The sequence below is a fragment of the Streptomyces sp. NPDC002845 genome (assembly GCF_053591955.1).
Window position 1 is genome coordinate 1 of the sequence record NZ_JBSFUU010000035.1, and the last position, 103,207, is coordinate 103,207.

General features: G+C 71.0%; 76 protein-coding genes and 6 pseudogenes. 37 read left to right on the forward strand and 45 right to left on the reverse strand.

Annotated features, from left to right (window positions below; translation table 11 throughout):
• Positions 1 to 89: 89 nt before the first annotated feature.
• Both ACWD3C_RS24975 and ACWD3C_RS24980 read right to left on the reverse strand, forming a co-directional pair.
• Positions 90 to 227, reverse strand: a complete 138-nt coding sequence (locus tag ACWD3C_RS24975) for a hypothetical protein (protein WP_451147489.1) — start codon at positions 225 to 227, stop codon at positions 90 to 92.
• A gap of 705 nt (positions 228 to 932) precedes the next feature.
• Positions 933 to 1,100, reverse strand: a complete 168-nt coding sequence (locus ACWD3C_RS24980) for a hypothetical protein (protein WP_451147491.1) — start codon at positions 1,098 to 1,100, stop codon at positions 933 to 935.
• Positions 1,101 to 1,454: 354 nt separating this feature from the next.
• Here ACWD3C_RS24980 and ACWD3C_RS24985 point away from each other — a divergent pair, with 354 nt between their 5' ends.
• The 5 genes from ACWD3C_RS24985 to ACWD3C_RS25005 all read left to right on the forward strand — a co-directional run bounded on the left by ACWD3C_RS24985 (position 1,455) and on the right by ACWD3C_RS25005 (position 6,294).
• The gene (locus ACWD3C_RS24985) at positions 1,455 to 2,540 is read left to right on the forward strand and encodes an S-(hydroxymethyl)mycothiol dehydrogenase (RefSeq protein ID WP_451147493.1); all 1,086 of its coding nucleotides are present in this window, start codon (positions 1,455 to 1,457) and stop codon (positions 2,538 to 2,540) included.
• Positions 2,537 to 3,172 carry an MBL fold metallo-hydrolase gene (locus tag ACWD3C_RS24990; RefSeq protein WP_451147495.1) on the forward strand — a complete coding sequence of 212 codons (636 nt, stop codon included), beginning with the start codon at positions 2,537 to 2,539 and terminating at the stop codon, positions 3,170 to 3,172. The genes ACWD3C_RS24985 and ACWD3C_RS24990 overlap by 4 nt, the downstream gene beginning before the upstream one ends.
• Before the next feature lie 308 nt (positions 3,173 to 3,480).
• Positions 3,481 to 3,843 (forward strand): bifunctional 3-phenylpropionate/cinnamic acid dioxygenase ferredoxin subunit, encoded by a 363-nt coding sequence (locus tag ACWD3C_RS24995; RefSeq protein ID WP_451147497.1) that lies wholly within the window; start codon positions 3,481 to 3,483, stop codon positions 3,841 to 3,843.
• Entirely contained in the window at positions 3,840 to 5,003 is a 1,164-nt protein-coding gene (locus ACWD3C_RS25000) for an NAD(P)/FAD-dependent oxidoreductase (RefSeq protein WP_451147499.1), read from the forward strand. Before ACWD3C_RS24995 ends, ACWD3C_RS25000 begins: the two co-directional genes overlap by 4 nt.
• A gap of 130 nt (positions 5,004 to 5,133) precedes the next feature.
• A complete protein-coding gene (locus ACWD3C_RS25005) occupies positions 5,134 to 6,294 on the forward strand; it encodes an aromatic ring-hydroxylating oxygenase subunit alpha (RefSeq protein ID WP_451147501.1) in 1,161 nt (386 codons plus the stop codon).
• Here the strand turns inward: ACWD3C_RS25005 and ACWD3C_RS25010 are convergent.
• A complete protein-coding gene (locus ACWD3C_RS25010) occupies positions 6,266 to 7,063 on the reverse strand; it encodes an IclR family transcriptional regulator (RefSeq protein WP_451147503.1) in 798 nt (265 codons plus the stop codon). The genes ACWD3C_RS25005 and ACWD3C_RS25010 overlap by 29 nt on opposite strands.
• Positions 7,064 to 7,200: 137 nt before the next feature.
• Between ACWD3C_RS25010 and ACWD3C_RS25015 the strand changes: the two genes are divergently transcribed.
• The 6 genes from ACWD3C_RS25015 (at position 7,201) to ACWD3C_RS25040 (ending at position 16,839) form a co-directional block, all read left to right on the forward strand.
• A complete protein-coding gene (locus ACWD3C_RS25015) occupies positions 7,201 to 8,040 on the forward strand; it encodes a 5,10-methylenetetrahydrofolate reductase (protein ID WP_451147505.1) in 840 nt (279 codons plus the stop codon).
• A 322-nt stretch (positions 8,041 to 8,362) separates the two neighbouring features.
• The gene (locus ACWD3C_RS25020; protein WP_451147507.1) at positions 8,363 to 10,801 is read left to right on the forward strand and encodes a GcvT family protein; all 2,439 of its coding nucleotides are present in this window, start codon (positions 8,363 to 8,365) and stop codon (positions 10,799 to 10,801) included.
• A 22-nt stretch (positions 10,802 to 10,823) separates the two neighbouring features.
• The gene (locus ACWD3C_RS25025) at positions 10,824 to 11,684 is read left to right on the forward strand and encodes a bifunctional methylenetetrahydrofolate dehydrogenase/methenyltetrahydrofolate cyclohydrolase (RefSeq protein ID WP_451147509.1); all 861 of its coding nucleotides are present in this window, start codon (positions 10,824 to 10,826) and stop codon (positions 11,682 to 11,684) included.
• Between the two features lie 22 nt (positions 11,685 to 11,706).
• Positions 11,707 to 12,939: a sarcosine oxidase subunit beta family protein gene (locus tag ACWD3C_RS25030; RefSeq protein ID WP_451147511.1), complete on the forward strand. Its 1,233-nt coding sequence runs from the start codon at positions 11,707 to 11,709 to the stop codon at positions 12,937 to 12,939.
• An 11-nt stretch (positions 12,940 to 12,950) separates the two neighbouring features.
• Entirely contained in the window at positions 12,951 to 16,229 is a 3,279-nt protein-coding gene (locus ACWD3C_RS25035) for a sarcosine oxidase subunit alpha family protein (protein ID WP_451147512.1), read from the forward strand.
• Positions 16,222 to 16,839, forward strand: a complete 618-nt coding sequence (locus ACWD3C_RS25040) for a sarcosine oxidase subunit gamma (RefSeq protein WP_451147513.1) — start codon at positions 16,222 to 16,224, stop codon at positions 16,837 to 16,839. Before ACWD3C_RS25035 ends, ACWD3C_RS25040 begins: the two co-directional genes overlap by 8 nt.
• 2 nt (positions 16,840 to 16,841) lie before the next feature.
• Here the strand turns inward: ACWD3C_RS25040 and ACWD3C_RS25045 are convergent.
• From ACWD3C_RS25045 to purU, 4 genes and pseudogenes are all read right to left on the reverse strand, one after another.
• Positions 16,842 to 17,238, reverse strand: a pseudogene (locus ACWD3C_RS25045) (formate dehydrogenase accessory sulfurtransferase FdhD); the annotation flags it as partial.
• Between the two features lie 13 nt (positions 17,239 to 17,251).
• Entirely contained in the window at positions 17,252 to 18,664 is a 1,413-nt protein-coding gene (locus ACWD3C_RS25050) for an L-serine ammonia-lyase (RefSeq protein ID WP_451147515.1), read from the reverse strand.
• A gap of 57 nt (positions 18,665 to 18,721) precedes the next feature.
• On the reverse strand, positions 18,722 to 19,987 hold the full coding sequence (locus ACWD3C_RS25055) for a serine hydroxymethyltransferase (RefSeq protein ID WP_451147517.1): 1,266 nt from the start codon (positions 19,985 to 19,987) through the stop codon (positions 18,722 to 18,724).
• Between the two features lie 383 nt (positions 19,988 to 20,370).
• Positions 20,371 to 21,243: a formyltetrahydrofolate deformylase gene (purU, locus tag ACWD3C_RS25060; RefSeq protein ID WP_451147519.1), complete on the reverse strand. Its 873-nt coding sequence runs from the start codon at positions 21,241 to 21,243 to the stop codon at positions 20,371 to 20,373.
• A gap of 275 nt (positions 21,244 to 21,518) precedes the next feature.
• On the opposite strand from purU, the gene ACWD3C_RS25065 reads away from it, so the two are divergent.
• Positions 21,519 to 23,831: an FdhF/YdeP family oxidoreductase gene (locus ACWD3C_RS25065; protein ID WP_451147521.1), complete on the forward strand. Its 2,313-nt coding sequence runs from the start codon at positions 21,519 to 21,521 to the stop codon at positions 23,829 to 23,831.
• A 425-nt stretch (positions 23,832 to 24,256) separates the two neighbouring features.
• Here ACWD3C_RS25065 and ACWD3C_RS25070 read toward each other — a convergent pair.
• Positions 24,257 to 24,804: pseudogene (locus ACWD3C_RS25070) on the reverse strand (chorismate-binding protein); the annotation flags it as partial.
• A gap of 20 nt (positions 24,805 to 24,824) precedes the next feature.
• Between ACWD3C_RS25070 and ACWD3C_RS25075 the strand changes: the two are divergent.
• Positions 24,825 to 25,037 (forward strand): annotated as a pseudogene (locus tag ACWD3C_RS25075) (RNA-guided endonuclease TnpB family protein); the annotation flags it as partial.
• A 48-nt stretch (positions 25,038 to 25,085) separates the two neighbouring features.
• Here ACWD3C_RS25075 and ACWD3C_RS25080 read toward each other — a convergent pair.
• The 9 genes from ACWD3C_RS25080 to ACWD3C_RS25120 all read right to left on the reverse strand — a co-directional run bounded on the left by ACWD3C_RS25080 (position 25,086) and on the right by ACWD3C_RS25120 (position 37,573).
• Positions 25,086 to 26,822, reverse strand: coding sequence for a BCCT family transporter (locus ACWD3C_RS25080; protein WP_451147523.1), 1,737 nt, complete (start codon positions 26,820 to 26,822; stop codon positions 25,086 to 25,088).
• A gap of 1,594 nt (positions 26,823 to 28,416) precedes the next feature.
• The gene (locus ACWD3C_RS25085) at positions 28,417 to 28,824 is read right to left on the reverse strand and encodes a DUF1257 domain-containing protein (protein ID WP_451147525.1); all 408 of its coding nucleotides are present in this window, start codon (positions 28,822 to 28,824) and stop codon (positions 28,417 to 28,419) included.
• A 65-nt stretch (positions 28,825 to 28,889) separates the two neighbouring features.
• Positions 28,890 to 30,500, reverse strand: coding sequence for an Hsp70 family protein (locus ACWD3C_RS25090; RefSeq protein ID WP_451147527.1), 1,611 nt, complete (start codon positions 30,498 to 30,500; stop codon positions 28,890 to 28,892).
• Positions 30,497 to 32,800: a hypothetical protein gene (locus ACWD3C_RS25095; RefSeq protein ID WP_451147529.1), complete on the reverse strand. Its 2,304-nt coding sequence runs from the start codon at positions 32,798 to 32,800 to the stop codon at positions 30,497 to 30,499. The genes ACWD3C_RS25090 and ACWD3C_RS25095 overlap by 4 nt, the downstream gene beginning before the upstream one ends.
• A gap of 5 nt (positions 32,801 to 32,805) precedes the next feature.
• Positions 32,806 to 34,707: a hypothetical protein gene (locus ACWD3C_RS25100; RefSeq protein ID WP_451147531.1), complete on the reverse strand. Its 1,902-nt coding sequence runs from the start codon at positions 34,705 to 34,707 to the stop codon at positions 32,806 to 32,808.
• Between the two features lie 5 nt (positions 34,708 to 34,712).
• Positions 34,713 to 36,260 (reverse strand): AAA family ATPase, encoded by a 1,548-nt coding sequence (locus ACWD3C_RS25105; protein ID WP_451147532.1) that lies wholly within the window; start codon positions 36,258 to 36,260, stop codon positions 34,713 to 34,715.
• Complete coding sequence (locus ACWD3C_RS25110) at positions 36,261 to 36,851, reverse strand: 4Fe-4S single cluster domain-containing protein (RefSeq protein WP_451147534.1); 591 nt, start codon at positions 36,849 to 36,851, stop codon at positions 36,261 to 36,263.
• On the reverse strand, positions 36,839 to 37,051 hold the full coding sequence (locus ACWD3C_RS25115; protein ID WP_451147536.1) for a DUF2997 domain-containing protein: 213 nt from the start codon (positions 37,049 to 37,051) through the stop codon (positions 36,839 to 36,841). The genes ACWD3C_RS25110 and ACWD3C_RS25115 overlap by 13 nt, the downstream gene beginning before the upstream one ends.
• A 96-nt stretch (positions 37,052 to 37,147) precedes the next feature.
• On the reverse strand, positions 37,148 to 37,573 hold the full coding sequence (locus ACWD3C_RS25120; protein ID WP_451147538.1) for a hypothetical protein: 426 nt from the start codon (positions 37,571 to 37,573) through the stop codon (positions 37,148 to 37,150).
• Between the two features lie 113 nt (positions 37,574 to 37,686).
• Here ACWD3C_RS25120 and ACWD3C_RS25125 point away from each other — a divergent pair, with 113 nt between their 5' ends.
• The 4 genes from ACWD3C_RS25125 to ACWD3C_RS25140 all read left to right on the forward strand — a co-directional run bounded on the left by ACWD3C_RS25125 (position 37,687) and on the right by ACWD3C_RS25140 (position 42,664).
• Positions 37,687 to 37,869, forward strand: a complete 183-nt coding sequence (locus ACWD3C_RS25125; RefSeq protein ID WP_451147540.1) for a hypothetical protein — start codon at positions 37,687 to 37,689, stop codon at positions 37,867 to 37,869.
• A 281-nt stretch (positions 37,870 to 38,150) separates the two neighbouring features.
• On the forward strand, positions 38,151 to 39,590 hold the full coding sequence (locus tag ACWD3C_RS25130; protein WP_451147542.1) for a tetratricopeptide repeat protein: 1,440 nt from the start codon (positions 38,151 to 38,153) through the stop codon (positions 39,588 to 39,590).
• 136 nt (positions 39,591 to 39,726) lie between these two features.
• Positions 39,727 to 41,721: a serine/threonine-protein kinase gene (locus ACWD3C_RS25135; protein WP_451147544.1), complete on the forward strand. Its 1,995-nt coding sequence runs from the start codon at positions 39,727 to 39,729 to the stop codon at positions 41,719 to 41,721.
• Between the two features lie 160 nt (positions 41,722 to 41,881).
• Entirely contained in the window at positions 41,882 to 42,664 is a 783-nt protein-coding gene (locus ACWD3C_RS25140) for a polysaccharide lyase family 7 protein (RefSeq protein WP_451147546.1), read from the forward strand.
• Between the two features lie 187 nt (positions 42,665 to 42,851).
• Here ACWD3C_RS25140 and ACWD3C_RS25145 read toward each other — a convergent pair whose 3' ends face one another.
• On the reverse strand, positions 42,852 to 48,038 hold the full coding sequence (locus tag ACWD3C_RS25145) for a family 43 glycosylhydrolase (RefSeq protein ID WP_451147548.1): 5,187 nt from the start codon (positions 48,036 to 48,038) through the stop codon (positions 42,852 to 42,854).
• A gap of 551 nt (positions 48,039 to 48,589) precedes the next feature.
• Between ACWD3C_RS25145 and ACWD3C_RS25150 the strand changes: the two genes are divergently transcribed.
• Entirely contained in the window at positions 48,590 to 48,766 is a 177-nt protein-coding gene (locus ACWD3C_RS25150; RefSeq protein ID WP_451147550.1) for a hypothetical protein, read from the forward strand.
• 123 nt (positions 48,767 to 48,889) lie between these two features.
• Here the strand turns inward: ACWD3C_RS25150 and ACWD3C_RS25155 are convergent, their stop codons facing one another.
• Together ACWD3C_RS25155 and ACWD3C_RS25160 are read right to left on the reverse strand one after the other, a co-directional pair.
• A complete protein-coding gene (locus ACWD3C_RS25155) occupies positions 48,890 to 50,251 on the reverse strand; it encodes a 6-phospho-beta-glucosidase (protein ID WP_451147552.1) in 1,362 nt (453 codons plus the stop codon).
• Complete coding sequence (locus tag ACWD3C_RS25160) at positions 50,248 to 51,000, reverse strand: DeoR/GlpR family DNA-binding transcription regulator (RefSeq protein WP_451147554.1); 753 nt, start codon at positions 50,998 to 51,000, stop codon at positions 50,248 to 50,250. The genes ACWD3C_RS25155 and ACWD3C_RS25160 overlap by 4 nt, the downstream gene beginning before the upstream one ends.
• A 330-nt stretch (positions 51,001 to 51,330) precedes the next feature.
• Here ACWD3C_RS25160 and ACWD3C_RS25165 point away from each other — a divergent pair, with 330 nt between their 5' ends.
• The 4 genes from ACWD3C_RS25165 to ACWD3C_RS25180 all read left to right on the forward strand — a co-directional run bounded on the left by ACWD3C_RS25165 (position 51,331) and on the right by ACWD3C_RS25180 (position 56,388).
• Positions 51,331 to 52,602 (forward strand): ABC transporter substrate-binding protein, encoded by a 1,272-nt coding sequence (locus ACWD3C_RS25165; RefSeq protein WP_451147556.1) that lies wholly within the window; start codon positions 51,331 to 51,333, stop codon positions 52,600 to 52,602.
• 1 nt (position 52,603) lies between these two features.
• The gene (locus ACWD3C_RS25170) at positions 52,604 to 53,659 is read left to right on the forward strand and encodes a carbohydrate ABC transporter permease (protein WP_451147558.1); all 1,056 of its coding nucleotides are present in this window, start codon (positions 52,604 to 52,606) and stop codon (positions 53,657 to 53,659) included.
• A 50-nt stretch (positions 53,660 to 53,709) separates the two neighbouring features.
• Positions 53,710 to 54,489, forward strand: coding sequence for a carbohydrate ABC transporter permease (locus ACWD3C_RS25175; protein WP_451147633.1), 780 nt, complete (start codon positions 53,710 to 53,712; stop codon positions 54,487 to 54,489).
• 168 nt (positions 54,490 to 54,657) lie between these two features.
• Entirely contained in the window at positions 54,658 to 56,388 is a 1,731-nt protein-coding gene (locus ACWD3C_RS25180; protein WP_451147560.1) for a hypothetical protein, read from the forward strand.
• A 75-nt stretch (positions 56,389 to 56,463) separates the two neighbouring features.
• Here the strand turns inward: ACWD3C_RS25180 and ACWD3C_RS25185 are convergent, their stop codons facing one another.
• The 6 genes from ACWD3C_RS25185 to ACWD3C_RS25210 form a co-directional block, all read right to left on the reverse strand.
• Positions 56,464 to 57,105, reverse strand: a complete 642-nt coding sequence (locus ACWD3C_RS25185; protein ID WP_451147562.1) for a cutinase family protein — start codon at positions 57,103 to 57,105, stop codon at positions 56,464 to 56,466.
• A gap of 171 nt (positions 57,106 to 57,276) precedes the next feature.
• Complete coding sequence (locus ACWD3C_RS25190) at positions 57,277 to 58,491, reverse strand: PucR family transcriptional regulator (RefSeq protein ID WP_451147564.1); 1,215 nt, start codon at positions 58,489 to 58,491, stop codon at positions 57,277 to 57,279.
• A gap of 122 nt (positions 58,492 to 58,613) precedes the next feature.
• Entirely contained in the window at positions 58,614 to 59,579 is a 966-nt protein-coding gene (locus ACWD3C_RS25195; protein WP_451147566.1) for an alpha/beta hydrolase, read from the reverse strand.
• 21 nt (positions 59,580 to 59,600) lie between these two features.
• Complete coding sequence (locus ACWD3C_RS25200; RefSeq protein ID WP_451147568.1) at positions 59,601 to 63,650, reverse strand: beta-ketoacyl synthase N-terminal-like domain-containing protein; 4,050 nt, start codon at positions 63,648 to 63,650, stop codon at positions 59,601 to 59,603.
• A complete protein-coding gene (locus ACWD3C_RS25205) occupies positions 63,647 to 65,404 on the reverse strand; it encodes a fatty acyl-AMP ligase (protein WP_451147570.1) in 1,758 nt (585 codons plus the stop codon). Before ACWD3C_RS25205 ends, ACWD3C_RS25200 begins: the two co-directional genes overlap by 4 nt.
• 73 nt (positions 65,405 to 65,477) lie before the next feature.
• Complete coding sequence (locus ACWD3C_RS25210; protein ID WP_451147572.1) at positions 65,478 to 67,052, reverse strand: acyl-CoA carboxylase subunit beta; 1,575 nt, start codon at positions 67,050 to 67,052, stop codon at positions 65,478 to 65,480.
• A gap of 308 nt (positions 67,053 to 67,360) precedes the next feature.
• Between ACWD3C_RS25210 and ACWD3C_RS25215 the strand changes: the two genes are divergently transcribed.
• The 3 genes from ACWD3C_RS25215 (at position 67,361) to ACWD3C_RS25225 (ending at position 70,058) form a co-directional block, all read left to right on the forward strand.
• Positions 67,361 to 67,546: a hypothetical protein gene (locus ACWD3C_RS25215; RefSeq protein WP_451147574.1), complete on the forward strand. Its 186-nt coding sequence runs from the start codon at positions 67,361 to 67,363 to the stop codon at positions 67,544 to 67,546.
• 89 nt (positions 67,547 to 67,635) lie between these two features.
• Positions 67,636 to 68,421 (forward strand): cyclase family protein, encoded by a 786-nt coding sequence (locus ACWD3C_RS25220; protein WP_451147576.1) that lies wholly within the window; start codon positions 67,636 to 67,638, stop codon positions 68,419 to 68,421.
• Positions 68,418 to 70,058, forward strand: a complete 1,641-nt coding sequence (locus ACWD3C_RS25225) for a thiamine pyrophosphate-binding protein (RefSeq protein WP_451147578.1) — start codon at positions 68,418 to 68,420, stop codon at positions 70,056 to 70,058. Before ACWD3C_RS25220 ends, ACWD3C_RS25225 begins: the two co-directional genes overlap by 4 nt.
• Positions 70,059 to 70,079: 21 nt before the next feature.
• Here ACWD3C_RS25225 and ACWD3C_RS25230 read toward each other — a convergent pair.
• A pseudogene (locus tag ACWD3C_RS25230) lies at positions 70,080 to 70,319 on the reverse strand (alpha/beta fold hydrolase); the annotation flags it as partial.
• A 526-nt stretch (positions 70,320 to 70,845) separates the two neighbouring features.
• On the opposite strand from ACWD3C_RS25230, the gene ACWD3C_RS25235 reads away from it, so the two are divergent.
• Positions 70,846 to 71,424: a DUF3152 domain-containing protein gene (locus ACWD3C_RS25235; RefSeq protein WP_451147580.1), complete on the forward strand. Its 579-nt coding sequence runs from the start codon at positions 70,846 to 70,848 to the stop codon at positions 71,422 to 71,424.
• Here ACWD3C_RS25235 and ACWD3C_RS25240 read toward each other — a convergent pair whose 3' ends face one another.
• Positions 71,425 to 71,955: an enolase C-terminal domain-like protein gene (locus tag ACWD3C_RS25240; RefSeq protein ID WP_451147635.1), complete on the reverse strand. Its 531-nt coding sequence runs from the start codon at positions 71,953 to 71,955 to the stop codon at positions 71,425 to 71,427.
• Entirely contained in the window at positions 71,859 to 72,437 is a 579-nt protein-coding gene (locus ACWD3C_RS25245) for a TetR/AcrR family transcriptional regulator (protein ID WP_451147582.1), read from the reverse strand. The genes ACWD3C_RS25240 and ACWD3C_RS25245 overlap by 97 nt, the downstream gene beginning before the upstream one ends.
• 252 nt (positions 72,438 to 72,689) lie before the next feature.
• On the opposite strand from ACWD3C_RS25245, the gene ACWD3C_RS25250 reads away from it, so the two are divergent.
• The 6 genes from ACWD3C_RS25250 (at position 72,690) to ACWD3C_RS25275 (ending at position 79,912) form a co-directional block, all read left to right on the forward strand.
• Positions 72,690 to 73,244 (forward strand): 2Fe-2S iron-sulfur cluster-binding protein, encoded by a 555-nt coding sequence (locus ACWD3C_RS25250; RefSeq protein WP_451147584.1) that lies wholly within the window; start codon positions 72,690 to 72,692, stop codon positions 73,242 to 73,244.
• Complete coding sequence (locus tag ACWD3C_RS25255) at positions 73,241 to 74,233, forward strand: FAD binding domain-containing protein (RefSeq protein WP_451147586.1); 993 nt, start codon at positions 73,241 to 73,243, stop codon at positions 74,231 to 74,233. Before ACWD3C_RS25250 ends, ACWD3C_RS25255 begins: the two co-directional genes overlap by 4 nt.
• Positions 74,230 to 76,350, forward strand: coding sequence for a xanthine dehydrogenase family protein molybdopterin-binding subunit (locus ACWD3C_RS25260; protein WP_451147588.1), 2,121 nt, complete (start codon positions 74,230 to 74,232; stop codon positions 76,348 to 76,350). Before ACWD3C_RS25255 ends, ACWD3C_RS25260 begins: the two co-directional genes overlap by 4 nt.
• Entirely contained in the window at positions 76,343 to 77,473 is a 1,131-nt protein-coding gene (locus ACWD3C_RS25265; protein WP_451147590.1) for an XdhC family protein, read from the forward strand. The genes ACWD3C_RS25260 and ACWD3C_RS25265 overlap by 8 nt, the downstream gene beginning before the upstream one ends.
• Before the next feature lie 286 nt (positions 77,474 to 77,759).
• Positions 77,760 to 79,115 (forward strand): NfeD family protein, encoded by a 1,356-nt coding sequence (locus ACWD3C_RS25270; RefSeq protein ID WP_451147592.1) that lies wholly within the window; start codon positions 77,760 to 77,762, stop codon positions 79,113 to 79,115.
• Entirely contained in the window at positions 79,112 to 79,912 is an 801-nt protein-coding gene (locus ACWD3C_RS25275) for a slipin family protein (protein WP_451147594.1), read from the forward strand. Before ACWD3C_RS25270 ends, ACWD3C_RS25275 begins: the two co-directional genes overlap by 4 nt.
• Positions 79,913 to 79,958: 46 nt before the next feature.
• Here the strand turns inward: ACWD3C_RS25275 and ACWD3C_RS25280 are convergent, their stop codons facing one another.
• The gene (locus ACWD3C_RS25280) at positions 79,959 to 80,579 is read right to left on the reverse strand and encodes a CGNR zinc finger domain-containing protein (RefSeq protein ID WP_451147596.1); all 621 of its coding nucleotides are present in this window, start codon (positions 80,577 to 80,579) and stop codon (positions 79,959 to 79,961) included.
• 21 nt (positions 80,580 to 80,600) lie between these two features.
• Here ACWD3C_RS25280 and ACWD3C_RS25285 point away from each other — a divergent pair, with 21 nt between their 5' ends.
• Positions 80,601 to 81,587 (forward strand): VOC family protein, encoded by a 987-nt coding sequence (locus tag ACWD3C_RS25285; protein WP_451147598.1) that lies wholly within the window; start codon positions 80,601 to 80,603, stop codon positions 81,585 to 81,587.
• A 72-nt stretch (positions 81,588 to 81,659) separates the two neighbouring features.
• Here the strand turns inward: ACWD3C_RS25285 and ACWD3C_RS25290 are convergent, their stop codons facing one another.
• From ACWD3C_RS25290 to ACWD3C_RS25305, 4 genes are all read right to left on the reverse strand, one after another.
• Positions 81,660 to 82,727 carry a glycerophosphodiester phosphodiesterase family protein gene (locus ACWD3C_RS25290; protein ID WP_451147600.1) on the reverse strand — a complete coding sequence of 356 codons (1,068 nt, stop codon included), beginning with the start codon at positions 82,725 to 82,727 and terminating at the stop codon, positions 81,660 to 81,662.
• Between the two features lie 388 nt (positions 82,728 to 83,115).
• Positions 83,116 to 83,916 carry a DUF6415 family natural product biosynthesis protein gene (locus tag ACWD3C_RS25295; protein ID WP_451147602.1) on the reverse strand — a complete coding sequence of 267 codons (801 nt, stop codon included), beginning with the start codon at positions 83,914 to 83,916 and terminating at the stop codon, positions 83,116 to 83,118.
• A gap of 138 nt (positions 83,917 to 84,054) precedes the next feature.
• Positions 84,055 to 84,279: a P27 family phage terminase small subunit gene (locus ACWD3C_RS25300; RefSeq protein WP_451147604.1), complete on the reverse strand. Its 225-nt coding sequence runs from the start codon at positions 84,277 to 84,279 to the stop codon at positions 84,055 to 84,057.
• Positions 84,280 to 84,915: 636 nt separating this feature from the next.
• Positions 84,916 to 85,638, reverse strand: coding sequence for a TetR/AcrR family transcriptional regulator (locus ACWD3C_RS25305; protein ID WP_451147606.1), 723 nt, complete (start codon positions 85,636 to 85,638; stop codon positions 84,916 to 84,918).
• 149 nt (positions 85,639 to 85,787) lie between these two features.
• On the opposite strand from ACWD3C_RS25305, the gene ACWD3C_RS25310 reads away from it, so the two are divergent.
• The gene (locus tag ACWD3C_RS25310) at positions 85,788 to 86,423 is read left to right on the forward strand and encodes a TetR/AcrR family transcriptional regulator (RefSeq protein WP_451147608.1); all 636 of its coding nucleotides are present in this window, start codon (positions 85,788 to 85,790) and stop codon (positions 86,421 to 86,423) included.
• 298 nt (positions 86,424 to 86,721) lie between these two features.
• Here the strand turns inward: ACWD3C_RS25310 and ACWD3C_RS25315 are convergent.
• Positions 86,722 to 87,491, reverse strand: a pseudogene (locus tag ACWD3C_RS25315) (3-hydroxyacyl-CoA dehydrogenase).
• A gap of 208 nt (positions 87,492 to 87,699) precedes the next feature.
• Here ACWD3C_RS25315 and ACWD3C_RS25320 point away from each other — a divergent pair.
• Positions 87,700 to 90,102, forward strand: a complete 2,403-nt coding sequence (locus ACWD3C_RS25320; protein ID WP_451147610.1) for a SpoIIE family protein phosphatase — start codon at positions 87,700 to 87,702, stop codon at positions 90,100 to 90,102.
• A 44-nt stretch (positions 90,103 to 90,146) separates the two neighbouring features.
• Here ACWD3C_RS25320 and ACWD3C_RS25325 read toward each other — a convergent pair whose 3' ends face one another.
• From ACWD3C_RS25325 to ACWD3C_RS25365, 9 genes are all read right to left on the reverse strand, one after another.
• Positions 90,147 to 90,539: a Zn-ribbon domain-containing OB-fold protein gene (locus ACWD3C_RS25325; protein ID WP_451147612.1), complete on the reverse strand. Its 393-nt coding sequence runs from the start codon at positions 90,537 to 90,539 to the stop codon at positions 90,147 to 90,149.
• A gap of 142 nt (positions 90,540 to 90,681) precedes the next feature.
• Positions 90,682 to 91,626 (reverse strand): arabinan endo-1,5-alpha-L-arabinosidase, encoded by a 945-nt coding sequence (locus ACWD3C_RS25330; RefSeq protein WP_451147614.1) that lies wholly within the window; start codon positions 91,624 to 91,626, stop codon positions 90,682 to 90,684.
• Between the two features lie 1,103 nt (positions 91,627 to 92,729).
• Positions 92,730 to 93,422, reverse strand: coding sequence for a GntR family transcriptional regulator (locus ACWD3C_RS25335; protein ID WP_451147616.1), 693 nt, complete (start codon positions 93,420 to 93,422; stop codon positions 92,730 to 92,732).
• A gap of 97 nt (positions 93,423 to 93,519) precedes the next feature.
• The gene (locus ACWD3C_RS25340) at positions 93,520 to 94,521 is read right to left on the reverse strand and encodes a proline racemase family protein (RefSeq protein ID WP_451147618.1); all 1,002 of its coding nucleotides are present in this window, start codon (positions 94,519 to 94,521) and stop codon (positions 93,520 to 93,522) included.
• Positions 94,522 to 94,607: 86 nt separating this feature from the next.
• Positions 94,608 to 95,504: a dihydrodipicolinate synthase family protein gene (locus ACWD3C_RS25345; RefSeq protein ID WP_451147620.1), complete on the reverse strand. Its 897-nt coding sequence runs from the start codon at positions 95,502 to 95,504 to the stop codon at positions 94,608 to 94,610.
• Positions 95,505 to 95,581: 77 nt separating this feature from the next.
• Positions 95,582 to 97,000, reverse strand: coding sequence for an FAD-dependent oxidoreductase (locus tag ACWD3C_RS25350; RefSeq protein ID WP_451147622.1), 1,419 nt, complete (start codon positions 96,998 to 97,000; stop codon positions 95,582 to 95,584).
• Positions 96,990 to 97,298, reverse strand: a complete 309-nt coding sequence (locus tag ACWD3C_RS25355) for a (2Fe-2S)-binding protein (protein ID WP_451147624.1) — start codon at positions 97,296 to 97,298, stop codon at positions 96,990 to 96,992. Before ACWD3C_RS25355 ends, ACWD3C_RS25350 begins: the two co-directional genes overlap by 11 nt.
• The gene (locus tag ACWD3C_RS25360; protein ID WP_451147625.1) at positions 97,295 to 98,461 is read right to left on the reverse strand and encodes an NAD(P)/FAD-dependent oxidoreductase; all 1,167 of its coding nucleotides are present in this window, start codon (positions 98,459 to 98,461) and stop codon (positions 97,295 to 97,297) included. Before ACWD3C_RS25360 ends, ACWD3C_RS25355 begins: the two co-directional genes overlap by 4 nt.
• Before the next feature lie 61 nt (positions 98,462 to 98,522).
• Positions 98,523 to 98,873: a hypothetical protein gene (locus ACWD3C_RS25365; RefSeq protein ID WP_451147627.1), complete on the reverse strand. Its 351-nt coding sequence runs from the start codon at positions 98,871 to 98,873 to the stop codon at positions 98,523 to 98,525.
• Positions 98,874 to 98,999: 126 nt separating this feature from the next.
• Here ACWD3C_RS25365 and ACWD3C_RS25370 point away from each other — a divergent pair, with 126 nt between their 5' ends.
• Complete coding sequence (locus ACWD3C_RS25370; RefSeq protein ID WP_451147629.1) at positions 99,000 to 100,817, forward strand: glycoside hydrolase family 15 protein; 1,818 nt, start codon at positions 99,000 to 99,002, stop codon at positions 100,815 to 100,817.
• 163 nt (positions 100,818 to 100,980) lie between these two features.
• Here the strand turns inward: ACWD3C_RS25370 and ACWD3C_RS25375 are convergent, their stop codons facing one another.
• Complete coding sequence (locus ACWD3C_RS25375) at positions 100,981 to 101,457, reverse strand: Lrp/AsnC family transcriptional regulator (protein ID WP_451147631.1); 477 nt, start codon at positions 101,455 to 101,457, stop codon at positions 100,981 to 100,983.
• A gap of 237 nt (positions 101,458 to 101,694) precedes the next feature.
• Between ACWD3C_RS25375 and ACWD3C_RS25380 the strand changes: the two are divergent.
• Positions 101,695 to 102,546 (forward strand): annotated as a pseudogene (locus ACWD3C_RS25380) (FUSC family protein); the annotation flags it as partial.
• Positions 102,547 to 103,207: the final 661 nt, after the last annotated feature.

Consider the following 103,207-nt stretch of genomic DNA (forward strand, 5'->3'; position numbering starts at 1 on the left):
CGGGCAGAGCTGATCGACGGCTGCCTCACCGAGACCGGATTACTCATGGGCGCCGGATGATCTACCGGCCCGCCACTGCGAGTTCAACCTCAGTAGTCGATGAACACCACCGCGGAGTTGTCGAACGTGAACAGCTGCTCCTTCGACCGTCCCCGGGATGCTGCGGCAGCGGCCTGGGGTGCAACCGTCGAGGCGGTGGCAGCGGCGGCGGTCGCCTGCGGCAGCAATCACGCCACGACGACTGATCTGCTTGGCCATGAGAGGTTCTCCTTGCTCAGGATCCAGCGCCGCGACCCTCGTGGGCGCAGTGCTCTTGCGGCATCCACTTGAAATGGATCGGTGACGTGTCATGTCTAGCTCGATAGATGATTCGTCAACCGCTTGGCGACCTCCCAGTCGTCGGCGGACTCGGTCGGTGAGCCGTGTGGGGCTGTTCGGCCGGTGTGGATCAACGCTGGCGGTCCGGCCGTAATTACTGGTCTGACATGGCGTTTTGTCGCGCTCACTGGCCGCCATGGGTGGCGCCACCCTGTCGGACTCGTGGACTCTCCGTCGTTATGCGATGCGCCCCAAGGAAGTTGATGCATCACTCAGGTGAGCGGGGCTGTGCGAGGTCAACGGCGGCTCCGTCGGCGGAAACGGTGGGGACGGCTGCTCGGCCGGCGCTTCGGTCTCAGCCGCATGCTGAGGGAAAAACACACAGCGGCAGGGGATCGCACACACGCGCTCCACGTCGCCCCAGTCCACGCCGGGGTAAGTGCGCGACCCTGCCCCCATCCCGACGGATCGGGGGCCTGCCCGGCGAACGCATCGCCGGACGTCCCCTCACCGTCGTCATCCACCCCGCTGGTCTTCCCACGCAACACCTCCACGATCAAGGTATTGCGACGACCAATTGAATCCACCCTCGCTTCCGCGATCGCTATGGAAGATCACACCGCGGACATCCCCGCCGCGGGCCGCGGCGGCCATGTGCAGGGCGGCGACGACCAGGGCGGCGTCGTGGCGAGCCCCATCGCACAGCCGAGCAGGCGGCGGGAGAACAGGTCGATGCCTGTGACCAGATAGAGCTTGCCCTCGCCGGTGTCGGTCTCCGTCATGTCCCCGCACCACACGAGGTCGGGTGCCTCCGCGGTGATGTCACGGCGACGAAGCCCGGGCTCGCCGACCGTTTGCCGGGCCGGGTCAGTCCCCGGCGTCTTGGGACCTTGCTGCCCGCCGGGCCGAGCTCGGTCATGATCTTCGCCATGGTGTTCACCGGGATGCGCGGCAAACCGCTGCTACGCAAGGTCACGATCGACCCGGCACAGACGGCCGAGTGAGGTCGGTGGGGGCTTCATCGAAGTCGCGATCCTTGACCCCCGGTCGGCACTCCACGATGCTTTGTTGCGGCACATGAGGCGTGTGCCGTAATGAGCAACATTCTGGAACTGAGTACCAGCCGAGGAGTGGCCATGACGCACCAGGTCCGTGCTGTCGTTGCGCGGGGGAAGGGCGCCCCTGTCAGCCTGGAAACGATCATCGTGCCCGACCCGGGCCCGGGGGAGGCGCTGGTGAAGATCGAGGCCTGCGGGGTCTGTCACACCGATCTGCACTATCGCGAGGGCGGCATCAACGACGACTTCCCCTTCCTGCTGGGCCACGAGGCCGCGGGTGTCGTGGAGTCGGTGGGGGAAGGGGTTACCGACGTCGCCCCCGGTGACTTCGTCATCCTCAACTGGCGTGCGGTGTGCGGGCAGTGCCGGGCCTGTCTGCGCGGACGGCCGTGGTACTGCTTCAGCACCCACAACGCGAAGCAGAAGATGACCCTGGTCGACGGCACGGAGCTGTCGCCTGCGCTGGGCATCGGTGCGTTCGCGGAGAAGACGCTGGTGGCGGCGGGGCAGTGCACGAAGGTGGACCGGGCCGCGTCGGCGGCCGCCGCCGGTCTGCTGGGGTGTGGGGTGATGGCGGGTATCGGCGCGGCCATCAACACCGGCCAGGTCGGACGCGGTGACAGCGTGGCGGTCATCGGCTGCGGCGGCGTCGGGGCCGCGGCGGTCGTCGGGTCGAACCTGGCGGGCGCGGCGAAGATCATCGCGGTGGACATCGATGACGCCAAGCTGGACACCGCCAAGAAGCTGGGTGCCACCCACACCGTCAACTCCAAGGACGCCGACCCGGTCGAGACGATCCGCGACCTGACCGGCGGCTTCGGCGCCGACGTGGTCATAGAGGCGGTGGGCCGCCCGGAGACGTACCAGCAGGCGTTCTACGCCCGCGACCTGGCCGGCACGGTCGTCCTCGTCGGCGTACCGACCCCGGAGATGAAGCTCGAACTGCCGCTGCTGGACGTCTTCGGCCGGGGCGGCGCGCTGAAGTCCTCCTGGTACGGCGACTGCCTGCCGAGCCGGGACTTCCCGATGCTCATCGACCTCTATCTGCAGGGCCGTCTGGATCTGGACGCCTTCGTCACGGAGACCATCGCGCTGGACGAGGTCGAGAAGGCCTTCGAACGGATGCACCGTGGCGACGTGCTGCGCTCGGTGGTGGTCCTGTGACGGCCGGCGCCCGCATCGAACATCTCGTCACTTCGGGGACGTTCTCGCTGGACGGCGGCACCTGGGACGTCGACAACAACGTGTGGATCGTCGGCGACGGCAATGAGGCGGTCGTCATCGACGCCGCACATGACGCCGAGGCGATCGCCGAAGCCCTCGGTGGGCGCACCCTGCGCGCCATCGTGTGCACCCACGCCCACAACGACCACATCGACGCCGCGCCCGAACTGGCGGCCCGCACCGGTGCCCCGATCCTGCTCCACGGCGACGACCTGCCGCTGTGGAAGCAGACCCACCCCGACCGAATGCCCGACGGCGACCTGGCTGACGGCCAGGTCCTCTCGGTGGCCGGTATCGAGCTGACCGTGCTGCACACCCCAGGCCATGCCCCCGGTGCGGTGTGCCTGTACGCACCGGCCCTCACGGCCCTCTTCAGCGGTGACACGCTCTTCGCGGGTGGCCCTGGGGCGACGGGAAGGTCGTACAGCGACTTCCCGACCATCGTCGATTCCATCCGGGGGCGGCTGCTGACCCTGCCGGGCGACACCGTCGTACACACCGGCCACGGGGAGACGACCACCATCGCCGCCGAGGCACCGCACCTTCAGGAGTGGATCGACCGCGGGTTCTGACCGCCGCCCGTCGAACAGCGCACGCCCGCTCTCGGCCATACCGGCCGACGAGGCGGGCGTGCGTGCGACTGCCCAGCCCGGCAAAGGATCCGACGGCTGGGCAGCCCCCTTTGACCAGGTCGAAGAGGCTGATTCCGGCGTTGCCCTCCCTCCCGCCTTCGTTTCTTATCGCACTTTCAGTTGTGTGATGAGCAACTCAGATCGACGGCTCAACCGGCCCTCTGAACGCCTTGACAAGGGTTCTGGGCCGACCTCAGACTGACGTTGCGCTTACCGCAATCCGTTTCGCTATACGCACCGAGGTGGTCATGATGATTCCCGCGTGCCCTCTGGCGGATCTCCCGCGAGGAGAGGCCTTCCGGCTCGAGACCGACCCGCCGGTCACGGTGTTCCACACCGAGGACGGCGAGCTCTTCGCCATCGACGACACGTGCACCCACCAGGACGCCTCGCTCGCCGACGGCTGGGTGGAGGACTGCTGGGTGGAGTGCCCCCTGCACGCCTCGAAGTTCAACCTGAAGACCGGTGAGGTCGACGCCCCGCCGGCCAAGCTCCCCGTCCGGACCCATGAGGTCGTCGTCCAGGACGGCATGGTCTACGTGCGGCTGTCCATGGCCGCCCCCAACCTGCCGCACTGCGTCGCGCGCAAGCTCGCCGGGGCTCTCACGTGAGGACGGTGGCCGTGGTCGGCGCCTCGCTGGCCGGTCTGTCGGCGGCGCGCTCACTGCGGAAACAGGGCTACGACGGGCGGCTGGTCGTCATCGGAGACGAGCTCCACCGCCCGTACGACAGGCCCCCGCTGTCCAAGGAGTTCCTGGCCGGCACCGTCGGCGAAGCGGAGCTCGCGCTGGAGGCGGACGGCGAGGACCTGCAGGCGGAGTGGCTGCTCGGCGTCCGCGCCACCGGACTCGGTCACGCGGACCGTGCCATCCGGCTCGCCGACGGCCGGGAGGTCCGCGCCGACGGCCTCGTCATCGCGACCGGCGCCGCCGCGCGCACCCTGCCCGGCGCCGAAGGTCTGGCCGGAGTGCACGTCCTGCGCACTCTGGACGACGCCCGCACCCTGCGGGACGAACTGGCCCACGGCGGACGGCTGGTGGTGATCGGCGGTGGATTCATCGGCGCCGAGGTCGCCTCCACCGCATACGCCCTCGGGCTCGACGTGACGGTGGTCGAGGCGGCCCCGACGCCGCTCGCCGGACCGCTCGGCGAGACCATGGGCGGCATCGTCTCCGCTCTCCACGCGGACCACGGCGTACGGCTGTTGTGCGGCGTGGGGGTCAAGGGGCTGAGCGGGGAGAGGCGTGTGGACGCCGTCCTGCTCGAGGACGGTCGCGGCATCCCGGCCGACATCGTCGTCGTCGGTGTGGGGGCCCGCCCGTGCGTCGAGTGGCTGGAGGGATCCGGCGTCGAGCTCGACAACGGCGTCAAGTGCGGCGCCGACGGCCGCACCAGCCTGGCAGGGGTGGTCGCGGTCGGCGACTGCGCCAGCTGGTACGACCCTCGCGCGGGCGCGCACCGCCGCGTCGAACACTGGACCGGCGCGCGCGAGCGCCCCGACGCCGCCGTCGCCACGCTGCTGGCGGGGGGCGCCGTGGAACCGGGCGTGCCCCGTCCGCCGTACTTCTGGTCGGACCAGTACGGCGTGAAGATCCAGTTCGCCGGCCATGCGGCCGGCGCCGACAGCGTGACGGTCGAGGAAGGCGCCGCGGACGACCGTAACGTCCTGGCCGTCTACCGGCGCGCCGGTCAGCCGGTCGCCGTGCTCGGAATGAACCAGCCGCGGCTGTTCATGCGCTGGCGCAAGCAGCTGGCCGCCACGACGTCTTGACACCGCTCATCCGGAATTCCATGCTGCGGTTGCACATGGCACGCACTGTTGCTCCATATACAACGCTGTCCGGAGTCGATCTTCCCGGCGCGTGAATGACCCCTCCATGACGTTTCCCGAGGAGTGCACCGTGACCTCGACCAGCCTGCCGGACAGCCTGATCGCCACCCTCCCCGGCTCCTACTACACCGATCCCGAGATCTTCGCCCAGGAGCAGGAGCACATATTCGAGACCATGTGGTTCTGCGCCGCACGCTCGTCCGACCTGGCGAAGCCCGGCGCATTCCGGACCGTCGACGTGGGCCGCGAGAGCATCCTGATCACCCGCGCCCGCGACAACTCCGTCCGCGCCTACTTCAACGTCTGCCGGCACCGCGGCGCCAGGATCTGCACGGAGGAGAGCGGCGAGGTCAAGCGGGCCTTCCAATGCCCGTACCACGCCTGGACGTACGACCTGAACGGCAAACTCGTCGCGGCGCCCAATCTCACCAAGATGCCCGACGTCGGCCGTACCGAATACGGCCTGGTGCCTGTGGCCACCCGCGAATGGCTCGGCTACGTCTGGGTCTGCCTGGCGGAGAACCCGCGCTCCTTCGAGGAGGACGTCATCGGCGATGTCGTCAGCCGCCTCGGCGACGTCGAGGCGATCGAGCACTACGACATCGCGGCCCTCTCGCTCGGCAAGCGGATCGTCTACGACGTCAAGGCCAACTGGAAGCTCATCATCGAGAACTTCATGGAGTGCTACCACTGCGCCACCATCCACCCCGAACTCACCGAGGTGCTCCCCGAGTTCGCCGACGGTTTCGCCGCCCAGTACTACGTCGGTCACGGCGCCGAGTTCGGTGAGGAGGTCCAGGGTTTCACCGTCGACGGCTCCGAGGGTCTGGACCGCATTCCGGGGGTCGCCGAGGACCAGGACCGCCGTTACTACGCGATCACCGTCAAGCCGCAGGTCTTCATCAACCTCGTCCCCGACCACGTGATCTTCCACCGCATGTACCCGGTGGCCGTCGACCGCACGATCGTCGAGTGCGACTGGCTCTACCTCCCGCACGTCGTCGACAGCGGCAAGGACGTCAGCCGGTCCGTGGAGCTCTTCGACCGGGTCAACCGGCAGGACTTCGAGGCATGCGAGCGCACACAGCCCGGAATGAACTCCCGCATGTATGTCAAGGGGGGCGTACTGGTGCCCAGCGAGCACCACATCGGTGCCTTCCACGACTGGGTGCATGAGTGCCTGGGTACACAGCAGCCGTCGCTCAGCCCGGGTAACCAATCCGGTGGCTGATTTCCTCCGCGCCCTTGAGCAGCACCGGAGAGAGTTCGTGCAGGCGCTCCTCGGTGAGCCTGTACGAGGGCCCGGAGGCGCTCACTGCCGCGACGACGTCTCCGTTCCGATCGCGGACCGGAGCGGCCATGGCGTGCAGGCCGACCTCCAACTCCTCCAGGCTCCAGGCGTAGCCACGCTCCCGGGCCTCGGCGAGGTTCTTCTCGAGTTTCGTCTTCGCGGAGAAGGTGCGCGGGGTGACCTTCGTCAGGCCGGTCTCGGCCAGCAGCGTGGCGCGTTCCTTGGCGGGCAGGTGGGCCAGCAGGATCTTGCCGCTCGAGGTGGCGTGCAACGGGGTCAGCTGGCCGACCCAGTTCTGCGCCGCGACGGCTCCCGGACCGCGCACCTGGTAGAGGTTGATCGCGTAGTGCTCCTGCAACACGGCGACGTTGACCGTCTCGCCGATCTCCTCGGCCAGGCGCTCGCAGACCGGGCGGCTCTGCTGTGTGATGTCGATGCGTCCCGTGACGGCACCGGCCAGGCGTACGATGCCGAAGCCGAGGCGGTACTTGCCGCGCTCGCCCGCCTGCTCCACCAGACCGCGCGCCTCCAGCGCGCCGAGCAGGCGGAACGCGGTGGACTTGTGAACATCGATCTCTGCCGCCACCTCGCTGACGCCCGCCTCCCCGCGGTGGGCCAGGATCTCCAGGACGCTGATGGCGCGGTCGACCGACTGCACTCCGCCGGTGTGTGGATTCGATGTCTCGCTGTCCAGATTGTAGTTGCTCATAGCGAAACTATACCCAAAGTAAACAACACTACTGCAAGTAACGGCGTCCAATGTGACGTGCCGAGTTGCGTAACTCGCAACCTGGTGTGGGTGGAGATGTCGATACTCGCCGTGACGTTCAGTAGGAGGCGGAGCAGATGTCGGGTATCGCAGGGCTCCGGGCGCTGCTGCGCTGCGTCCGCTACGAGGTGCTGCCCGCGAAGGCGACCGAGGACAAGGTGCTCGCCCATGTTCCGCGCGATGTCGCGGTCACCGTTACGGCGTCGCCGGTGAAGGGCCTGGAACCGACCCTCGACCTCGTCACCCGGCTCGCGGCGCACGGCTACCGCGTTGTCCCGCATGTCCCCTCGCGGCTGCTGCGGGACGACGGGCAGTTGAAGGAGGTCGTCGACCGGCTCCGCGAGGCGGGCGTGGACGACATCTTCGTGCCGGCGGGCGACGCGGACCCGCCGGCCGGGGCCTTCGGCGGGGCGCTGCCGGTGCTGCGCAGGCTGAACGAGCTGGACAGGCCCTTCGCCCACGTCGGCGTCACCGGTTACCCCGAGAGTCATCCGCTCATCCACGACGACGTCACCATCCAGGCGATGTGGGACAAGCGCGAGCACGCCACGTACATCGTGAGCAACCTCTGCTTCGATTCACGTGTGCTGGGGCAGTGGATTGCCCGGATACGGCGCAGGGACGTCACCCTGCCCGTCCATGTGGGCGTCGCGGGGCCTGTGCAGCGGGCGAAGCTGCTGTCCATGGCGGCGAAGATCGGCGTGGGGGAGTCGACGCGCTTCCTGACGAAGCACGCCTCGTGGTTCCTGCGTTTCGCGGCACCCGGGGGGTACTCCCCCGAGAGGCTGCTGGCGCGCACCGAGGAGGCGCTCACCGTGCCTTCGGCCGGGGTGGCCGGCCTGCATCTGTTCACGTTCAACCAGATCGCCGAGACCGAACGGTGGCGCCGCGCGCTACTGGACCGGCTCGGTGGCTGAAGGCCGCTCCGCCGGCCCTGTATGAGGCGGGCGGGCCGTTTGGGGTCCAGCCCGCCCGCCGCCTCGATGCGGGGGCGGCGGATGTCCGGCTCGAGCGGCGCCGGAAGTCGGAGGTCGGAAGCCGGTCGAACGTGCCCGGTGGGCGGTGCGCGCCGGTGTGCACCGCCCACCGGGCACTGCCGTGTTCCGGCCTGTTTTCCGACGTCACGAACCCTCTTGACACCCACTTGCACGCCAGGCACATTGTGTTGCGCAACCTGAATCATGTTGCGTAGACAGCAACTGGATCGGCTGGACTGGCTTTCAAACCGGAGGTGCGGCGATGGCGGGACCCCGAGTGGTCATCATCGGAGCGGGCGTCGTTGGCGCGGCACTCGCGGACGAGATTTCCGCGCGAGGCTGGACCGAAGTGACCGTGGTCGACCAGGGCCCGCTGCCCGCCACCGGGGGCTCCAGCTCGCACGCCCCGGGCTTGGTCTTCCAGACGAACTCCTCCAAGACCATGACCGAAATGGCCCGTTACACCGTCGAGAAGTTCTGCTCCCTCGACGTCGACGGCAAGCCCTGCTTCCTGCAGGTCGGCGGCCTGGAAGTGGCGACCACCCCCGAGCGCCTCGCGGAACTGCACCGCCGTCACGGCTGGATCAGCGCCTGGGGCATCGAAGCGCGGCTGCTGACGCCCGAGGAGTGCGTCGAGCAGCACCCGCTGGTGAACCGGGACAGGGTCCTCGGTGGTCTGCTGATCCCGACGGACGGCCTCGCCAAGGCCGTCCTCGCCGTCGAGGCGCAGATCCGCCGGGCCACCGAGCGTGGCGTGCGCTTCCTCGCCCGCCACGAAGTCCTCGACGTGCAGCAGAGCGAGGGGCGCGTCACCGGTGTCCTCACCGACCAGGGCGAGATCCCCGCCGACATCGTCGTGTGCTGCGCCGGCATGTGGGGTCCGAAGATCGCCCGCATGGTCGGCATGAACCTCCCGCTCACCCCGCTCGCCCACCAACTCGCCTGGACCGGCCCGGTACCGGCCCTGGCGGGCCAGACCGAGGAGGCGGTGCGCCCGATCCTGCGCCATCAGGACGCCGACCTCTACTACCGCGACCGCTTCGACGGCATCGGCATCGGCTACTACGGCCACCGCCCGATGCCGATCTCCGCCGACGACATCCTCTCCGTGGACGAGGCCGAGGAGATGCCCTCAATCCTGAAGTTCACCGAGGACGACTTCGCCGACGCCTGGACCGAGACCCAGTCCCTGCTCCCCGTGACGAAGGAGGCCAAGGTCGAGGAGGGCATCAACGGCCTGTTCTCCTTCACCACCGACGGCCTGCCCCTCCTCGGGGAATCCCCGGACGTCAAGGGCTTCTGGGTCGCCGAGGCGGTCTGGGTCACCCACTCCGCGGGTGTGGGGCGGGCCGTGGCCGAATGGCTGGTCGACGGCTACTGCTCCTCCTTCGACCTGCACGAGTGCGACGTCAACCGCTTCGAGCCGCACCAGCTGACGCCGGAGTACGTCCTGGCCCGCGACTGCCAGAACTTCGTCGAGGTCTACGACATCCTGCACCCGCTGCAGCCGTCGGGGGACCCGCGCCCGATCCGCACCAGCCCGTTCTACGCCCGCCAGCAGGAGCGGGGCGCCTTGTTCCTGGAGGCGAACGGCTGGGAGCGCCCGCAGTGGTACGAGGCCAACGCCTCCCTCGTCGAGGGCCGCTCCATCCCGACCCCCAACGACTGGGCGGCGCAGTACTGGTCGCCCATCGTCGGCGCCGAGGCGCAGATCACCCGCGAGACCGTCGCGATGTACGACATGACGGCCCTCAAGCGGCTGGAGGTGAGCGGCCCCGGCGCCGCGGCCTTCCTGGAGCGGCTGGTCACCGGCAAGGTCGCCAAGTCCGTCGGTTCCGTGACGTACACCCTGCTCCTCGACCACGACGGCGGTATCCGAAGCGACATCACCGTCGCCCGGCTCGCCCGCGACCTCTTCCAGGTCGGTGCCAACGGCAACCTGGACCTCGACTGGTTCACCCGCCACCTCCCCGCCGACGGCTCGATCCAGGTACGCGACATCACCCCGGGCACCTGCTGTATCGGTCTGTGGGGACCGCTGGCCCGCGAGGTCCTGCAGCCCCTGACCGACGAGGACTTCTCGAACGACGGCCTGAAGTACTTCCGCGCCAAGCGCGCTCACATCGGCAGCGTCCCGGTGACAGCGATGCGACTGTCGTACGTCGGCGAACTCGGCTGGGAGCTGTACACCACCGCCGACCAGGGCCTGAAGCTGTGGGACACCCTGTGGCGGGCGGCCGAGCCGCTGGGCGGCATCATCGCGGGCCGCGGCGCCTTCAACAGCCTCCGTCTGGAGAAGGGCTACCGCTCCTTCGGCACCGACATGACCTACGAGCACGATCCCTACGAGGCCGGTGTCGGCTTCGCCGTCAAGCTCGACAAGGACGACTTCATCGGCAAGGCCGCGCTGGAACGCCGCAAGACCGACGTACGGCGCAGGCTGACCTGCCTCACCATCGACGACCCGCGGGCGGTCGTCATGGGCAAGGAGCCGGTGTACGACGGCGACTGCGCGGTCGGCTACGTCACCAGCGCCGCCTACGGCTACACGATCGGCAAGGGCATCGCCTACGCCTGGCTCCCCGCCGAGCTCGCCACCCCCGGCACCACCGTGCACATCGGCTACTTCGACCAGCACGTCGAGGCGGTCGTCGCCGAGGAACCCCTGTTCGACCCGACCATGTCCCGCCTCCGTGGCTGACCGTGGGGAAGAGGTACCGCCAGTGACCGCACGACTCCTCGACGGCAAGGCGACCGCCGCCGACATCCGCCGCGAACTCGCCGAGCGCGTGGCCAAGTTGACCGCCACCGTCGGCCGCCCGCCCGGGCTCGGCACCGTCCTGGTCGGTGACGATCCCGGCAGCCACGCCTACGTCGCCGGCAAGCACCGCGACTGCGCGCAGGTGGGCATCGCCTCCCTCCGCCGGCAACTGCCCGCCGACGCCACCCAGCAGCAGGTCGAGGACGTCATCGACGAACTCAACGCCGACCCGGCCTGCACCGGTTACATCGTCCAGCTCCCGCTCCCGCGTCACCTCGACGCCAACGCCGTGCTGGAACGCATGGACCCGGCCAAGGACGCCGACGGACTGCACCCCGTCAACCTCGGCCGGCTCGTCCTCGGCGTCGAGGCCCCGCTGCCGTGCACCCCACGCGGCATCGTCGAACTGCTCCGCCGGTACGAGGTCCCGATCGCCGGGGCGCGAGTGTGCGTGATCGGCCGGGGCATCACCGTCGGCCGCCCCATCGGACTGCTGCTCACCCGGCGCTCCGAGAACGCCACCGTCACCCTGTGCCACACCGGTACCAAGGGCCTGGCCTGGCACGTACGCGAGGCGGACATCGTCATCGCGGCCGCCGGCTCGCCCGGGCTGATCACCAAGGACATGCTCCGCCCCGGCGCGGCGGTCCTGGACGTCGGCATCACCCGTACCGACCACGGGCTGGTGGGCGACATACACCCGGACGCCGCCGAGGTCGCCGGCCGGCTCGCTCCCATGCCCGGAGGCGTGGGCCCCATGACCCGAGCCATGCTGCTCGCCAACGTCGTCGAGGCTGCCGAGAGGAACGCGAACACCGTATGAACGCGCTGTACGGAGAGGTCCGATGAGCCCCCGCACCCCTGGCGCCGAGCTCCCCGAGCACCCCGACTGGCTGTGGCGCACGCCGGAGCCGAAGCGGTCGTACGACGTCGTCATCGTGGGCGGCGGCGGACACGGCCTCGCCACCGCTCACTACCTGGCGAAGAACCACGGCATCACCAACGTCGCCGTACTGGAGAAGGGCTGGCTCGCGGGCGGCAACATGGCTCGCAACACCACCATCATCCGCTCCAACTACCTGTGGGACGAGAGCGCCGGCATCTACGAGCACGCCCTCAAGCTGTGGGAGGGACTGGCGGACGACCTCGACTACCCGATCCTGTTCTCCCAGCGCGGCGTGCTGAACCTCGCCCACAGCCTCCAGGACGTCCGCGACAGCGTGCGCCGCGTCGAGGCGAACCGGCTCAACGGCGTCGACGCCGAATGGCTCGACGCCGAACAGGTCAAAGAGCTCTGCCCGATCGTCAACATCTCACCGGACGTGCGCTACCCGGTCCTGGGCGCCACGTACCAGCCGCGCGCCGGCATCGCCAAGCACGACCACGTCGCCTGGGGCCTGGCTCGCTCCGCCGACGCCGCCGGCATCGACATCGTCCAGAACTGCGAGGTCACCGGCCTGGATGTAGTCGGTGGCCGGGTGGTGGGAGTCCAGACCACGCTGGGCCCGATCGCGGCGGGCAAGGTCGCGCTGTGCTCGGCCGGCCACACCTCGGTACTGGCCGCCATGGCCGGGATCGAACTGCCCCTGCAGAGCCACCCGTTGCAGGCGCTGGTCTCCGAACTGCTGGAGCCGGTGCACCCGACGGTCGTCATGTCCAACGCGGTCCATGTGTACGTCAGCCAGGCACACAAGGGCGAACTGGTCATGGGCGCGGGCATCGACGCGTACAACTCCTACACCCAGCGCGGCGCCTTCCACATCATCGAAGAGCAGATGTCCGCGGCCGTGGAGCTCTTCCCGGTCTTCGCCCGCGCCCACGTGCTGCGCACCTGGGGCGGCATCGTCGACGTCAGCCCCGACGCCTCACCGATCGTAGGACTCACCCCGGTGGACAACCTCTACCTCAACTGCGGCTGGGGCACGGGCGGGTTCAAGGCCACACCGGGCGTCGGCTGGGTCTACGCCCACACCATCGCCCACGACACCCCCCACCCTCTCAACGCCCCCTTCTCGCTCGACCGTTTCACCACCGGCGCGCTCGTCGACGAGCACGGCGCCGCCGCGGTGGCCCACTAGGGAGCCGAACCATGCTGCTGATCCCCTGCCCGTGGTGCGGGCCCCGCGACGAGGCCGAGTTCCACTACGGCGGCCAGGCCCACGTGCCGTATCCGGAGAACCCGGTGGCCCTCACCGACGAGGAGTGGGCCCGGTACCTGTTCTTCCGCGACAACTCCAAGGGCCCCTTCGCCGAGCGCTGGAGTCACGCGGCGGGCTGCCGCCGCTGGTTCAACGCGGTGCGGGACACGTCGACGAACGAGATCCTGGCGGTGTACCGGGCGGGGGAGGAGCGTCCGGCAACCGTTGAGCCGCGTCCGGTCACTCCTCAGCCGCGTCCAGCACAACCAGCCCGTCTGGGGGTACCCCCTCTGGGGGAGTTTGAGGACGAGGCCCCTTCAGGGCCGAACGGGGGTCTGGGGGCGGAGCCGCCAGCGGGGGTCCAGGGGGCAGTCCCCTTGGTTTCGGGAAGGAGCGGGGTAGGGGAGGAAACCCAGCCGTTCCGCCACCCCACCCGCGGCCGAATCCACCGCGACGACCCTCTCACCTTCACTTTCGACGGCACCGAGTACCAAGGCTTCCGCGGCGACACCCTCGCCTCCGCCCTCCTCGCCAACGGCGTCATCCAGGCCGGCACCAGCATCAAGCTCGGCCGCCCACGCGGCATCTTCTCGGCCGGCGTGGAGGAGCCCAACGCCGTCGTCCAGATCGAAGCTCCCTTCCCGGAGCCGATGCTCCCCGCGACAACGGTCGAGCTCTACGACGGCTTGGTCGCGAACAGTCTCCCCGGCCAGGGCCGCCTCGCCACCGAGCCGGACCCGGCCCGCTACGACGCCGTACACGCGCACTGCGACCTGCTGGTCGTCGGCGCCGGACCGGCCGGCCTCGCGGCCGCAGCGGCGGCGGCGAAAAGCGGCGCACGCGTCATCCTCGCCGACGACCAGTCGGAGCCGGGCGGCAGCCTCCTGGGCACGGGCGAACACCTCGACTGGGTGGCGGAGGTCGTCGGCCGACTCGACGCCGAACCCGAGGTGCGCGTGCTGCGCCGTACCACCGTCTTCGGCTACTACGACGACAACCACCTCCTCGCCGTGGAGCGCCGTACCAACCACCTCGGCGCCGAGGCCCCCGAGAACGTCTCCCGCGAACGCGTCTGGCGCATCCGGGCCCGTCGTGTCGTCCTCGCCACCGGCGCCCACGAGCGTTCGCTGGTCTTCGCCGACAACGACCGCCCCGGCGTGATGCTGGCCTCCTCGGCCCGTACCCACGTCAACCGCCACGGTGTCCTGCCCGGCCGCCACGGGGTCGTCTTCACCACCAACGACAGTGCCTACGCGGCAGCGCTGGATCTGGCCGATGCGGGCGTGGACATCACGGCGATCGTCGACACCCGCCCCGAACCGGGGGAGTGGGCGGAGCGCGCCCGGGCGGCCGGCATCGAGGTACTGGCCGGGCATGCCGTCACCGGCACGGAGGGCGAGGCGCGCCTCACCGCCGTGACCGTCGCCCCGTACGGAGAGCCCACAGGACAGCGGGAGTTCGCCGCCGACCTGCTGCTGGTCTCCGGCGGCTGGAACCCGGTGGCGCACCTGTTCAGCCAGGCGGGCGGCAAGCTGCGCCACGACGAGGCGCTGGGCTCCTTCGTTCCCGACACCTGCCGCCAGGCGGTCGAGGCCGTGGGCAGTGCGAGCGGCGTCCTCGACCCGGCCGCGGTCCTGGCACAGGGCGCGGCCGCCGGTGCCCGCGCCATCGAGGCCGAGGGCTACACCTCCGAGGCGCCCCGTCTCCCGGAGGTGGCCGCACAGCCGCAGCCGACGCCGCCCATGCACGTGTACGTCGTCCCCGGTGCCTCGGACGCCCCCCGTTTCGTCGACCTCCAACGGGACGTCACCGTCGACGACCTGACCCGTGCGACCGGTGCCGGTCTGCGCTCGGTCGAGCACACCAAGCGCTACACCACGGCCGGCACCGCCAACGACCAGGGCAAGACCTCCGGTGTTCTGGCCAGTGGCGTCGTCGCCGAACTCCTCGGGGTGGACATCTCGGCGCTCGGCACGACCACGTTCCGGCCGCCGTACACACCGGTCTCCTTCGCCGCGCTCGCGGGCCGCGACCGCGGCGCGCTGCACGACCCGATCCGGACGACCGCCCTGCACGAGTGGCATGTCGCGCACGGCGCCCTGTTCGAGAACGTCGGCCAGTGGAAGCGGCCCTGGTACTACCCGCAGGACGGCGAGGACATGGAAGCCGCCGTGCTGCGCGAGTGCCGGGCGGCCCGCGAGAGCGTGGCCTTCATGGACGCCTCCACCCTCGGCAAGATCGACGTCCAGGGCCCGGACGCCGCCGTCTTCCTCGACCGGCTCTACACCAACATGATGAGCACCCTGAAGGTCGGCATGATCCGCTACGGCGTCATGTGCCGCCCGGACGGCATGGTCTTCGACGACGGGACCGTCATCCGCCTCGCCCAGGACCGCTTCCTGGTCACCACGACCACGGGTAACGCGGCCGCCGTCCTGGACTGGATGGAGGAGTGGCTGCAGACCGAGTGGCCCGAACTGCGCGTCCGCTGCACCTCGGTCACCGAGCAGTGGGCGACCGTCGCCCTGGTCGGCCCCCGCTCCCGCGAGGTCCTCGGCTCGCTCGCGCCCCAACTGGCCGTCGCCAACGAGGACTTCCCGTTCATGGCATGGCGGGAGACGACGGTCGCGGGCATCGAGGCGCGGGTCTGCCGGATCAGCTTCTCCGGCGAACTGGCCTACGAGATCAACGTGTCACCGTGGAACGCCCTCGCCCTGTGGGAGGCGCTGTACGAGGCCGGCGCCCTGTACGGCATCACCCCGTACGGCACGGAGACCATGCACGTCCTGCGCGCGGAGAAGGGCTACCCGATCATCGGGCAGGACACGGACGGCACCGTCACTCCGCAGGACCTCGGAATGAGCTGGGTGGTGTCGAAGAAGAAGCCCGACTTCATCGGCAAGCGCTCCTACGTCCGTGCCGACACCGTCCGCCCGGACCGCAAGCACCTGGTGGGCCTGCTCCCCGAGGACCCGGGGACCTTCCTCCCCGAGGGCACCCACCTGGTCGCCGACGGTGTGCTGTTCGCGCCGCCCGTCCCGATGCTCGGCCACGTCACCTCCAGCTACCGCAGCGCCGCCCTCGGCCGGACCTTCGCGCTCGCCCTGATCAAGGGCGGCCGCGACCGTATCGGCGAGCTGCTGTACGCCCCCGTGGGCGACCGGCTGGTTCCGGTGACCGTCGCAAGCCCCGTCCTCTACGACCCCGAGGGAGCCCGCCGCGATGGCTGACACCGCCCTGACCGCCCCGCTCCGCAGCCCTCTGTCGCACGTCGCCGACCGTCTGGCCGCCGCGACACGTACGTCCGAGGGCGCGATCCGGCTGGCCGAACTCCCCTTCCTGGCCCAGCTCAACGTGCGCCTCGACGCCAAGGGAGCAGTGGCTGACGCCGTCGGGCTCACGCTCGGCCTCCCGCTGCCCCTCGAACCGAACACCGTGGTACGCGCCGGGGAGTTGACCGCGTTGTGGCTGGGCCCGGACGAATGGTTGCTGGTGGGCCCACCCGGCAGCGGGCGGGATCTGGAGAGCCGGATCCGGGAGGCGGCGGGGGACGAGCCCGTCTCCGTCACCGACGTCTCCGCCCAGCGCACCACGCTCCTCGTCGCGGGCCCCCGCGCCCGCGACCTCCTGGCCCACGGCTGCTCGCTGGACCTGCACCCGCGCGCCTTCGGCGCCGGACGCTGCGCCCAGACGACACTGGGCCGCACGCAGATCGTTCTGGTCGCCCGGGACGAACCCAGGGCCGGATTCTGGGTACTGGTCCGTTCGTCCTTCGCCGGCTATCTGGCGGACTGGCTGCTGGACGCGGCGACGGAGTACATGTCAACTGCCCGTCGCTGATGCGACGGGCTTGCACAACGGGCATCACTGGCGGTGATGCTGCGTTTGCGTCCAGCCCCCGTGATGTCGGGCACCACCGCGCCGGGGGCCAGTCGCACGTCGACGACGTTGTAGGTGTTCGATCCTCCCCCGCTCTCGACGCCGCTCGAGTGGGCGGTGCCCCCCACCCACGCAGTACGCGATGCCCGCGAGCTCCTCGGCCCGGCCGAGGACGCCCTCACTCACCAGGAAACCGGCAGCCAACGCGAAGTCGTCTCCGGGCGTCCGCATGGTGATGGCCAGCGGTCTGCCGCCGAGCCGGATCTCCAGCGGTTCCTCGGCGACCAGCGTGTCCGGCCGGGCGCCGACAGCACCGTCCCGGATCCGCGGCACGCGCCGACGCTCGGTGACGCGTCCCATGTCGGGGCCCCGCTCAGCACTCGATGATGTTGACGGCGAGGCCGCCGCGGGCGGTCTCCTTGTATTTCACGGACATGTCGGCGCCGGTTTCCTTCATCGTCTTGATGACCTTGTCCAGGGACACCTTGTGGGAGCCGTCGCCGCGCATCGCCATGCGGGCGGCCGTGATGGCCTTGACGGCGGCCATGCCGTTGCGCTCGATGCACGGGATCTGGACGAGGCCGCCGACCGGGTCGCAGGTGAGGCCGAGGTTGTGTTCCATGCCGATCTCGGCGGCGTTCTCGACCTGTTCGGGGGAGCCGCCCAGGACCTCGGCGAGCGCGCCCGCTGCCATGGAGCAGGCGGAGCCGACCTCGCCCTGGCAGCCGACCTCGGCGCCGGAGATGGACGCGTTCTCCTTGAAGAGCAGGCCGATGGCCCCGGCGGCCAGCAGGAACCGTACGACTCCGTCCTCCTTCTCTCCTTCGGAGGCCGCACCCGGCACGAAGTTGATGTAGTAGTGCAGGACCGCCGGGATGATGCCGGCCGCGCCGTTGGTGGGGGCGGTGACCACTCGCCCGCCGGCGGCGTTTTCTTCGTTCACCGCCATCGCATACAGAGTCGTCCATTCCATGGCGTGTGTGGCCGGGTCGCCTGCGGCGCGCAGCGCCCGGGCGGTGACGGCGGCGCGGCGGCGGACCTTGAGGCCGCCCGGCAGGATGCCCTCGCGGGAAAGGCCGTGGGCCACGCAGCCCTGCATCACCCGCCAGATCTCCAGTAGCCCGGCGCGGATTTCGGCCTCGGTGCGCCAGGCCTGTTCGTTCTCCAGCATCAGCGCGGAGATGGACAGGCCGGTGTCGCGAGTGAAGCGGAGCAGGTCGTCGCCGGTGCGGAAGGGGTACTTCAGGACCGTGTCGTCGAGCTTGATGCGGTCCGAGCCGACCACGTCTTGATCAAGCACAGTCTCGTCGACGACGAAGCCGCCGCCGACGGAGTAGTACGTCTTTGCCAACAGCTCCGTCCCCGTGGCGTCGTGCGCCCGGAGCATCATGCCGTTCGCGTGGTACGGCAGCGCTTTGCGGCGGTGCAGCACCAGGTCGTCGTCGAAGTCGAAGGCGATCTCATGGGCATCGCCGATCTCGACGCCCAGCAGCCGCAGCCTTCGACTCGACTTGATCCGCTCGACATCGTGCTCGGCCTGGACGACGTCGACGGTGTGCGGCTCGTTGCCCTCCAGACCTAGCAGTACGGCCTTCGGGGTGCCGTGGCCGTGGCCGGTGGCGCCGAGGGAGCCGTACAGCTCGGCGCGGACCGTGGCGGTCTTCGCGAGTACGCCGTTCTCCTTCAGGCGGACGGCGAACATGCGTGCCGCGCGCATCGGGCCGACCGTGTGGGAGCTGGACGGGCCGATGCCGATCGAGAACAGGTCGAAGACCGAGATGGCCACGGGGACTCCTCAATGCGGGGGTGGTGGGGCGCCCGAGTGGGGCGCCCCACCAGGGACTTACTTGTTCAGGCCGGGGTACAGCGGGTGCTTGTCGGCCAGGGCCTTGACCCGGGCCTTCAGGGCTTCAGCGTCGTAGGACGGCTTCAGCGTCTCGGCGATCACGTCCGCCACCTCGGCGAAGTCCTCGGCCGTGAAGCCGCGGGTGGCCAGGGCGGGCGTGCCGATCCGCAGGCCCGAGGTCACCATCGGCGGGCGAGGGTCGTTCGGGACGGCGTTGCGGTTGACCGTGATGCCGACCTCGTGGAGGCGGTCCTCGGCCTGCCGGCCGTCCAGCTCGGATTCGCGCAGGTCGACCAGGAGCAGGTGCACGTCCGTGCCGCCGGACAGGACGTTCACGCCGGCCTCGCGGGCGTCGGCGGCCGTCAGGCGTTCGGCGAGGATCCGCGCGCCCTCGACCGTACGGCGCTGGCGCTCCTTGAAGTCCTCCGAGGCGGCGATCTTGAAGGAGACCGCCTTGGCCGCGATCACGTGCTCCAGAGGGCCGCCCTGGAAGCCCGGGAAGACGGACGAGTTCAGTTTCTTCGCGAAGTCCTTCCTGGCCAGGATGATGCCGCCGCGCGGGCCGCCCAGCGTCTTGTGGGTGGTGGAGGTGACGACATCCGCGTACTCGACGGGGTTCGGATGCAGGCCCGCCGCGACCAGGCCCGCGAAGTGCGCCATGTCGACCCACAGGTGGGCCTCGACCTCGTCGGCGATCCGGCGGAACTCGGCGAAGTCCAGCTGCCGCGGGTACGCCGACCAGCCGGCGATGATCACCTTCGGGCGGTGCTCCTTGGCGAGCCGCTCCAGCTCGGCCATGTCGACCAGACCGGTGGCGGCGTCCACGTGGTAGGCGACCACGTTGAACTGCTTGCCGGAGAAGTTCAGCCGCATCCCGTGCGTCAGATGGCCGCCGTGGGCCAGGTCCAGGCCGAGGATGGTGTCGCCGGGCCGGGCCAGCGCGAAGAGCGCGGCCTGGTTGGCGGAGGCGCCGGAGTGCGGCTGGACGTTGGCGTACTCGGCGCCGAACAGCTCCTTGACCCGGTCGATCGCGATCTGCTCGGCGACGTCGACGTGCTCGCAGCCGCCGTAGTAGCGGCGGCCCGGGTAGCCCTCGGCGTACTTGTTGGTGAGGACCGAGCCCTGCGCCTCCATGACCGCGAGCGGCGCGAAGTTCTCGGAGGCGATCATCTCCAGGGTGGACTGCTGACGGTCGAGCTCGGCGTCGACCGCGGCGGCGACCTCCGGGTCGAGCTCGTGCAGGGACGTGTTCAGAACGGTCATCTGCGGCCTCCTGGCGATTGGGGCGCGGAGTGCGGCGTACGCCTCGGCGGGGGAGTTGTCGGGCGGTGATCTACGAGAGCGGGGTGAGTGTGCGGCGGAGTCGGTTGACGAGCCTCGGCTGGTTCATGGCGAGCACGGCGTGCCCCTGCGCCCCCCAGCGCCTCGTACTCGTCCGCGTCGCCGAGTGCCGGCTCCCCGACGCTGTCGTGCAGGACGACGTGATCGCCTGCGACGGAAGCCGGTGGGTGCGCATCGCCTCCTTCGCCGGCGGGCAGGTCGGGCTGCCGGTCCGCAGGTTGAAGAAGACGTGTGGAGGAGGGGGGCATTCGACGAAGCGGCTCTCCAGCCGGCCGTCGGCCGGGGACGCAGGGATGACGGGGTCCTCAGCGGAAGACCACGGTGTGGTGGCCGTTGGGCAGGATGCGGCTCTCGCTGTGCCACTGCACGGCTCGTGCCAGTACCCGGGCCTCGACGTCCCGGCCCATGGTGACCAGTTCGTCGGGGTCGTGGGAGTGGTCCACGCGGACGACGTCCTGCTCGATGATGGGCCCTTCGTCCAGGTCGGGAGTGACGTAGTGGGCCGTGGCCCCGACCAGCTTGACTCCTCGTTGGTGGGCCTGGAGGTAGGGGCGGGCTCCCTTGAAGCTGGGGAGGAAGGAGTGGTGGATGTTGATGGCCCGGCCGTCGAGCCGTTTGCACAGGTCGTCCGAGAGGATCTGCATATAGCGGGCGAGGACCACGAGGTCGATCTCGAACCGCTCCATCAGCTCCAGCAGTTCCGCCTCCGCCTCCGCCTTGGACTGCGGCGTGACGGGGATGTGGTGGAAGGGGATGCCGTGGCTCCGTGCGAGCGGCTCGAAGTCCCGGTGGTTGGAGACGATCACCGGAACCTCGATGTTGAGGGCGCCGGTGCTCTTGCGGAACAGCAGGTCGTTCAGGCAGTGGCCGTACTTGGAGACCATGATCAGAGTGCGTGTGGGGGCGGCCGCGTCGCGCAGCCGCCAGTCGATCCGGTACGCCGCGGCCACCGGGGCGAAATCGGCGCTCAGGCGCTCCAGCGACGTCTCCGGGTCGGATACGTCGAAGTGGACGCGCATGAAGAAACGGCCCTGCAGGCGGTCGTCGAACTGCTGGCTTTCCAGGATGTTCCCGGAGCGGCCGACGAGGAAGCCGCTGACGGCGTGGACCAGGCCGGCCTGGTCGGGACAGGAGAGGGTGAGGACGAACTCGCGGCCGGGGCGGGGGCGAGGTGGCATGGCATCCTCCAGCGTGGTGCGCAATGAGCAACAAGGCGAGCGATACGCAACATGGTCCAAGGGGGAGGGGGTCCGGTCAAGGGTGTTGTCTTGACAGAAAGCCGCCGGGCGGGCTTCCTTGGGTGTTTCGTAATGAGAAATACTCGGCGCAATGAGCAACACCTCGCCTGGCCGTGCCACCGTCGCCCGGGCAGCGACGCTTGATGCGACGTGGTCCGTGAAGCCCGGCGGCGGACCGGCTTCCACTGATTCCCACACACCGCGGAGCACCATCGATGACCCGCAAAGCACCTGCTGAGGATCCCGGCGACGCCCGACTGCGGGTGGGCCCACCGAAGGACTACGCCGCCGGAATTCGGGCGGTCACCTCCTCGTTGCGCCACGCAGGCACCCAGATGGGAGCGCGTCGTGGCCTGCTCACCCTGCTCCGGGTCAACCAGAAGGACGGCTTCGACTGTCCGGGCTGCGCCTGGCCCGAACCGGAACACCGGCACCGTGCCGAATTCTGCGAGAACGGGGCCAAGGCCGTGGCGGAGGAGGCCACGCTGCGCCGGGTCACCCCGGAGTTCTTCGCCGAGCACGGTCTGGACGAGCTCGCCGGCCGCAGCGACTACTGGCTCGGACAGCAGGGGCGCCTCACCCGTCCCATGTACCGTCCGGCGGGAAGCGATCACTACCGCGCGATCTCGTGGGAGGACGCGTTCGCGGTCGTCGCCCGGGAACTCGCCGCCCTCGACCACCCCGACCAGGCCGCCTTCTACACCTCCGGCCGGGCGAGCAACGAGGCCGCCTTCGTCTATCAGCTGTTCGTCCGGCTGCTGGGCACCAACAACCTGCCGGACTGCTCCAACATGTGCCACGAGTCCAGCGGTGCGGCCCTGGTCGAGACGATCGGTATCGGCAAGGGCAGCGTCAGCCTGGAGGACATCCACGAGGCGGACCTGATCCTCGTCGTCGGCCAGAACCCCGGCACCAACCACCCGCGGATGCTCTCCGCCCTGGAGCGCGCCAAGCAGCGCGGCGCCCGCGTCATCGCGGTCAACCCGCTGCCCGAGGCCGGCCTGCTCCGGTTCAAGAACCCCCAGCGGCCGTCCGGCGTCGTCGGCGGCGGCACTCAACTGGCCGACCTCTTCCTGCAGATCAGGCTGGGTGGCGACCAGGCGCTGTTCCAGGCCTTCAACCGGCTGCTGCTGGAATCGGAGGACGAGGCGCCCGGCACTGTCCTCGACGCCTCCTTCATCACCGCGCACACGCACGGCTTCGAGGAGTTCACCGAGCACGCCCGCAAGACCAGTTGGGAGGACGTCCTGGAGGCCACCGGGCTGTCCGAGACGGAGATCAGGGCCGCGTTCCGGGAGGTACTCGCGGCCGAGAAGACCGTCGTCTGCTGGGCGATGGGCCTCACCCAGCACCGCCATTCCGTCCCGACCATCCGGGAGGTCGTCAACTTCCTTCTCCTGCGCGGCAACATCGGCCGTCCCGGTGCCGGGCTGTGCCCGGTGCGCGGCCACTCCAACGTGCAGGGCGACAGGACGATGGGCATCTACGAGAAGCCCAGCGAGGACTTCCTCGACGCACTCGGAGCCGAATTCGGTTTCGAACCACCACGTCACCACGGTCACGACGCCGTCGAGACCATCCGCGCCATGCGCGACGGCCGGGTGAAGGTCTTCGTGGGGCTGGGCGGCAACTTCGTCGCCGCGGCCCCCGACACCGAGGTGACGGAGCAGGCGCTGCGTGGCTGCCGGCTCACCGTGCAGATCTCCACCAAGCTCAACCGGTCACACGCGGTCACCGGAGAACAGGCGCTCATCCTGCCCTGCCTGGGCCGCACCGAGGCCGATCTGAGGCCCTCGGGGCCCCAACTGGTGACGGTGGAGGACTCCATGGGCATGGTGCACCTCTCGAGAGGACGGCTCGCCCCCGCCTCCGATCACCTTCTCAGCGAGGTGGCGATCATCTGCAGGATGGCCCGGGCCGCCCTCGGGGCCCGCGACCCACAGGTGCCCTGGGAGGACTTCGAGGCCGACTACGACCGCATCCGCGACCGCATCGCACGGGCGATCCCCGGCTTCGAGGAATTCAACGACCGAGTGCGCCGACCCGGCGGCTTCGCCCTGCCCCACCCGCCCCGCGACGAGCGCCGCTTCACCACCGCCACCGGCCGGGCCAACTTCACCGTGAACCCGCTGGAGATCCTGCGCGTACCGGAAGGCCGGCTGCTGCTGCAGACGCTGCGTTCGCACGACCAGTACAACACCACCGTTTACGGACTGGACGACCGCTATCGCGGCATCCACCAGGGACGCCGGGTGCTGTTCGTGCACCGGGACGACCTCACCGCCCACGGCCTGGTCGACGGCGACCTCGTCGACATCGTCAGTGAGTACGAGGACGGGGTGGAGCGGCGGGCACCGGGCTTCCGTTCCGTCGCCTTCCCGACGCCCCGCGGCTGCTGCGCGGCGTACTTCCCGGAGACCAACGTCCTGGTGCCCCTGGATTCCACGGCGGCCATCAGCAACACCCCCACCTCCAAGTCCATCGTGGTGCGGCTGGAGCCGGCCGCCGGGGTACCCACGAGCCAGTGAGTCCTTTGCGCTCCCGAGCCGGAGCGCGCGCTTCAACCCGCGCCAAGGTGGCCGAGCCGGGCCGAGATCTCCTCGACTGCGGTCGCACCGGGGCGGAAGCCTCCGATAGCCGCTGCCCGGTCAATCGGAAGGACGGCCCAACGCGCCGGCCAGGCGGACCGGGCCGACGCCGGGACTGTCCCGGCCGTATGAAGGGTGTCGGGCTCAACGGTCCTTGCTGAAGGGCGGTTGGGCGCCGTTGTGCCGACGGTCGCGGACAGTCGGCCGGACGTTTCCGGTCGGCTGTCCGTCGTTTGTGCGGCCCACCCCTTGACGGCACTCCTCCAGGGGCAGGCGTACTCATGGTGAATCCAGTTGCATTATGTGCAACATTGGCTTGGCCCGGCGCCATCACCCGTCGTTCGTGCGGAAGCCCACCGCACTGGCTTCTCCAACAGGTCCGCCGCGGTCCGCCCGGTGCCCTTGATCGGCCCGGACTCCACGACCCGGCCGATGCGGTGCAGGAACAGCTCGGGCGAGGCGGTGGCCACCTCCACGCCGTGGGCGGGCAGCCGGACCGTACCCGCGTACGGGGCCGGGTTGCCCAGGGCCGGCAGTGCGGTCAGCGCGTCCACGTCGGTGGGCGGTCCCCCGGACTCGGGCAGCGGAGCGGACAGCACGCGGCAGAGGTTCGCCTGGTAGACCTCGCCCGCCGCGATGTGCCCGCGGATCCGCCGTACGCCAGCCGTGTACGCTGCGCGGTCGAGCGAGGACGCCCAGTCACCGGCGGTGGGGCCGCACCAGGCGCCGGGCCGGGGGGTGGGACGGGCTCCTGCCGTACGTTCCCGAAGCGGGCGCAGACCAGCCGGCCCTCGTAGTCCGCGACGACCGCCCAGAAGCCGGTCGAGTCCAGGGCCGCGGGGTCGCTGGTGACATCCCGCAGGTCAGTGGCGACGAGTTCGCCGAAGCGGGCGAGAGGAGACAGGTGGTGCACGCCATCGGCGCCACCGAGCAGGGTCACCCGCGCACACCACCATGGACTGTACGTCGTGCGGAGCGGGAACCAAGCACCCACTTCCTCTTTCGGAACGTACCTATACCTGCGTCGCGTGCGGAGTCGTCCCTCCCAGGGACAGGGACTCCGGGCCGCGTGGTGCTCGTCCGGGCTGCTCCGGACCCGGCTGGTGTGGACGTCGTAAGCCTCCTGGAGCACCGCTCCAGGAGGCTTACGACCCTCACGTCCGATGCCGAGGCGCGCGGCGCATGGGTTCCTGGCTATGTGGTGGGCGCGTCCACCGGGGTGGGCGCGCCCGCCGGGTCGTCCTTGGCCCCGTTCGACGAAGTCCCGTTCTCCAGGCCCTCCTCGAACGCCGTGACGGCCTGGTCGATGAGCCGTTCCTCCTGCTTCTTGCGTTGGGCGGCGAGATAGGCGTGGTGTTCCCGGCGGAAGGACTTGGCTGTGGCGAGGCACATCCCGATCATCACCAGGCTGAAGGGCAGTGCCGTGATGATCGCCGCCGTCTGCAGCGTGGACAGCGACGACGTTCCCGTGCCGCTGGCGATCAGCAGAGCGATGGCCACGGCCCCCTCGGCGGCGCACCAGAACACGCGGCTCCAGGCCGGCGGCTCGGGGTCGCCGCCGGAGGCCAGCACGTCGACCACATAGCTGCCGGAGTCGGAGGAGGTGACGAAGAACAGCACGATCAGCAGGAGCGTCACCCCGGCGACGAACGTGCCGCCCGGCAGGGTGTCGAGCAGTTGGAACAGCGCGCTGTCCGTACCGACCGCGCCGTCCTCGCCCACCAGTCCGCCGTCACCGACCGTCTCGTGGTGGAGCGCCGAGCCGCCGAGGATGGCGAACCACAAGAAGGTCAGCAGAGTCGGTACCAGCAGCACACCCGTGACGAACTCACGAACGGTCCGTCCGCGGGAGATACGGGCGATGAAGATGCCGACGAACGGAGCCCAGGAAATCCACCAGCCCCAGTAGAAGACCGTCCAGCCGCTGACCCATGCGGTGCCCTCGGCGCCGTGGGTGGCGCCGGTGTCGAAGCTCAGCGCGAGGAGGTTCTGCAGATACGCGCCGATGTCCTCGACGAAGCCGTTGAGGATGAACAGCGTCGGACCCGCGATGAGCACGAACACCATCAGCGCGCCGGCCAGGCCCATATTGATGTTCGACAGCCACTTGATGCCCTTGCCGACGCCTGTGACCACGGAGATGGTGGCGAGCAGGGTGATGCCGACGATGAGGGCGACCCGAAGGGGCGTGCCGGGGTCGGTCACCCACCCCTGGAAGCCGAGCCCCGCCGAGATCTGCAGGACGCCGAAGCCGAGCGAGGTGGCCACGCCGAAGACGGTGCCGACGATGGCAACGGTGTCGATGGCGTCGCCCCAGGCGCCCTTGATCCTGTCGCCGAAGAGCGGCTCCAGAGCCCAGCGGATCGAGATGGGACGGCCCTTGCGGTGCACGGCGTAAGCGACGGCGAGGCCGACCACGACGTAGATGGCCCAGGGGTGGATTCCCCAGTGCAGGAACGTCTGGACCATGGCGAACTCGCTCCGCGCGGCCTCGCCCTCACCGACACCCGGCCTCGGGGAGACGAAGTGGTTCAACGGCTCGGCGACACCCCAGAAGACCAGCCCGATACCCATACCCGCGGCGAACAGCATCGCCAGCCACGAGCCCATGCCGAACTCGGGTCGCTCGTTGTCCTTGCCGAGCTTGATGTCTCCGAAGCGGCCGATACCGACCCAGAGGGCAAAGATCACAAAGAGTGAGACGAGAGCTGTGTAATACCAACCGAGGCCACTGATGATCTCCTCCTGCACCGTACTGATGACGTCCTGTGCGGAATTCTTGAAGATCGTGGCGTAGAGCACGAAGGCAACAATGATGATCGCGGACGGCCAGAAGACGCGCGGTGCGATCGATGCCGTATGGGACCGGGTCCCCGCTTCCTCTTGATCCGAAGTGTCAGTTGGTGATTTCGCCATCTGGGGAGCAGCCATGCTCTCTTTCCTTCTGTCGTCGGGCTCGGGCATGGTTGGTCGGACGCCGTGGTGCGACCCCGGCGGTCTCAGCGGCTTCCGCTGACTCGGATCGCCTTGTGCTGCGGCGGCACAGCGTTGCAAGGTGTTGCGCAGTGAGAGATTGTCATCTGTAGGCGCAACAGAGAACACTCCTTGTGTCTCGCCGTCAAGACCCCTCGCGCCAGCCGTTGGGCTCTCGACCAGCATCGGAATCGACCCGTGACTCTCACTCTCTGCGTGCGACGGGCTCGAGTACACTGCCGACCCGCCCACCGGGCAGGGCCGTTGCTCATCGCCCGAACGAGCCCACGAGCGGCGAATTTGTCCAGTACCTGTTGATGGTTCACTTCGGCAGTTCACGACCGCCGGCGATCACAGGGCGGCCGTAACCCCTGATCACCAAGACGGGTCCCCGGGTCCGGAGCCGCACGGCGGGAGTGACCCAGGCGTCGCCAACCGGTGATCCCGAGGGCGTGCAGGTGGCTCTGGGCCGTGAGGATCGCCGCCGCGACCGGGCCCACCGGGCGATCGAGTTCATGGTCGAACTCATCAGCCGCCCAGAGTGAGAACCCTACGCTGAACAGCCCCCGCTCCGCAGCTGAGATTGCTCCGGACACCTCCGTGGACAGCAGCAGCTGTCGGCGCCACTGATGCCCTGCAGCAGCGGGGAACCGGCGGCGCGCACAGCCTGAGGGAGCTGCGGGGCATGCCCAGCAGCTGCTCGTCGGCATCCGTTGAATGTCGCGATCGCTGCACCTGGCGGAGGTGTCGGCGGTCTCTAACCACGGTTGAGGAACGGCGACAGGATGGCCGACTGGGGGGTAATGGGCAACAGGAGCCACAGCCAGGGCCGTTCACCGGGCGACGCCTTCATCGGCGGGGCGTGTTCCTCGCGGTGGCCTGGAGAAGGGATCCGCTTCTCCTGCCTGAGTAGGAGAGCAGCAGCTCGAATGCGTTCCTGCGAGCCCCCGGCGCGGGCGCATTCGCTCCTAGTGAACCCGGCGTTCCGTACTTTCCCCTACCGTGTGCACTCCCGCTCACCACACGGTCCCCCAACCCCCTTACCCCACACAAGAACTGAGGACAGACCATGCATGTGGAACTGGACGATCCCCAATGAGCGACTCTGTCGGGGATCTTGGAATTCTCAGGCGGGAGGACATGGTGATCGGGCAGGCTCGGCTTGGTTTCGCAGGTCGTTCGTCTTCTCCGAGGCGAGCCGGTGTCCCTCCGTCCGCGTTCTGGTGAGCAAGTTCCTTCCGCGACGCGTGGGTGGCGCGGGCGAGTAATCCCCGTGGTACGACGGCGATGTGGGTGCGGGACCGGCTGGACGGGCTGTGGCACGATGAGGACTTCGACGCCTGACTCCTTTACTCGGCCGAGTACGCTCGACACTGACCTCGAAGAACGACCCGCCGCACGCCGCTCAGACCCCACATAACTGGGGGTCAAGGGGCCGCAGGTTGAAATCCTGTCGTCCCGACTTGTGAAGCAGCAGGTCAGAGGCCGTATCGGGGTATGCCGACACGGGCAAGGGCGACTCTTCAGTACGTCATTGGGATCGCTGCCTGCTTCAGGTGTAGCGGCGCAGGACAAGGCGGCGTCGGCCGTTCTCTTCGAGTACGTCGGAGTCCACCTCATAGCCGTTGTCCTCGGCGTAGCGCAGCGCGGCGGCGTGGCCGTAGGCGCGGGCGACCTTGGTCAGCCATGGCTGGTCGAAGTGGGACCTGTCGTACTCGCTGATGACGGCTTCGAAGGTGCCGTCGTCGCGGCGGCGGAAGCCGATGTCGTTGCTGAGGCGGCCGATGTGGGCGCGGCGGATGATCACTTCGGCGCGTTCCGGGCGGGCGTCGCCCTGGTAGCCGTAGAGGGTCTGCGGGGTGTCGTGGGCCTCGACGGTGGTGAATCCGAGCGTGGCGAGGGCTTGGACGAGCAGGTCGGGGTCGCGCAGTGCGGTGCGGACGCGGGTGAAGTGTGACATGACGATTCCTCGGTGTCGGTGTCGGTGTCGGTGTCGCTGACGGGAGGGGCGGCGCAGCCAGGTGGTCACGCCAGGCGGACGACCGGCTGTCCGTTCAGTACCAGCGTCTGGCGGCGCAGGTCGTAGGCGGTTACGGTGAGGCGCTTGTGGGCGTCGATGCGGAATTCCAGGCGGAAGCGGTCCTCTCCAGCCGTGGCGGGCGGGTCGGCCTCCAGGAAGGTGGGGCTGTCCTCGTTGAGCCAGAGCATGGACCGCTGCTGGCGTTGTTGCGGGGTGACGGTCACGGTGCGGGCGCCACCGCCGGTGTCGAAGGCGATCTCCAGCTCGGCGCCGGCGTCGCGGTAGGTGGCGTGGGCGAGTTCGTACACGGCCAGGCCGAGCCTGCGCTGCTTTTCGTGCACCGCCCTGACGGTGAGTGTCTTGACCGGCTCCTCGGTGGGGTAGGGGGTGCCGGCTTCGACGAGGGTCTCGAACTCGTAGGCGCCGGTGTCGTGGTCGACATGGCGGATCGCGTAGTCGTGCTGGATGTGATCGAACAGCTCGCTGCCGCCCGCGATTCCGGCCGCCCCGGCCGCCACCGCCTCCAACGGCCGGTCCAGGCGCACCACGTCGGGGTCGAAGTGCAGGTGCACCAGGTCCTGCACCGCGGGGATGAGACAACTGCCGCCGACGAGGAAGACACCCCGGATGTCCTCGGCGGTGAAGCCGCGGGCGGTGGCCAGGTCGAGACAGGAGCGCAGGGCCTGGTTGATCCGGCGCAGTACGCCCTTGTCGCGCAGCAGCGCATCGAAGTCGCCGCGGGTGACGGTGACTTGGTGCACGTGGTCAGTGCGTGCGTCGGCGGCGTGAATGGCGGCCCGTTCCGCGGTGGCCAGCTCCCGTTTGGCCTGTTCGGCGGAGGCCAGGAGGCGGCGGAAGACCTGGTTGCGGCCGATCTGGTCGCCGTGCGGCAGGGAGAGGCGGCCGATGGCGTGTTCGGCGAGGAGCGCGTCGATGGTGTTACCGCCCAGGTCCAGGCCCCGCTTTGCGATGGTGCGCACCCCGGCGCCCGACCCGGCCGCGTCCGGTTCCTGCACGCGGACGACGGCGACGTCGAGGGTGCCGGCCCCGAAGTCGATGACGGCGAAGGCGTCGCCGGGGTTGAGCCGGGCGCTGTAGCCGACAGCGGCCGCGGTGGCCTCGTCCACGACCCGCAGCCGGGCGGTGGGCAGCCCGTCGCGGACCTCCCGCACCAGCCAGTCGCGGTAGCCGTCGAAGGACTCCACGGGCGCGGTGGCGACGATCTCCAGGTCGTCGTCCTCGATGGCGAGCAGGGCCAGCGCCATGATGTCGCTGAGGAACTGGGTGGCCGCCTCGCGACCGGTGACCTTGCGGTCGCCGACCGGGCGGGCGGCGTCGTAGGCGTGTCCGGAGACGTTGCTCTTGGTGGACGCGAACACCGTGAAGCCGGGGTCGTCGTCCATCTCGGGGGTGACCTGGGCGCCGAGGCGGCCGGCGGTGCCGTCGTGGGCGTAGGCGATGAGCGAGGGCACCACCCGCTGGGTGGGCCCGGGGCCGGCCTCGCGCAGCACGTCGACGCCGGGCAGCGGAACGGGGATGCCGCGGCCCGCCTGGTGGTCCCAGCCCGCGACCACGGTGTTGGCGGTGCCGAAGTCGATGCCGATTCGGGTGGTCATGCGTCTCCCTTACGTTCCTGAGGTCGACCACGTTCCGGATGCTCGCCCAGCTCGATCTCGTAGTCGCCCGCGACTGCCGATCCTGCCGACCTCACCGACCCTGCCGCCTCGCCGATTCCGACGTCGTGCCGTAAGCGGTGTTCCAGGCACGTGCGCAGCAGTCCCAACGCCTGCCGGGACATTTCGTTCAGGACCGGGTGCTCCATCACCGCGACCACCTTCGTCAGGTCCTTGTGGCTCATCACGCCCATAGGGTCGGCGATGAATGGACGAAGGGTGAGGGCGGTCAGGACGTAGATGTCGACGGTGCCCTCTTCCAGGTCCCCCACCGCCAGTAGGTCTCCCCTCGGTGACACCCGTGCGCAACGCGCCGTGGCACGAGGGGTGTCAGCGAGTAGGGGGACCTGCTCGGACACGGGGTCGTCGGGCATGGGCGTGTCACGTGTCGGCGGCACGTCGAGGAGTTGGAGATGCGTTCCTGTAACGGCGAGGAACCGGTCCAGTGCGTGTGACCAGGCGAGGTGGATCGGAGATGTCCTGTACGTCCAGGGACGGGTCGTGATCGGCGCCTGTGAGGTCGTGAGAGGTTCGTGCCACACATGCAGGCCGCCGTCTACGGTGCCGCAGACAAACGCGGAAGGCGAGATGGCGACCTGCTGCATGCCGTATCCCGTGGCTTCGGGGCGAATGAGCTTGTTCACAGCAGAGTCGGCGATGTCGGCGACCACGATGTTGGAGTTCTCACCGACCACGGCGATCAGCCGCCCCTGCGCATCCACGGCGGAGCCCCTCGGAACGACAAGCCTCCGCCCGAGCGGTATGCCACTGTCGGTAAAGGGCCCGTCGGAGTCGCCGACGAACATCGCCCACTCGCCCGTCAGTTCGAGGTTCCTTGCGGGCACGATGAAGGCACGGTCTCCGGCGATGCGCTCCACGCCGCGCCCATCGCTGGGCGCGGTGTCGAGCGCCCGCGTGCCGGTCTCGTCGGCGTAGTGGATCTGCCCACGCGCCACGACGATCATGGTGTCTGAGCCCAGATGCGCGATCCACTGTGCCGGGTGCGGGAGGTCGTCTTCCAACCACACCAGCGTCAGGCCGGCGAGATCCACGATTCCGGCGCAATGTCCGGTCCCTCGTCCGGCGAAGGCGAGTTGTGTGCCGTCCGGGGCGAAGTCGAGAGCGTGAACCGCGATCGACTCCTCGTCGGGATCGGTCGGCCAGATCCGGGTGCGGGGGATGGAGTTGAGCGAACCTGTGCCGGCCAGGGCGTCGACGAACCGGGTTACCGCATTCGAGTCCGCGGCACGCAGTGCTTCGAACACACGACGCTCGTCCTCGCCGGACGGCCGCCAGTCACCGAACTCGTCGGCCGCCCGCACCGCTTCGGGCAGCGGCATCAGCAGCGTGAGGGACCACAAGCGGTCCCAGTCACGCCGGTCCGCCAATTGCTCTACCAGATACGCACGTTCATGCTCGGCGAAGGAAGTGAAGTCCGCCTGCTGGGAACCCTGTCCCGCCAGTACACGCAGCACATCCAGGATGCCGAGTCCGCTCATCGCGGTCCGCAGGGCCAAGCGCTCCTCGGCGCAGGCGCCCCGGTAGCCGAGCGCCAGGAGCGAGCCGTCGGGATCCAGCGCCCGATACTGCTCCAGTTGCCCGGTACGTACGAAGAACACGGCGCGTTGGACCTGATCGGCGGGCGCGAGGTGGTGCCCGGCGCAGAAGGCCGCCGCTTCGGGCGACTCCAGTGCCGTACGGCAGAACAGGTCGACGGCCGCGGAATCGCTCAGCGTCAGGAGGAGGGCACGAGCCCGCTCACCGATGGGGTGATCGAAGCGGGCGGCGGCATCGGCGAGCATCCGGGCGTCGACCGTCCCGCCGCAGCCATCGCCGTCGTCGAGCGCGAGACGGCTGAGGAAACGCACCTGTGGCTCGGAGGCCGTCGGGGCGCGGTTCCAATGCCTCAGCAACGACCACAACTCGTCCTCGTGGGCATCGAGCCAGTCGCGCCAGCCGGCGTCCACGAGCACGTCGGAAATCCGCGCCGAATCCCTGTCCAGCAGCTCTGCCACGAGTGGGGAGGTCCACCGCCGCCGGGACGGTCCTGCCGCCGGCGGCTCCGCCCATGTCCGCCACACCGTCTCCGGTCCAAGGGACTCAAGGGCGCCCGCGACGGCGCGCATGGCCGCCGGCACACCGGCGTCGGCCGCGCGCACCACGGTCACCAGCGCCCCAAGACGCCACCGGGAGCGCTGCCCGAGAGGCAGCCGCAGCACCAGCACGGCGATCCGTACCCGCATGAAACTCACTCCGTCCGGTCCGCGCTGAGGGCGATGTCGTACGGGCCGCCCGTGGCCACGGGGCCGCTGCCGAGCGCGATGTCCGCGCCGAAGCGGTCCGCGAGGGCGTCCGCGAGCAGATCGAGTGCCGTCCGTACCGTGAGGTCGGCGACCTTCGTACGCAGTTCCCGCACGTGGTGCCACTGTCGAGGGGTGCCGTGCAGCAACGGCTGTTCCAGGGCTTCGCGTGCGGCGGGCAGACGGGAGTTGTGCACCTCGATGCCGTCGAGGAAGCCGCTCTCGGCGTGCGTCTTCGCAGCGGTGACGAGAGTGTCTCCCCGCGTGGACACCGCGATCAGTGTGGGGAGGTCGTGCGCCAGCCTGTGGAGTTGCGTGGCGAAAAGGGAGTCGAGGGGGTGTTCCCCCAGTCTTGTGAATGCCCTTTGAAATCCCAGCTCTTCGGCAGGGCTGTATGGCCTGCTCCCTGACGCGAGGGTCCGGATGCCGTCGAACGCGCCCCCGTGCGGGGGGTGCCCAGCATCGCGCCGTATATCTCCGGACGTCGAAAGGACCTGGACCTTGCGAGGATGCCCCCGCCCGGAGGCCGAGACGAACGCCAGCGCATCCGGGCCGAGGAAGCTCACCGTGGTCGCGCCGCCGGCTTTGTAGTGGAGAACGGCCCCGGATTCGTCCACCACGAGTACCGAGTGGCTGGTGGCGATCGCGATCAACTGGGATTCCGGCAGGGTCGCGATCGTGCAGAGGACGCCCCCTGCGGGAGCCCCCGGCCCGAGGAGCTTCCTGGCCTCCCTCACCTCCGCGGCGATCCGGGCAACGGGAACGTGCCGGAGGCGGGAGGCCCCGCGGTCGACGAACGCGAGTCCGGACGACGTGACCATGACCATGCCCGTGCCGGCCCGCCCCATCCCCGACACGACATCCGGGGCGTTCAGAAGAATCTCGTGATACCCGGGACGGACACGGGTGATGGCCTCGCCCGGCGGATCTCCCGACAGCGAATCCATTCGGTAGAGCTCGTCACCCAGATGCAGAATCGAGTGGGCCGTGGCCCACGACAGGCGGCCGGTCCTTGTCCGTTCACGCCCGGTCGTCCGTTCGTCGCGGAAGTGCGGGGTGATTTCGCCGGTCGCGATCCGCAGGGTCTCCATCAGGACGTCGGGGCCAGGCACACCGGGTGGCGACTGCGCGACCACGGCGAGTTCGGCTTGGTCGGGGGAGAAGGAAACCAGTCCTCCTTGGCCGACGGCGTACGGGACCACTGTCTCCCGTGGCAGTTTCTCGACGGTGGCGGCCAGCCGCTCGGGAGGGAATTCGGCGAGCGCGGTCAGGAGCGCACCGCGTTCTCCGGTGCGCTGGTGGCCGGGCAGCAGGCGGGCGGCTGCCGCGGCCTTGGCCAAGGGCAGGTCGAGGGCGAGCCGGCGCAGTTCGTCCCAGCGCTGGTGCTCGGCCAGGTGGTGACCGAGGTAGCCGAGTTCGTCGTACGACATCTCGGCGATACGGTCACGCCGTTCGCCGGTGACCACGACCCGGATGACTTCGGCATCGCCCTCGGCGGCCATGACCGCTCGCAGCCGTTCCCGTACTTCCGGAGGCGCCGCGCGGTAGGCCAGGGCCAGCAGCGAGCCGTCGGGATCGAGGGAGTGGCGCTGCTCGGCCTGCCCGATCAGGGTGAGATACGCGGCTCGGTCGGCCGGCTCGGCCGGCGCCACGGCCAGCAGTTCCAGCACGTCGGACTCCGGCAGCTCCGCGGCCCGGACGGCCTCCTGCGCGGCCGGGTCCCCGGCCGCGCACGCTCGGACCAGCCGCCGCCACGCCCGCCGGGCCCGCAAGCCGCGGGAGCCGTCCGCGCGCCGCGGCGACGCCCGCCGCAGCAGCCGGGCCGCGCCCGCCCCCGTCAGCCGGGCCATCCCCGCTACACCTCCAGTACCGGCGCCTGCCGCTCCGGCCCCCGGTCCGTTCCGGTGAAGGAGGCCGACTGGGCGCGGCCCTCGCGCAGCCAGGCGCGCAGGTCCTCGATGACCTCGCGCTGGGACTTGCTCAACGGGACCGTGCGGGCGGCGGCGTGGGCGATGTCGTCGGTGGTGATGTCACGTTCCTCGGCGAACGCCTCGTACATCGCGTCCACGACGACCTGTTCCAGCTCGGCGCCGACGAACCCGTCGCAGATCCGGGCCAGTTGGTACACGTCGAACATCTCCGGCTTACGGCCGCGCTTGCGCAGATGGACGGTGATGATCTCGCGGCGCTCCTCCTCCGCGGGCAGGTCGAGGAAGAACACCTCGTCGAACCGGCCGCGGCGCAGCGTCTCCGGTGGCAGGGCGCTGACGTCGTTGGCGGTGGCCACCACGAACACCGGCGCGGTCTTCTCCTGCATCCAGGTCAGGACCGTGCCGAAGACCCGCTGCGAGGTGCCCCCGTCGTGGCCCCCGGCCGCCAGTGCCTTCTCCACCTCGTCGATCCACAGCACACACGGCGACACGGTCTCCGCCAGCCGCAGCGCCCTGCGCACCCGCTCCTCCGACTCACCCACCAGCGAACCGAACAGCGCGCCGACATCGAGGCGCAGCAGCGGCAGCCGCCACAGCCCGCCGATCATCTTCGCGGTGAGGCTCTTGCCGGTGCCGGGGATACCGATGAGCGCGATGCCCTTGGGCGCCGGCAGGCGGAACTCGCGGGCGGCGTCGCCGAAGGCGCGCTCGCGCAGCCGCAGCCACTCCTTGAGCACGTCCAGTCCGCCCAGGTCGTCGGGGCTCTCCTCCGCGCTGTAGAACTCCAGGGCCTCGTTCTCCCGGATGACGGCCTTCTTCTCGGCCAGCACCGCGTCGATGTCCCGGTCGTCGAGCACCTCGTCGCGCACGATGGCCTTGGCGAAGGCCCGGCGGGCTTGCGCGGCGGTCAAGCCCAGCGCGGCCTGCGCCAGGCGGCTGCGCCCCGCCTGGGTGAGCGTGGACTTCACCCCCTTGGTGCTGTCGATGAGGTGGTCCAGCTCGCGGCGCAGCGCGTCGGCCTCGGGCGGCGGCATCTCCACCACCACGGCGTCGTCGCCCAGTTCGACGGGGACGGTGCGCACGGGCGTGGTCACGATCAGGGAGGAGCCGGTGAAGACGAGCTTGTGGGCGAGGTTGCGCAGGCGCCGGCGTACCACCGGGTCGCGCTCCCAGAAGGCGTGGAAGTCCTTGAGCACGTACAGGTCGCGGCGGCGCGGCTCCTTCTGCGCCAGCTCCTTGATCTTGGTCAACGCGTCCGGCGGGGTGGCCGCCTTGGGCAGCTGCCGGCCCGACGCCGAATCCAGGCCGTCGGCGACGTCCCAGGTGACGAGGTCGGACGACGGATCCCGGTCGCGCCGCACCTGGTCCAGCACCTCCAGCGCCCGCTGCTCCTCGACCGTGACGAGCACGATCAGCGCCACCCGGGCGCGCAGATACAGCCGGATCTCGTCAGCGATGCCCACAGTGCCCACTCAGAACTCTCCTCCCGGCGCGACCATGCCGGTGAACGTCACCGTCGCGTCGTCAGCGATGGTGATCTCCAACTCCGGCACGGCAACCAGATCGTCCGCCGTGTAGCGCCCGGTGCGCATCCAGTACTCCTTGTTCGACGAGCCGCGCAGCCCCCGGGCCAGCCGCAGCCGCGCGTTGTACCGTCCGGCGATCACCACATCGACGTCGGCGACGGCCGCCGCCCGGGCCGGGTCGGCCTCGATCTCGGCACGGGTGAACCCCGTGAGCACGATCACCGACAGGCCGCTGCGGGCCCGCAGTTCGGCGCAGAACGCGGCGACCGCGGCGGGCTGCTCCAACGGCTCACCACCGGTGAGGGTGACGCCTTCGATGCCCGTTGCGTCGGCCAGCGCCTCCTCGACCACCTCGCCGACCCTGCGGACCAGGCCGGCACCCGCCCCGGAGTGGGTCTCGGGGTTGAAGCAGCCGGGACAACCCAGCGCACACCCCTGACTCCACAGGACACGGCGAACACCGGGCCCGTTCGCGGCACTTCGGGGGACAGCAGCATGCAGCCGCCACGGCGTGTCCAGCCCACTCACCCGTGCCACAGGCGGTCCTGCTCCCCGGCCTCGTAGGCCTCGTACTGCTGATACGCCTCCTCGGTGAGCGTCTGGTGCTCCACTCTCCCGCCGAGCAGCCGGACCAGCTCGTCGGTGTCCGCCAGGCACCGCGTCCCGGCGACACCCTGGACGTGCACCTCCACGGTGCCGTCCGCCGAGATCACGACCTCGACGCTCTCCTCGGCCATCAACTCACCCTTCGCCTGGGAGGAAGTGACTCGGCCCACTGTGCCGGGCGGGGATCGGGAGGGGTCCCGAGGGAAGCGGGCGGTGCTCCGGAAGCGTCACCGAACGGGCCGGCGCCGGTGCGCGTGAAAGTACGCGCGGCTGCGCGGTACGTAGAGGAGGCTGACTCCAGTACCGGAGGCGATGAGGGCCAGGATGGCCCGGGCCGCGTACTCCGGCTGGAACACGCCGCCCGCGTCCAGCAACCCCCGGATCACGTGCGGGCCCAGATAGAGAAGGAACAGCGCGGCCGTCACCGTCGCCGTGATGCGGGCTGTGTGCCCGCCTTTGCGGAAGCGGGTGGCCGCACCGATGGTGACGAAGAGCAGCAGGTACACGAACTGCGTCAGCTCCGGGTCGTTCACGGCGATGGTGGCGGCGATCAGTGCGGAAAGGATCAGCAGCGTGGCGGCCGCGTTGATGTGTATGGGGCGCTCGGCCGGCGGCGGATGCGGACGGTGGTCGTCGTCCGGTGAGCCGGTCATCGTGCCCTCCCTGTGCTGTGGTCCGGCGGTCCGAGGCCATCCGCGCCGGGTCATGCACGGGATCATCCGCCCGAAGCTCCGGGACCCCTCCCGGAGGGAGATACCGGCCCGGCATGGACCGGGTGCTGATCCTGCGGATGGGCGGCAACAAGAACGCGGCGGAGGCCATCGGACCGGCAGCGAAGCGACGCTTCGGGAGCTCGAAGTCGAGACTGTCCCCGGGCCTCACCGCGGTCACGGAGAACGTACCGCCGTTGACGGCGATGTCCACCGGCCGGGACACGGCCACCTCGTAGGTGCCGTCGGTGGTCTTGCTTCGAGACCGGGGCGGGGGCGGATTCGCTGCTGTCCGGTGTGGAGCCGCACCCCGCCAGGAGCAGCGCGACGGCGAGCGCGGCCGCGGCCGCCAGTGCCGTCGCGAAGGCGGGGGAGGGGTGGCGGGTTCGTTCACGGGGACTCCGGGGCGTTGGGCTCGGGGCGGGTCGTTGTCCACACCGCCGGGCTCACGGGACCCGTCCCGGGTGCGGAGCCGAACAATGCGGGCACCGGACCCGTTCCGCGACCGGGGGAGGTCAGGATGAACGACCCGACGTACGCCGCACCCGTCATGCCGAATTCCGCGCCCGACGAGGTCAGGGCACACGACCCGATGGCCGTTGCCCTGGGCAATGCCTCCCTGCTCGGCGTCGGCTATCTGATGCTGCGGCGGCGCAGGCTCGCCCTCGCCGCCGTGGCCGGCACCGCCGTGCTCGTGTCCAGGCTCGTCGCGACCGCCTCGTCGTCGTACGAGGTCGCTGTGCTCCTGTGGTGGGCGGCCGTTGTCGCCCACGGGTGGTTCCTCGCACGCGGAGGCGGCGGCCGGGGTACGGTGCGCGGCCGCCGCCTGGTCGCGCTCGGCATCACGCTGCCGGTGCTGCTGGCCGTGGGGCTGACGCGCTTCGACGCCTCCAGGATCGGCCGGAGCGTCACCGAGGCACGCGAAAGCGGCGACTGCGCACGGGTGTCGAGCGCCCAGGACAGGGTGTGGTTCGGGCACCGTATCGCCGACGCCCCGCTGACCGCCCGCGGCGACGAGGCCGTCGAGGCATGCGACCGGCTGCAGACGGCCCGGACCGGGTTGACCACCGCGCTGACCGGGGACACCGATGCCCTGGAGGACGGCTTCGGCACACTCGCCTCGGTCCTCGCGGAACCCGGCAACGAAAAGACGGTCGAAGCGACCCTGAACGGATTCCTCGGCAGCCTGCCCGCCAAGGACCCCTGCGACACCGTCGCCGTCACCGACTGGCTCCGCGACCGGAAGCGGAGCCACGATGTACTGGACCGGTCCGCCGACACGGCCGCGCGGACCGCGCCCGCCGCGCTCGTCGGATGCGGCGAGGAACTCATGGCCGACAGCAGGTGGAAGGACGCCCGGACCCACTACGAGCAGCTGCTCGACCAGTACCCGGGCGACGACCTCGCGGGCAAGGCCCGCAAAGGCGCCAGGAAGGCCACGCTGAGCATCGAGCTGGCAGGCGTCCGCAGCCTGCTCACGGAGCGCACCGACGCGCAGCCCGAGTACTGCTCCAGCCCGGCGAAGTACAGCGGCGCCAAGCCCCTCGGCAAGGGCACGAACCGCGCGCTGTTCTACCCCGACGGCGAGTACGACATCGACCACTCGGAGAAACTCCCCGGCTCCTGGAAGGCCGACGGCCCCACCGACGCGGTCCTGGTGGTCTGCATGGGCGAGACGAGGTTCGGAAGCTCCGTCGAGACATGCCCGTACCGCGACAGGGACTCCGGTTCCCTTGTGTCCGTGACCTTCTACAAGGTCGCGATCCCGGTGAAGGTCTACGAGTTGCGCACGGGGAAGCTCGTCGCCAACCGCACGATCCAGATCAACGGCACGAGCTGCCCGGCGGTCATCACGTACTACACCTACGGCGACGTCGCCCCGAGCGCGACGAGAGGCGAGTACGTCGAAGAGTCCAAGTCCGATGTGAAGTCCGCCTTCCGGCCGCTCGTCGTACGGTGAGCGGCGGCGCGGACCGTGGCTTCATTGGGGTCCGCGGTTCGGGAGGGTTCCCGAGTGGGGCGAGTGAGCATGGGGCGGCGACCGCCGGGAGCTTCCGGCGGCCGGTCGGGAGGCGCGGCCGAAAAAGGGGGCGTTGGTGGCACAGGAGGAACGGGTCATCGCCGGGCGGTACCGGCTGCGGCAGCGGCTGGGTTCCGGCGGTGGGGGAGACGTCTGGCTGGCTGAGGACGACGAGCTCCGGGTCCGGGTCGCGGTCAAGGAGATCGATGTACCGCACGAGCCGAACGGACCTGGCGGCGTCGCCGTCGCCCGCGGGCGCAAGGAGGCACTGAAGGCGGCGCAGCTGCGCGAGCACCCGAACGTGATCACCGTGTACGACGTGGTGGAGGACGGCAACCGCCCGTGGATCGTGATGGAGTATCTGCCGGGCACGCGGGACCTGAGCGCTGTGGTGCAGGAGCGCGGCCCGCTGTCGAGCGACGAGGTGGCCCGGATCGGTGCGGCCGCCCTCGACGGGCTCTCGGCAGGGCACCGGATCGGCATCATCCACCGGGACGTGAAGCCCTCCAACATCCTGCTGGCACCGGACCATTCGGGTGCCGCCGACCGCCGGGTCCTGCTCACGGACTACGGCATCTCGCTGCGGCCCCGCGAGACCCGGGTCACCCAGAGGGGCATGGTGGTCGGCACCCCCGGCTATGTGGCGCCGGAGCGGCTGTCCGGCGGCGAGGCGACTGCCGCGTCCGACCTGTTCTCGCTCGGCGTCACCCTCTACTGCGCCCTTGAGGGCACCGCCCCCTTCGAGCGGGACACGGTCGACGCCACCCTCATGGCGGCGCTGACCACGGAACCCGACGCGCCGCCGCGGGCGAGCGAGCCACTCAGCCGCGTGATCATGGGGCTGCTGGCGAAGGACCCGCTGGACCGCACGCAGGCGGCGGAGGCGGGCGAACTGCTCGCCGAGGCCACGGGAACCGGGACCCGTGGTGCGCCGCTGCCCGTGCTCCCCGGATCTGCTCGGGCGTCGGCCGGATCGGGGGACGGCTCGGCGAGCGACGGATCCGGGTCGGGCCGGTCTCCAGGTTCCGGCGAGCCCCGGGAGGGCTCAGGGCGGGCCGACAGCCCGGCCGATTCCGGAGCCGCGACCGACTCCGGCGACGTCGGCACCGCGACGGAGCCCGGCCATTCCCTGCCCTCCTGGAAGGGGCGCCTCACCTCCGCCCGGCGCACCTCGGGCGCTGCTCGCCGGGCGCCCGGCCGGCGAACGCCCGTGCTGCTGGCGCTCGCCGCCGTGCTGGCCGGGGGCGGCGGGTTCGCGCTGGGCGCCGCCACGTACCACGACGAGCGGGCCGAGGCGAAGGGGCCGGAGGTCAACGCGAGGGTGGCCGCGACTCCCTCCCCGACCGTGACCCGCAGCGCGTACCCGTACGGCCGGCAGGTGGGGCTGCGCGAGGGGCTCACGCCGGGGCAGTGCGTCGACGCCGACTGGAAGGACGGGGAGTTCAGGGGACGGCCCGGGGTGAAGGTCGTCGACTGCTACGACGATGATCCCGAGGGCCAGGTCATCGCGACCGTCGCGGCCGACGACGCCGTACAGGCGTCCGGCGCGGAGGCGGCACGGGCCGGGTGCACCCGGCGCACGGCGGAGCTGCGCAAGACCATGGCCGACCCGGTTCTGTACGTGCTCATGCCGGAGACCGGGCAGAGCGAGCCACCGGAAGCGGCCTGCCTGATCTTCCTGAGGAACGCCACCCTCGGTGGCCCGCTCGGCGACTTCCGCAAGTACGGCGACGAGGTGTACATCACGCAGCAGGGCCCGGGTGACTGCATCAACTCCGAAGAGGAAGAGGACGGCGAGATCACCGACACCCTGGTGAGCTGCGACAAGCCGCACCACGAGCAGATCGTCGGCTGGACCTGGGCCTCGGGCGACGGCTCGGCGGACAGCGTCGACACGGCAGAGCTCTGCGAGGAGAAATACGGCGTCAACTGGGCCCGTGGCCAGGGGCACGAGATGCGGGGCTGGCAGTCCACGGCCGAGTGGGACGGCGGGTTCCGCTACGTGCTGTGCAGCGTGGGCCGGGAGGACGACGGGAAACTTCCCGGAGGAGCGCTGAAGTCGGCGTACTGACTCTTCCGGGGAGTCAGCGAGGGGAAGAACTCCAGCACCGCCGTGCCACTGTCCAGGGCTTCACGCGGAAGCCGAGGGGTTCCGGGACCGGTCCCGACTGCGGCGCCTAGGGTACGCGTCGGCCCGAACCGAACACCCCCTGACAGGGAGGAAACCCTGCATGCCAAGCACTCGGACCTGTGTGCTGGCGGGCATCACCGCGGCTGTTTCGACCGTCGCGCTCACGCTGTCCGCCCAGGCCGACACTGCGGCTCCGCACGAGCGGGCGGCCGCCCGGTGCGCGTACCCGGCCGAGGTCCTCGACCTGACCGACTGGAAGCTGACAGTGCCCACCGGCGAGGACGAGGATCCCACCGAGATCACACAGCCTGAGCTGGCGACCTTCTCCGCCGATCCCTGGTTCCAGGCCAACACCGCCTGCGACGCGGTCCGGTTCCGGGCCGCCGTCAACGGCGTGACGACGGGAGGCTCCAGCTACCCGCGCGCCGAGCTGCGGGAGATGACCGAGGGCGGCGAGGAGAAAGCCGCCTGGTCCACCACGCGCGGCACCCACACCCTCGTGGTCACCGAGGCGTTCACGGCACTGCCCGACGACAAGCCGCACCTGGTCGGCGCGCAGGTCCACGGCGGGGATGACGATGTCACGGTCTTCCGCCTCGAAGGCAGCAGCCTCTACATCACCGAGGGCGACGACAGCCACCACCACCTCGTCACCGACGACTACGAACTGGGCACCGAGTTCGAGGCCAGGTTCGTGGCGGAGGACGGGGAGATCGACGTGTACTACAACGGGCAGCTGCAGACCACGATTTCCCACGAGGGCGACACCAACTACTTCAAGGCGGGGGCCTACACGCAGGCCAACTGCGACAACTCAGATCCGTGCGCCGACGACAACTACGGCGAGGTCCGCATCTCCGGCATCGAGGCCACTCACTCCTGACCGGCGGACGGTTGCAGGGAGGGGCACTGGGGCACCCCAACATCATCCGGGTGTTCAATGCGCAGGCTTACGCGGCGCTGGACGCGCCCCATGGAGGGATGACGTCGAGCGGCGCCCGGGGCTCGTGGAGTCCCGGGCGCCGCTCGGTGAGGGGTGAGGCCGGGGCTTGTGGCCCGGCCGGTGGACGTCAGCCGAAGATGATGCCGTAGGCCTTGGTGCCGGTGAGGTTGTCGTAGACGACGTCGGCGGTGGCCTTCTTCCAGATCTTGATGCGGAAGGTGTCCGGGGCGTCGGTGAGGGTGATGCGGAAGCCGTATCCGTCGGCGCCGTTGACCGTGCCCGAACCCTGGTACTGGGCGCCGGAGTCGGTGACCACCAGCCAGTCGGACGAGGTGGTCCGGAACTTCAGCCTGTCCGCCCGGAAGTCGAAGGTCGCGTCGCCGCTGGGAACGGTGGCGCCCTTCTTGTAGGCGGCGCCGAAGGAGAAGCCGGCCATACCGGTCAGGGTGGGCTTGGCGGGGTAGGCGCCGGCCGGGGAGGAGATGACGCCGACGCCCGCGATGGGACCGGCCGCACGGTCGTAGACGATCACCTCGGGGAGTTCCGTGCTGTTCCGGCCGCCGTCGTCGTCGGTGACGGTGATCACCGGACGGTGGATGCCCGCCTCGGCGTAGGTGTGGGTGGCTTCGCAGCGGGAGGCCGTGACCGTGCCGGTGGTGGGCTCGGTGCCGTCCTTCCAGTCGACCCGGCAGGTCTGGGTGTCGGCCGTGCCCAGGTCGGTGAAGTCCGCCGTGACCACCGCGCTCTTGCCGGCCGCCACCGGAGCCGGGCCCGTCGCCTCCGTGATCACCGGGGCCGCGTTGTCGACCGTGACAGTGAGCGTGTCGCTGCCGCGGCCGCCGGTCAGGGTGGCCTTGAAGGTGCCGTCGTCGGCGCAGGTGAGAGCGGTGAGGATGGCGTCGGGGTCGGAGAAGGCGCAGGGTGCTCCGTCCTCCACCGTCCACTTGGGGCTGCCGGCTCCGGAGATGGTGCCGGTGAGCGGAATCGCGCTGCCCTCGGTGCCACTGGCGTCCGGACCCGCGTGGACGACGGTGACCGGGTCGATGCTCGTCAGGGTGGGCACGACCTTCTTGATCAGCCCGTCGGCGTCGAACTCCAGCTTGTCGATGGTGGTTTCGCGGTGGGTGCCGTCACCGCCGGGGATGGCGAAGCGGTGGTAGGCGATGTACCAGTCGTCGGTGTTCGGGACGTCGACGACGGAGTGGTGGCCGGGGCCCTTGATCCCGAGGGAGAGGTCCTTCTCCAGGATGATGCCCTGCTTGGTCCAGGGACCGGTCGGGGAGGGCCCGGTGGCGTAGGCGACGCGGTAGTTCTCGTCCCGGGTGTCGTTCTCCGACCACATGAAGTAGTAGGTGCCCTTGCGCTTGATGACGAAGGTGCCCTCGTTGTAGCCGCTCGGGGTGATGTCGGTGACCTTGGAGGCGTCGAAGGAGATCATGTCGTCGTTGAGCGGGACGACGTACGCCCGGCCGTTGCCCCAGTAGAGGTACGACTGGCCGTCGTCGTCGGTGAAGACGGCCGGGTCGATCATCTGGCCGGTGTAGGCGCCGCGGGCGACCAGCGGCTTGCCCAGCGGGTCGGTGAACGGGCCGGTGGGCGAGTCGGACACCGCGACGCCGATGTTCGTGTCGGCGGAGTAGTAGAAGTAGTACTTCCCGTTCTTCTCCGTCGCCGCCGGCGCCCAGGCCCGGCTGTCGGCCCAGCTGATGTCGGGACCGAGGTCGAGGATGACGCCGTGGTCCGTCCAGTGGACCAGGTCGGTGGAGGAGTACGTCTTGAACTGCGTACCGCTCCAGCCCGGGAAGCCGTCGGTGGTGGGGTAGATGTAGAAGGTGTCGCCGAACCTGACGATGTTCGGGTCGGCGTTGAGCCCCGGCAGGACCGGGCTCCTCATCACCAGGGCCTCGACCGTCCAGGTCCGCTTCGCGCCGTCCGAGCCGGTCACTTCGTACGTCACCGGCTCGGTGAAGTCGCGCAGGGTGCCGGAGGCCGGGCTGATGGACGCGCCGTGGGCCAGGGTGAACTCGGGGGCCAGGGCGGTGAGGTCACTGCCCTCGACGAGGGGGAGGGTGATTCTGCTGCCCGCCTCGTCGATGATCGCGTCGGTCTTGAGCGCGGGGTGGGTCGCCCCGGCGATGCCCGTGGTGTTTCCGCTGAGCTCCAGCACCTCGGCCGGCGACAGGGCCCGGTTGTAGATCCGGAAGTCGTCCACCTCGCCGCCGAAGTACGGGTCCGGGGAGTACAGCGACCTGCCGATGTAGCCGGAGTAGCCCTTCGAGGCGTCGTACAGCTCGGACGGCTTGACGGTGACCCCGGTCGCCCGCGCCGCCTCGGCGCCGTCCACGTAGAGGACCGCCGTCTGGGCCGCTCCGTCCACGGTGACGGTGACGTGCTTCCACTCGCCGACGGGGAGCTGGGAGGACCCCGTCATCTGCTTCTCTCCCGACCATGTGGCCTTCGTGATCGCCGAGAACAGCCTGCCGCCGCCGTTGGAGGGGGTGGCGAAGAGGTACTTGTCGCTGTCGGGGCCCAGGCCGAACAGCCACTGGAAGTTGCTCCCGCCCTTCCACTTGACGTGGGTGGAGACGGTGACGCTGTCGGTGTCCTTCAGGACGCCGTTGGGGATCCTGACGTACGGCGAGGTGGTGGAGCTGCTGGAGCCGCCGGACATCTTGAAGGAACCGCCGTCCACACCGGTGCCGAAGTCCGGGGTGCGGACGTAGGTGCCGTGGTAGCCGTGGCCGCTGGAGTCACGGGCGATGCTGCCGCCGGTCTCGTCGAAGTCGTAGCGCAGCACGAGGTCGGCGGGTATGGCGGGGCCTTCCTCGGAGACCGTGACCTCCGCCGTGGCCTTCAGCGCGGCGCCGTCCGGCAGGCTGCCCTGGACGGTGAAGGTGCCGGGCTGCGCGTACGCCGACTCCGGTACGTCCTCCCAGCTGACGGAGACGGGGCGCTCGACGCCGTCGGCGTACCGGGCGAGGACGGTCCCCGGCAGGACGGGGGCGTCGCCGGTGCGCGTCGTCACCGAGACGTCCTCGACGCTCTGCACGAACTGGTCCGCCTGGTAGGTGCGCAGCAGCCGGTCGTACTCGGCCTGGGTCACCGGGAGCACGGTGCCGTGGCGGGGCTTGGCGGGCAGGTCGTAGCCGGTGGACGGGGTCCAGGCGCCGGAGGCGAGGTCGGTCGTCTCGAACGGGATGTAGCCGCGGCCGCCGAACTCGTCGAGGAACGCGTACCACTTCTCCTCGGTGTTGGACTTGAAGATCAGCGGCCCTTCGGCGGCGCTCATCTCCCCCTTGCCGATGCCCTCGGCTACGAAGTCGTAGGAGAGGTCGAGGATCGAGTCGCTCTTCTCGTGGAAGATGAACTTGCTGTTCGGGGTGGAGGAGGTGTTGTTCCGCTCGTCCTTGGAGAGCCGGTGGTAGACGCCGTCGTGCTTGATCATCGTGGAGTCGATGACCGAGTAGCCGCGGTCGACCCAGACCTTGGGCTCGCTGAAGGTGTGGAAGTCCCGGGTGGTGGCGTACATCATCCGGTTGTACGTGCTTCCGGAGTGCTCGGGGTTGTCGTACAGCTTCGAGGCCCAGAAGACCACGTACTCGCCGCGCTCGTCGTCGTAGTACGCCTCCGGCGCCCAGGTGTTGCCGGCCGAGTCCGGCGAGACCTTCACCAGCCGCTGGTCGGTCCAGTTCACCAGGTCGGTGCTCTCCCAGACCATGATCGACTTGCTGCCGGTGCGCTGGGCGGCGTCCCAGTTGCCGTTGCCGAAGATCCGCAGGTCGGTGGCTATCTGGTAGAACTTGTCGCCCTCCGGGGAGCGGATGATGAACGGGTCGCGCAGGCCCTTCTCGCCGAGCGTGGAGGTCAGGACGGGCCTGCCGTCGTTGATCTCCCGGTACTTCAGCGGGTCGTTGCCCTTGCTGAGGGCGAAGTAGACCTGCTCGCCGTCCGAGGTTCCCTCGCCGGTGAAGTAGCTGAACATGTAGCCCTTGAGGGCTTCCCCGGCGGGCAGTTCAGGCACCTTGGCGGTGAACACCCGGGTCGCCTCTGCCTGGCCCTTCGTCACGGTGGCGGTCAGCTCGACCGTGGTGGCGCCGGCACCGTGCGCGGGCCGCTGGACCACGCCGTCCGCCGAGATGACGTCCGGCTTCGCGGAGGACCAGCTGACGGTGGTGCCGGAGTCCCCGTTCGCCGGCAGGGTGAGGTTTCCGCGTACGTCGCCGATGTTGTGGACCACCAGGGCGTCCGCGGCCTCCTGAGCCGTCTGCGCTTCGTCGGGCGCGGCGAGCACCGTGATGGCGAAGGTCTTCGTGTCGGTCACGGTTCCCTTCGTCAGGGTCGCCGTGAGCGTGGCGTGGCCGTCCGGCTCACCGGAGGCGGGGCGGGTCACGACGCCGGTGTCCGACACCACGGAGGGCGTGTCGCTCTGCCAGCTGATCGTGGAGCCGCCGGCCGTGCCGGTCCGGGGCAGCGTCAGGTCGCTGACGACGGCGCCGGTTTCACCGAGGGTGAGGGCGGCCTTGTCGTCGGCGACGCCCTGGGTGGCGACGGGGAGGGAGAGCTGCTCGACCTCCGAGCCGGCCAGCGCGCGGTCGTACACCCGGAAGTCGCGGATCCTGCCCTTGAAGAGCTTGTCGCCGGGGTACACGGACTTGCCGATGTAGTTCGCGGTGGTGGTGCCGGAGCCGATGGCGCCGGGGGTGATGGTGACCGCGGTGTTGCGGGCCACCTCCACGCCGTCCTCGTAGAGGACACCCGTGTTGCCGGTCTGGGTGTAGGTGACCTGCTTCCAGACGGCGCGGGTCAGATTGCGGGACGTGGACGGCCTGGTGGTCTGCTCCGTGGACCAGTTGCCGGTGGCCACGGACGTCCGGAAGCTGTCGCCGGTGGTGAAGAGATACCCGTTGCCGCTGGTGCCGCTGGTGTTGCCGAAACCGTAGATGAAGTACGGCGTGGCCTGGGCGGCGTCGATCCGCACGTCCATCGAGACGCTGATCGAGTCCATGCCGCTCATGATGTTGTCCGGCACCTTGATGTAGGTGTCGGAACCGTTGAACGCGAGCCCCTCACCTGAACCGGACCAGGCCGCGGCGCCGTTGACGGTGCCGTCCCGGCCGTTGCCGGAGGCGTCCGTCGCCACGGTGCCGGAGGCCGCGTCGAGTTTGTACCAGAGGGCCAGGCCGTCGGTGATGTCCAACGCCCGTGCGGGAGCGAGGGGTCCGACGAGGCCCAGGAGCAGCGCGGCCGCGGTCAGTCCGGCGAGCCGGCCCGCCCTACGTCTCGCTCGGCTGCGGGGCCGGGGAATGTGCAGCATGGACAAGTCTCCTCGTCGAGACACGGCGGAGTGCGCGAGGACGGGACGATGGGGAGCTGAGTCTCCTTTCGCGCCCTTCCGGTTACGTCTGTGTGACGTCGCGTTGCGCGAGTGTCGGGCGTGTTGCGCCGGGAGGTCAAGAGGTTTCGAACAATGTCCGACTGGCCGAACGGCCCTCTGTCGTTCACGGCACGCGCCGGACGTGGCAGATCCTCCGCGTCAGGCGCCCTTCGAGAAGCCTGACGACGACCGGGCTCACGCATCGTTCTGATGGTGTGCCGGTGATCTGAAGCGTTGTCAGGCCGATGGCTGGTCGGGGTGGTACTTGGTGCAGCAAGGTGTCGTCGATGCGGTGCTTGTCGCGGAGCCGCACGAAGGTGGGGGGGCGATGTGTGTGTCGGAGGGAGGAGGAGAGCGAGGAGAAGGGCTGCGGGTCCGGTCCCTCTCGATGCGTCGGCAGTTCGTCAGGGTGTTCGAGGGTTGGGGGCCCGTGAGTGGCCGCCTGGTCGGGTCACTGGAGCGTTCGCCGTCAACACCTCGTCCGACTCGGCGTGGATCAGAGAGCCGCAGCGCCCCGCGTACGCCGCCTCCAAGGCCGCCGCATCGCCTCCCGCCGGGGCACGGAGGGCATCCGCTGCCACGCGGTCGCGCCCGGCCCGGGGCTGGGCGGCAAGTCGCCGGGTGTCCTGATCCGCGAGGTCGAACGCGTGGTGGGGTGCCGCCGGTGATCTCCAGGAGCCGTTCGGCCAGTTGGGAGTCGTCTCCTCGCGGAGTGCGCGTGGCTCCCCGTTCCCGCGCGAAGGGGAGTCCGGTCACCCGTGGGCTCGGCGCAGGTCGCGTATGAGGACGGCTCAGCGGTCCAGGTAGGCGAGTTCGGGGAAGTGGCGCTGGTAGGTGTCCAGCAGGCGCTCGGCGACGGCGTACGAGTCGATGAGCGGGTGGATGGTCAGTGCCTTGATCGCGTGGGCGCGCTCGCCGGTGGTGGCGGCGTGGATGACCGCGCGCTCGACCGCCTTGACCGCGCACACCAGGCCGGTGCCGTGGTCGGGGAGTGGGGCTCCGGCGATGGGGTGGGCGCCGTTGGCGTCCACGTGGCAGGGGACCTCGATGACCGCGTCGTCGTCGAGGACGGGGATACGGCCGCGACCCTGGACGTTGAGGATGAGGGTGGTGCGTTCGTCCTGGGCGATGGCACGCATGAGGGAGAGGGCCACCTGTTCGTAGCCGCCGGACTCCAGGTCGCAGGAGTCGCGTTCGCCCATGCCGACGGCGTCGCGGTTCTCCGCCATGTAGGTGGTCTCGCGCTCCAGGCGGGTGGCGTCCCAGGCGTCCCAGGCGGCGCGGGGTGCGGGCGGGGCGCCGTCGGCGGTGCCCATGAAGTCGTAGAAGCGCTGTTGCTGGGAGTGGAGGAAGGCGCCGCGGGTCTGCTCGGCGGCTCGCGCGGAGCGGACCGACTCGCGGTTGAAGTAGTAGTAGTGCAGGTATTCGTTGGGCAGCGCGCCGAGTGTGCGCAGCAGGTCGGCGCCGAAGAGCTTGCCCTCCTCGAAGGAGGTCAGGGCGGTCTCGTTCGCGAACAGGGACGGCAGCAGGTCCCGGCCGTCGGCGTACAGGCCGCACAGCCAGCCCAGATGGTTCAGGCCCACGTAGTCGAGGCGGGTGCGGGCCGGGTCGACGCCCAGCGCACCGGCGACACGGCGGCCGAGGCCCACCGGGGAATCACAGATCCCGATCACGCGGTCGCCGAGGTGGGCGGTCATGGCCTCGGTGACCATGCCGGCGGGGTTGGTGAAGTTGATGACCCAGGCGTCGGGGGCCAGGACGGCGATGCGGCGGGCGATCTCGCGGGCCACCGGGACGGTGCGCAGGCCGTACGAGATGCCGCCCGCGCCGACGGTCTCCTGGCCCAGCACGCCCTCCTCCAGGGCGATCCGTTCGTCCGCCGCGCGCCCGGCGAGTCCGCCGACGCGGATGGCGGAGAACACGAAGTCGCTTCCGGTGACCGCCTCGTCCAGGTCGGTCGTGACGGTGACGACGGGCGGGTCGGGGTGCCCGGCGGCCTGGTCGGCGAGGACCTTGCGGATGGTCGTCAGCCGGGTGGCATCGAGGTCGTACAGGGTCACGTGGGTGACGCGTCCTTTGCTGCGGTCGCCCAGCAGCGCCCGGTAGACCAGCGGGACGCGGAAGCCGCCGCCGCCCAGGATCGTGAGTCTCATACCTCGACCACCTCCACTCCGGCCTCGCGCAGCGAGGTACGGGTCGCCTCGTCGGCCGGGGCGTTGGTCACCACGACGTCGAGGTCTTCCGGCCCGCACACCCGGGCCATGCCGGTGCCGGGAAACTTGCCCGCGTCCGCGAGCAGGACCACCTGGTCGCTGGCGGCGATCATCGCCCGTTTGACGGGCACCTCCACGGCGGTGGTGTCCAGCACCTGGCCGTCGGGGCGGATTCCGCTGGTGCCGAGGAACAGCCGGTCGGCGTGGATCTGCCGCAGGTTGTCCTCGGTGAGGAAGCCGACCAGCGAGCGGTAGTCGCGCCGGACCACGCCGCCCAGCAGGATCAGCTGGACGTCCTTGTCGTCCTGGAGCTCCTCGTAGACGGCCAGGTTGCTGGTGATCACGGTCAGGGACCGCCCGTGCAGGTGGCGGGCCACCCGGTGGGCCGTGGTGCCGATGTCGAGCAGCACCGTCTCGCCGTCCTTCACCAGCTCGGCGCACCAGGCGCCCAGGGCGTCCTTGGCCTCGACCCGGACCGCCGCGACGTCCGCGAACGGGTCGTCCTCGCCGAGGACGGGGACCGCGCCGCCGTAGACGCGTTTGAGCAGTCCCTCGTCCTCCAACTGCGCGAGGTCGCGCCGGATCGTGGCCTGACTCGCCCCGACCTTCTCGGCCAGGGAGATCACGCTGGTGGGACCCTCCTCACGCAGGACGCGCAGGATCAGCTCATGTCTTCGGTCAGGGAGCATGTCGCGACCATACTCGCCAGAGTCGAGCAAAGTCACGCATGAATGTCTCGATCTCTGCTTGACCCTTGTCAAACTCGCGCACCGGGTGCACTCTCTTGCGTAATTCGAGCCAGGCCCGGACCCCACTCCGGTCGGCCGAAGCGGAAGAACGGCGTATTTCGCTGCCACTGACGCGTCGGCACGTCCGTGAGGACCAGCTCACAACGTTCCGGGCGGCGAGGTGCGTCCGCGGAACGCCGACGCACTTCAGCCACCCGCACCCCCGTCGCGCCCGCCGTCGCTCACGACTCGCAGGTCCTTGCCGGACACGCCGAACACCAGGAGAAGACCGTGGACCTTTCCCGCAGACGATTCCTCGAAGCCGCCGTACTCACGGCCGCAACGGCCGGGCTGACCGCGTGCGGCGGCTCCGGGTCGGGCGGCAGCAAGGACAGCAAGAACCTGAAGTTCTGGTACTGGGCCGGAGGCCTGAGCGACCAGACCGTCGCCGACGCCAAGAAGCACTTCTCCGACGTCACCCTGAAGACCTCGGTGATCGGCGGCGACTTCAAGACCAAGCTGCTCACCGGCATGAGGACCGCCCAGACCGCCCCGGACATCACCGGCATCAAGGGCGAGGACATCGCCTCCTTCCTGCCCAACGCCAACCGCTTCCTCGACCTGAACACCCTGGGCATGGACAAGCTGGCGCCCGAGTACCTGTCGTGGAAGCTGAAGCAGGCCACGACCCAGGACGGCAAGGTCATCGGCTTCCCGATCGACATCGGACCCTGCGCGGTGTACTACCGCGAGGACCTCTTCGCCGAGGCGGGGCTGCCCACCGACCCGGCCGAGGTCTCGTCCCAGCTGTCCACCTGGGACGACTACTTCGACGCCGGCGTCGAACTGCGCAAGGCGCTGCCGGAGTCGTTCCTGATCAACAACATCGGTGCCGTGTTCTCCATGGCCGTCGGTCAGGGCACCCAGCGGTTCATCGACGAGGACAACACGTTCATCGGCGACCAGGACCACATCCGTGCGGCCTGGACCACCGCCGTGAAGCCCTACACGCTCGGCATCGACGGCAATATCAACGACAACACCTGGAACGCCGCCATCAGTAACGGCACCGTGGCCACCGGGCTGGGCGCCGCCTGGTACGCGCTGGACATCCAGAACGCGGCACCGGACACCAAGGGCAAGTGGCGGGTGGCGAGCCTGCCGGGCGGGCCGTCCAACCTCGGTGGCTCCTTCCTGTGCATCCCCTCGACCTGCGCCAACCCCGAACTGGCCTTCGAGGTCATCAGCTGGATCCTGAGCCCGGAGAACCAGGCTCGCGGCTTCACCGACGCGGCCCTGTTCCCGACCGCCCCGGCCGCGTACGAACTGCCCGCGCTGACCGGCGGCGACGACTTCTTCGGCGGCCAGAAGACCATCGAGATCTTCGGCCCGGCCGCCGAGAAGATACCCGCCGTGTACGAGGCCCCGGCCGACGCGGCGGTCTCGGCCGCCTACTACAACGAGCTGACCTCCATCGAGGCCAAGGGCAAGGACCCCGAGGACGCCTGGAAGGACGCGGTCAGCCAGGCCAAGCAGATCGCCCAGCGGCAGGGAGTGAAGTGACATGTCGTCAAGCCCGGTAGCCGGCCCGGCCTCCACCGGTCCGTCCTCGGGACCCGCCACCGGACCCTCCGGGCAGTCGGCCCCGGACCGCCGCCGTAGTCCGCGGCGGTCCGGTCGCCGGGTCCGGCCGGTGTCGGCCGGGGGCCGGCACGGGCCGCGACGCGGGATCGCCAGGAACTGGCCGCAGTACCTGGCGGTCTCGCCGTACTACCTGATCTTCTCCGTCTTCATGCTCTTCCCGATGCTCTACACCGTGTACCTGGCGTTCCAGAGATGGGACGGCATCGGGGAGATGGAGTTCGTCGGGCTCCAGCAGTTCCGCTTCCTGTGGGACGACCCGGTGTTCTGGCTGTCGCTGCGCAACACCCTGGTCATCTGGGTGCTGTCCACCGTGCCGATGCTCTTCATGGCGCTGGTGATGGCGGTACTGGTGAACTCGACCCGGCGCTTGACGGCCTTCTACCGGGTCGCCCTGTTCATCCCCAGCATCACCTCGCTGGTGGCCATCGCCATCTTCTTCGGCGCGATCTTCAGCAACAACTTCGGGCTCATCAACGCCGTCCTGCAGGCGGTGAATCTGTCGGCCGTGCCGTGGTTGAGCAACGAATGGACGATCAAGCTGGTGATCTCGGCGCTGATGACCTGGCAGTGGACCGGCTACAACGCCATCATCTACCTGGCCGGCCTCCAGGCGATCCCCTCGGAGCTCTACGAGGCGGCCAGGATGGACGGCGCCGGCCCGGTACGGATCTTCTTCTCCATCACGATCCCCCTCCTGCGGCCCATCATCCTGTTCACCGTGGTCATCTCCACCGTCACCGGCCTGCAGAGTTTCACCGAACCCCAGGTGCTGTTCGGCAGCGACGCGTCCACGAACCCCAACTCCGGCGGGCCGGGCCAGGCGGGCCTGACCACGCTGCTGTACTTCTACCACCAGGCCTTCGACAACAACGACTTCGGCTACGCCGCCGCGATCGTCTGGGCCTTCTTCCTGTTGATCCTGCTTCTCGTCGTCATCAACTGGCGCCTGGTGCAGCGTAAGGAGCGACGGCCGTGAACGACCGGAATCGCAAGCGCCTGAGGGGCCTGAGCGTCCATGTCGTCCTGATGATCTGTGTCGTCGTCTCGGTGTTCCCGTTCTACTGGATCATCGTCATGGCGACCAACACCTCGCAGGACATCTACAGCTACCCGCCGAAGCTGTGGTTCGGCGACAACCTGCTGACCAACATCCAGAACCTGTTCGAGAAGATGGACTTCTTCGGGTCCCTGCTCAACACGGTGATCGTGGCGGTCTGTACGACGCTGCTGGTGCTGTTCTTCGACTCGCTGGCGGCCTTCGCCTTCGCCAAGTACGAATTCCCCGGCAAGAAGTTCCTGTTCGGGCTGCTGCTGGCGATGTACATCCTGCCGACCCAGCTGGCGATCATCCCGCAGTACGAGATCATGGTGCAGCTCGGCTGGCTGGGCACACTCAAGGCGCTCATCGTGCCCGCCGCCGCCAACGCCTTCGGCATCTTCTGGATGCGCCAGTACACCAGCACCGGAGTCCCGGACGAACTGCTGGACGCCGCCCGGATCGAGGGTGCCGGATTCTTCCGCCAGTACTGGCATGTGGTGCTGCCGTGCGTCCGCCCGGCCCTGGCGTTCCTCGGCATCTACACCTTCATCGCCGCCTGGAACGACTACGTCCTGCCGTTGGTGATGCTGGTCAACCCGGACGAGCTGACCCTCCAGGTGGCGCTGGCGCAGCTGTACGCGGGCCACTCCACGGACTACAGCATGGTGATGTCCGGGGTGCTGCTCGCGGTCATCCCGCTGGTGCTGGCGTTCACCTTCTTCGCCCGCGGGTTCATCGCCGACGCCACCAAGGGGGCCTTGCGCTGAGGGCGGACCGGGGCGGGGTGGCGCAGGATGTTGCGTGCTGCGCACGTGGTAGACGTGCGCCGAGCCGTTCGCGCGGCTCTGTGCGCCGGTGACAAGGCGGCGCCGGAAAACTGAGTTCCTGTCAGCACATCCTGATCCCGGGGCGCCCGGGACCCTAGCGTCCGTGGCATGGACATGAGTCGCAGCAGGGGAAGAACGTGGCGAAGCGCCGTACTGGCGGTGCTGCTGATCACCGGGACGCTCACGGCCGCGGCGCCGGGCGCCGGGGCGGACGGGGCGGACAGGGCGCGGACCGAGACGCCGGTGGCCTCGTCGTCCCCGGTCGCCGGGGTGAGCGAGTCGGTGGTGCGGGTGAAGGTGCCGTTGCCGGAGTCGGCCGGGCCCCGTCCGGCCGCGTGCGACTGGCTGTCGTACCTGCGCTACCGCGCCGCCGACGGGCCGGACGCCTCGGCCGACGCCGACCGGATCCTCGTCGCCCAGCCGGGCATCCTGGAAGGGGCGGGGGCGTTCGACAGCGTCGCCCGCAACACGGTGGCAGCCGCCGCCGCACAGGGCCCCCACATCGAGTTCTGGGCCCTGGACCGGCGCTCCAACTGCCTGGAGGACCGCACCGGCATCGCCTCCGGCGACCAGCACACCGCCGTCGACTACTACTACCGCGGCAAGAAGGTCGACGGCCGGGCCTTCGACGGGTTCGTCGGCAACGAGCGGTTGGGATGGATGGCGAGGCTCGGCATCGAGCAGACCGTCCGGGACCAGTACGACCTGCTCACCGCCGAGTTGCCCGACCAGGAGACACGGGGGCGCAAGGTGCTGTGCGGCGGGCACTCGCTGGGCGGCGTGATCACCGGGTACTTCGCGACCGCCGACTTCGACGGCGACCGCACCACCACGACCGACGCGGGACACAACCAGTGCGCCGGCTACTTCGCCCTCGACACCACCGTCTCCACCTCACTGGCCGACCTCAGCGGCAGCATCCCGGACGACACCAACCTGCCCGACATCGGCCTCGGTTACGGCGTGGTGCAGGCCGGACTCGACAGCGGAGTGCTGCCGCGCTCGCTGAACGCGCCGGTGCTGCTCAACCCCGAGACCATGACCCTGCTCGCGATCGCCGGTCTCGGCGCCGTGCGGGACCCCGGCGGTGAGGCCGACCTGCCCCGCTACCTGCCCGCCAACCTCAACATCGAGGCCACCAACCGGTTCCTGTTCTCCAAGGACACCGCCACCTTCCTCACCGGCTCACCGGGGGTGAAGGACTTCCGGCTCACCAACGAGGCGGTGCTCGGGGCGCTGATGGACGACCACTCCGTACCGCTGGCGTTCCTGCAGAGCAGCGTCGGCTTCTTCGACGGCGGGCCTATCGCCGACAAGAACTTCCCCGTCGCCAACGGCGGTGAGGAGCAGCCCGGGCTGTTCGGCACCGAGTACAAGGCCATCCCGGACCGGCCCCGGGGGCCGCTGTACACCTGGCGCAATTACGACCGTGTCGGCGACGCCGACGACCCCGGGTACCTGTCGGCCGACGGCACGTCGTTCACCGACGCAGGCAAGGAGGTCACCGACATCCAGGAACTGGCCCGGAGCCTGGCCGAGCAGCCGCTGGACTTCACCGAGCAGTACTTCCCCACGAAACTGGTCACCGACCTCCAGCTGTCCACCGCGCCGCAGGTGAAGAAGCTCGTCGTCCACCCCGACGGGATCACCGCCAACCCGACCCTCACCGTGCTCGCGGGTGACGGACTGCTGGCGGGCCGCGTCCCGCCCGACCTGCACCCCGTCGTCGCCGACGGCTACCAGCACCTCGACGTGCTGACCGCGGCGCCGGAGCAGAACAACGGCCGTCCCGAGCTCGTCTCCACCGGACTCGCGCGGTTCGCACGGTCACCGCGGTAGCAGCCGACGTACGTCCGTGGGGCCCGGGAGGAGATCCTCCCGGGCCCCACGTGTACCTGCGTTCCGCTCAGACGCTCAGACCTTGCCCGCGGCGAAGGTGGCCGCCGCGTCGGCGTCGTCCCGGTAGCCGAGGTGCGCCCCCACGTCGTCGCCGCCGCTCTCGCAGACGGGATCGCCCTCGGCGCAGAAGTCGATGGTGCGGCTCTCGTACGTGCCGGTGACGCTCTTGCCGAGGGCCCGTATCGGGTTGCCGAACAGCAGCACCGCGGCGACCCTCGGTTCGACCGCGGCGGGCAGGGTGGCCACGATGGGGCTGCCGACCACCGCGCCGGCACTGCTGATTCCTATGGAGTTGTCGACGACGTTCGCGCCCTGCGAATAGCCCACGAGAATGAACCGCTGACTCGGGCACGCGGACGCCTGGCTGTTGACGTGGTTCACCAGATCCCTGTTGCCTTGCGCGGCCGAGGTCAGGGAAAGATTCGCGGGATAATTCACCGCGTAGCTGGACAGGGTTTTTCCGGTCAGTTTGTTCTGCAGCGCGGAAAACACGGGGTCGCCGACGATGAAGCCGAGCGTGCCCGGCTCGAAGGTGCCGCGGGCCGCGACGACCTCGATGTCCGTGCAGGGTGCGGCCGACGCGGTGGGCGCCGAGAGGGTGACGAGTCCGGTCCCGCCGGCCAGCGAGAGCGCGGCGAGACACAAACGGATACGCATGGGGATCCTCCGCGAGTGGGGCGCGTGAAGCGCCTGCGAAAAAGGACGGTCCCGAACGTATTCGCTTGCTTCAGGGGAGTGTTATGGACGGGATTATGGAATTGTCGAGGATTTTTGTCGCCGTTTGAGTATCGGGATCATTTCTGTCATGCGCGTCATGGCGCGGCGGGATCATTTCTCCTGCGTCCGCAGTGATTCGGCGCGTAACGCGAGAATCAGATCGAGGCGGGTGCCGGGATCGTGCAGCGCGTCGCCGAACAGCTTCTCCAGCTGGCGCAGCCGGTAGCGGACCGTCTGCGGGTGGATGTGCAGCCGGGCGGCGACATCGGGCACGTTGCTGCCGCTGAGCAGCCAGGCGAGCAGTGTCTCGGCGAGCCGGACGCGCTGCCCCGCCGAGACCTCGTCGAGCGGGGCGAGGACGCCTGTCTGGAGCTGGGCGAGCAGCGGCTCGTCGCCGTGCAGCAGCAGCGTGGACAGGTGGTCGGCGCACCGCACCACGCCCTGGCGGGGAAGGATCCCGCGGCCCATCAGCCCCAGGGCCCGCGTGGCCCAGCGCAGCGACTGCGCGGCCTCGGTGAGCGGCACCGTCGGCCCGATCGCGGCGGGGCGGCCGCCCAGCGCGAGCGCGAACGCCCGGCCGCCGAAGCGCCCGGTGCGGTCCGGGTCGGGCACCAGCATGCGCGGCGGCCGTGACTCCATGTCCGCCAGCGTGCCCGCCGTCAGCAACGGCCGGTCCTCCTCCCTCCGGTCCGGTGCGGCCGCGAGCGCGACGACGGCGACCTGCCGAGGCACCGGCCACCGTGCGCCGTGCGCCAGGTCCTGCACGGCTTCCGGGGTCACCGGCCCCTCGCCCAGGAGCAGGTCGAGCAGGCGCCGACGCCGCCGCTCCACCTCGTCCGCACTGTGCAGCTGGGCCTCCGCGTACCCGGCCGCGGCCGCCTCCGCGACCTCGTGCACCGTCCGGAACGCGAGCTCGCCCAGCGCGGCCACGACGGTCGAGTCCAGCCCGACTTCCTCCGCCGTACGCCCCAACAGCCGCCAGGCGTGCATCCCGCCGACGCGCAGCGCGGACTGCAGCGCATCCAGACTGAGGCCCTCCAGGGCCACTCCGCGCCCGAGTTCGTAGTACGTCGCGGCGATCGCCTTGCCGTTGTCGCGCGGGTCGGCGATGTGGTCGACGAACAGGGTCAGCGCCTGCACCACCCCGGCCCTCAGGTTTCTGCGGTACGGGCCGTCGTGGGCGTACTCGGGAACCTGGCGGAGGACCTCTGCCTCCACCTCGTCCGCGACGGACATCAGCCGGGTACGCAGCAGCCGGGCCAGGTCGGGCGGCACCGGCGGGGCCCCGGGACCGTCCGGGACGTCGTACGGGGTGGGGACAGCCATCGCGGACACTCCTTTCACCCGGAAGCGGCTCATCCGCGCACTGTTGCCCGTGGGACGAGCGGGATGTCCTGTGTTGGACGGACGGCCACTCCGCTCCGTTCCGTGCCCCCGTGGCACCGACATCACTCCGGTACGCCCAGCGCACGGGCGAGCATCGGCCAAGACGCGGTGAACTCCCGTCTCCAGTAGACCCAGCTGTGTCCTCCTCCCGCGTAGTAGTGGGTGGTCACCGGGATACGCAGGCGCCCGAGCACGCCGGTGAAGGCGTGGGCGGAGGGCCACAGCGCGCTCTCCAGCGCCTCGGGCAGCGGATCAACGCCGCCGCCGAACAGTCCGCTCCCGTTGGAGACGTACAGGGCGGTGCCGCGCAGCCCCTCGGCGCGGGTACGGGGGTTGAAGTCACGCCAGGTGGCGAAGTCCCGGAGCGGATGACCCCAGAGCGACGCGGACGGCAGGCTCTCCCGAGTCACGATGGCGTTGACAATGGCGGGCACGCCGGGCGCGGTCGTGTCGAGGACACCGCTGTAGGCGGCCGCGGCGGTGAACGCGCCCGGGTGTCGGGCAGCGTGCGCCATCGCACCGTAGCCACCGGTGGAGACACCGGCGACGGCCTGCACGCCGGAGGCCCGGAAGTCACGGGCGAGCAGCGCCGGAACCTCCTGGACCTGGAACGTCTCGTAGTCGGGGCCGCCGCGCCAGGCGCTGGGGATGCCGGTGGGGCCCGCGTCCGGCATCGCCACGATCAGGTCGCGGCCCTCGGTGAAGGCCTCGACTCCGGTCTCCCGGGTCCAGGAGTTGTAGTCGTCGTGGGCGCCGTGCAGCAGATACAGCACGGGGTAGGTCCGCCCGGGCTCCGCGTCGAAGCCCGACGGCAGGATCAGCCGCACCGGCGCGGCACGGCCCAGCGCGGCGGAGGACACGGACAGGTCAAGGGTGCGCGGTCCGAGCCGGGTCGCCGCGCGGGCGCGGCCGGTGGCGGTCGCGGCGCCGAACAGGACGGCCAGACCGGCGGCGGCCGTCACCTTGGCGACGGTGCGGCGGGACACGGCGGTGGTGTGCGGGGACACGGCGGTAGTGCGGTCGGGCATGGCGGCTCCTCGGGTTCCGGTTCACGGGGCCCGCTCGGCGGGCACCCGGCTCAGATGGGCGGCGATCTCGTCGACGTGCGGCGGGTCGAGCAGCGAGAGGTGGTGCCCGGCCACCGGCACGACCTCCAGACGCGGGCACACCTCGTCCCAGCCGAGCGCCTTGTCGTCCCGCTCGTACGCCGGATCGCGCACCGTGTGCGGAGCGGGCTCGGTGGCCCGGTAGAGGACCACCCGGCCGTCGTACCGGCCCGGCCGGTGCGCCTCGCCGATGCTCAGGTCCAGGTAGGAGGCGCGCTGGTGCTCCAACGCGGCGGACGGCACGTCGGCGGCCTCGCGCAAGATCCGCAGCACGGTGTCGATACGGTTTTCGTCGTCGTCCATCGTCACGAGGTCGTCGTACGGCAACTCCAGCCGCACACCGTAGGTTTCGGCGACGTGGTCGGCGAAGCCCTCGAAGTGGGCCCGGACGCGGTCGGCCCGTGTCAGGCCGGGCCGGGGGAGGGGGCGTACCGAGTCGATGAGCACCAGCAGGTCCACCGTCCGCCCCGCGGCCGCCAGTTGCCGCGCGGTCTCCTGGGCGACGAAGCCGCCGAAGGACCAACCACCCAGCAGCAAAGGCCCGTCGGGGTGCGCGGAGCGGATCGCTTCGACGTAGCGCCGTGCCTTGCCGGGCACCGTGCGCGCCTCCTCGACCAGGTCGAGTCCGTACACCGGCTGCTCTTCGCCGAGCCGTTCGGCGAGCGGCCGGTACACGGTGGTCGGTCCCCCGGCGGCGTGCACGAGGAACAGCGGGGGCCGGGAGCCGGTGGCGCGCAGGGGACGCAGGGGCACGCCACCGGCCGACTGGGGGAGGGCCTGCTCGATACGGGTGGCCGCCTCGGTGACGGTGGCGGCGCCGAGCAGGTCGCGCAAGGGCAGCTCGATGCCGAACTCGCGCTCCACGGCCGTACGGATGCGGACGGCCATGAGGGAGTCCAGGCCGAGGCCGGTGAACGCGGTGGCCGGGGTGATGCGGGACGGCGCGTGGCCGGTGACGGCGGCGATGTGGTGGGTCAGGCGGGCCAGGACCGGGGAGAGCTCCGCCGTGTGCGCGTGGCCACCGGCGGGTTCCGCTGCGTCCGCGCTGCCACTGACGTGACGCTCGACGGCCGCCGATCTGCCGGTCGCCGCAGATATGCCTGTCGGTCCCGGTATCGCCGGTGCGCCCGCCGCCCCGGTCCTCCCGTCCGTCCACCAGTGCCGCACATGCCGCCAGCGCGGTGCGGGCACGTCGACGACCCGGCCGGGCGGGAGCGGCAGCCGCTGCCCCGCCGCATACAGGGCACCCAACCGCGAGACGAACGCGGCGGTACCGTCCGCGTCGCGGCGCAGCGTGGCCAGGGCGAGCGCGTCGGGCACCGTGTCGGTGACGGCGCCGGTGAGGACCGGGTGGGGCGAGATCTCGACGAACGCCGTGTGCCCGTCGGACGCGGCTGCCGCGACGGCCCGGTCCAGGCGCACGGGCCGCCGCAGGTTGGCGGCCCAGTGGGCGGCGTCGAACGCGCTCGCGTCACGCGGGTCGTCGAGGACGGTGGAGTACACGGGCACGCGCGGCCGACGGCCCTTCACACAGGCCAGCGCGCGGGTCAGCTCCGGCAGCAGCGCCTCGACCTGCGGGGAGTGCCCGGCGCCGACGACCCGCAGGGACCGGACGGCCCGGCCCTCCTTCTCCAGCCGGCTCACCAGAGGGCCCACCGCCGCCTCCTCCCCCGTGACGACCTTCTGCCGCGGCGAGGAGTGGACGGCGACGTGCACGCCCGGGAAGTCCCGTTCCAGGGCGTCGAGTTCGGAGTCGTCCAGTTCGACGACGGCCATCGCACCGCCGCGCAGCCCGCTCAGCAGCCGGGCGCGTACGGCGATGACCCGCGCCCCGTCCGACACGTTCAGGGCACCCGCGCACACGGCGGCGGCGACCTCGCCCATGGAGTGGCCGATCACGGCGGCGGGCTCGACACCGTACGAGCGCCACAGTTCGGCGAGCGCCAACTGCAGCCCGAACAGGACGGGTTGGGCGGTCTCCAGCCGGTCAAGGCCGGTCCCGGACGCCAGGTGGTCGTACAGGGACAGGCCGCACTCGGCGGCGAGCTGCGGGTCGAGTTTCTCCACGGCGGCGGCGAACGCGGGCTCCTCGGCCAGCAGCCGCCGCCCCATGCCGGGCCACTGGCCGCCGTACCCGGAGAAGACCCACACCGTGCCGCGTCCGACGAGGTCGCGGTCACCCGTCACGACCCGCGCGTCCGGACGCCCCGCCGCCAACGCCCCCAGGGCGTCCGCGAGTTCGGCACGGTCACGGGCCACGACGGCGGCGCGCACGGGTCCGCGTCCGGTGCGCCCGGCGAGTGTGCGGGCCACGTCGGCGGGGTGAGCGGCGCTGGTGCGCACCCAGTCGGCGAGCCGGACGGCGGTGTCCCGGACCCGCTCGGCGTCGGCGTCGGAGAGGAGGTGGAGGCGGGCGGCGGGCTCGTCGGCCGGGGACGACAGCGGATCGACGGGACGCCATTCCTCCAGGACCGCATGGGCGTTGGTGCCGCCGAAGCCGAACCCCGAGACCCCGGCGGTGGCCGTGCCGCCGTAGCGGGGCCACGGCTCGGGTTCGGTCACCACCCGCAGCCGGGCGTCGCGCAGGGCGCTGCCGTCCGCGCAGTGCAGGGAGGGCGGGACGAGGTCGTGGTGCAGGGCGAGCACCGTCTTCACCAGCCCGGCGACGCCCGCCGCGGACTCCAGGTGGCCGAGGTTGCCCTTGACGGAGCCCAGCAGCAGCGGCTGGTCGGGGTCGCGGCCGGGGCCGAGCACCGCGCCGAGCGCGCCCGCCTCGATCGGGTCGCCCAGCGGGGTGCCGGTGCCGTGCGCCTCGACGTGGTCGACGTGCGCCGGGGTGAGCCCGGCCCGCGCGTAGGCGGCCTCCAACAGGGCCCGCTGGGCAGCCGGGTTGGGCGCCATGAGGCCGTTGGAGCGGCCGTCGGAGTTGACGGCCGTCGTACGGATGACCGCCAGCACCCGGTCACCGTCCCGCTCGGCGTGGGACAGCCGCTTCAGGATCACGGCAGCACAGCCCTCGCCGCGCCCGATGCCGTCGGCCGCCGCCGAGAACGGCTTGCACCGCCCGTCCGCCGCGAGGGCGCCCGCCCGCCGGAAGGCGACGGTGACGGCGGGCGACAGCAGCAGGTTGACCCCGGCGGCGATCGCCGTGTCGCTCTCGCCCGCCCACAGGCTGACGCAGGCATGGTGCACGGCGACCAGCGAGGAGGAGCAGGCGGTGTCCACGGCCAGGCTCGGCCCACGGGTGTCCAGGACGTACGCCAGCCGGCCCGCGGTGACGCTGAGAGCCGCACCTGCCGGTGCCCACGGGTCGACGGCGGCCGGGTCGGCGCCGGTGAGCTGCCCGTACTCCGGGGCGGAGACGCCGACGAACACGCCCGTGGCCGTGCCCGCCAGGGAGGCGGCCGGGACGGCGGCGTGGTCGAGCGCCTCGTGCACGACCTCCAACAGGATCCGCTGCTGGGGGTCCATCACCGCGGCCTCGCGCGGCGTGATGCGGAAGAAGTCCGCGTCGAACCCGGCGATGTCGTCGAGATAGCCGCCGTAGGGGTCGGCGTCGACGGGCGGAAAGGCGGTGAAGTCGCGCCACCGGTCCTCCGGTACGCGCCGGATCGCGTCGACACCCTCGCGCAGCAGCCGCCAGTAGTCGTCCGGGCCGTGCACCCCGCCGGGCAGCCGGCAGCCGACACCGACGACCGCGACGGGTTCACCGGCCGAGCCGGACGCCCTCACGAGCGGCGCGGGACCGGCGGCCGTGCCGCACAGACGCGCCACCAGAGCGTCGCCGGTGGGCGCCTCCCACAACAGCGTCGGCGGCAGCTCGCAGCCCGTGGCGCGGGACAGCTCCCCGGCCAGGGCGACCGCGTCCCGCGAGGACATGCCGAGCTCCGCGAGCTGACGGTCCATCGGGACGTCCTCGGGTGCGGTGCCGTACCACGCGGCCACCCGCTCGGCGATCAGGCGGCGCAGCGCGCTCGCGTCGGCGGGCCTCATCCCGTGACCCCCGCCGTCGCATCGGCAGGCGAGGCGTACGACCCCTCCAGGTAGCGCGCGCGGGTCAGCGCCCGCGACACCTTGCCGCTGGAGGTACGGGCCACCGCGCCCGGCGGGACGAGGACGACGTCGGCGAGCCGCAGCCCGTGCCGGGCGGAGACGGCGCCGCGCACGGCGCGCGCCACCCCCGGCACGTCGAGGTCGGCGAGGGCCGCGCTCCGTACGTGCTCGGCCACGACGACGACCCGCTCACCCGCGCCGCCGGGCACGGCGAAGGCGGCGAGCCGGTCGCGGCGCACGGCCGGGTGCGCGTCCTGGGCCGTGGTCTCGACGTCCTGCGGGTAGTGGTTGCGGCCGTCGACGATGACGAGGTCCTTCAGCCGGCCGGTGACGATCAGCTGCCCGTCCAGCACCGCGCCCAGGTCGCCGGTGCGCAGCCACGGTCCGGGGCCGGCCGCGGCGTCGGCGAACTCGCCGTCGAAGCCGTCGTCCCCCCGGTTCCAGTAGCCACGGCCGACGTTGGGGCCCCGCACCCAGATCTCGCCGACCTCACCCTCCGGCAGCACGGTCCGCGTCACGGGGTCCGCGACACGGACCCGCTGGCCCACCGGGGTGCCGCAACCGGCCAGCAGCACCGCTCCGGGGTCGTCGGGCCGCGCGGACAGGGCCTTCCCGGCGGCGAGGGCGTCACGGTCGAGGGCGAACCTGCGCAACGGCTCGCCCGGCCGGGCGGCACTGACGAAGACGGTGGCCTCGGCGAGACCGTACGAGGGGCAGTGGGTGCCGGGGGAGAGCCCCTGGTCGGCGAAGGCGGCGTGGAAGCGGTCGGCCGTGCCGGGGCGGACCGGCTCGCTGCCGTTGATCAGCGCGGTGACCCCGTCGAGCCGGAGGTCCGCCTTCTGGGCGTCGGTGACGGCGGAGACGCAGTAGTCGTAGGCGAAGTTGGGCGCTGCGCTGATGGCACGCGGATGCGCGGCGAGCAACCGCAGCCAGCGCACCGGCTCGTGCAGGAACGCGGCCGGGTCCATCAGCACCGACAGCAGACCGCGTACGACGGGGGCGGCGACGCTGAGCACAAGACCCATGTCGTGGTAGAGCGGCAGCCAGCCCACGCAGGTCACCGGATGCGCGTCCGCGCCGTACGCGCTCAGCGCCTGCCCGGCGTTGGCGACGACGTTGGCGTGGGTGATCTCCACGCCCGCCGGGGCGCGGGTCGAGCCCGAGGTGTACTGGAGGTAGGCGGTCGCCCCCTCGTCCGGCGCGGCCGGTCGCCAGTCCCGCGCGGCGTCGTCGGGCACCAGATCCGCGACGACGACCGGCACCCGTTCCCCGCCGCCGAAGCTCCTCACCTCCTCCACGGCGCGGCTCGTGGTCACGACGGCCGCGGGGCGCGCGTCGGCCAGGACACCCGTGAGCCGGTCCGCGTGCCCGGGCAGATCGGGGGGATACAGCGGTACGGCGACCATCCCGGCGGCGAGCGCCGCGAGGAACCCGGTGACGTACTCGGTGCCCTGCGGACACAGCAGCGCGACCCGCGCCCCGGGTTCGGCCTCCTCGGCGAGGCGGGCGGCGAGCGCGCGCACCCGCAGGTCCAGCCGCCGCCAGGTCAGGGTGCGGTGGACGCCGCGCGAGTGCGGTGCGGGGTGCTCGACGAAGGTGAACGCCCGGCGGTCGGGGATGGTTTCGGCCCAGTGCCGCACATACTCGGGCAGGGTGCGGCAGGCGGGCGCGAGCGGGGGACGGCGGCTCTCCATCTGGCGGGACTCCTCATGTCGCGGGATCGGCTTGGCGGGTCCTTGACCGGCTGGAAACGGGCCGGGTAACGGGCTAGAGCGGGATGTTGCCGTGCCGGCGCTGCGGCATGGGCGCGCGTTTGCCGCGCAGCGCGCGCAGGGCCCGGCACACGTGGTCGCGGGTGTCGCGCGGGGCGATGACGGCGTCGACGTAGCCGCGTTCGGCGGCGAGGTAGGGGGTGCCGTGAGTGCTCTCGTACGCGGCGACCAGGCGGGCGCGCAGCGCCTCGGGATCGTCGGCGGCGGCGAGTTCGCGCCGGTGCAGGACGCCCACCGCCCCCTCGGCGCCCATGACGGCGATACGGGCGGTGGGCCAGGCGAGGTTGACGTCGGCCCCGAGGTGCTTGGAGCCCATCACCGCGTACCCGCCGCCGTACGCCTTGCGCACCACCACCGTGACCTTGGGGACGGTCGCCTCGGCGTAGGCGTACAACAGCTTGGCGCCGCGCCGGATGATGCCGGAATGCTCCTGCCGTACGCCGGACAGATAGCCCGGAACATCGGCGAAGGTCAGCAGTGGGACGCCGAACGCGTCGCAGAACCGTACGAAGCGGGCGGCCTTCTCGGAGGCGTCGATGTCGAGGACTCCGGCGGAGTGCAGCGGCTGGTTGGCGACGACACCGACCGAGCGGCCCTCGACGCGGGCCAGGGCGCAGATGATGTTCGGCGCGAACAGCTCCTGCACGTCCAGCAGTTCACCGTCGTCGACCACCGCCCGCAGGATCTCCCGCATGTCGTAGGCCTCGCCCAGCCGGTCCGGGACGACCGCGTCGAGCCCGTCCCCCGCGGAGGTGTCCCCGGGGGCGTACTCCGGGGGCCGCTCCAGGTTGTTGGCCGGGAGGTACGAGAGCAGGTCGCGTACGGTGTCGAGGGCGTCCTCCTCGTCGGCGGCGAGGAAGTGCGCGTTGCCGTTGACGGTGTTGTTGGCGCGGGCGCCGCCCAGGTCCTCGGCGGTGGTGCGTTCGCCGGTGACCGCCTCGATGACGTCGGGGCCGGTGACGAACATGTGCGAGGCGCCGTCCACCATCACCGTGAAGTCGGTGATCGCCGGCGAGTAGGCGGCCCCGCCCGCGCACGGCCCCAGGATGACCGAGATCTGCGGGATCACCCCGGACGCCTGCACATTGCGGCGCACCAGCTCGGCGTAGAGGGCGAGCGAGGCGACACCCTCCTGGATACGGGCGCCGCCGGAGTCGTTGAGCCCGACGACCGGGCAGCCGGTCTTCAGGGCGAGGTCCATCAGGGCGACGGTCTTCTCGCCGAAGGCCTCGCCCATGCTGCCGCCGAAGACCGTGGAGTCCTGGGCGAACACGCACACCGGAGCCCCGTCGATCGTGCCGTACCCGGTGACCACCCCGTCGCCGTAGGGGCGGCGGGCGCCGTCCCCGGTGGGCCGGGCGCGGACGAACAGGCCGGTCTCGGTGAAGGAGTCCTTGTCCAGCAGCCGGTCGATCCGCTCCCGCGCCCCGAACATCCCGCGTCTCCTCGGCCCGCCCGGCTCCAGCGCCTGCTCCTGACGGCGGGCCAGGCCGACGATGCGTTCCGCGGTGCGCCCGGGCGCGTGCGCCGCCGTTTCCCCCGGGCCGGATGTTGCCGCCTCTTTGCTCACAACCACCTCCGAAATGGGTGTCGAATATGGCAGCGCGGCGGCGGGGGGCCGGGCGGATCGCCGTTCTGTGTGGGGGAATTGAGTCCTCCGGAACGGAATTTCATCCCCGTGTGACAAGGACCGCCGGGCGCTTGCCCGCCAGGGCCGAACGGCCGTCGGCGGCGTTCCTTGGTCCTGTCCGCAGGCCCGCGCGTGGCGGTCGAGTGGAGACCGAGCAAGCAGGGGCGGCGACGGCTCACGGGCGAGGCAGCGGCCGGACCGGCGAGCCCGGGTCGGCAGCGCGCTCGGAGGTGATCTGCGGTGACTCGATGGCACCGCGACTGCGCCCGACCGCCGTCCTCGACGAGCGGGACACGCTGGTCATCCAGCTCCAGGACGTCAACGCCGCGTCATGGTGGGCGGGCATCCTTGCCACGTCGGCCTCGCCGTCCGGCAACGCCTGCAGCAGGTTCGTCGGCCACGCCACGAGCACCGATCCGCAGTGGCCCATGTGAGGTCGAGGGCCTCGGCATCGTCTTCCCCTGCACGACCGTCACACCGGGCTGGGATGCTGTCGGTTCCAGCACCGTCCTGAGGAGGCCCCATGTCCGAGCCGTCCGTCCTCGCCGCGTTGGTGTCAGGGCTGCGGGACGGGTCGATCGATGTCGTCGACCTCACGTCGCCGTTGTCGTCGTCCACGCCGGTGATCCAGCTGCCGCCCGAGTTCGGCCAGACCGCCGTGTTCGAACTGGAGGAGATCAGCAGGTACGACGACCGGGGGCCGGCCTGGTACTGGAACAACTTCCGCAGCGGTGAGCACACCGGCACCCACTTCGACGCACCGAACCACTGGGTCACCGGGAAGGACCTCGCCGACGTGGCCTCGGTGCCGGCACGCCGGCTGATCGCACCGGCGGCGGTGCTGGACTTCACCGCCGAGGCGGAGCAGGACCCGGACTTCCTCGTCGAAGTGGACCATGTGAAGGCATGGGAGGCCGACAACGGCCCGCTGCCCGAGGGCGGCTGGCTGTTGCTGCGCACCGGCTGGGACGCCCGCTCGCACGCACAGGAGACGTTCCTCAACGCGGACGAGAACGGCCCGCACACCCCAGGCCTGTCGCCCGAGTGCGCCCGATGGGTGGCACAGGAGTCGCCGGTGACCGGCCTCGGCGTCGAGACGGTGGGCACCGACGCAGGACGCGCGCACTCCTTCGATCCGGCCTTCCCCTGCCACTCCTACCTCATGGGCAGCGACAAGTACGGGCTGACCCAGCTGCGGAACCTGGCGGCGCTGCCGCCGACCGGCGCCGTCGTCATCGCGGGACCGCTGCCCATCGTCACGGGCTCCGGGGCTCCCGCGCGCGTGCTGGCCCTGGTGGAGCGCTCATGAAGGTCGCGGAAGCGGTCGGCCGGGCGCTGTCGGCGTCCGGGGTCGACCATGTCTTCGGCGTGGTCGGTTCGGGCAACTTCCATCTGACCAACGCCCTGGTCGCGACGGGCGCGCGTTTCGTCGCCGCACGCCACGAGGGCGGCGCGGCGACGATGGCCGACGCGTACGCGCGGACGAGCGGCACCGTGGCGGCGCTCAGCGTCCACCAGGGGCCCGGCCTGACGAACGCCGTCACCGGAATCGCCGAGGCGGCCAAGAGCCGTACCCCGCTCCTCGTACTGGCGGCCGAGGTCACCGAACCGAGGTCCAACTTCCACGTCGACCAAGAGGCGTTGGCGCACGCGGTGGGCGCGGTCACGGAGCGGGTCACATCGGCGCGGGACGCGGTCGAGCAGGCCTGTGCCGCGGTGCGGCGAGCCCTGCACGAACGGCGCACCGTGCTGCTCAACCTCCCGCTGCGCGTGCAGGACCTGGACGTGCCCGACGGCGCCCTGGCGCGGGCCGCGCCGCCGCCCGCACGGCGAGCGGTCGAGCCGACGGCGGCCGACGTGACGGCGTTGGCGCGGTTGCTCGGCCGGGCCCGACGGCCGGTCTTCGTGGCCGGGCGGGGAGCACGCGGGCCCGGCTGCCGGGAAGCCCTGACGGAGCTCGCCGAGCGCTACGGCGCGCTGTCGGCGACCTCCGCCGTCGCCCGCGGCCTGTTCCACGGCAACCCCTGGTCGCTCGACATCTCCGGCGGCTTCTCGTCCCCCTTGGCGGCCGAACTGATCCAGGGGGCGGACCTGATCGTGGGCTGGGGCTGCGCACTCAACATGTGGACCATGCGGCACGGCCGGCTGATCGGGCCGGAGGCGACCGTCGTGCAGGTCGACGACGACACGTCCGCGCTCGGCGCGCACCGGGAACCGGACCTCGGCGTCACCGGCGACGTGGAACTCACCGCGCGGCGCGTGCTCGACGCGGGCGACGGCGGACGGCAGGGCTACCGGACCGCCGAGGTCGGCGCCGCCCTCGCCGCACGCGGGCGGTGGCGGGACGTGCCGTACGAGGACACGAGCGGCCGCGAGCGGATCGACCCGCGGACGTTGACCATCGTCCTCGACGACATCCTCCCCGGCGAGCGGGTGATCGGCGTGGACTCCGGCAACTTCATGGGCTACCCGAGCGCGTATCTGTCGGTGCCGGACCACCACGGCTTCTGCTTCACCCAGGCGTTCCAGTCGATCGGCCTGGGCCTGGCGACCACCATCGGCGCGGCACTGGCCCGGCCGGACCGGCTTCCCGTCGCCGCCCTCGGGGACGGCGGCGCGCTGATGGGCGCCGCCGAACTCGACACGGTCCGCCGGCTCGGGCTGCCGATGGTGGTCGTCGTCTACAACGACGACGCCTACGGAGCCGAAGTGCACCACTTCGGGCCCGACGGACACCCCCTCGACACGGTCCGGTTCCCGCCGACCGACATCGCCGCCGTGGCGCGTGGCTACGGCTTCGAGGCGGTCACCGTGCGCACCCGGGCGGATCTCAAGGCCGTCGAGGACTGGGTCGCCGGGCCCCGCTCCGCGCCGCTGCTCATCGACGCCAAGGTGGTCCGCGACCGCGGGGCCTGGTGGCTGGAGGAGGCGTTCCGGGGGCACTGAGCGGCCCCCGGCACACTCGGCTCAGCGGCTCAGCATGTCCCGCAAGGCCTTGGCGATGTCGTCCGGTGCCTCCTCGGCCATGAAGTGACCGTGGCCGACGGTGGTGTGCCGCAGGTCGTCGGCCCAGGCACACCACCGCGCGGCGGCGTCGAGGCCGAGGGCCGCGCTCCAGTCCTGCTGGAGCACGGTGACGGGCATCCGCAGCCGGTTGGCGATGTCCCGGTCGGCCTGGTCGTGGTCGACGTCGATGCCGGCGGAAGAGCACACCGACTGGGGACCGTACGCCCCCTGCTGCCCATCCAACAGGGGCAACGGGCCCAGGCGGCCACGGCGTTGAGCCGGACCCCGACCCGCCCCGCGGCTTCCTCCACGAGGCCCTATGGTGCCTCACCGCCCGAGCGGCCCTGGCCCTCGGCGACCGGGCGACCATGCGGCGCGCCCGCGCCCGCGCGTTCTGTGCTCCCCTTCTGCGCTCTCCGCCGCGATGAACCTTCGTCCGTCCAAGAACGTCTTTGCGATCGGACTGCCGTACGCACAGTCCTCAGGGCAGCGACACCGATACAGAGACCGATCAGACACCGATACAGAGACCGATCAGACACCGGTACAGACACCGACACCGACACGGACGGGGACACGGGTGGACGCAGCACATCATCGTCGCCTCACGACATCTGGCCGTGGGCGACTGTTGCGGGCGACGGCCGTCGGCTTAGGGCTGGCCGCCGCGACGGCCGTCGTCCTCGTGGTGGCCCTTCGGATCAGTACGGCATCGAGCGCTCCCGCCGTGTCCGCCCGCTTCACGACGGCCCAGACCGAAGCCGGAGCAGGGCGGACGACGGACACCGCGCGGTCCGGCGGCGGCAACATGCTGACCTACCGGGTGCAGGTGGAGAACAGCACCGGCCTGGACGCCGACCGGGAGGCGCTCACCGTACGGAAGGTGCTCGACGACCCGCGCGGCTGGACCGCCGGCGGCGAGTGGGCCTTCGAACCGAGCGCGTCCGCCACGGCGGACTTCACCGTGAAGATCGCCACCCCGAAGACCGTGGACAAGCTCTGCGGCGCGGCCGGACTGGACACCGGCGGCGAGGTCAACTGCCGTGTGGGCAACGATGTCATCGTCAACCTCAAACGATGGACGTCCGGCTCACCCCGGTTCCCCGGCCCCATCGAGGAGTACCGCGCGCTGATCATCAACCACGAGGTCGGCCACCGCCTGGGCCGCGGCCACGAGACCTGCCCGCGGGCGGGTGCCCGCGCGCCGGTCATGATGCAGCAGATCAAGGGCCTCAAGGGCTGCGTGGCCAACGCATGGCCCTACGAGCGGGACGGGACGTACATAGGCGGCCCCGCGGTGCCATGATCACCAGCGAGACAGTCTGGCTTCGTACTCCGGGCGGATACGGTGCATACAGCCGGTGTCGTCGCGGCCGCGCATGCCGGAGTCCACGTACAGCCGGTCGAGGGCGTCGTGGTCGAGTTCCAGGCCGAGGCCGGGGCCGGTGGGGACCTCGACCTCGCCGTCGCGCGGTTCCAGGGCGCCGGGGACGATCACGTCGTCGGCCGAGTTCCACGGGTAGTGCGTGTCGCAGGAGTGGTCGAGGTTGGCGACGGCCGCGGCGACTCCAGAACGCCGACGAGTTCGCGAGCGACATACCTCGACGTCCCCACCGTCCAGGCCGTGTCGGGTCCAGCCGCAACGGCTGCCGGGGAAGGCCTCCGCTCGCCGACGCCGTCGAGCCGCGCGGCCTCCTCGATCTCGGAAATCTCGGCCGGTGGGGGCCTTGAAGCATGCGGTCAGCGCCCGGGAGCCCCCGCGCGCAGGCCGTCCATGACGAGGTCCAGGAGGCGGGTGGCGCGTGGTTGCCAGTCGGTGTCGGGGGCGATTGTCCAGAGGCCGGCGATGGCGAGGAAGAAGTCGTCCGCGGTCGCTCCCGGGCGGATGGTGCCGGCGTCCTCGCCCGCGCGGAGGAGGAGTTCGACCGCGGAGGTCACCGGGGAGTGTCCCGGTCTCGCCGGGCTTCCCGGCCCGCCGGTGGCCTGGCGGATGGCGTCCGCGAGGCCGGCCTTCGCCATGGCGAACTGGGCGAGGCGGTCCATCCACTCCCGCAGGGCCTGGTCCGGTTCGCGCGTCTCCAGCAACTGGACGGCGGCGTCGGCGACTTGCTGCATCTCGTAGCGGTAGACCTCAAGGACGAGTGATTCGCGGTTGGGGAAGTTGCGGTAGAACGTGCCCTGTCCGACACCAGCCTTCTTCGCGATCGCACTCAGCGGTGCGTCCGCGGAACGCGTCAACTCGACCAGCGCCACTTCCAGGATGCGCTCGCGATTCCGCTGCGCGTCCGAGCGAAGAGGGCCGTCCTTCGTCTGCCGCACTCGTCCTCCTCGCGGGCTGGTGGTCGCGCCCGTCCTTGCTAAGCGGACAGTCGTCCGGTACGTTTCCAGTGAAGCGGACAGCTGTCCGTTTGAGTCCACTCTAGCGGGGCCCCTGTCTCCCCGTCTCCCCGCGCGGCTCTCGATACGTCTCCTGATGCCGCCGCCTGCGCGAATCGTCGCTTCATACCGATGCCGATGCCGATGCCGATGCCGAGACCGATACCGGTCCGGATACGCGAAAGAAGACCGACCATGGCCTCATTGACGTCCGGCACCCTCACCCTGAACATCAACGGCGAGAAGTACCCACTGTCCGTCGACCACCGCACCACACTGCTCGACGCCCTGCGCGAGCACCTCGACTTAATCGGCACCAAGAAAGGCTGCGACCAGGGGCAATGCGGTGCCTGCACCGTCCTGGTCGACGGACGCAGGACCGTCTCTTGCCTCCAACTCGCCGTCGCCGCCGAGGGGCGCGAGATCACCACCATCGAAGGTGTGGCCGAGGGCGACCGACTGCACCCGGTGCAGCAGGCGTTCCTCGACCTCGACGGCTACCAGTGCGGCTACTGCACGCCCGGTCAGATCTGTTCGGCCGTCGCGGTGATCGAGGAACACGCGGCGGGCTGGCCGAGCGCCGTCACCGACGACGTACGCCCGGAAGCGGGCCCACCACCGCTGACTGCCGACGAGATCCGGGAACGGATGAGCGGCAACCTGTGCCGCTGCGGCGCCTATGTGTCGATCGTCGAGGCGGTCGCCCGCGCGGCCGCGACCGAGGAGACCTCGAAGGGGGCCGCGGCATGAGGGAGTTCGGCTATCAGAGGGCGTACGACGTCTCCGGCGCGGTCGCGTTGCTCGACGCCGACCCGGACGCGCGTTTCCTCGGCGGCGGCACCAACCTCGTCGACCTGATGAAGACCGGCGTCGAACGGCCCGCCCGGCTCGTCGACGTACGTGAACTGCCCTTGGACCAGATCGAGGTGACGGAGGATGACGCTCTGCACATCGGCGCCACCGTCACCAACAGCGACCTCGCCGTCCACCCCGAAGTCCGCCGCCGCTACCCGGCGTTGGCGCAGGCGGTACTGGCCGGCGCCTCCGGACAGCTGCGCAACATGGCCACGGTCGGCGGGAACCTGCTCCAGCGCACCCGCTGCGGCTACTTCGCCGACGTGACCCGGCCCTGCAACAAGCGCGTCCCCGGCAGCGGCTGCCCCGCCGTCGAGGGCGAGCACCACAACCACGCCATCCTGGGCGCCTCCGACCACTGCGTGGCCACCCACCCCTCGGACATGGGAGTGGCACTGGCCGCCTTCGACGCCGTCGTCTCGTACGAAACGGCCTACGGGCCGGGCGAGTTGCCGCTCACCGAGTTCTATCGGCCCGTGGGAGACACCCCGCATCTGGAGACCAACCTGCCGCCGGGGGCGCTGATCACCGGTGTCACCCTGCCGCCCGCCCCGGTCGCCGCCAAGTCCCGCTACCGGAAGGTGCGCGAGCGCGCCTCGTACGCCTTCGCGATCGGCTCGATCGCCGCCGCGCTCGACGTCCGGGGCGGAGTCGTACGCGAAGTGCGGCTCGCCTTCGGGGCGGTCGCGTCCCGGCCGTGGCGGGCCCGCGAAGCCGAGCGCGTACTGACCGGGGCACCGGCCGGCGCCGAGACCTTCGCGGCCGCCGCGGACGCCGAACTGGCCGCCGCCGCACCCCTGCCCCACAACGGATACAAGGTGACCCTGATACGCAACCTCGTGATCGCCGAGCTGACCGGACTCGCCGAGGAGGCGGCCCGATGACCACCGTCACACCCCTGAAGGGCTCCGTCGGCACCGCGCACTCCCGCGTGGAGGGCCGGGACAAGGTCACCGGAGCCGCCCGCTACGCGGGAGAGATCCCCTTCGCCGAACTCGCCCACGGCTGGCTGGCGTTGTCCTCCGTTGCCCGCGGCCGCATCCGCTCGGTGGAGACCGCCGCCGTCCTGGAGATGCCCGGCGTCCTGGCCGTCCTGCATCACGGGAACGCCCCGCGCGTCGAGACCGACTACACCGGCACGCTGGGAGTTCCGCCGGACCCGACCATCGCCGTCTTCCAGCACGACCGGGTACCGCACCTGGGCTGGCCGGTGGCGCTGGTCGTCGCCGGGACGCCCGAGCAGGCCAGGGAGGCCGCCGAGGCGCTCGTGGTGCACTACGAAGAGGAGCCGCACGACGTCGCGCTCTCCGCCGGGCACCCGGACGCGTACGCCGTGGACTCCCACGTGCCGGCGGTGGTGGAGAAGGGAGACCTGGAATCCGGACTCGCCGCGTCCGCCGTCGTCGTGGACGCCGAGTACACCACCCCGGAAGAGCACCACAGCCCCATGGAGCCGCACGCCGTGACGGCCCGCTGGGACGGGGGCCGGCTCGAAGTCGTCGACTCCAACCAGAGCAGCATGTGGGTCGCGGACGAGCTGGCGAAGATGTTCTCGCTCGACCCGGCCTCGGTGCGCGTGCTGTCCGAACACGTCGGCGGCGGCTTCGGGTCCAAGGGGCTCCGCGCCCACCAGGTCGCCGCCGTGATGGCCACGACCGTCCTCCAGCGCCCGGTCAGGGTCGTACTGTCCCGGCGTCAGATGTTCACGCTCGCCGGCCACCGCAGCCCCACGACGCAGCACATCAGGCTCGGCGCCGGCACCGACGGGCGGCTGCGCGCGCTGGAGCACAGTTCCCTGAGCCACACGTCCACCGTGTACGAGTTCGTGGAGCCGAGCGCCGGAGTGGGACGCGTGATGTACGACGCCGACGCCCACCACACCGCCAACCGGGTCGTACGGCTGGACGTGCCGTCGCCGACCTGGATGCGCGCGCCCGGTGAGGCGCCGGGGTCGTTCGCGCTGGAGGCGGCACTCGACGAACTCGCCGAGAAGTGCGGCGTCGACCCGATCGCGCTGCGCGCCCGCAACGAGCCCGAGCGGGGCCCCGTCTCCGGGCTGCCCTTCGCGGGCCGCAACCTGCTCGCCTGCCTCCAGGAGGGCGCCCGCAGGTTCGGCTGGGCGGACCGGGACCCGCGGCCCCGCCTGCGGCGAGACGGACGCTGGCTGCTCGGCACCGGAACAGCGGCGGCCTCCTTCCCCGCGATGGCCATGCCGTCCACGGCGGCCATCACCGCGGAGGCGGACGGCACCTTCACCGTGCGGATCACCGCGTCGGACATCGGGACCGGGGCGCGGACCGCGCTCACCCTGATCGCCGCCGACGCGCTCCAGGAGGCACCGGACCGCATTCACGTCCGGATCGGGGACAGCGACTTCGGCCCGGCGTGGATCGCCGGCGGCTCCGCGGGCACCCGCTCCTGGGCCTGGGCGATCACGGCCGCCGCACGCGAACTGCGGGAGCGACTGGCCCTGGGCGGCGGCATTCCACCGGAGGGCATCACGGTCCGCTCGGACACGACCGACGCCATCGGCGCCCTCGCACAGAAGGAACGGCACTCCTTCGGAGCACAGTTCGCCGAGGTCGCCGTCGACGTCACCACCGGAGAGGTACGCGTCCGGCGCATGCTAGGCATCTTCGCGGCCGGCCGCATCGTCAATCCGCTCACCGCCCGCAACCAGCTCATCGGCGGAATGACCTGGGGCATCTCCATGGCCCTGCACGAGGAGGCGATCAGGGACCAGGCCTCTGGCGGCCACGTCGGCGCGGACCTCGCGGGCTATCACCTCGCCGCGCACGCCGACGTACCCGCCATCGAGGCGGACTGGATCGACGACCCGGACCCGGACGACCCGGTCGGCATCAAGGGCATCGGCGAGATCGGCGTCGTCGGCGCCGCGGCGGCCATCGCCAACGCGGTCTGGCACGCGACCGGCGTACGCCACCGGAGCCTGCCGATCAGGCCGGACCGCGTCCTCATGACCGGGGCGCAGGATGCTTGACCTCGCCGAGGAGCTGACCCGCTGGGCCGAGGAAGGCCGGGCCTTCGCCGTCGCCACCGTCGTGGCCGTCGGCGGCAGCGCCCCGCGCCCTCCCGGCGCCGCCCTCGCCGTCGACAGCGCGGGCACGGCCGTCGGCTCGGTCTCCGGCGGCTGCGTCGAGGGAGCGGTGTACGACCTGTGCGTCCAGGCGCTCCAGGACGGCGAGACCGTGCTCGAACGGTTCGGATACAGCGACGAGGACGCCTTCGCGGTCGGCCTGACCTGCGGCGGGGTCATCGACGTCCTGGTCACTCCGGTCGGCGCGGACACGCCCGTCACGAAGGCGCTCGCGACCGCCGCTCGGGACGGGGCGGCGGCCCTCGCCCGCGTCACCCGGGGCCCGGCCGAACTCCTCGGCCACGCACTGCTCGTGCACCCCGACGGCTCGTACGAAGGCGGTCTCGGCGGTCACGTCGAACTGGACCGCACGGCGGCGGCCGAGGCACGGGCCATGCTGGACACCGGCCGCACCGGCACCGTCACGCTCTCCGAGGACGGCTCGCACTGCCCCGGCGGCCTCACGCTGCTCGTCGAGTCGAGCGTGCCGCCACCCCGCCTGATCATCTTCGGGGCGATCGACTTCGCCGCGGCGCTCGTACGCACGGGCAAGTTCCTCGGCTACCACGTGACCGTGTGCGACGCCCGCCCCGTCTTCGCCACCCGGGCCCGCTTCCCCGAGGCGGACGACATCGTGGTCGACTGGCCCGACCGCTACCTGCGGCGCACGGAGACCGACTCCCGCACGGTCCTGTGCGTCCTCACCCACGACGCCAAGTTCGACGTCCCCCTGCTGGAGACCGCCCTGCGCATGCCGGTCGCGTACGTCGGCGCCATGGGCTCGCGCCGCACCCACGCCGACCGCGACCGACGGCTGCGGGAAGCCGGCCTCGGCGAACGGGAGCTGGCCCGGCTGAGGTCCCCGATCGGCCTCGACCTCGGCGCCCGTACGCCCGAGGAGACCGCGCTGTCCATCGCGGCGGAGATCGTCGCGACCCGGCGGGGCGGGACGGGCGTACCGCTGACCGGATCGGGGACGCCGATCCACCGGGACGGGCGAGAGCGGGGTGTCGTGGCGGCCGCCTGAAGGCGGGATGGGGACAGGCCGGGATGTACGGAAACAGGCCCGGAGCACTTCAAGGACGGAACCCTGCCGGGCACCTACGACAAGGCGGGTCAAGAGGTGAAGCGGAAGGTCCACAGACCGCGCCGACCGTACCGACGCGGTCGGGCGAGCGTGCCCTCGACCGGCGGCTTCCTGTTGCCGCGCGACCGGCTCTCGCAGGCCGGTGCCCCGTGTCCCCCCTGCCCGGCCGGGTACCCGGCCGACGAGGCCCGACAAGGCTGGGCGAGCCGCAGCAGAGGGGGTGCCCGTGTCTCTGTCCCGCTCGTCGTCCCGGTCCCGGCTCCGTTTCCGTTTCCGGTTCCGGCCGATCGGCGCGGCCCTGGTCGCTCTCCTGCTCTGTCTGCTGGCCGCTCCGGGCGTGAGCGCGGCCCAGGGGCCCACGGTCCTGGTCACCCGGGTGGACGACAGCATCACGCCGGTCATGGCGGACCATGTGGCGGACGGCGTGCGCATCGCCGAGGACGACGGACACCAGGCTCTGCTGATCGAGATCGACACGCCCGGCGGCCTGCTGGAGTCCACGCGGGACATCGTCCAGACACTGCTGGGCGCGGAGGTCCCGGTGGTCGTCCATGTCACGCCCTCGGGTGCGCGTGCCGCCTCGGCAGGGGCGTACATCTCCCTGTCCGCGCACATCCTGGCCATGGCACCCGGCACCCACCTCGGCGCGGGCACTCCGGTCACCTCCAGCGGGGGTGAGACCAGCGGGAAGGTGGTCGAGGACGCGGCCGCCTTCGCCGTCTCCATCGCCGAACGGCGCGGCCGGAACGCGGAGTTCGCCGAGAACATGGTGCGCGAGGGCGAGGCGGTCGCCAACCGGGAGGCGGTGCTCCGGAACATCGCCGACGTGACGGCCGGTTCGCGCGCGGAACTGCTCGACCGGATCGACGGGCAGCGGGTGACCCTCGACTCCGGCGCCGAGCGAACGCTTTGCACGGCCGGAGCCACCACGGTCGCGCACGACCTCGGGTTCTTCGGTGAACTGCGCCAGTGGCTGGCCAGCCCCGAACTCGCCTACCTCTTCCTCGTGATCGGCATGCTGGCGCTCCTGTATGAACTGGCCATCCCGGGCGTGGGGTTCGCGGGCATCGCCGGTGTTCTCCTGGTCGCCCTGGGCCTGATCGCGTTGAGCGTGCTGCCCTTCAACGCCGCCGGCCTGGTGCTGCTCGCCCTGGCCGCCGTGCTGTTCATCGGCGAGGTGTTCACCGCCGGCATCGGGGTCTTCGCCGCCGGTGGCGCGCTCTCCCTGCTGCTCGCCGGGGTGTTCCTCTTCCGCGGAGACGTCGAGGTCGACCCCGCGGTGCTGTGGCCCACCGCCCTGGTCGCCGGAGGCGGTGCGCTGCTCGCCGGGCGCCTCGCCTGGCGGGCCCGCCGCGCCCCGCCCGCGTCCGGCACGTCCGCCCTGGTCGGCAGGGAAGCGACCGTGCGGGCCGGGAGCCAGATCTCTCTGGACGGCGCGTGGTGGGCCGTACGTACGTCCGACGGCGCCCAGGTCCCCGAGGGCCGGCGCGTACGAACCGTGGACCTCGACGGCCTGCGCCTGATCGTCGAGCCGGTCGGGCCCGTCGAGGCCGATTCCCAAGACCAGGAGGACCAGCCATGAGTTCCACCCTGCTCACCATCGTTCTGGTGGCGGCCTTCATCGTGCTGCTCGCCCTGATGTCGGTGCGGATCGTGCCCGAGTACGAACGCGGGGTGATCTTCCGCCTGGGCCGCATCATCGGTGCCAAAGGGCCGGGCCTGTTCCTGATCATCCCGTTCGTCGACCGGCTGGTCCGGGTCTCGCTGCGGACCGTGACCATGGACATCCCGCCGCAGGACATCATCACCAAGGACAACGTCACCGTCCGGGTCAACGCCGTCACCTACTTCAACGTCGTCGACCCCAACCGCTCCGTCGTTGCCATCGAGGACCACGTCAAGGGCACCTCGCAGATCGCCCAGACGACGTTGCGCAGTATCCTCGGCCAGATCGACCTGGACGAACTCCTGGTCAACCGGGACGAGATCAACCAGCGGCTGCAGCAGATCATCGACGGCGTCACCGACCCGTGGGGTGTGAAGGTGACCCTGGTCGAGGTCAAGGACGTGGAACTGCCGGAGAGCATGCGGCGCGCCATGGCCCGGCAGGCCGAGTCCGAACGCGACCGGCGCGCCAAGGTCATCCACGCCAAGGGCGAGTTCGAGGCGGCCCAGACGCTCAGCGACGCCGCGGAACGGCTGGAGGACCACCCCGCCGCCCTCCACCTGCGGATCCTGTCCACCATGTCCGAGATCTCGTCGGAGCGGAACTCCACCCTCATCTTCCCGCTGCCGATGGAGGTCCTCCGCGTCCTGGACAAGCTCCGTGTGGACGAGGACCGCACCGGCACCAAGTCCGTGGAAAGCGGCAAGCGGTGATTCATCGGCGTTGAACCCCACCAAGTTCCCGGACGGTGCTCTGCTCCTACTCCTCCTCCGGCGACCGCGCGCGCTTCCGGCGGCGATAGGCGGCCGCGCGGTCCTTGCCGCCGCAGGCGCTGCTGGAGCACCAGCGGCGTCTGCCGGGGCGGCTGGTGTCGACGAACAGCAGACCGCACTCGGGGTCGGCGCATTCACGGATGCGGTCGGCGGCGGTGCCGGAGAACAGGTCGATCGCGTCGCGGGCGAGCGTGCTGAGCGCGGCCCGCTCGGCTCCGGTCGCCGGGAGGGTCAGGCGGCCGGTGCCGGACCGGAGGACGGGGACCAGCGGAGGAGCCGCGGCGGCTGCGTTGATCAGCGCCTCGTCCCCGGCGGCGGGCGGCCGTCCGTCGATGACGTACCGGGCGTGGCGGTGGATCGCCTCCCGCAGGACACGGGCCGCCTCCAGCCCCTCGGACGTGATCGCGACGGGCTCGTCCAGCAGACCCGCCTCCCGGTACCAGCGGGCCAGGTCGGAGGGGTTCCGCAGGCGTTCGTGACGGCCGCGCCGACGCTCGCCGACCGTGGCCACGAAGGCCAGACACAGGCGGCCCGAGTGGAAGTCGAACGCGAGTTCGTCCGCGGGTGCCGCGGGTACGGCGCCGGGCCGGGTTGCCTGTTCGGTCACGTCACGACTACAACTCGTGACGTGACCGAGGAATCCGAACACGCGATCCACTGGCCGTCCGTCGAAGCGTTCCTGAAGGACCGGGGAACCGATCGGATGCCCCATCCCGGAGGCACCCTGCTGGAACACCTGGGCCGCGTCCGCAGGCTCCTGGCGGAGTGGGGAGCCGACCCCGACGTCCAGGCCGCGGGGCTGTGCCATGCGGCATACGGGACGGACGGCTTCGACCAGGCCCTGCTGCCGGTCACCGAGCGCGCGGTGCTGGCCGAACTCATCGGCGAGCGGGCCGAGACGCTGGTCCACCTGTACGCGAGCTGCGACCGCGGGTTCGTCTACCCGCGCATCGACGGGGCCACGGAGGTGACGTTCCGGGACCGCTTCACGGGCAGGGAGCACACCGTCGCCGAGACGGACCTGCGGGCCTTCCTCGACATCACGGCCGCAAATGAACTCGACGTCCTGGCGCACAACCAAGAGCTGGCCGCACTGCACGGACCGAGCCTGCGCCGGTTCTTCGCCCGCGCGGGCGACCTGCTGTCCGCGGCGGCGCGAGAGGCCTGCGACCGGCAGCTCGGCACGCAACCGTCTGAGCCCGTCGGCACGGACGCGCCCGCGCCCGGTGTACGGATCGCCGCGCTCGACCACCTGGTGCTCACCGTCGCCGACATCGAGCGGACCGTCGACTTCTACGAGCGCGTCCTCGGTATGCGCCCGGTGACCTTCGGGGAGGGCCGCCGGGCGCTGGTCTTCGGCACCAGCAGGATCAACCTTCACGAGGCCGGCCGCGAACTCCTCCCGCGCGCCACGCGTCCCACTCCCGGCAGCGCGGACCTGTGCCTGCTGACCGACGTGCCCCAACAGCGGGTCCTCGACCACCTGAGCGCCTGCGGCGTCCCCGTGGAGGAAGGCCCCGTACCGCGCACCGGCGCTCAAGGGCCCATCATCAGCACGTATGTGCGCGACCCCGACGGCAACCTGATCGAGATCAGCACACCCGAACACGCGTGAGCCGGTCGCGCAGAACGTGGTGGGGCCTGCCGGAACCCCGGAGCGTTCCGGCAGGCCCCGCCGGGGATCGGGTCAGCGTGGGCCGTACGCCTCGGGCAGGCGCATCCCGCGATCGGCCATGATCTGCCGTACGCGGTCGGGGTAGTCGGTGATGATGCCGTCGACGCCCATGTCCATCAGGGCCTCTACCGTGGCCGGGTCGTCGCAGGTCCACGGGACGACCTTCAGGCCCCGGGCGTGCGCCGCGGCGACCATGGCCCGGTCGGCGTAGAAGCGGAAGCCCGGGTCGCCGACCTTGCCGCCCTGCGGGATGCCGTAGTTGGGGGAGAGGGCCCTGACGCCGGGGACGGTGGCGGCCGCCTTCACGAAGTCCCCGTCGTAGTCGTCGGCGTCGATCCCGCCGAGCCACGGGGAGGCGCCGGGCTGGCCGACCTGGAGGAAGTCGTAGTTCGGCAGCGCCACCAGCGGCCACCTCGGCGTGAGCCGGTGCATGGCCTTCAGCGCGCCCCAGTCGAAGGACTGGATGGTGACCTGGCGTTCGATGCCCGAGGCGCGGATCTCCTCGTACACGCGACGCACGAACACCTCGCGTGGCGCGGTCTGTTCGGGCGCACCCGCCTCGACCTTCGTCTCGATGTTGAGCTTGACCCCCTTGGCCCGGTAGCTCTTCACCAGGTCGAGGACGTCCTTGAGCTCGATCATCCGCAGCCCCTTGATCTGCTCCTGCTCGGGGAAGCCGGGCAGTTGCCGGTAGCCGCAGTCCATGGTCCTGATCTGCGCCAGGGTCAGGTCCTTGATGTACTTCCCGACGTACGGGTACTGCGGGTCGCCCGGCGTGACCGGCGCCGTGTCGCGGCACTTCTGGGCGCTGACCTGCCGGTCGTGGGTGACGACCACCTTGAGGTCCCTGGTCACCTGGGTGTCCAGTTCCAGGGTGGAGACCCCCAGCCGCAGTGCCTTGCCGAACCCTTCCAGGGAGCTCTCGGTGGTCATGCCGAGTCCGCCGCGGTGGGCCTGCAGATCGAAGCGGGTCTGCTGGGGCCGCACACCGGTGGCCTCGGCGGATGTCGCGTGCGCGGCCACAGGTAAGGCGAGCATGGGCAGGGCGGCCAGGCCGACGAGGGCATGTCCTGCGGACATCGAAACCTCACTCGTGTCGGTATCGGATGACCGCAGGACGGTAGTGGGGCCCTCGGCATGTGCGACAGCCTCGACGCGAGGATGGCGTGAACACTCGGGGAATCCATGGGGCCTGCCCGACGGCGGCCCGGCCGCCTACCTGCCGCTCACCGACCGGGCCCGCCCTCGACGAGGCGTCTCAACTCCGGCAGGAGCGTGTCGAGATCCTCTCTACCGACCCACGTGAGCTTTCCATCGGCCAATGTCAGGCGAAACGCGCTGGTCCCGGGCCGGTCGGACGTCATCTCACGCACAGGTTGTGAGATATGTGTGAAACGGTGGCAACCCCCGGGCAGACGCAAAGCGGCCCCGCTGCGGGGAGGTTTCCGGTTCCTCCCGCAGCGGGGGGCTACGGACGGGCCCGGGACCCGCCCCGCCGGAGGTTTCCGGTCCTCCAGCGGGACGGGCGTCCAGTCGGGCCGTGCGGCCCGCGCGAGCAGGACGCGGGCCAGGATGCGGATCGCGTCCGGGTCCGGGTCCGGGCCGACGAGATCGGCATGCTCGCGGTGTGCGTAGATGTCCCAGCCGGGGCCGGAGCTGCCCGGCTCGTGGCCGAGGTACACGGCGTTCCGGGTCGTTGACCGGCTCGCCGCAGTGGCGGCAGAAGCGTACGGCCGAGGTCATGACGCGCCCCGAGCCTGGGTCTCGTACGCGCAGCCGGCGTGGATGCGGCCGGAGAGCCGGCCTCCGGAAAACTGACGTGATCATGTGTCAGGGATTCGGAGAGGTCGCTGATCGGCCCGTCGCAGCGCAGGCACGTCACCGGCTGGGTCAGCGTCTCGTAGTGGTCGCACAGGACGTTCAGTACACGGGCCAGGCGCCGGGCGTGACCGGCGGCCCCGCCGTACCTGCGGCCGGGCTCGGCCTCAAGCCTGCTGCGCGCTTCCCACACGCACCCGAGCGCGCTGTAGCGGAGGATGCTCCCCTCCTTGAGTTCCCCGGCGGCCTGCTCCACCTCGGGGGCGAGCAGTTCCAGGTGCCCGCGCAGGAGGCGAGTGAGGGTGTTCATCTCGTCGGCGGGCGGGGGCAGCATGCCGGGCCCGTCGTCCGGGCCGAGGAGGCGGCGCGCACCGGCGCGCATCGTCTCGATGTCGACGGGCAGGGCGGGCGTCTCTGCCGTGGTGTTCGGGCGGGTGGTAGAAACGGTCACTGTCGGCGCTCCTCCACAGCGTTCGGCCGCGCCCCGGGAGGCGACCACCTCGCCGCTCGTCTCGGTGGAGCTGCTGTCGGCTCGGCGAGGTGGGCGTCGAAGCGGCGCGTCAGCTCGGTGACGCATGGGCGTGTCTGCTCACAGGCATCTGTCGTCGGGCTGCACCGCGGTCCGCCGGTAGCCGGTCACCGCATCGCAGAACACCGCGAACGCCTCCACGTCCCACGGCGTCAGCACCCGCTTGCGGATCAGGTCCGGGACCAGGCGCCGCCACACGTCCAGCGCCGACTCCGTGCTGTCCTCCCCCTCAGCGTCCAGGTCGACCAGCCACGCGGGCGGCCCGATCTTCCCCTCGTCAGGCACCGGCTCCGCATCGTTGACCCACGTCTGCACGACCTGGGCCGCCCAGTGTGGCTCCGGGTGGACTGGGTGTTGACCACAGAGGACCGGTCAAACACTGTCATCGTCACCAAGGCGGGCGCATTGGCCATCTACATGTCAGCTACTGACGGGCTCCACTTCCTGCTTGTTGCCGGCCTGGCTTCGTGTGGAACGCTCTGGGCATGCCTGTATGGAGGTGCCCGGTGGTTGCGCACAAGGCGCGGCAACGAGCTGGCCGTGTTCCCGCCAGGACTCCGACGAGCAGTAGGCGGACAACGAGGGCCCGGGACACCGTGTGGCGTGCCGGGCCCTCGTCGTGGTCGGGGTGACGGGGGTCCGCGTTCAGTCTCGGGCTCACGGCGGCCTCGCCGGGTTGTCGGCCCCTCGGCCGGTCCGGCTCCCATCCCGATCCGTTGCCCGCGGCAGTTACGATCACGGCGTCGGCGACTCCGGCTCGCTTCTGGCAGGTTCCCCCTCTTCAGGCACGTCGGCGGAGCCAGTCCACTTTCGCTCCTCAACACGCCTTCCCCGAACCAGCGAGGCCTGCCGGTCTCAGCGTCAGCCTCAAGCATCGCGTGGATGCCGTCAGCTCCGATGAGGGCGGCGTGTGAGAATTCGTTAGATCTGGTCAGTCGTGGACCATTCAATATCGCCCCTGACCTGCAAGGATTCAAGGGCCCGCAGGATTGTGTCGAGATCCTGACCGCTTCTGAAGGCGATCACGGTCGTACCGTCGCCGCCGTCGCCGCCGTTGCCGTCGCCCGCGCGGGACCGGGGCGCGGGGAAGAGCGCGAGCACCTCGCGCATGGCGTCGTCGAGTTCGGCGACGGGTTCGGCGGACTCGCCCCGCAGCCAGCGCCGTAGCACGTGGTTGTGGGCGGCGACCACGGCGGCCGCCATGAGTTCGGCCCGGAGCGACGCCGGCTCCCCGGTGCCGCCCATCCAGTCGGCGATGAACTCGCGGAACAACCGCTGGTAGCGTGCCACGCCGGCGATCTCGCGGTCGCGCAGGGTGGGCACCTTGCTGGTGAGGGCGTAGCGCCGGCGGGCCAGTTCGCCCTCGTCGATGTAGTGCAGCAGGACGAGGCGGACGGCGTCGGACACGGCGACCAGGGCGGTGCTGTGGTTGGAGGTCGCCAGCCGGTCTCGGATGAGCGTGATCAGCCGGTCGTGGTCGGGGAAGATCACGTCTTCCTTGGACCGGTAGTTCCGGAAGAACGTGGTGCGCCCGACGCCGGCTCGCTCGGCGATGTCGTCGACGGTGGTCTGCTCGTATCCGCGCTCGTCGAAGAGGGTGAACGCGGCGTCGGCGAGTCGGATCCGTGCGGGTGGCTTGCTCATGGGCGCTCATCCTTCCTGGTCCGAGGGCCCGACTGCCACTCGCGCGAGGCTCGCCCGGGGACCTTGAAGAGGGAACTCGTAAACTTAGTGAACGATAGTTCAGGGCCACAGAGCCATCGGGAAACGGAGCCATCGGGAAGGCGGGCGTGATGGCGGAGACGACGGTCGAGGACCTGCGCGCGGACGGGCACACCGACTGGCGGGTGTACGGCCCGCTGGAGCTGCCGCCGATCCTCGCGCACGCGCTGGACGCCATCGTGGAGCACGGCTACCACGCCACCACGGTCCGGGATCTCGCGCGCCGCGTGGGGGTGACCGTACCGGCCCTGTACTACCACTACGCCAACAAGCAGGCCATCCTCGTCGAACTGCTGCTCGGCTCCCTGGCTTCGGTCCTCGGCCGCTGCCGTACGGCTGTCGAGGAGGCCGGGGACGACCCGGTGGACCGGTTCGGCGCACTCGTCGAGTGCATCGCGCTGTACATGACCCACCGGACCCCGCTCGCCTTCCTCGACACGGAGATCCGCAGCCTCGAACCCGGCAACCGGGCCCGCTATGTCGCCCTGCGTGACGAACTCGAAGGCCTCCTGCGCGACACCGTGCGAGAGGGCGCGGACGCCGGGGTCTTCACCATCCCGGTCCCGGTGGAGGCGAGCCGCGCCGTGCTCACGATGTGCCAGGGCATCGCCCACTGGTACCGGCCCGACGGCGAGCTCACGCCGTTCGACATCGCCAAGCGGTACGTGACCATCGCCCTGGCCACGGTCGGCCACCGGCCCGCCTGAAGTCCCGCCGTCCTCCCCGGAGTCAGGGCCTGTCCGGCGGATCACGCCTGGGCCGCGGGGTCTGGCACGCACTCCCCCAGAGGGGATGCCCCCAGCGCCGTTGTCGTCGGTAGCCGACGCTCTGTGTCGCCCGCCGCGGCAGCGGCTGATGTCACAGCCTCCTCCGCCTTGCGGCTGCACGTTCCCCCTCGCGCGAACCGGCTTCGCCCGGCTCGCGCGAGGGCACCCCCATGACCCCGCTCACCGGCACTTTCAAGGTCACCGCAGGTCGAAGCCGACGTGATCCGCCGGACAGGCCCTACCGCGGAGCCATCCGGATCGCCCCGTCGAGCCGGATCGTCTCCCCGTTGAGCATCGGGTTGGCCACGACATGGGCGACCAGGTCGGCGTACTCCTCGGGGCGGCCGAGGCGGCTCGGGTGGGGGACCTGGGTGCCGAGCGAGTCCCGCGCCTCCTGCGAGAGCCCGGCGAGCGGCGGGGTGGCGAACAGACCCGGCGCGATGGTGACGACCCGGATGAGGTGCTGGGCCAGGTCGCGGGCGAGGGGCAGGGTCATGCTGACCACACCGCCCTTGGAGGCGGCGTACGCGGCCTGGCCGATCTGGCCGTCGAAGGCGGCCACGGAGGCCGTGTTGACGATGACCCCGCGCTCCTCGCCCACCGGCGCCGAGCCGGTGATCATGCGTTCGGCGGCGAGGCGGATGACGTTGAAGGTGCCGATCAGGTTCACCTCGACGGTCCGGCGGAACTTCTCGTACGGGAACGGGCCCTGCTTGCCGACGACGCGGAAGACGTCCGCGCCGATGCCCGCGCAGTTCACCAGGGTGCGGAGCGTACCGAGGCCGGCCGCCGTGTCGAGGCGGCGGTGACCTGGGCCTCGTCGGTCACGTCCGTCGGGGCGAAGGCGGCGCCGGTGCCGAGGCTGTGGGCGACCTCCTTGCCCTCGGAGGACGGCAGATCCGCGACGACGATCCGGGCGCCGTCCGCCGCCAGCCGTCGCGCGGTGGCCAGGCCGAGGCCGGAGGCGCCTCCGGTGACTAGGACGACATCGGCGTCGGTGAGCTGCATACGGGTGCTCCTCCTGCGCGCGGCCGAGCCTTAGTTAGCGTTCGTTCAGTGAGGTGTCGTCATCGTACGAACGCCCCGGTGCCTTGGGAAGGGGTGAGCCCTCGGAACCGGCTGGGCTTCGGTGAACTGGTTGAGGGCGCCCGGCCGAGCGTTCATGCTGGGATCAACCCGTGGGGCGGGACCTGCGGCGTACCCGAGAGACATCGTCATGGACAAGGACGTTCTGGGCCCCGACCGGGAGGCCACGGCCGTGATCGACGGCGGCGGTCGGATCGTGGCCTGGAGCGCGGGAGCGAGGCGGCTGCTCGGGTACGAGGCGGCGGACGCGGTCGGCCGTGACGCCGGGCAGCTGCTCGCGGACGACGTCCCCGCCGACGCCCGGAGCGCCCTCGCCGCCCGTACGGCGTGGAGCGGGCGTACCGTCCTGCGGACCCGTGACGGGCAGCGGCGGGAGCTGGTGGTCCGCGCCCAGCCGCTCGCCGCTGATGGCGGACCGCTGTGGATCGTGGCGGCCGCCGAGCCGGCGGAGACGGCAGAGCCCGCGCCCGGCCTGCTGAAGCGCTGGGCGATGGATCAGCTGCCCATCGCCGTGGTCGTCTGCGACGACGCACGGCGGGTCGTCGGCACCAACGACGCCTTCAATGCCTTTGCGGGAGCGACCGAGGACGAGCTGTTCGGGCTGGGTCTCGCCAAGCAGATCTCCGGCGCGATCCTCCCCGGCACCGAGGAGATCCCCCGTCTGGCCGAGCAGGCCATGCGCAGCGGCGAGGTCGTACGCCACCAGGCGTACATCCGCACCCCCGGCGTGCCGCGCGAGCGCTCCTGGTCCTCCCTGCTCTACCCGCTCCGGGACCCGCAGGGCCGGGTGCGCGGAGTCGCCTCCGCCGTGTACGACACGACCGAGCAGTACTGGGCGCGGCGCCGACTGTCCGTGGTGAACGAGGCGAGCGTGCGGGTGGGCACCACACTGGACGTCACCCGGACGGCGCAGGAACTCGCCGACATCGGCGTCGAGGGGTTCGCCGACTTCGTGATCGTCGACCTGCTGGACGAGCTGTTCCAGGGCGGCGAGACGGACACCGGAACGGAAGGGAGCCCGCCGCTCTTCCGCCGCTCCGCCCAGGCGTCCGTGCTGAAGGGCTGCCCGGAGGCGGTCATCGCCGTCGGACGGCGGCACGTCTACCAGGAGGACTCACCGCAGGCGGACGCGCTGGCCACCGGGCGCCCCACCCTGCACCGCCTCGATCCGTCCCGCCCGCCCGCATGGCTGATCGCGGAGCCGGAGCGGGCCGAAAGTGTCCGCACGCACGGCATTCACAGCATGCTGGTCGTCCCGCTCAGAGCCCGCGGGGTCACGCTCGGGCTGGCCCAGTTCCACCGGCACCGTACGGGGCAGCCCTTCGGCGCCGAGGACCTGCTGCTGGCCCGGGAGATCGCGGCCCGCGCGGCCCTGTGCGTCGACAACGCCCGCCGCTACACCCGCGAGCGGACCACCGCGATCACCCTCCAGCGCAGCCTCCTCCAGCGCGGTACGCCCGCCCAGTCGGCCGTGGACGTGGCCACCCGCTATCTGCCCGCCGGGTCGCGCGCGGGCGTCGGCGGCGACTGGTACGACGTGATCCCGCTCTCCGGCGCCCGCGTCGCCCTGGTGGTCGGCGACGTCGTCGGCCACGGACTGCGGGCCTCGGCGACCATGGCCCAACTGCGCACCGCCGTCCGTACGCTGGCCGACGTCGACCTGCCCCCCGACGAACTGCTCACCCAGCTCGACGACGTGGTGATCCGCCTGGCCCGCGAGGCCGCCGGACAACACGACGTCCCGACGGCGGCGGAGACCAGCGCCGCCTGCCTGTACGCCGTGTACGACCCCGTGTCGCGTCGCTGCTCCCTCGCCAGCGCCGGACACGTGCTGCCCGCCGTGGTGACGCCCGACGGCACGGTCGACTTTCCCGACCTGCCCGTCGGCCCGCCGCTCGGGGTCGGCGGACTGCCCTTCGAGAACTCCGAGTTCGAGGTCCCCGAGGGCAGCCTGCTCGCCCTCTACACGGACGGCCTGATCAAGGCGAGGGAGCGTGGCACCGACGAGAGCCTCGCGCTCATGGGCGAGGTACTGGGACGCCGGCCCGGACGCGGCCTGGAGGAACTCTCCGACGAACTGCTGAAGACACTCCTGCCCGCCCGCCCCGCCGACGACATCGCCCTCCTCCTGGCCCGCACCCGCGTCCTCGACACCGCCCGCGTGGCGACCTGGGACATCCCGGCCAACCCCCAGGTCGTCGCCGAGGCCCGCAAGTACGCGACGGCACAGCTGGCGGTCTGGGGCCTGGACGAGGCCGCTTTCATCACGGAACTGGTCGTCAGTGAACTCGTCACCAACGCCATCCGCTACGGCGGCGACCCCATCCGGCTGCGCCTCATCCGCGACACCACCCTCGTCTGCGAGGTCTCCGACGGCAGCAGCACCGCCCCTCATCTGCGCCGGGCCCGCGTCTTCGACGAGGGCGGCCGGGGGCTCCTCCTCGTCGCCCAGCTCACCGAACGCTGGGGGACACGGCAGACGACCGTGGGGAAGACCATCTGGGCGGAGCAGGCGCTGCCGGACGAGCCTTAGGGAGCGTTCCTAGTGGTGTGCTGCTGTCCGGCGCGCCGCCGCCGTCAGCGCCAGCGCGCGTCGTAGCAGACGTCGCACAACTCGAACACGGGCTCCCCGCGCACCGGGTCCTCGGGGTCGGTGAGCCGTACCCGCATGCCCGGGTGGATGGCCATGAACGGGCCCTTCACCCGCCCGCGCACGGTGAACCCCTCGGACATCTCGACGAGGGACACATTGCGCGCGGCGGGGGTGTTGCGCCGGACAACGGTCGTCCGGCGGATGGTCCCCTCGCCCGTGCTGCGCTCGGTCCGCAGCTCGGTCGAGGCGCAGACGGGGCAGAGCAGTCGCTGGTAGGTGGCGGTGCCGCACCACCGGCACCGCTGGTAGGCGAGGGTCTCCTGGCACGGTGCGGCGTCGAGAACTCCCGCCGCCGTCCCGATTTCCGGCTGGAACACGATGCCATCTCCTTGCACTGCGGTGGGCCGGATCCGGTGCGCTCGCACAGAGTGCGCACGCCGGCATCGTACGGTACTCAGTTCCGGCAGGAAAGGTACTGAGTACCGTACGTTCGATGGCGGCCCCAGAGCCGCCGACGGCTCAGTGCGCGACGGGCCAGCCGCTGCTCCAGTCCAGAAGGTTGATGCCGAGCTTCGGGGTGCCGTTGTCGTCGCGGTCGTAGTAGTGGTAGACGATCAGGTCGCCGTCCACGTCGTTGAGGATCGACTGGCCGCCGGGGCCGATGACGGCGCCGTGCGACTCCAGTACCGGTGTGCTGCCGTTGCTCAGCATCGGCACGCCGTTCCTGTCGTAGTACGGCCCGGTGACACTGGTCGCCCGGCCGACCTTGACCTTGTAGGTCGAACTCGTGCCGGCGCAGCATGTGTCGTACGAGGCGAACAGGTAGTAGTAGCCGTTGCGTTTGACGACGAACGGCGCCTCGACGGCCTTGGTGCCGGTCGGGCGGGAGGCGAGCGAGTAGAGCGTGGTGTTCGACGCGAGCTGCTTGCCCGTCGACGGATCGATCTGGATCATCTTGATCCCGGACCACCAACTGCCGAACGACAGCCACCACTTGCCGTCCCCGTCGACGAACAGGTTCGGGTCGATGGCGTTGTAGTCGGTCGACGGGCTCCATGTGTGGACGATCCCGTAGTCCGTCCAGCTGCCGGGCTGCCCGGTGCTCGAACCCGCCAGCCCGATCGCCGAGTTCTGCGAACCGAAGGACGAGACGGAGTAGTACATCAGGTACTTGCCACCGTGGTACGAGATGTCCGGCGCCCACGCCTGAGGCACCGACGAGTAGCGCGACCACCAACCGGGCCGCGCGGAGAAGGCATCCCGGCCCGCGCCGAACGCGACGCGGTCGGTGGAGGTGCGGTTGCTGATACCGCCGCCGGTGGCGTACAGCAGGTACTGCCCCGACGAGGTGCGGATCATCGTCGGATCGTGCACGACGGTCGCACCGGTGACATGCCCCGGATCGGGATACGCCGACGCGGTGGACGGCAGCAGGGCCAGCAGGACGGCCGCGGGCAGGGCCATGACACCCCTGCGCAACAGGCCGCCCGACCTGCCTCGACGCTTTCGACGGGGGTGCGTTCGGGTTCGGCTCATCCGGGTCTCCTGGTCCGTGCGGGATTCCGTCCGGCAGGTGCGGGACGTGCGGGACGTGCGCGTGGCCGTACGCTGTGTAGTCGCCGCCCGGGCCCTTGAGGTTGCCGGGTGCCTCATGGCCCGGGAGCCGGGCGACGCCGACGTCACGACCACTCGGGTCCCGCCCAGACCGCTCCGCGCCCGTGTCCAGGCGCCGGCGCTGAGCCCAGGTGATCGGGATCGACCCGGGCTCAGCCCTGGTGACGCGCACCGAACCGCGCTACGGCTCGACGCCGGTGGCCCGTTACGGCAACGGGCAGTGGCTGGAGGGCAGTTGCTGGACCACCGGCTTGCCCGGACACGGGCGGCAACGGCTACCGGTGCTGGATGGGGGTCTTCACACGCCGCACCGTCGGCTACGTCAACGACCGGTTTCTCGACACCGGCGACTGCGTGCTCTCACCCCTGGGGGAGCCGTGCTCACCGCCACGGCCTCCGCCCTCCTCGTCGCAGCGAGACCGGAGGGCGCCGCGATCCACCAGTGCGGCATCTCCGGCGACCGGACCCCGTGCGCCTACGTCACCGGCATCAACCCCGGGTCCCACCTGGCCGTGCCCACCGCACCCGGCTACGGAGCCCCGAATCCCCCGTCTTCGGCCAGTACCGCGACCGGGACGACCCCGGCCTCATCTGCTGGACCACCGGCGGCGCGCACACCTGCAAGTCCCGGACAGACCTTGCGGCTGCCGCGCCGTGCCGTGGTGGTGCCCCGTGCGTCGGCGGTGTCAGAGCCTGTGTCATGTCCCCGGTCGGATCAGCGCACGTCGTCATGGGGGTCCCCCCGCTCAAGCGCAGCCGAGAGTGGGGGAGCGTGCGATCACAAGGCGCCGGAAGGTCCTCGATGGGGGCGGCCCCGCGCGAGCGAAGCCGAGCGTGGGGGAGGAGCTACCAGGGCCTTTCGGCAACGCGGCTGGGGGTCCCCCCACGCCCTTAAGGCAGTGGGGGAGTGCGTGCCAGGCGGCGGGCGCCCGGCCGGGGATATGCACAGGCTCTCAGTCGTGGGCCGCCCACTGACCGCGTACGTGGCCCAGGTGGCGGGTCATGACCTCGCGGACCGCCTCCCCGTCGCGGTCGATCAGCGCGTCGAGGAGTTCCAGGTGCTCCTGGGCGGAGGCCGGCAGGCGGCCCGCCTCGACGAGCGCGGTGAGGCCGTAGAGGCGGGACCGCTTGCGCAGATCGCCGACGACCTCGACGAGGTGGGCGTTGCCCGCGAGGGCGAGCAGGCCGAGGTGGAAGCGGGTGTCGGCCTCCACGTACGCGATGAGGTCGCCCGCGGCCGCCGCGGCGACGATCTCGCGGGCGGCAGGGCGCAGGGCCTCCAGGGAGACGGGGTCGGCGATCCTGGCCAGCTCCACAGTGGTCGGGATCTCGATGAGCGCGCGGATGTGGGTGTACTCGTCGAGCTGCTGTTCGGAGACGGCGGTGACCCGGAAGCCCTTGTTCGGCACCGTGTCGACCAGGCCCTCCTTCGCCAGGTCGAGCATGGCCTCGCGGACCGGGGTCGCCGAGACCCCGAAGCGGGCGGCGAGCATGGGCGCCGAGTAGACCTCGCCGGCGCGCAGCTCACCCGCGATCAGCGCGGCCCGCAGCGCGTCCGCGACCCGCTCGCGGTAGCTGCTCTTCTTGCCGCCGAGCGTGGGCAGGGCGGGCGCGGCGGAGGGTGCGCTGCTGCGCTGGGCGGCCATGGGTTGTCCTTGAGGAGGTGAGGCGGTCCGGGAGGAGACCGGACCGGGTGTGGCTGGTGGGACGAATCCAGAGAACGACAGACGAATCCGAAGGAATCTAGAGAACGAATCCTGCCGGGAACGGGTCTGACGGATCGAGCAGGTACTGCGCCGTGCCCGTGACCCAGGCCCGCCCGGTGAAGCTGGGCAGCACGGCCGGGAATCCGGCGACCTCCGTGGTGCCCAGCAGCCGTCCGGTGAAGCGCGTGCCGATGAACGACTCGTTCACGAACTCGGTGTTCAGGGGAAGTTCCCCGCGCGCGTGCAACTGCGCCATACGCGCACTGGTACCCGTACCGCACGGTGAGCGGTCGAACCACCCGGGGTGGATCGCCATCGCGTGCCGGGAGTGGCGGGCGGTGGAGCCGGGGGCGTACGCGTGGACGTGGTGGACACCGCGGATGGAGGGGTCCTCGGGGTGGACCGGTTCGCCCTCCGCGTTGATGGCCTCCATGAGCGAGAGTCCGGCCTTGAGGATGTCGTCCTTGCGGGCGCGGTCGAAGGGGAGGCCGAACTCGTCCAGCGGGAGGATCGCGTAGAAGTTCCCGCCGTACGCCAGGTCATAGGTGACCGTGCGCCCGTCGGGCAGGGTGGCCTTGCGGTCGAGGCCGACGCAGAAGGACGGCACGTTCTGCAGCGTGACTGCCTTGGCCGCGCCGTCCTCCACCGTGACCTCGGCGACGACGAGGCCCGCCGGGGTGTCGAGGCGGATGGTGGTGACCGGTTCGACGACCTCGACCATGCCCGTCTCCACCAGCACCGTCGCCACGCCGATCGTGCCGTGACCGCACATCGGCAGATAGCCCGAGACCTCGATGTAGACGACGCCCCAGTCGCAGTCGGGACGCGTGGGCGGCTGGAGGATGGCGCCGCTCATCGCGGAGTGACCGCGCGGCTCGTTCATCAGCAGCTGCTTGATGTCGTCGCGGTGCTCACGGAAGTACAGCCGCCGCTCGTTCATGGTCGCGCCCGGGATCGTGCCGATGCCCCCGGTGATGACCCGGGTCGGCATGCCCTCGGTGTGCGAGTCGACGGCGTGCAGGACGAGTTTGCTGCGCATGGGACCCCTCCCTGTCAGGTCTGTACGGCACTGTCTGTACGGCAGGCACTGCCTGTACGGCGCGTCTGTACGGCTCTGTACGGCGCTCAGGCCAGCCCTGCCGCCACGGCCTTCTCGGTCGCGGCCCGGATCGCGGCCTCCTGCTCGGGCAGCAGAGCAACGCGCGGCGGACGACAGGGGCCGCCGTGCCGGCCCACGATGTCCATGGACAACTTGATGGCCTGCACGAACTCGACCTTGGAGTCCCAGCGCAGCAGCGGGTGCAGCTGCCGGTACAGGGCCTCGGCCGTGGCGAGGTCGCCGCGCACGGCCGCCCGGTACAGCTCGACCGTGGCCTTCGGCAGCGCGTTCGGGTAGCCGGCCACCCAGCCCTTGGCGCCCGCGAGCGCCAGCTCCAGCAGAACGTCGTCGGCGCCGATCAACAGGTCCAGTTCCGGGGCGAGTTCGGCCAGCTGGTAGGCGCGACGGACGTCACCGGAGAATTCCTTGACCGCGTGGATGTGCCCCTCGGCGTGCAGCTTCGCGAGCAGTTCGGGGACCAGGTCGACCTTGGTGTCGATGGGGTTGTTGTACGCCACGATCGGGACGCCCGACTTCGCGACCTCCGCGTAGTGGGCGAGCACCGACCGTTCGTCGGCACGGTACGCGTTCGGCGGCAGCAGCATCACCGACTCGCAGCCCGCCTCGCGTGCCTGCTCGGCCCAGCGGCGGGCCTCGACGCTGCCGTACGCGGCGACACCGGGCATCACCCGCGTCCCGCCGATCGCCGCCACGGCCGTCTCGACGACCTTGGCGCGCTCCTCGGGGGTCAGTACCTGGTACTCGCCGAGCGACCCGTTCGGTACGACGCCGTCGCAGCCGTTCTCGACCAGCCAGGCGCAGTGCTCGGCGTACTTGTCGTAGTTGACGGAGAGGTCGTCGTCGAGCGGGAGGGCGGTGGCGACGAGGACGCCGCGCCAGGGGCGGTTTTCGATGGTGGCCATGGATGTTCCCTCTCAGTGGGGTGTGACATATTACTGCGTTTTGCGGGGCGCGGGCTGTGGTGCAACCCCGGTCAGGATCAGTCTTCCGGTTTCCCGGCCTCCCCGGCGCGGGCCAGCACACCCAGCGGTACCGGCCGGGCGAACGGCCGTCGGCCCGCGCCGAGTTCGCACCCGGCGAGTCCCGCCACCGCCGGCCCGCACATCCGGCCCTGGCACCAGCCCATACCGGCACGGGTGAGCAGCTTGACGGTGCGCAGATCACCAGCGCCCAGTTCGGCGACGGCCTCGCGGACGGCCCCGGCCGGGACCTCCTCGCAGCGGCAGACGACCGTGTCGTCGGTGACCTGCTCGGTCCAGTGCGCGGGAGGCACGTAACAGCTGTCCATCGCCACGAAGAACCTCCGCAGCTTCGTACGTGCCCGGGCGGCCGCCGCCCACGCGCGCGGGTCGGGTTCGGTGCCCGCGAGCCGGGCCGCGACCGACCGTCCGGCGATGTGCCCCTCGGCGAGCGCCAGGCCCGCGCCCCCGATGCCGGTGGTCTCGCCCGCCGCCCATACGCCGGGCACGTCGGTGCGCTGCTCGTCGTCGGCGTACACCGTGAGCCCGTCGATACGGCAGCCGAGGCTTTCGGCGAGGTCGGTGTGCGGCAGCATGCCGTGCCCGACGGCGAGCGCGTCGCACACGATGCGCCGCTCGGTGCCGGACCGCACCCGGCCCTCGGCGTCCAGCGCGGCGACCGTCACCGCCTCCACCCGCTCCTCGCCGTGTGCCGCCACCACGGTGTGGCGCGCCTTCACCGGAATACGGTGCCGCAGCAGCGCGGCCGCGTACTGGGCGCCCTCGGCCAGCTTGGCGGGCTGTGCCGCCAGGTCCGCCGTACGCCGCACAAAAGCCCGGGGATCGGCCGATTCGACCAGCGCGGCGACCTCGGCACCCGCCGCGGCCAGCCCGGTGGCCACGGGCAGCAGCAGCGGCCCCGTGCCCGCGACCACCACCCTGTGCCCGGGCAGCACGAGCCCGCCCTTGAGCATGGCCTGGGCGCCGCCCGCGGTGATCACGCCGGGCAGGGTCCAGCCGGGGAACGGCAGCACCGTCTCGTACCCGCCGGTCGCCAGGAGCACGGCGTCCGCGTGCACCTCGACGGGCTCCTCCTGCGCGGGCCCGAGCAGAGCGTGCACGGTGAAGCCGCTGGAGACCTCCCCGAAGTCCCGCTCCACCAGCCACACATGATGATCTGTCAGATGCTGTACGCGCCCCTTGCCGATGTGCCCGTCCAGGCCCTCCCGCAGCCGCCGCCATGTGCGCCACTGGTGGTGCAGCGCCTCGGGGCGGCGCGCCCCGAGCCCGGCCGCGGGCTGCCGGTAGAACTGTCCGCCCGGCTCGGCGGCCGCGTCGATCAGCGTGACGCGCACGCCCCGCCCGGCGGCCGCCAGGGTCGCGGCGAGCCCCGCCGGACCCGCGCCGATCACCGCGAGGTGCGGTCGTTCACCGCTCATGCCCCGTCCCCTCCTGCGTACGGATGTCGGCGCCCGGCTCGGCCGGGACGAGACAGGCTCGCTGGTTGGGGCGCTCGTCGACGGTGACCAGGCAGTCGAAGCAGACGCCGATCCCGCAGAAGATCCCGCGCGGGCGGCCTTCGCCCCGTGTGGAGCGCCAGGAGGAGACGCCCGCCGCCCACAGCACGGCGGCGACCGTCTGGCCGGGCAGCGCCTCGATCTCACGGCCGTCGAAGGTGACGGTGAACGCCGGACCGGGCCGGGCACCGGCCAACTCCGGCGGGGTACGGGACGTCACGGTGCCTCCTCCTCGTGCAAGGGGAAACGATCAGGCCGGAACGGCGACAGATCCAGCTCCGGAGACCTACCGGCCAGCACCTGAGCGATCAGATGGCCCGTCCCGGTGGCGAGGCCGATGCCCGCGCCCTCGTGCCCGCAGGCATGGAACAGCCCCGGCAGCCGCGGGTCGGGCCCGATCGCGGGCAGATGGTCGGGCATGTACGGCCGGAACCCCACGTACGTCCGCATCGCGCGGACCCCCTCCAGGAACGGGAACAGCCGGGTCGCCCCCGCCGCCAGCGCCCGTACGACCGGCAGGGAGAACGACCGGTCGAAGCCCACCCGCTCCCGGCTCGCACCGATCAGGACCGGCCCCGCCGCCGTGCCCTCGACCACCGGCGAGGTCTGCAGCGCAGCGGAGTCGCTGGCGACGTCGGCCACGTAGTCGGCGGCGTACACCTTGTGCCGCACCATGCGGGGGAGGGGCTCGGTGACGAGGACGAATCCGCGCCGGGGGAGCACGGGCAGGCGCACGCCCGCGAGGGCGGCGACCTCGGCGCCCCAGGTACCGGCCGCGTTCACGACGGCCGGGGTGTGGATGTCGCCGCGGTCGGTGCGCACCCCGCGTACGGAGCCCTCCGGTGCGCGCAGCACCTCGGTCACGGTCCGGCCGGTGAGCAGCCGCGCACCCGAGGCCCGGACGAGATGGGCGGCGGCGAGCGACGGCATGACCTGGGCGTCCTGCGGATAGAGCACACCGCCGGCCAGGGTGGGCGCCAAGTGCGGCTCAAGATCCGGGAGTTGGTCCGCCGGAACACTCACGGCCCGCACTCCCGCCCTGCGCTGTCCGTCCACGAAGCCCTCCAGGGCCGCGAGTCCGTCGGGCGTGGAGGCGACGACCACGCCCCCCTTGGCCTCGTACTCGATCGCCGTCGCGAGCCGCGTATCGGCGGCGAGGTCCGCCCACAACCGGCCCGACAGCAGGGCGAGTCCGAGCTCGGGGCCCGGTTCCTTGTCGGAGACGAGCAGATTGCCCTCGCCCGCGCCGGTCGTGCCGCCGGCCACCGGGCCGCGGTCCACCACGACGACGTCCAGGCCCGCCCGGGCCGCGTACAGGGCGCAGGCCGCGCCCACCATCCCGGCCCCGACGACCACGACATCGCAGGTCAGTCGGTTGCTCACGCCAGTACTATGTCACATGTTCCTGTACGGAACAGAGACCGAACAGAGACCGGGCGTCCCCTCACCGCGTATGCCGCCTGAAGAGGTGACGCTTGTGGCGCGGCCTCCCGGTCTGCCCGGTCCGCTCCTTCCGCTCGGTCTCCCGCGCGCGCTCCGCCGCCTCCGGCTCCATCACGTGCACCTTCCGGCCACCGCACTCGGGACACACCGCGTCGGACAGGGGCGACCGGATCGCATGGCCGACCTCGTCGACGTACTCCTGCGTGGTCAGCCCCGTGGGATCGTTCGGGTCGGTGAAGAACATCACCTGGAACGTGGCCTCCCAGGTGTGCCCGCAGTCACCGCAGGCGAACGCGAAGGTCTCGGGCACCGCCTTGGGGTCCGGCACCGCTCCGGGGTCCGACTCGTCCATGGGGCGGTTCCTCTCTCGCAACACCTGGCCCCCTCGGACTTCCAGGGCACAACGCGGCACGTCGTACGGCAACTCGAACGCCCCGCCCGGCATGCCCGCACCCCCGCCCGCCCCGACACTGGGCTCATGCACGTCGGCCCTCGCTCCCAGCCCGGCCCCATCGAGGACTACGCCCTGGTGGGGGACCTGCTGACCGCGGGCCTGATCGGCAGGGACGGCAGCCTGGACTGGCTGTGCCTGCCGCGCTTCGACTCGCCCGCGTGCTTCGCCGCGCTGCTCGGCGACGAGGGCAACGGCCGCTGGCGCATCGGCCCGGCGGACCCGGCCGGGGCGCGCGCCCACCGCCGCTACCGCGGCGAAACCCTGATCCTGGACACCGAATGGGAGACCGCGGACGGCCGCGCCCTGGTCACCGACTTCATGCCGCGCCGCGAGGGTGCCCCCTGCGTCGTACGGATCGTCGAGGGCCTGTCCGGCAGCGTGGACCTGCGCATGGAACTGCGGCTGCGCTTCGACTACGGGGGCGTGGTGCCGTGGATGCGCCGGACGGCCGGGCAGCTCACGGGGATCGCCGGGCCCGAGTCCGTCTGGCTGCGCACGCCCGTACGGCTCACCGCCCACGGCACGGCCCACACCGCCGACTTCCGGGTCACCGCGGGCGAACGGATCCCCTCCGTCCTGACCTGGCATCCCTCCCACCTGCCCGCTCCGGACCCGGCGGACGCGTTCGACGCGCTGCGCGCCACCGAGGCGTACTGGAGCGACTGGCTGCGCCCCATGACGTACGACGGCCCGTACCGCGACGCCGTCGTCCGCTCCCTCATCACGCTCAAGGCGCTCACCTACGAACCCACCGGCGGCATCGTCGCCGCTCCCACCACCTCCCTCCCCGAGGAGGTCGGCGGGGTCCGCAACTGGGACTACCGCTACTGCTGGCTCCGCGACGCCGGGTTGACCCTGGAGGCGCTGCTGCGCAGCGGCTTCACCGCCGAGGCCGACGCCTGGCGGGCCTGGCTGGAGAGGGCGGTGGCGGGGCGGGCACGGGACATCCAGATCATGTACGGCATCGGGGGCGAGCGGCGGCTCACCGAGTGGGAGGCCGACTGGCTCGGCGGCTACGAGGGTTCGCGGCCGGTACGGATCGGGAACGCGGCCGCCGGACAGGAACAGCTCGACGTACCGGGCGAGTTGATGGACACCCTCTGTCTGACCATCCGCTCGGGGCTGCGCCCGGAGCGCCATCTGCTCGCCCTGCAGAACATGCTGCTCGACCACCTGGAACAGGTGTGGCCCGACCCCGACCAGGGTCTGTGGGAGACGCGCGGCGCCCCGCGCCACTACACCCACTCCAAGGTCATGTGCTGGGTCGCCTTCGACCGGGCCGTCCGTATGGCCGAGCGGCACGCACGCCCCGGGCCCGTCGGGAAGTGGCGGGAGATCCGCGACCGCATCCACCGCGACATCTGCGAGAAGGCCTTCGACCCGGTCCGCGGCACGTTCACCCAGTCGTACGGCTCCCGCCCCCTCGACGCCGCGCTGCTGCTGATCCCGCAGACCGGCTTCCTGCCCCCGGACGACCCTCGGATCGTCGGCACCGTCGAGGCCGTACAGCGCGAACTCCTCGCCGACGGCCTGGTGCTGCGCTACCCGGCCGGCCCCGACGACGCCCCGGACGGACTCCCCGGACGCGAAGGCGCCTTCCTGGCCTGCTCCTTCTGGCTCGCGGACGCACTGCTGCACATCGGCCGGGAGGCCGAGGCACGGCCGTTGTTCGACCGGCTGCTGGCGCTCCGCAACGACGTCGGCCTGCTCGCGGAGGAGTACGACCCCGTCGCGTGCCGCCAACTCGGCAACTTCCCCCAGGCGTTCACGCACGTGCCGCTGATCCGGGTGGCCTACGAACTGGACCGGCACGCCACGCACGCCCGACGGGAATCGACGTGACGCCCCGTCACCACGTGTCGACAAACGCCCGCTGCGGCTCCTCACCCGCCTCGTAACCCTCCAACGCCGCCCGCACCCACCCCCGGGACGCCGCCGGAAATGCTCATGGGCACCAGCATGCCAAGAGCCAGGTCCTGGCCGCCCGGTGCGTGGCGCCGGGTGCTCAGCTGTTCGCGGCCCGCCCGATCGACTCCACCAGCGGCAGCAGGCGGTGCGGCACGCGCTCGCGCAACGCCACCTCAGTGCGGGTCCGCACCACGCCCGGCAGGCTGATCAGCACCTGGATCACGTCTTCGAGGTGGGCGTTGTCGCGGGCCGCGACGCGGGTCAGGAGATCGCCGCCGCCCGTGATCGAGAACGCCTCGATGATCTCGGGTACGCCGGCCAGCGCGTCACCCACGTCGTCGAGATGGCCCTGGGTGACCTCGATGTGCACGAAGGCGAGGACGGGGTGGCCGAGGGCGGCGGGGGAGAGGGACGGGCCGGTTCCGGTGATCACGCCGTCACGTTCCAGACGGTCCAGGCGGGCCTGGAGCGTGCCTCGGGCGACGCCGAGGATGCGGGCGTACTCGCGCACGCTGGTGCGCGGCTGTTCCAGGAGCAGACGCAGGATGCGGGTGTCGAGCTCGTCCACGGCCATGGTCCGTTGGCCTCCCTGTCGCCTCGGGTGCTCATGAGTGACTGTACCAATGGCCCAGCCGAACGCGAGCCGGTTGAGCCACTGCTGCACTGACGCTTACCTTGTGCCCATCGATGGCGCCGCACAGCGCAGGACGGCAACGAAGCCGGTCCGTGCCCGCGGCGCCATTCCCATGTCCTTGAGATGTGCTTGAGGTGGGTTCTTCCAGGGAGGAGGCGGCAGCCGGCGGTGAAGAGGATGTTCGTTGCCCCGGATCCGGGCCTGCTGCGACTGCGGGTCTCGCTGCGGGCGGTGCTCGGCATCGGCATCGCGGTGACCGCGTCGGAGCTGGCCGGATTGTCGCTGTCCGCCTCCATCACGGGCGGGCTCGCCGCGCTGCTCGCGCTGTTCACGGTCGGCGACGCGACCGTGCGCGGCCAGGCGGCCACCACCGCGCTGCTGCCGGCCGTCGGCTTCCCCGTACTCGCGCTCGCGACCGTGCTGCACGAGGTGCCGGCGCTGCGCGACGTCACGTGGCTCGCGGTGATCTTCTGCGGTGTGTACGCCCGCCGCTGGGGCCCGCGCGGCCACGCGCTCGGCATCTTCGCCTTCATGACCTTCTTCATCACCCAGTTCCTGCAGGCCCGGCCGGGCCAGTTGCCGGAGCTGTACGCGGCGATGGCGCTGTCGCTGGCCGTGTCCGGTGCGGTGCGCTTCGGCGCCTGGTGCATCGAGCGCCGTACGCCACCAGCCGTGGCGCCCGCGCCCGCCGACGGCCGCGGCCTCGCCCGGCCCACCACCCGCCAGGCCTTCCAGGCGACGGCCGCCTGCGCCTTCGCGGTCGCCGCGGGCCAGCTGCTCTCGCACGAGCGCTGGTACTGGGCAGTCGGCACCGCCTGGTGGATCTTCGTGAACACCGCCTCACGCGGCGAGACCCTCGTCCGGGGCTTCCGGCGCGTCCTCGGGACGGTCACCGGCATCGTGGCCGGGCTCCTCGTCGCCGTACCGCTGCACGGCGCCGCGACGCCCACGGCCGCGCTCGTCGCCGTGTGCGTGTTCGGGATCTTCTACACCGCCGCCGTCTCCTACAGCTGGATGATGTTCTTCGTGGCGTCAAGGCGTATGCCTGCGAGACTGCCGGTCTGACGGCCGTTTTCCCAGGTCAAGCACTGCTCTCGCGCGAGTGCGGTGATTCGCGGGTGCGGTCAGCTGTGGGTGGCTTTGGTCAGACGCTTGCTGACTCCGTGCTGACTTTCGTGATGGGCCGTCAGTACCCGAGTGGTGGCTTCTCGTGCAGGTGCGCACGGCGTGTTGGCCCAGAAGAAGCCCAAGTCGCGCGAGCGCCGGGGCGTCCACGTGTATCCGGGGACGCCAGTAATGATCAGAGAACTTTGACGGAATGGCGGACTCTGCTGCTCAATTCCGTGCGGGGTGACGGTGGGCGCGGGATGATCGTCCGTGCGGCTGTTGTCCTGTAGTGCGGCCGTGGGGGTGATGCGGATGTCGATGCGGCCGAAGGGGCTGCCGGAGGTTCCGGCGCAGACTTCGGCGGTGGCCCGGGCGGCGTTCCCGCAGGGGAGCCTGGCGATGCGGGTGCGTGATCGGCTCGCGGAGGTCTTCGCCGACGAGCCGTTCGCCGACGCGTTCGGGGTGCGCGGTGCCCCGGGGCTGTCACCGGGGTGTTGTCGATGGTCACGGTGTTGCAGTTCGCCGAGGACCTGACCGATCGGCAGGCCGCGGCGATGGCGGTGCGGGCGATCGACTGGAAGTA

What these genes read in the sequence shown, in the direction of transcription:
- ACWD3C_RS24980 (WP_451147491.1), bottom strand. Translation starts at nt 1,100, where the DNA reads ATGACGGAGACCGACACCGGCGAGGGCAAGCTCTATCTGGTCACAGGC.
- ACWD3C_RS24985 (WP_451147493.1), top strand. Translation starts at nt 1,455, where the DNA reads ATGACGCACCAGGTCCGTGCTGTCGTTGCGCGGGGGAAGGGCGCCCCT.
- ACWD3C_RS24995 (WP_451147497.1), top strand. Translation starts at nt 3,481, where the DNA reads ATGATGATTCCCGCGTGCCCTCTGGCGGATCTCCCGCGAGGAGAGGCC.
- ACWD3C_RS25010 (WP_451147503.1), bottom strand. Translation starts at nt 7,063, where the DNA reads ATGAGCAACTACAATCTGGACAGCGAGACATCGAATCCACACACCGGC.
- ACWD3C_RS25015 (WP_451147505.1), top strand. Translation starts at nt 7,201, where the DNA reads ATGTCGGGTATCGCAGGGCTCCGGGCGCTGCTGCGCTGCGTCCGCTAC.
- ACWD3C_RS25020 (WP_451147507.1), top strand. Translation starts at nt 8,363, where the DNA reads ATGGCGGGACCCCGAGTGGTCATCATCGGAGCGGGCGTCGTTGGCGCG.
- ACWD3C_RS25030 (WP_451147511.1), top strand. Translation starts at nt 11,707, where the DNA reads ATGAGCCCCCGCACCCCTGGCGCCGAGCTCCCCGAGCACCCCGACTGG.
- ACWD3C_RS25035 (WP_451147512.1), top strand. Translation starts at nt 12,951, where the DNA reads ATGCTGCTGATCCCCTGCCCGTGGTGCGGGCCCCGCGACGAGGCCGAG.
- ACWD3C_RS25040 (WP_451147513.1), top strand. Translation starts at nt 16,222, where the DNA reads ATGGCTGACACCGCCCTGACCGCCCCGCTCCGCAGCCCTCTGTCGCAC.
- ACWD3C_RS25055 (WP_451147517.1), bottom strand. Translation starts at nt 19,987, where the DNA reads ATGACCGTTCTGAACACGTCCCTGCACGAGCTCGACCCGGAGGTCGCC.
- purU (WP_451147519.1), bottom strand. Translation starts at nt 21,243, where the DNA reads ATGCCACCTCGCCCCCGCCCCGGCCGCGAGTTCGTCCTCACCCTCTCC.
- ACWD3C_RS25065 (WP_451147521.1), top strand. Translation starts at nt 21,519, where the DNA reads ATGACCCGCAAAGCACCTGCTGAGGATCCCGGCGACGCCCGACTGCGG.
- ACWD3C_RS25080 (WP_451147523.1), bottom strand. Translation starts at nt 26,822, where the DNA reads ATGGCTGCTCCCCAGATGGCGAAATCACCAACTGACACTTCGGATCAA.
- ACWD3C_RS25085 (WP_451147525.1), bottom strand. Translation starts at nt 28,824, where the DNA reads ATGTCACACTTCACCCGCGTCCGCACCGCACTGCGCGACCCCGACCTG.
- ACWD3C_RS25090 (WP_451147527.1), bottom strand. Translation starts at nt 30,500, where the DNA reads ATGACCACCCGAATCGGCATCGACTTCGGCACCGCCAACACCGTGGTC.
- ACWD3C_RS25095 (WP_451147529.1), bottom strand. Translation starts at nt 32,800, where the DNA reads ATGCGGGTACGGATCGCCGTGCTGGTGCTGCGGCTGCCTCTCGGGCAG.
- ACWD3C_RS25100 (WP_451147531.1), bottom strand. Translation starts at nt 34,707, where the DNA reads ATGGCCCGGCTGACGGGGGCGGGCGCGGCCCGGCTGCTGCGGCGGGCG.
- ACWD3C_RS25115 (WP_451147536.1), bottom strand. Translation starts at nt 37,051, where the DNA reads ATGGCCGAGGAGAGCGTCGAGGTCGTGATCTCGGCGGACGGCACCGTG.
- ACWD3C_RS25120 (WP_451147538.1), bottom strand. Translation starts at nt 37,573, where the DNA reads ATGACCGGCTCACCGGACGACGACCACCGTCCGCATCCGCCGCCGGCC.
- ACWD3C_RS25125 (WP_451147540.1), top strand. Translation starts at nt 37,687, where the DNA reads ATGGACCGGGTGCTGATCCTGCGGATGGGCGGCAACAAGAACGCGGCG.
- ACWD3C_RS25130 (WP_451147542.1), top strand. Translation starts at nt 38,151, where the DNA reads ATGAACGACCCGACGTACGCCGCACCCGTCATGCCGAATTCCGCGCCC.
- ACWD3C_RS25140 (WP_451147546.1), top strand. Translation starts at nt 41,882, where the DNA reads ATGCCAAGCACTCGGACCTGTGTGCTGGCGGGCATCACCGCGGCTGTT.
- ACWD3C_RS25145 (WP_451147548.1), bottom strand. Translation starts at nt 48,038, where the DNA reads ATGCTGCACATTCCCCGGCCCCGCAGCCGAGCGAGACGTAGGGCGGGC.
- ACWD3C_RS25155 (WP_451147552.1), bottom strand. Translation starts at nt 50,251, where the DNA reads ATGAGACTCACGATCCTGGGCGGCGGCGGCTTCCGCGTCCCGCTGGTC.
- ACWD3C_RS25160 (WP_451147554.1), bottom strand. Translation starts at nt 51,000, where the DNA reads ATGCTCCCTGACCGAAGACATGAGCTGATCCTGCGCGTCCTGCGTGAG.
- ACWD3C_RS25170 (WP_451147558.1), top strand. Translation starts at nt 52,604, where the DNA reads ATGTCGTCAAGCCCGGTAGCCGGCCCGGCCTCCACCGGTCCGTCCTCG.
- ACWD3C_RS25175 (WP_451147633.1), top strand. Translation starts at nt 53,710, where the DNA reads ATGATCTGTGTCGTCGTCTCGGTGTTCCCGTTCTACTGGATCATCGTC.
- ACWD3C_RS25180 (WP_451147560.1), top strand. Translation starts at nt 54,658, where the DNA reads ATGGACATGAGTCGCAGCAGGGGAAGAACGTGGCGAAGCGCCGTACTG.
- ACWD3C_RS25185 (WP_451147562.1), bottom strand. Translation starts at nt 57,105, where the DNA reads ATGCGTATCCGTTTGTGTCTCGCCGCGCTCTCGCTGGCCGGCGGGACC.
- ACWD3C_RS25190 (WP_451147564.1), bottom strand. Translation starts at nt 58,491, where the DNA reads ATGGCTGTCCCCACCCCGTACGACGTCCCGGACGGTCCCGGGGCCCCG.
- ACWD3C_RS25195 (WP_451147566.1), bottom strand. Translation starts at nt 59,579, where the DNA reads ATGCCCGACCGCACTACCGCCGTGTCCCCGCACACCACCGCCGTGTCC.
- ACWD3C_RS25200 (WP_451147568.1), bottom strand. Translation starts at nt 63,650, where the DNA reads ATGAGGCCCGCCGACGCGAGCGCGCTGCGCCGCCTGATCGCCGAGCGG.
- ACWD3C_RS25205 (WP_451147570.1), bottom strand. Translation starts at nt 65,404, where the DNA reads ATGGAGAGCCGCCGTCCCCCGCTCGCGCCCGCCTGCCGCACCCTGCCC.
- ACWD3C_RS25215 (WP_451147574.1), top strand. Translation starts at nt 67,361, where the DNA reads ATGGCACCGCGACTGCGCCCGACCGCCGTCCTCGACGAGCGGGACACG.
- ACWD3C_RS25220 (WP_451147576.1), top strand. Translation starts at nt 67,636, where the DNA reads ATGTCCGAGCCGTCCGTCCTCGCCGCGTTGGTGTCAGGGCTGCGGGAC.
- ACWD3C_RS25225 (WP_451147578.1), top strand. Translation starts at nt 68,418, where the DNA reads ATGAAGGTCGCGGAAGCGGTCGGCCGGGCGCTGTCGGCGTCCGGGGTC.
- ACWD3C_RS25250 (WP_451147584.1), top strand. Translation starts at nt 72,690, where the DNA reads ATGGCCTCATTGACGTCCGGCACCCTCACCCTGAACATCAACGGCGAG.
- ACWD3C_RS25255 (WP_451147586.1), top strand. Translation starts at nt 73,241, where the DNA reads ATGAGGGAGTTCGGCTATCAGAGGGCGTACGACGTCTCCGGCGCGGTC.
- ACWD3C_RS25260 (WP_451147588.1), top strand. Translation starts at nt 74,230, where the DNA reads ATGACCACCGTCACACCCCTGAAGGGCTCCGTCGGCACCGCGCACTCC.
- ACWD3C_RS25265 (WP_451147590.1), top strand. Translation starts at nt 76,343, where the DNA reads ATGCTTGACCTCGCCGAGGAGCTGACCCGCTGGGCCGAGGAAGGCCGG.
- ACWD3C_RS25275 (WP_451147594.1), top strand. Translation starts at nt 79,112, where the DNA reads ATGAGTTCCACCCTGCTCACCATCGTTCTGGTGGCGGCCTTCATCGTG.
- ACWD3C_RS25290 (WP_451147600.1), bottom strand. Translation starts at nt 82,727, where the DNA reads ATGTCCGCAGGACATGCCCTCGTCGGCCTGGCCGCCCTGCCCATGCTC.
- ACWD3C_RS25305 (WP_451147606.1), bottom strand. Translation starts at nt 85,638, where the DNA reads ATGAGCAAGCCACCCGCACGGATCCGACTCGCCGACGCCGCGTTCACC.
- ACWD3C_RS25310 (WP_451147608.1), top strand. Translation starts at nt 85,788, where the DNA reads ATGGCGGAGACGACGGTCGAGGACCTGCGCGCGGACGGGCACACCGAC.
- ACWD3C_RS25320 (WP_451147610.1), top strand. Translation starts at nt 87,700, where the DNA reads ATGGACAAGGACGTTCTGGGCCCCGACCGGGAGGCCACGGCCGTGATC.
- ACWD3C_RS25330 (WP_451147614.1), bottom strand. Translation starts at nt 91,626, where the DNA reads ATGGCCCTGCCCGCGGCCGTCCTGCTGGCCCTGCTGCCGTCCACCGCG.
- ACWD3C_RS25335 (WP_451147616.1), bottom strand. Translation starts at nt 93,422, where the DNA reads ATGGCCGCCCAGCGCAGCAGCGCACCCTCCGCCGCGCCCGCCCTGCCC.
- ACWD3C_RS25340 (WP_451147618.1), bottom strand. Translation starts at nt 94,521, where the DNA reads ATGCGCAGCAAACTCGTCCTGCACGCCGTCGACTCGCACACCGAGGGC.
- ACWD3C_RS25345 (WP_451147620.1), bottom strand. Translation starts at nt 95,504, where the DNA reads ATGGCCACCATCGAAAACCGCCCCTGGCGCGGCGTCCTCGTCGCCACC.
- ACWD3C_RS25350 (WP_451147622.1), bottom strand. Translation starts at nt 97,000, where the DNA reads ATGAGCGGTGAACGACCGCACCTCGCGGTGATCGGCGCGGGTCCGGCG.
- ACWD3C_RS25365 (WP_451147627.1), bottom strand. Translation starts at nt 98,873, where the DNA reads ATGGACGAGTCGGACCCCGGAGCGGTGCCGGACCCCAAGGCGGTGCCC.
- ACWD3C_RS25370 (WP_451147629.1), top strand. Translation starts at nt 99,000, where the DNA reads ATGCACGTCGGCCCTCGCTCCCAGCCCGGCCCCATCGAGGACTACGCC.
- ACWD3C_RS25375 (WP_451147631.1), bottom strand. Translation starts at nt 101,457, where the DNA reads ATGGCCGTGGACGAGCTCGACACCCGCATCCTGCGTCTGCTCCTGGAA.